Annotated in this window: 115 protein-coding genes, 1 other RNA gene and 1 pseudogene (1 of these 117 cut by a window edge); 54 read left to right on the top strand and 63 right to left on the bottom strand. The window is 68.0% G+C overall.

What is annotated here, in order from left to right; translation table 11 throughout:
• Both ILP92_RS07960 and ILP92_RS18705 read left to right on the top strand, forming a co-directional pair.
• Positions 1–296, top strand: partial view of a response regulator transcription factor gene (locus ILP92_RS07960; protein WP_198915851.1) — the final stretch only. The gene continues 418 nt to the left of window position 1, outside the view; 296 of the gene's 714 nt are visible here — the last part of the coding sequence; its start codon lies beyond the left edge, outside the window; it ends in the stop codon at positions 294–296.
• 140 nt (positions 297–436) lie between these two features.
• On the top strand, positions 437–568 hold the full coding sequence (locus ILP92_RS18705) for a hypothetical protein (RefSeq protein ID WP_268968506.1): 132 nt from the start codon (positions 437–439) through the stop codon (positions 566–568).
• A 70-nt stretch (positions 569–638) separates the two neighbouring features.
• Here ILP92_RS18705 and ILP92_RS07955 read toward each other — a convergent pair whose 3' ends face one another.
• The 3 genes from ILP92_RS07955 to aspS form a co-directional block, all read right to left on the bottom strand.
• On the bottom strand, positions 639–1838 hold the full coding sequence (locus tag ILP92_RS07955) for a DUF1501 domain-containing protein (protein WP_198915850.1): 1200 nt from the start codon (positions 1836–1838) through the stop codon (positions 639–641).
• Positions 1839–1847: 9 nt separating this feature from the next.
• Positions 1848–3212 carry a DUF1800 domain-containing protein gene (locus ILP92_RS07950; protein WP_198915849.1) on the bottom strand — a complete coding sequence of 455 codons (1365 nt, stop codon included), beginning with the start codon at positions 3210–3212 and terminating at the stop codon, positions 1848–1850.
• A gap of 96 nt (positions 3213–3308) precedes the next feature.
• Entirely contained in the window at positions 3309–5246 is a 1938-nt protein-coding gene (gene aspS / locus ILP92_RS07945) for an aspartate--tRNA ligase (RefSeq protein ID WP_198915848.1), read from the bottom strand.
• Positions 5247–5447: 201 nt separating this feature from the next.
• Here aspS and ILP92_RS07940 point away from each other — a divergent pair, with 201 nt between their 5' ends.
• The 5 genes from ILP92_RS07940 (at position 5448) to ILP92_RS07920 (ending at position 12625) form a co-directional block, all read left to right on the top strand.
• Positions 5448–6644 carry an SAM-dependent methyltransferase gene (locus ILP92_RS07940; protein WP_198915847.1) on the top strand — a complete coding sequence of 399 codons (1197 nt, stop codon included), beginning with the start codon at positions 5448–5450 and terminating at the stop codon, positions 6642–6644.
• Positions 6645–6727: 83 nt separating this feature from the next.
• Positions 6728–8008 carry a glycosyltransferase family 87 protein gene (locus ILP92_RS07935; protein ID WP_198915846.1) on the top strand — a complete coding sequence of 427 codons (1281 nt, stop codon included), beginning with the start codon at positions 6728–6730 and terminating at the stop codon, positions 8006–8008.
• 60 nt (positions 8009–8068) lie between these two features.
• A complete protein-coding gene (gene carB, locus ILP92_RS07930; protein WP_198915845.1) occupies positions 8069–11359 on the top strand; it encodes a carbamoyl-phosphate synthase large subunit in 3291 nt (1096 codons plus the stop codon).
• A gap of 137 nt (positions 11360–11496) precedes the next feature.
• On the top strand, positions 11497–11991 hold the full coding sequence (locus ILP92_RS07925) for a fasciclin domain-containing protein (RefSeq protein ID WP_198915844.1): 495 nt from the start codon (positions 11497–11499) through the stop codon (positions 11989–11991).
• A 43-nt stretch (positions 11992–12034) separates the two neighbouring features.
• Positions 12035–12625, top strand: a complete 591-nt coding sequence (locus ILP92_RS07920; RefSeq protein WP_198915843.1) for a thymidine kinase — start codon at positions 12035–12037, stop codon at positions 12623–12625.
• On the opposite strand, the gene ILP92_RS07915 is transcribed toward ILP92_RS07920, so the two are convergent.
• From ILP92_RS07915 to ILP92_RS07900, 4 genes are read right to left on the bottom strand one after another with little or no spacing between them, the layout of a single operon-like run.
• A complete protein-coding gene (locus tag ILP92_RS07915; RefSeq protein WP_198915842.1) occupies positions 12622–13566 on the bottom strand; it encodes a 2-hydroxyacid dehydrogenase in 945 nt (314 codons plus the stop codon). The two genes, ILP92_RS07920 and ILP92_RS07915, sit on opposite strands and share 4 nt — an antisense overlap.
• Positions 13563–13898: a tRNA-binding protein gene (locus ILP92_RS07910; RefSeq protein WP_198915841.1), complete on the bottom strand. Its 336-nt coding sequence runs from the start codon at positions 13896–13898 to the stop codon at positions 13563–13565. The genes ILP92_RS07915 and ILP92_RS07910 overlap by 4 nt, the downstream gene beginning before the upstream one ends.
• Positions 13895–14698 carry a pyrroline-5-carboxylate reductase gene (gene proC, locus ILP92_RS07905; RefSeq protein ID WP_198915840.1) on the bottom strand — a complete coding sequence of 268 codons (804 nt, stop codon included), beginning with the start codon at positions 14696–14698 and terminating at the stop codon, positions 13895–13897. Before proC ends, ILP92_RS07910 begins: the two co-directional genes overlap by 4 nt.
• A gap of 50 nt (positions 14699–14748) precedes the next feature.
• Positions 14749–15141 carry a hypothetical protein gene (locus tag ILP92_RS07900; protein ID WP_198915839.1) on the bottom strand — a complete coding sequence of 131 codons (393 nt, stop codon included), beginning with the start codon at positions 15139–15141 and terminating at the stop codon, positions 14749–14751.
• 133 nt (positions 15142–15274) lie between these two features.
• Here ILP92_RS07900 and ILP92_RS07895 point away from each other — a divergent pair, with 133 nt between their 5' ends.
• Positions 15275–16513 (top strand): MFS transporter, encoded by a 1239-nt coding sequence (locus ILP92_RS07895; RefSeq protein ID WP_368667857.1) that lies wholly within the window; start codon positions 15275–15277, stop codon positions 16511–16513.
• Here the strand turns inward: ILP92_RS07895 and ILP92_RS07890 are convergent.
• From ILP92_RS07890 to ILP92_RS18830, 7 genes and pseudogenes are all read right to left on the bottom strand, one after another.
• The gene (locus tag ILP92_RS07890; RefSeq protein ID WP_198915837.1) at positions 16510–17013 is read right to left on the bottom strand and encodes a type III secretion system chaperone family protein; all 504 of its coding nucleotides are present in this window, start codon (positions 17011–17013) and stop codon (positions 16510–16512) included. The genes ILP92_RS07895 and ILP92_RS07890 overlap by 4 nt on opposite strands.
• A gap of 218 nt (positions 17014–17231) precedes the next feature.
• Complete coding sequence (recR, locus tag ILP92_RS07885) at positions 17232–17831, bottom strand: recombination mediator RecR (RefSeq protein WP_198915836.1); 600 nt, start codon at positions 17829–17831, stop codon at positions 17232–17234.
• A 4-nt stretch (positions 17832–17835) separates the two neighbouring features.
• On the bottom strand, positions 17836–18180 hold the full coding sequence (locus tag ILP92_RS07880) for a YbaB/EbfC family nucleoid-associated protein (RefSeq protein ID WP_198915835.1): 345 nt from the start codon (positions 18178–18180) through the stop codon (positions 17836–17838).
• A 125-nt stretch (positions 18181–18305) separates the two neighbouring features.
• A complete protein-coding gene (locus tag ILP92_RS07875) occupies positions 18306–20039 on the bottom strand; it encodes a DNA polymerase III subunit gamma/tau (RefSeq protein ID WP_198915834.1) in 1734 nt (577 codons plus the stop codon).
• Between the two features lie 45 nt (positions 20040–20084).
• Entirely contained in the window at positions 20085–20468 is a 384-nt protein-coding gene (locus ILP92_RS07870) for a YidH family protein (RefSeq protein WP_198915833.1), read from the bottom strand.
• A gap of 172 nt (positions 20469–20640) precedes the next feature.
• Positions 20641–20737: signal recognition particle sRNA small type (gene ffs, locus ILP92_RS07865), an RNA gene on the bottom strand.
• 358 nt (positions 20738–21095) lie between these two features.
• A pseudogene (locus ILP92_RS18830) lies at positions 21096–22730 on the bottom strand (5'-nucleotidase C-terminal domain-containing protein); the annotation flags it as partial.
• Positions 22731–22853: 123 nt separating this feature from the next.
• Here ILP92_RS18830 and nudC point away from each other — a divergent pair.
• Genes nudC through ILP92_RS07840 form a run of 3 tightly spaced genes read left to right on the top strand, consistent with a single transcriptional unit; the run spans position 22854 to position 25045 of the window.
• Positions 22854–23810 carry an NAD(+) diphosphatase gene (gene nudC, locus ILP92_RS07850; protein WP_198915832.1) on the top strand — a complete coding sequence of 319 codons (957 nt, stop codon included), beginning with the start codon at positions 22854–22856 and terminating at the stop codon, positions 23808–23810.
• Between the two features lie 33 nt (positions 23811–23843).
• Positions 23844–24314 carry an SRPBCC family protein gene (locus tag ILP92_RS07845; protein ID WP_198915831.1) on the top strand — a complete coding sequence of 157 codons (471 nt, stop codon included), beginning with the start codon at positions 23844–23846 and terminating at the stop codon, positions 24312–24314.
• A 35-nt stretch (positions 24315–24349) separates the two neighbouring features.
• Entirely contained in the window at positions 24350–25045 is a 696-nt protein-coding gene (locus tag ILP92_RS07840) for a CDP-alcohol phosphatidyltransferase family protein (protein WP_198915830.1), read from the top strand.
• Positions 25046–25121: 76 nt separating this feature from the next.
• Here the strand turns inward: ILP92_RS07840 and ILP92_RS07835 are convergent, their stop codons facing one another.
• The 9 genes from ILP92_RS07835 to ILP92_RS07795 all read right to left on the bottom strand — a co-directional run bounded on the left by ILP92_RS07835 (position 25122) and on the right by ILP92_RS07795 (position 36989).
• Positions 25122–25958 (bottom strand): EamA family transporter, encoded by an 837-nt coding sequence (locus ILP92_RS07835; protein ID WP_198915829.1) that lies wholly within the window; start codon positions 25956–25958, stop codon positions 25122–25124.
• On the bottom strand, positions 25955–26188 hold the full coding sequence (locus tag ILP92_RS07830) for a DUF3253 domain-containing protein (RefSeq protein WP_214649984.1): 234 nt from the start codon (positions 26186–26188) through the stop codon (positions 25955–25957). Before ILP92_RS07830 ends, ILP92_RS07835 begins: the two co-directional genes overlap by 4 nt.
• The gene (locus tag ILP92_RS07825) at positions 26181–27731 is read right to left on the bottom strand and encodes an AMP-binding protein (RefSeq protein ID WP_198915828.1); all 1551 of its coding nucleotides are present in this window, start codon (positions 27729–27731) and stop codon (positions 26181–26183) included. The genes ILP92_RS07830 and ILP92_RS07825 overlap by 8 nt, the downstream gene beginning before the upstream one ends.
• Before the next feature lie 95 nt (positions 27732–27826).
• Positions 27827–28279, bottom strand: a complete 453-nt coding sequence (locus tag ILP92_RS07820; protein WP_198915827.1) for a hypothetical protein — start codon at positions 28277–28279, stop codon at positions 27827–27829.
• A 91-nt stretch (positions 28280–28370) separates the two neighbouring features.
• Positions 28371–31370: an isoleucine--tRNA ligase gene (gene ileS / locus ILP92_RS07815; protein WP_198915826.1), complete on the bottom strand. Its 3000-nt coding sequence runs from the start codon at positions 31368–31370 to the stop codon at positions 28371–28373.
• A gap of 185 nt (positions 31371–31555) precedes the next feature.
• A complete protein-coding gene (locus ILP92_RS07810) occupies positions 31556–32728 on the bottom strand; it encodes an AI-2E family transporter (RefSeq protein ID WP_198915825.1) in 1173 nt (390 codons plus the stop codon).
• 59 nt (positions 32729–32787) lie between these two features.
• Entirely contained in the window at positions 32788–34413 is a 1626-nt protein-coding gene (locus ILP92_RS07805; protein WP_198915824.1) for an FAD-dependent oxidoreductase, read from the bottom strand.
• Positions 34413–35423 carry a YcjF family protein gene (locus ILP92_RS07800; RefSeq protein ID WP_198915823.1) on the bottom strand — a complete coding sequence of 337 codons (1011 nt, stop codon included), beginning with the start codon at positions 35421–35423 and terminating at the stop codon, positions 34413–34415. The genes ILP92_RS07805 and ILP92_RS07800 overlap by 1 nt, the downstream gene beginning before the upstream one ends.
• Before the next feature lie 156 nt (positions 35424–35579).
• Complete coding sequence (locus tag ILP92_RS07795; protein WP_198915822.1) at positions 35580–36989, bottom strand: YcjX family GTP-binding protein; 1410 nt, start codon at positions 36987–36989, stop codon at positions 35580–35582.
• Positions 36990–37143: 154 nt separating this feature from the next.
• On the opposite strand from ILP92_RS07795, the gene truA reads away from it, so the two are divergent.
• Positions 37144–37920 carry a tRNA pseudouridine(38-40) synthase TruA gene (gene truA, locus ILP92_RS07790; protein WP_198915821.1) on the top strand — a complete coding sequence of 259 codons (777 nt, stop codon included), beginning with the start codon at positions 37144–37146 and terminating at the stop codon, positions 37918–37920.
• Here truA and ILP92_RS07785 read toward each other — a convergent pair.
• The 3 genes from ILP92_RS07785 to ILP92_RS07775 form a co-directional block, all read right to left on the bottom strand.
• Positions 37869–39209 (bottom strand): MATE family efflux transporter, encoded by a 1341-nt coding sequence (locus ILP92_RS07785; protein WP_368667856.1) that lies wholly within the window; start codon positions 39207–39209, stop codon positions 37869–37871. The genes truA and ILP92_RS07785 overlap by 52 nt on opposite strands.
• A gap of 77 nt (positions 39210–39286) precedes the next feature.
• Complete coding sequence (locus ILP92_RS07780; protein ID WP_198915819.1) at positions 39287–40174, bottom strand: NAD-dependent epimerase/dehydratase family protein; 888 nt, start codon at positions 40172–40174, stop codon at positions 39287–39289.
• A gap of 317 nt (positions 40175–40491) precedes the next feature.
• Positions 40492–40656: a hypothetical protein gene (locus ILP92_RS07775; RefSeq protein WP_198915818.1), complete on the bottom strand. Its 165-nt coding sequence runs from the start codon at positions 40654–40656 to the stop codon at positions 40492–40494.
• A 129-nt stretch (positions 40657–40785) separates the two neighbouring features.
• Here ILP92_RS07775 and parE point away from each other — a divergent pair, with 129 nt between their 5' ends.
• Both parE and ILP92_RS07765 read left to right on the top strand, forming a co-directional pair.
• Positions 40786–42735: a DNA topoisomerase IV subunit B gene (parE, locus tag ILP92_RS07770; RefSeq protein ID WP_198915817.1), complete on the top strand. Its 1950-nt coding sequence runs from the start codon at positions 40786–40788 to the stop codon at positions 42733–42735.
• A gap of 154 nt (positions 42736–42889) precedes the next feature.
• Positions 42890–43846: a hypothetical protein gene (locus ILP92_RS07765; RefSeq protein WP_198915816.1), complete on the top strand. Its 957-nt coding sequence runs from the start codon at positions 42890–42892 to the stop codon at positions 43844–43846.
• Between the two features lie 147 nt (positions 43847–43993).
• Here ILP92_RS07765 and ILP92_RS07760 read toward each other — a convergent pair whose 3' ends face one another.
• Entirely contained in the window at positions 43994–44551 is a 558-nt protein-coding gene (locus ILP92_RS07760; protein WP_198915815.1) for a fasciclin domain-containing protein, read from the bottom strand.
• A gap of 202 nt (positions 44552–44753) precedes the next feature.
• Between ILP92_RS07760 and ILP92_RS07755 the strand changes: the two genes are divergently transcribed.
• The gene (locus ILP92_RS07755) at positions 44754–44999 is read left to right on the top strand and encodes a hypothetical protein (RefSeq protein WP_198915814.1); all 246 of its coding nucleotides are present in this window, start codon (positions 44754–44756) and stop codon (positions 44997–44999) included.
• 153 nt (positions 45000–45152) lie between these two features.
• Positions 45153–45830, top strand: coding sequence for a hypothetical protein (locus tag ILP92_RS07750; protein WP_198915813.1), 678 nt, complete (start codon positions 45153–45155; stop codon positions 45828–45830).
• Between the two features lie 113 nt (positions 45831–45943).
• Here the strand turns inward: ILP92_RS07750 and ILP92_RS07745 are convergent, their stop codons facing one another.
• Positions 45944–46609, bottom strand: a complete 666-nt coding sequence (locus ILP92_RS07745) for an SOS response-associated peptidase (RefSeq protein ID WP_198915812.1) — start codon at positions 46607–46609, stop codon at positions 45944–45946.
• A gap of 152 nt (positions 46610–46761) precedes the next feature.
• Between ILP92_RS07745 and ILP92_RS07740 the strand changes: the two genes are divergently transcribed.
• Complete coding sequence (locus ILP92_RS07740) at positions 46762–46998, top strand: hypothetical protein (RefSeq protein WP_198915811.1); 237 nt, start codon at positions 46762–46764, stop codon at positions 46996–46998.
• A gap of 3 nt (positions 46999–47001) precedes the next feature.
• A complete protein-coding gene (locus ILP92_RS07735) occupies positions 47002–47262 on the top strand; it encodes a PqqD family protein (protein WP_198915810.1) in 261 nt (86 codons plus the stop codon).
• Between the two features lie 128 nt (positions 47263–47390).
• Here the strand turns inward: ILP92_RS07735 and ILP92_RS07730 are convergent, their stop codons facing one another.
• Positions 47391–48944, bottom strand: coding sequence for a bifunctional metallophosphatase/5'-nucleotidase (locus ILP92_RS07730; RefSeq protein ID WP_198915809.1), 1554 nt, complete (start codon positions 48942–48944; stop codon positions 47391–47393).
• A gap of 194 nt (positions 48945–49138) precedes the next feature.
• On the opposite strand from ILP92_RS07730, the gene ILP92_RS07725 reads away from it, so the two are divergent.
• Positions 49139–49477, top strand: a complete 339-nt coding sequence (locus tag ILP92_RS07725) for a DUF952 domain-containing protein (RefSeq protein ID WP_198915808.1) — start codon at positions 49139–49141, stop codon at positions 49475–49477.
• Positions 49474–50526 (top strand): quinone-dependent dihydroorotate dehydrogenase, encoded by a 1053-nt coding sequence (locus ILP92_RS07720; protein ID WP_198915807.1) that lies wholly within the window; start codon positions 49474–49476, stop codon positions 50524–50526. Before ILP92_RS07725 ends, ILP92_RS07720 begins: the two co-directional genes overlap by 4 nt.
• A 57-nt stretch (positions 50527–50583) precedes the next feature.
• Here the strand turns inward: ILP92_RS07720 and ILP92_RS07715 are convergent, their stop codons facing one another.
• Genes ILP92_RS07715 through ILP92_RS07705 form a run of 3 tightly spaced genes read right to left on the bottom strand, consistent with a single transcriptional unit; the run spans position 50584 to position 52854 of the window.
• Positions 50584–51915, bottom strand: coding sequence for an MATE family efflux transporter (locus tag ILP92_RS07715; RefSeq protein ID WP_198915806.1), 1332 nt, complete (start codon positions 51913–51915; stop codon positions 50584–50586).
• A complete protein-coding gene (locus ILP92_RS07710; RefSeq protein ID WP_198915805.1) occupies positions 51908–52423 on the bottom strand; it encodes a PaaI family thioesterase in 516 nt (171 codons plus the stop codon). Before ILP92_RS07710 ends, ILP92_RS07715 begins: the two co-directional genes overlap by 8 nt.
• Positions 52420–52854, bottom strand: a complete 435-nt coding sequence (locus ILP92_RS07705) for a PaaI family thioesterase (protein WP_198915804.1) — start codon at positions 52852–52854, stop codon at positions 52420–52422. Before ILP92_RS07705 ends, ILP92_RS07710 begins: the two co-directional genes overlap by 4 nt.
• Positions 52855–52980: 126 nt before the next feature.
• On the opposite strand from ILP92_RS07705, the gene ILP92_RS07700 reads away from it, so the two are divergent.
• From ILP92_RS07700 to ILP92_RS07665, 8 genes are all read left to right on the top strand, one after another.
• The gene (locus ILP92_RS07700; RefSeq protein WP_198915803.1) at positions 52981–53697 is read left to right on the top strand and encodes an NAD(P)-dependent oxidoreductase; all 717 of its coding nucleotides are present in this window, start codon (positions 52981–52983) and stop codon (positions 53695–53697) included.
• Positions 53698–53743: 46 nt separating this feature from the next.
• Positions 53744–54112, top strand: a complete 369-nt coding sequence (locus ILP92_RS07695; protein WP_198915802.1) for a MerR family transcriptional regulator — start codon at positions 53744–53746, stop codon at positions 54110–54112.
• Positions 54113–54228: 116 nt separating this feature from the next.
• On the top strand, positions 54229–54624 hold the full coding sequence (locus ILP92_RS07690) for a MerR family transcriptional regulator (RefSeq protein WP_198915801.1): 396 nt from the start codon (positions 54229–54231) through the stop codon (positions 54622–54624).
• Between the two features lie 53 nt (positions 54625–54677).
• Positions 54678–56456, top strand: coding sequence for an acyl-CoA dehydrogenase C-terminal domain-containing protein (locus ILP92_RS07685; RefSeq protein ID WP_198915800.1), 1779 nt, complete (start codon positions 54678–54680; stop codon positions 56454–56456).
• Positions 56457–56465: 9 nt separating this feature from the next.
• On the top strand, positions 56466–56678 hold the full coding sequence (locus tag ILP92_RS07680; RefSeq protein ID WP_198915799.1) for a hypothetical protein: 213 nt from the start codon (positions 56466–56468) through the stop codon (positions 56676–56678).
• Positions 56679–56959: 281 nt separating this feature from the next.
• Positions 56960–57580 (top strand): glutathione S-transferase family protein, encoded by a 621-nt coding sequence (locus ILP92_RS07675; RefSeq protein ID WP_198915798.1) that lies wholly within the window; start codon positions 56960–56962, stop codon positions 57578–57580.
• Between the two features lie 11 nt (positions 57581–57591).
• Positions 57592–58815 (top strand): acetyl-CoA C-acetyltransferase, encoded by a 1224-nt coding sequence (locus tag ILP92_RS07670; RefSeq protein ID WP_198915797.1) that lies wholly within the window; start codon positions 57592–57594, stop codon positions 58813–58815.
• Between the two features lie 12 nt (positions 58816–58827).
• On the top strand, positions 58828–61029 hold the full coding sequence (locus ILP92_RS07665) for a 3-hydroxyacyl-CoA dehydrogenase NAD-binding domain-containing protein (protein WP_198915796.1): 2202 nt from the start codon (positions 58828–58830) through the stop codon (positions 61027–61029).
• 80 nt (positions 61030–61109) lie between these two features.
• On the opposite strand, the gene ILP92_RS07660 is transcribed toward ILP92_RS07665, so the two are convergent.
• Positions 61110–61742: a Hint domain-containing protein gene (locus ILP92_RS07660; RefSeq protein ID WP_198915795.1), complete on the bottom strand. Its 633-nt coding sequence runs from the start codon at positions 61740–61742 to the stop codon at positions 61110–61112.
• Between the two features lie 165 nt (positions 61743–61907).
• On the bottom strand, positions 61908–62555 hold the full coding sequence (locus tag ILP92_RS07655) for a sulfotransferase family 2 domain-containing protein (RefSeq protein ID WP_198915794.1): 648 nt from the start codon (positions 62553–62555) through the stop codon (positions 61908–61910).
• 78 nt (positions 62556–62633) lie between these two features.
• On the opposite strand from ILP92_RS07655, the gene ILP92_RS07650 reads away from it, so the two are divergent.
• From ILP92_RS07650 to ILP92_RS07640, 3 genes are all read left to right on the top strand, one after another.
• The gene (locus ILP92_RS07650) at positions 62634–64259 is read left to right on the top strand and encodes an AMP-binding protein (RefSeq protein WP_198915793.1); all 1626 of its coding nucleotides are present in this window, start codon (positions 62634–62636) and stop codon (positions 64257–64259) included.
• Between the two features lie 10 nt (positions 64260–64269).
• Positions 64270–65286 carry a hypothetical protein gene (locus ILP92_RS07645; protein WP_198915792.1) on the top strand — a complete coding sequence of 339 codons (1017 nt, stop codon included), beginning with the start codon at positions 64270–64272 and terminating at the stop codon, positions 65284–65286.
• 131 nt (positions 65287–65417) lie between these two features.
• Positions 65418–65750, top strand: a complete 333-nt coding sequence (locus ILP92_RS07640; protein WP_198915791.1) for a GYD domain-containing protein — start codon at positions 65418–65420, stop codon at positions 65748–65750.
• 56 nt (positions 65751–65806) lie between these two features.
• Here ILP92_RS07640 and ILP92_RS07635 read toward each other — a convergent pair whose 3' ends face one another.
• The 6 genes from ILP92_RS07635 to cdd all read right to left on the bottom strand — a co-directional run bounded on the left by ILP92_RS07635 (position 65807) and on the right by cdd (position 71618).
• Positions 65807–66928 (bottom strand): SPOR domain-containing protein, encoded by a 1122-nt coding sequence (locus ILP92_RS07635; RefSeq protein WP_198915790.1) that lies wholly within the window; start codon positions 66926–66928, stop codon positions 65807–65809.
• Between the two features lie 69 nt (positions 66929–66997).
• Positions 66998–67630, bottom strand: coding sequence for a uracil phosphoribosyltransferase (gene upp / locus ILP92_RS07630; protein WP_198915789.1), 633 nt, complete (start codon positions 67628–67630; stop codon positions 66998–67000).
• Positions 67631–67692: 62 nt separating this feature from the next.
• Entirely contained in the window at positions 67693–68658 is a 966-nt protein-coding gene (locus ILP92_RS07625) for an adenosine deaminase (RefSeq protein WP_368667855.1), read from the bottom strand.
• The gene (locus tag ILP92_RS18470; RefSeq protein ID WP_235971223.1) at positions 68655–69836 is read right to left on the bottom strand and encodes a phosphopentomutase; all 1182 of its coding nucleotides are present in this window, start codon (positions 69834–69836) and stop codon (positions 68655–68657) included. Before ILP92_RS18470 ends, ILP92_RS07625 begins: the two co-directional genes overlap by 4 nt.
• A gap of 76 nt (positions 69837–69912) precedes the next feature.
• On the bottom strand, positions 69913–71223 hold the full coding sequence (locus ILP92_RS07620; protein WP_198915787.1) for a thymidine phosphorylase: 1311 nt from the start codon (positions 71221–71223) through the stop codon (positions 69913–69915).
• A complete protein-coding gene (gene cdd, locus ILP92_RS07615) occupies positions 71220–71618 on the bottom strand; it encodes a cytidine deaminase (protein ID WP_198915786.1) in 399 nt (132 codons plus the stop codon). The genes ILP92_RS07620 and cdd overlap by 4 nt, the downstream gene beginning before the upstream one ends.
• Before the next feature lie 86 nt (positions 71619–71704).
• On the opposite strand from cdd, the gene ILP92_RS07610 reads away from it, so the two are divergent.
• From ILP92_RS07610 to ILP92_RS18700, 5 genes are all read left to right on the top strand, one after another.
• On the top strand, positions 71705–71929 hold the full coding sequence (locus tag ILP92_RS07610; RefSeq protein ID WP_198915785.1) for a DUF3072 domain-containing protein: 225 nt from the start codon (positions 71705–71707) through the stop codon (positions 71927–71929).
• Between the two features lie 70 nt (positions 71930–71999).
• Positions 72000–72221 (top strand): DUF3072 domain-containing protein, encoded by a 222-nt coding sequence (locus tag ILP92_RS07605; RefSeq protein WP_198915784.1) that lies wholly within the window; start codon positions 72000–72002, stop codon positions 72219–72221.
• A 73-nt stretch (positions 72222–72294) separates the two neighbouring features.
• Entirely contained in the window at positions 72295–74577 is a 2283-nt protein-coding gene (locus ILP92_RS07600) for an NADP-dependent malic enzyme (RefSeq protein ID WP_198915783.1), read from the top strand.
• Positions 74578–75028: 451 nt separating this feature from the next.
• A complete protein-coding gene (locus ILP92_RS07595) occupies positions 75029–76924 on the top strand; it encodes a propionyl-CoA synthetase (RefSeq protein ID WP_198915782.1) in 1896 nt (631 codons plus the stop codon).
• Positions 76925–77077: 153 nt separating this feature from the next.
• Positions 77078–77929, top strand: coding sequence for a Hint domain-containing protein (locus tag ILP92_RS18700; protein ID WP_198915781.1), 852 nt, complete (start codon positions 77078–77080; stop codon positions 77927–77929).
• A 9-nt stretch (positions 77930–77938) separates the two neighbouring features.
• Here the strand turns inward: ILP92_RS18700 and ILP92_RS07585 are convergent, their stop codons facing one another.
• The 5 genes from ILP92_RS07585 to ILP92_RS07565 all read right to left on the bottom strand — a co-directional run bounded on the left by ILP92_RS07585 (position 77939) and on the right by ILP92_RS07565 (position 82499).
• Positions 77939–78559, bottom strand: a complete 621-nt coding sequence (locus ILP92_RS07585; RefSeq protein WP_198915780.1) for an extensin-like domain-containing protein — start codon at positions 78557–78559, stop codon at positions 77939–77941.
• Complete coding sequence (locus tag ILP92_RS07580; RefSeq protein WP_198915779.1) at positions 78556–79470, bottom strand: prephenate/arogenate dehydrogenase family protein; 915 nt, start codon at positions 79468–79470, stop codon at positions 78556–78558. The genes ILP92_RS07585 and ILP92_RS07580 overlap by 4 nt, the downstream gene beginning before the upstream one ends.
• On the bottom strand, positions 79467–80555 hold the full coding sequence (hisC, locus tag ILP92_RS07575) for a histidinol-phosphate transaminase (protein ID WP_198915778.1): 1089 nt from the start codon (positions 80553–80555) through the stop codon (positions 79467–79469). Before hisC ends, ILP92_RS07580 begins: the two co-directional genes overlap by 4 nt.
• Before the next feature lie 179 nt (positions 80556–80734).
• Positions 80735–81355 carry a 30S ribosomal protein S4 gene (rpsD, locus tag ILP92_RS07570; RefSeq protein WP_198915777.1) on the bottom strand — a complete coding sequence of 207 codons (621 nt, stop codon included), beginning with the start codon at positions 81353–81355 and terminating at the stop codon, positions 80735–80737.
• Between the two features lie 136 nt (positions 81356–81491).
• On the bottom strand, positions 81492–82499 hold the full coding sequence (locus ILP92_RS07565; protein ID WP_368667854.1) for a Hint domain-containing protein: 1008 nt from the start codon (positions 82497–82499) through the stop codon (positions 81492–81494).
• A 256-nt stretch (positions 82500–82755) separates the two neighbouring features.
• On the opposite strand from ILP92_RS07565, the gene panC reads away from it, so the two are divergent.
• Positions 82756–83586, top strand: coding sequence for a pantoate--beta-alanine ligase (panC, locus tag ILP92_RS07560; RefSeq protein WP_198915776.1), 831 nt, complete (start codon positions 82756–82758; stop codon positions 83584–83586).
• 9 nt (positions 83587–83595) lie between these two features.
• Positions 83596–84429 (top strand): 3-methyl-2-oxobutanoate hydroxymethyltransferase, encoded by an 834-nt coding sequence (panB, locus tag ILP92_RS07555; protein ID WP_198915775.1) that lies wholly within the window; start codon positions 83596–83598, stop codon positions 84427–84429.
• Positions 84430–84531: 102 nt separating this feature from the next.
• On the opposite strand, the gene ILP92_RS07550 is transcribed toward panB, so the two are convergent.
• A complete protein-coding gene (locus ILP92_RS07550; RefSeq protein WP_198915774.1) occupies positions 84532–86178 on the bottom strand; it encodes an alpha-glucosidase in 1647 nt (548 codons plus the stop codon).
• Between the two features lie 108 nt (positions 86179–86286).
• A complete protein-coding gene (locus tag ILP92_RS07545; protein WP_198915773.1) occupies positions 86287–86484 on the bottom strand; it encodes a CsbD family protein in 198 nt (65 codons plus the stop codon).
• 178 nt (positions 86485–86662) lie between these two features.
• Here ILP92_RS07545 and ILP92_RS07540 point away from each other — a divergent pair, with 178 nt between their 5' ends.
• Entirely contained in the window at positions 86663–87379 is a 717-nt protein-coding gene (locus tag ILP92_RS07540) for a hypothetical protein (protein WP_198915772.1), read from the top strand.
• On the opposite strand, the gene ILP92_RS07535 is transcribed toward ILP92_RS07540, so the two are convergent.
• Positions 87355–88341 (bottom strand): 2-hydroxyacid dehydrogenase, encoded by a 987-nt coding sequence (locus tag ILP92_RS07535; protein WP_198915771.1) that lies wholly within the window; start codon positions 88339–88341, stop codon positions 87355–87357. The two genes, ILP92_RS07540 and ILP92_RS07535, sit on opposite strands and share 25 nt — an antisense overlap.
• 150 nt (positions 88342–88491) lie before the next feature.
• Here ILP92_RS07535 and ILP92_RS07530 point away from each other — a divergent pair, with 150 nt between their 5' ends.
• Positions 88492–89004, top strand: coding sequence for an SH3 domain-containing protein (locus tag ILP92_RS07530; protein WP_198915770.1), 513 nt, complete (start codon positions 88492–88494; stop codon positions 89002–89004).
• Between the two features lie 82 nt (positions 89005–89086).
• On the opposite strand, the gene ILP92_RS07525 is transcribed toward ILP92_RS07530, so the two are convergent.
• Both ILP92_RS07525 and ILP92_RS07520 read right to left on the bottom strand, forming a co-directional pair.
• Positions 89087–89323 (bottom strand): DUF1150 family protein, encoded by a 237-nt coding sequence (locus tag ILP92_RS07525; RefSeq protein WP_198915769.1) that lies wholly within the window; start codon positions 89321–89323, stop codon positions 89087–89089.
• Positions 89320–89754, bottom strand: a complete 435-nt coding sequence (locus ILP92_RS07520; RefSeq protein ID WP_198915768.1) for an Hsp20 family protein — start codon at positions 89752–89754, stop codon at positions 89320–89322. Before ILP92_RS07520 ends, ILP92_RS07525 begins: the two co-directional genes overlap by 4 nt.
• Before the next feature lie 143 nt (positions 89755–89897).
• Here ILP92_RS07520 and ILP92_RS07515 point away from each other — a divergent pair, with 143 nt between their 5' ends.
• The 3 genes from ILP92_RS07515 to ILP92_RS07505 all read left to right on the top strand — a co-directional run bounded on the left by ILP92_RS07515 (position 89898) and on the right by ILP92_RS07505 (position 91807).
• Complete coding sequence (locus tag ILP92_RS07515; RefSeq protein WP_235971221.1) at positions 89898–90143, top strand: YdcH family protein; 246 nt, start codon at positions 89898–89900, stop codon at positions 90141–90143.
• Between the two features lie 118 nt (positions 90144–90261).
• Entirely contained in the window at positions 90262–90747 is a 486-nt protein-coding gene (purE, locus tag ILP92_RS07510; RefSeq protein ID WP_198915767.1) for a 5-(carboxyamino)imidazole ribonucleotide mutase, read from the top strand.
• On the top strand, positions 90740–91807 hold the full coding sequence (locus ILP92_RS07505; protein ID WP_198915766.1) for a 5-(carboxyamino)imidazole ribonucleotide synthase: 1068 nt from the start codon (positions 90740–90742) through the stop codon (positions 91805–91807). The genes purE and ILP92_RS07505 overlap by 8 nt, the downstream gene beginning before the upstream one ends.
• Positions 91808–91819: 12 nt before the next feature.
• On the opposite strand, the gene ILP92_RS07500 is transcribed toward ILP92_RS07505, so the two are convergent.
• The 4 genes from ILP92_RS07500 to ILP92_RS07485 all read right to left on the bottom strand — a co-directional run bounded on the left by ILP92_RS07500 (position 91820) and on the right by ILP92_RS07485 (position 95146).
• Complete coding sequence (locus ILP92_RS07500) at positions 91820–92521, bottom strand: esterase/lipase family protein (protein WP_198915765.1); 702 nt, start codon at positions 92519–92521, stop codon at positions 91820–91822.
• A gap of 57 nt (positions 92522–92578) precedes the next feature.
• Positions 92579–93037 carry a GNAT family N-acetyltransferase gene (locus ILP92_RS07495; RefSeq protein ID WP_198915764.1) on the bottom strand — a complete coding sequence of 153 codons (459 nt, stop codon included), beginning with the start codon at positions 93035–93037 and terminating at the stop codon, positions 92579–92581.
• A gap of 128 nt (positions 93038–93165) precedes the next feature.
• The gene (gene groL, locus ILP92_RS07490) at positions 93166–94806 is read right to left on the bottom strand and encodes a chaperonin GroEL (RefSeq protein ID WP_198915763.1); all 1641 of its coding nucleotides are present in this window, start codon (positions 94804–94806) and stop codon (positions 93166–93168) included.
• Positions 94807–94858: 52 nt separating this feature from the next.
• Positions 94859–95146 carry a co-chaperone GroES gene (locus tag ILP92_RS07485; RefSeq protein ID WP_198915762.1) on the bottom strand — a complete coding sequence of 96 codons (288 nt, stop codon included), beginning with the start codon at positions 95144–95146 and terminating at the stop codon, positions 94859–94861.
• 275 nt (positions 95147–95421) lie between these two features.
• On the opposite strand from ILP92_RS07485, the gene merF reads away from it, so the two are divergent.
• Together merF and ILP92_RS18460 are read left to right on the top strand one after the other, a co-directional pair.
• Positions 95422–95637: a mercury resistance system transport protein MerF gene (gene merF, locus ILP92_RS07480; RefSeq protein ID WP_198915761.1), complete on the top strand. Its 216-nt coding sequence runs from the start codon at positions 95422–95424 to the stop codon at positions 95635–95637.
• Positions 95607–95831, top strand: coding sequence for a GDCCVxC domain-containing (seleno)protein (locus ILP92_RS18460; RefSeq protein WP_235971219.1), 225 nt, complete (start codon positions 95607–95609; stop codon positions 95829–95831). Before merF ends, ILP92_RS18460 begins: the two co-directional genes overlap by 31 nt.
• A 13-nt stretch (positions 95832–95844) precedes the next feature.
• Here ILP92_RS18460 and ILP92_RS07475 read toward each other — a convergent pair whose 3' ends face one another.
• From ILP92_RS07475 to ILP92_RS07465, 3 genes are read right to left on the bottom strand one after another with little or no spacing between them, the layout of a single operon-like run.
• A complete protein-coding gene (locus ILP92_RS07475; protein WP_198915760.1) occupies positions 95845–96114 on the bottom strand; it encodes an NfeD family protein in 270 nt (89 codons plus the stop codon).
• Positions 96114–97007, bottom strand: a complete 894-nt coding sequence (locus ILP92_RS07470; protein WP_198915759.1) for an SPFH domain-containing protein — start codon at positions 97005–97007, stop codon at positions 96114–96116. Before ILP92_RS07470 ends, ILP92_RS07475 begins: the two co-directional genes overlap by 1 nt.
• A 40-nt stretch (positions 97008–97047) precedes the next feature.
• The gene (locus ILP92_RS07465; RefSeq protein ID WP_198915758.1) at positions 97048–97692 is read right to left on the bottom strand and encodes a DUF2161 domain-containing phosphodiesterase; all 645 of its coding nucleotides are present in this window, start codon (positions 97690–97692) and stop codon (positions 97048–97050) included.
• Between the two features lie 123 nt (positions 97693–97815).
• Between ILP92_RS07465 and ILP92_RS07460 the strand changes: the two genes are divergently transcribed.
• The 6 genes from ILP92_RS07460 to ILP92_RS07435 all read left to right on the top strand — a co-directional run bounded on the left by ILP92_RS07460 (position 97816) and on the right by ILP92_RS07435 (position 102829).
• Entirely contained in the window at positions 97816–98739 is a 924-nt protein-coding gene (locus ILP92_RS07460) for a manganese-dependent inorganic pyrophosphatase (protein ID WP_198915757.1), read from the top strand.
• Between the two features lie 150 nt (positions 98740–98889).
• Entirely contained in the window at positions 98890–99762 is an 873-nt protein-coding gene (locus ILP92_RS07455) for a TIGR01459 family HAD-type hydrolase (protein ID WP_198915756.1), read from the top strand.
• A gap of 153 nt (positions 99763–99915) precedes the next feature.
• Positions 99916–100356 carry a MaoC family dehydratase gene (locus ILP92_RS07450; RefSeq protein WP_198915755.1) on the top strand — a complete coding sequence of 147 codons (441 nt, stop codon included), beginning with the start codon at positions 99916–99918 and terminating at the stop codon, positions 100354–100356.
• Positions 100357–100398: 42 nt separating this feature from the next.
• Positions 100399–101319, top strand: coding sequence for a bifunctional riboflavin kinase/FAD synthetase (locus tag ILP92_RS07445; protein ID WP_198915754.1), 921 nt, complete (start codon positions 100399–100401; stop codon positions 101317–101319).
• Entirely contained in the window at positions 101316–101786 is a 471-nt protein-coding gene (locus tag ILP92_RS07440) for a YcgN family cysteine cluster protein (protein WP_198915753.1), read from the top strand. The genes ILP92_RS07445 and ILP92_RS07440 overlap by 4 nt, the downstream gene beginning before the upstream one ends.
• Positions 101786–102829 (top strand): threonine aldolase family protein, encoded by a 1044-nt coding sequence (locus ILP92_RS07435; protein ID WP_198915752.1) that lies wholly within the window; start codon positions 101786–101788, stop codon positions 102827–102829. Before ILP92_RS07440 ends, ILP92_RS07435 begins: the two co-directional genes overlap by 1 nt.
• 69 nt (positions 102830–102898) lie before the next feature.
• On the opposite strand, the gene ILP92_RS07430 is transcribed toward ILP92_RS07435, so the two are convergent.
• A complete protein-coding gene (locus ILP92_RS07430; protein ID WP_198915751.1) occupies positions 102899–103699 on the bottom strand; it encodes an alpha/beta fold hydrolase in 801 nt (266 codons plus the stop codon).
• A complete protein-coding gene (locus tag ILP92_RS07425) occupies positions 103696–104292 on the bottom strand; it encodes a 2-hydroxychromene-2-carboxylate isomerase (RefSeq protein WP_198915750.1) in 597 nt (198 codons plus the stop codon). The genes ILP92_RS07430 and ILP92_RS07425 overlap by 4 nt, the downstream gene beginning before the upstream one ends.
• 96 nt (positions 104293–104388) lie before the next feature.
• Here ILP92_RS07425 and ILP92_RS07420 point away from each other — a divergent pair, with 96 nt between their 5' ends.
• Complete coding sequence (locus ILP92_RS07420; protein WP_198915749.1) at positions 104389–105408, top strand: ribose-phosphate pyrophosphokinase; 1020 nt, start codon at positions 104389–104391, stop codon at positions 105406–105408.
• Between the two features lie 100 nt (positions 105409–105508).
• On the opposite strand, the gene ILP92_RS07415 is transcribed toward ILP92_RS07420, so the two are convergent.
• The 3 genes from ILP92_RS07415 to iolB form a co-directional block, all read right to left on the bottom strand.
• Complete coding sequence (locus ILP92_RS07415; RefSeq protein WP_198915748.1) at positions 105509–105997, bottom strand: GFA family protein; 489 nt, start codon at positions 105995–105997, stop codon at positions 105509–105511.
• 139 nt (positions 105998–106136) lie between these two features.
• A complete protein-coding gene (locus ILP92_RS07410) occupies positions 106137–107315 on the bottom strand; it encodes a CaiB/BaiF CoA transferase family protein (protein WP_198915747.1) in 1179 nt (392 codons plus the stop codon).
• Positions 107316–107388: 73 nt separating this feature from the next.
• Positions 107389–108198, bottom strand: a complete 810-nt coding sequence (gene iolB, locus ILP92_RS07405; protein ID WP_198915746.1) for a 5-deoxy-glucuronate isomerase — start codon at positions 108196–108198, stop codon at positions 107389–107391.
• A gap of 301 nt (positions 108199–108499) precedes the next feature.
• On the opposite strand from iolB, the gene ILP92_RS07400 reads away from it, so the two are divergent.
• Entirely contained in the window at positions 108500–110065 is a 1566-nt protein-coding gene (locus ILP92_RS07400) for an HWE histidine kinase domain-containing protein (protein WP_198915745.1), read from the top strand.
• 53 nt (positions 110066–110118) lie between these two features.
• Positions 110119–110538 (top strand): dihydroneopterin aldolase, encoded by a 420-nt coding sequence (locus ILP92_RS07395; protein ID WP_198915744.1) that lies wholly within the window; start codon positions 110119–110121, stop codon positions 110536–110538.
• Positions 110539–110581: 43 nt separating this feature from the next.
• On the opposite strand, the gene ILP92_RS07390 is transcribed toward ILP92_RS07395, so the two are convergent.
• Positions 110582–111223: an NAD(P)-dependent oxidoreductase gene (locus ILP92_RS07390; RefSeq protein WP_198915743.1), complete on the bottom strand. Its 642-nt coding sequence runs from the start codon at positions 111221–111223 to the stop codon at positions 110582–110584.
• Positions 111224–111236 lie beyond the last annotated feature (13 nt).

The raw sequence follows: 111236 nt of genomic DNA, 5'->3' as shown, positions 1-111236 counted from the left end.
CCGACAAGCAACCCAGCGGCCTGCGCAGTGTCAGCGACGAAAGCGTCGAGGCGGGCGATGCCGCGCTGATCGACGACTATTCGCTGATCGGCGACCTCCTGGACAGCCAGGACGACACCCAGTCCCTGCGCTACGCGATCAGCTTCACGTCCAACCTGGCGCGCAGCACCGGCGATGCCGAGCTGCTGTCGGCCGCCGATGCGCTGCGGATCAAGGGGCTGACCGACGCGCGCGGCTGCGCGGCGCTGGCGGGCCTTGTTCAGAAACGCCTGAGCCAAAGCGCCATCGCGATCTGACACCCCCCGGATCGGACCCGATTGCGGGGGAATTGCCGCACCATTTCGCGATTCTCACCCCGACGCCGCCACAATTCGCCGCGATGTTCGATCTTGACCCGGAAGCCCGAGGCCCTCGCGACCACGAAAGGATGACGACGATGATGGACAGATTGGTGGACCAAGTGCTGAAGATGGAACAAAGCGCGCCCTTCCTGGACCGCGCCATGCTGAGCGTCGGTGTCTTTTCGCTGGCCCTGTCGCTTGCCGGAACGGTCCTGATCTACGCCTGATCCGACCGTCGCGCGCCGCAAGGGCGCGCTAAAGGCCTGAGCCGACCGCCGCGCGCCGCGCAAAGGCGTGCTACAGAATCGCCCCCGGATCGGCCCCCATGTCGAGGCCGGGAAACACGGTCCGTTCGAGCGCGCTGCGCTCGATCCCGAAGAGCCCCCGCATCGCCCAGGCCGCATGCGCGCGCACGTCCCGCGTGGGCATCAGGTCGCGCCGGTCGTACAGCGCCGCCTCGTCAAGGCCCGGCCAGTCGCCCAGCACCCTGCCGCCCCGGACCGCGCCCCCCGCCAGCAGCATCGCGCCCCCGGTGCCGTGATCCGTTCCGAAGGATCCGTTCAGCGCCACCGTGCGCCCGAACTCGGTCATGGCCAGCACGCAGGTCTTGTCCCAGACCGGCCCCAATCCGTCCCGCAGCACCAGGATCACGTCCGCAAGACGGCCGAGCGTGCCCACCAGGGCGCGGTCCTGGTTGCGATGGCTGTCCCAGCCGGGCACCGAAAACGACGCGATGCGTGTGTCGCCATAGAGCCGTTCGGCCGCGAAGGCCGCAAGGCCCTGTACCCGGCGCGCGCCCGTCTCGCCCAGCCGCGCCGCCACCGCGCGGCCCCGCGCGCTGTCCATGTCGGTCGCCGCCAGCTCGGCCAGCGCGATGGCCTGATCCGCCGTGTCGCGAAACAGCGGATCGTCGTGATAGACGTGCTCGAGCAGCAGGCGGCTCTGGGCCGAGACATCGAGCGCGGCATCAGGCGACCATTGGGCCACCTCGGCGGATCCGCGCAGGATCCGCAACTGGTCCCGCCCGATGGCATATGCCGTCTCGCCCTCGGTGCCCGCGCTGACCTGCAAGAGCCGGTTCAACCACCCGTCGCGCACCCGGCCGTCGGGCGCGGGCTCCGCGCTGCCCGCTTCCAGCAGGTCCTGCCCGTCGAAATGGCTGCGCTTGTCGCGGTAGGGGGTGCTGACCGCGTGGGCGAAGCCCAGCTGACCCGCGCGCCAGAGCGGCATCAGGTCCGACAGGTAGGGATGCAGCTCGAAATACCCGTCCAGCGGAAGGCCCGGACCGGTCCTGTCGATCAACCCGGCGCGCAAGCCCGCATAGGCCGGATCGCCCACCGGGCGCACGATGTCGAGCCCGTCCATCGCGCCGCGCAGCACGATCACCACCAGCCGCGCGTCCCAGGGTGCCGCGGCCAGCGACACCGATGTCATCCAGGGATGCGCCGCCGCCGAGCAGGCGACGGATTTCAGAAACGCGCGTCGTGTCGAAGCCATGCCAGTCCCCTACCTGCGAATGAAGGCGGGCGAGGCCAGCACCAGGCCGACCCCCTGCGCCCGCGTCTCGGCCGCCGAAACCGCCCAGACCAGGCGGTCATCCGCGATCGGCCCCAGGACCCGACCGACGAAGTCCCGCGGATCGGGCAGCGCGTCCAGCACCTGGCCCGGCTGCGCCATCGCCCAGCGGATACGCGTGGCCAGCCCTTGCGGGGTGATCCACGCGGCGGGATCTTCGGGCAGTCCGGCGGGGCTGACGGCGCGGAACGGCACCTGGCCCATGCCGCTCATGGGGCGTTCGACCACCCGCGACAGGCCGTTCTTGATCGCCAGAAGCCGGTCCGAGCCCACGCCGAGCCCGCGCAGCGCCGAGATGATGTAGTCGAAGGGCGGCTTCACCTTGCCCACCGGCGGCGCGACGGCCGCGGGGTGGTCGAGCAGCCCGGCCGTCACCGCCAGCAGATCGCCGCCGCTGCGCATCCAGATCCCCGCAAGATGCGCCACGAGGTCCGGATCGGCCGGGGCGCCGACGAAATGCACCGCCAGCTTGCGCGCCATGTGGCGCGCAGTGTCGGGGGCGATGGCCAGATCCTCGAGCGCCGCGTCGACCTCGGCCAGCTTCCCCGGACCCGCCGCGCCGTAGCTTCGGCCGAGCACGGTTTCGGGGCCCGGCTCGGACAGTCTTGGATCGTAGAAGAACCCCTTGGCGGGCGAAAAGCGCATCCCCGCCAGCAATTCGGCCATCTGGCGCACGTCGCGCTGGGTGTAGGCCGCGTCGACGCCCAGCGTGTGCAGCTCCAGCAGCTCGCGCGCGTAGTTCTCGTTCAGCCCGACACCGCGTTTCTGCCCCACGGGCGAGTTCGGCCCGACCGAGCTGACCTGATCGAGGTAGCTCAGCATCAGCGGATGGCGCGCGACGACCTTCAGCATGTCCGCGAAGCGCCCACCCACGTTGCGGCCGATCGCGCCATAAACGTAATCGCCCAGCGTCGATGTCAGGTTGCCGTTGCCGATGCGGATGGCGAAATGATCGGCCCAGAAATGGATCATCCGCTCGCGCAGCGGATGCGGCGTGTCCAGCGCGCGCAGGATGATGGCGGTCCGCGCCTGCCTGCCCAGGCGCTTCAGCGCGCGTTCGTGCTCTTTCGCGGACTCCTCAGCCGCGGCATCGCCCTTCTTTGCGCCCTTGCGGGCGCGGATCAGGGCGTTCATCTGGTCCAGCGCCAGGTCCATGCGCGGCACCGGGTGGGCGTCGTCCATGCCGTCGGGTGCGGTCAGCTGGGCCAACGCGATTTCGGGCGCGGACGGCGCGTCGGGGCCAAGCCCGTAGCCGAACCGGATGGCGGCGATGCTGGTCTTCAACTCGGGCGTCACGCGGGCGGGGTCCTTCAGCGGATGGCGCCCAGTCTAGCCGCGCCGAGCGCCGCGGCCCAGAGCTGTCCCGCCCCCGTGGCGGAACGCCGCGCGCCGTCAGCGTTCGGGCGGCAGGACGCGCAGGTGCAGGTCGCGCAGCTGGGCGGGGGTCGCTTCGGACGGCGCGTCCATCATCAGGTCCTGCGCCTGCTGGTTCATCGGGAACATGATGACTTCGCGGATGTTCTGCTCGTCGGCCAGCAGCATCACCATGCGGTCGATGCCCGCCGCGCAGCCCCCGTGGGGCGGCGCGCCGTACTGGAACGCGTTGACCATGCCGCCGAAGCGCTTGCGGACCTCGGACTCGTCGTAGCCCGCGATCTCGAAGGCCTTGAACATGATCTCGGGGCGGTGGTTCCGGATCGCGCCCGACACCAGCTCGTAGCCGTTGCAGGCCAGGTCGTACTGGTAGCCCAGCACGTCGAGCGGATCGCCGTCCAGCGCGTCCATCCCGCCCTGCGGCATGGAAAACGGGTTGTGCGAGAAGTCGATGCGGCCCTCGTCGTCCCGCTCGTACATCGGGAAATCGACGACCCAGCAAAAGGCGAAGCGGTCATTCTGGGTCAGGCCCAGCTCGTTGCCGATCACCACCCGGGCGCGGCCCGCAACACCTTCGAAATCCGCCGGTTTGCCGCCCAGGAAGAAGGCCGCGTCGCCCACGTCGAGGTGCAGCTGCTGACGGATCGCCTCGGTCCGTTCGGGGCCGATATTCTTGGCCAGCGGCCCGGCGGCCTCGTGGTGACCGAAGAAGGCGGACTTTAGGAATTTTGCCGTTTCTATATCACCATTCTCAACCGCAGATAGAATGCGGGTCTTTGCGGCTTCTAGTTTCGCATCTTCTAGTACGAGGTTATCGCTCCCGCCTTCCATCAATGCTTCAATTTTCCGAAGATTTTCAGCGTTTTCAGGCTTTTCCCGCCAGAAGATATAGCCCATGCCGGGCAGCCCCTGTTCCTGCGCGAACTTGTTCATCCGGTCGCAGAACTTGCGCGACCCGCCGCCGGGCGCGGGGATGGCGCGGATCTCGGTGCCCGCGTTGTTCAGCAGGTTGGCGAAGATGGCGAAGCCCGAGTCGCGGAAATGGTCGCTGACCACCTGCATCTTGATCGGGTTGCGCAGGTCGGGCTTGTCGGTGCCGTACCACAAAGCCGCGTCGCGGTAGCTGATCCGCTTCCACACCTGGTCGACCGTGTGGCCGCCGCCGAACCGCTCGAAGCAGCCCTTGATGACCGGCTCGATGGTGGCGAAGACGTCTTCCTGCTCGACGAAGGACATCTCCATGTCGAGCTGGTAGAAATCGGTGGGCGAGCGGTCGGCGCGCGGGTCTTCGTCGCGGAAGCAGGGCGCGATCTGGAAATACTTGTCGAAGCCCGACACCATGATGAGCTGCTTGAACTGCTGGGGCGCCTGGGGCAGCGCGTAGAACCGGCCCGGATGCAGGCGCGACGGCACCAAGAAGTCGCGCGCGCCCTCGGGCGACGACGCGGTGATGATCGGCGTCTGGAACTCGTTGAAGCCCTGCGCCCACATCCGCTCGCGCAGGTCGCGCACCACGTCCGAGCGCAGGATCATGTTGTCGTGCAGGCCCTGCCTGCGCAGGTCCAGGAAGCGGTATTTCAGGCGCGTTTCCTCGGGGTAGTCCTGTTCGCCGAAGACCGGCAGCGGCAACTCGCCGGCCTTGCCCAACACTTCCAGCCCGCGGGCGAAGACCTCGATCTCGCCGGTGGGGATCTTGGGGTTCACCAGCTCGGGGTCGCGCGCCTTCACCGTCCCGTCGATGCGGATGCACCATTCGGCGCGCACCTTTTCCATGTCGGCGAAAGCCGGGCTGTCGGAATCGCAGATCACCTGGGTCATGCCGTAATGGTCGCGCAGGTCGACGAACAGCACGCCGCCATGGTCGCGCACCCGGTGCACCCAGCCCGCCAGGCGCACGTCCTCACCCACATTGGCCTTGCCCAGGTCGGCACAGGTATGGCTGCGATAGGCGTGCATGGCGTCCTCACTCTTGTCGAAACGGTTTGCGGCATTGACCCGCCCGCAAGCGGGAAGTCAACCCGAACCCCGGGGTCCGGCCGCCGATCCGCCGCGGCCCCGCGCGGCACCCCTTGATTTCGCGCAATTTTCCAGCACGTTAACCCTATAGGTAAAGGTAAGGCTGCGCCCGCAGGACGGGCAGACATCGGAGGCAAGCGCATGTGGGATCGGATGTTCGAACAGCTGGTGCGCGACATTTTCCACGACGGAACCCTGCACGTGACGCTGCCCTCGGGGCACCGCTTCACCGCCGGGTCCGGCACGCCCGAGATCGCCGTCACCCTGTCCGATCCCAGCCTGCCCCGCCGGATCGTCGTCAATCCCGACATGGGGCTCGGCGAAGGCTACATGGATGGCGGGCTGACCATCGAGGGCGACGACCTGCGCGGGCTTCTGGACCTGGGGCTGCGCAATGTCTGGAATGGCCACGACGTCTGGACCCACCGGCTGCAGAACAAGGTGCGTCGCGTGCTGCGCCCCATCGGCCAGCTGAACCCGGCCGCCCGCGCCAAGGCCAACGTGGCGCATCATTACGACCTGTCGTCCGAGCTTTACGGCCTGTTCCTGGACGACGACCGGCAATACAGCTGCGCCTATTTCAAGTCCGACGACGACACGCTGGAACAGGCCCAGGCCCAGAAGAAGGCCCATATCGCGCGCAAGCTGCTGCTCGAGCCGGGGATGGAGGTGCTGGATATCGGCTGTGGCTGGGGCGGCATGGCGCTGACGCTGGCGCAGGATTTCGGCGCGCAAGTGACCGGCGTGACCCTGTCCGAAGAGCAGGCGGCCTATGCCCGGGCCCGCATCGGCGACGCGGGCCTCGAGGACCGCGTGACCATCGAGCTGCGCGACTACCGCGCGCTGGACCGCAGCTTCGACCGGATCGTGTCGGTGGGCATGTTCGAACACGTGGGCGTGCCCCATTACGACGAATATTTCGCCCGCGTCCACGACATGCTGCGCCCCGACGGCGTCGCGCTGATCCACACGATCGGTCGGACCGAGCCGCCCGGCGCCACGTCGCCCTGGATCGCGAAGTACATCTTCCCGGGCGGCTACGTGCCCGCCCTGTCGGAAATGGCAGCCGCGTTCGAGCGGCAGGGCCTGGGGCTGACCGACCTGGAAGTGTGGCGGCTGCACTACGCCAAGACCCTGCGCCACTGGGAAGAGCGGTTCAACGCGGGCATCGACCGCGCCCGCGCGCTTTACGACGACCGGTTCTGCCGGATGTGGCGCTACTACCTGATCGCGTCCGAACTGACGTTCCTGCACGGCCAGCAATCCGTCTTCCAGGCGCAGCTGAGCCACCGCAAGGACGCGGTGCCGATCACCCGCGACTATCTCTGCCCGGCCTGAGCGCCCGTTCCGGCAACTCTGCCCCCGAACCGCACCGCTTTGGCCACGAAGTGGACACGGTGATGGGCGAAAGGGGCGAGAACATGATACGCCCGACCGCGCCCCCCGGCGACCGCCGCCTTGTCCATCTCGTCCTGCTCGCCGGGGTGGCGTGGCTTTGCTTGCAGGCGGCCATGATGCAGCCGACCTCTGCCGACCTGCTGGCGCTGTGGCTGGCAGCCTCGGCGCTGGCCGATGGCGCGCCCGAGCTGGTCTATGCCTCTGGCGACCTTTTCACCCTGCGCCCGCCGCCCGACTGGACCGCCATGGCGGTCGCTGCGGGCTATGCCGGACCGGTCTATCCCTATCTCTACCCGCCGCTCTGGGCCGCGCTGCTGGCCCCGTTTACTTCGCTCGTGTCCTTCACGGCCTTCGCGGGCGCGATGCACGCGGTGCATGTGGCGCTGATCGCGGCGATGGTGTGGCTTGCCTGGCGCGCCGCGGGCCGCGTGCTGCCGCTGGCCGGGTTTCTTTTCGCGGGCCTCGCGATCATCCATTTAAGCTATGCGGGCGCCATCGCTCTGTCGGTGGGTCAGCCGCAGATCTGGGTGGCGTTCCTGACGGTGCTGGCCATCGAGCGGCTGGGCGCCGGACGGCAGGCCGCCTCGGGCGCGGCGCTGGCGGTGGCCACGGCGCTGAAGCTCTATCCGCTGGTCTTCACGGTCGCCTATCTGGCGCGGGGCGACTGGCGCGCGCTTGGCAGCTTTGCCGTGACGGGCGGGGCGCTGGGCCTTCTGTCGCTGGCGCTGGGCGGCCCCGCACTGCACGCGGCGTTTCTGGGCCAGATCGCCGCCGTATCGCAAACCGCGATCACGCTGCCGCTGAATTTCGCGCTGGACGGCATCGTCGCCCATGCGCTGGGGGCGGGAAAGATGGTCGAGACCGTGCTTACGCCCGGCCATATCGGCCCCAATGGCGGCATCGGCGTCACCGCGAAACCTCCGCTCTGGGGATTAATTGGCAAGGCGGCGCTGCTAGCGGTGCTGGCCGCCGCCGCGCTGGCGTTCCGCCGAAGGCCCGGCGACGTGATGCTCTGGCCCGCGATGATGGTGGGCGTATCGCTGCTGGCGCCGCTGGCCTGGGGCTATCACTTCCTGGCCGCGCTGGCCTTCGCGCCCGCTCTGATCCCGCGTTGGGGCGTCGCGCCGGTGCTGCTGTTGTTCGCTCCGCTCTCGGTGAGTTTGTTGCAGATCGACGCGCTGGCCGTGCCCCTCCTGCGCCACCTGTCCGTCATCGGCGCGGTGGCCATGACCCTGTTCGCGCTGGCCTGTCTCTGGCGGCCCGTCCCGACCGGCCGCCGTCTTCCCGCGGCCCAGCCCCGATAGCGCTTGCGCCCCTTCGGCCCATGGCTATAACCCCGGACGATTTGCCCGAGGAGCTGCGCCATGCCCAAACGCACCGATATCCAGTCCATCATGATCATCGGCGCGGGGCCCATCGTCATCGGGCAGGCCTGCGAATTCGACTACTCGGGCGCGCAAGCCTGCAAGGCGCTGCGCGAAGAAGGCTACCGGGTGATCCTGGTGAACTCGAACCCGGCGACGATCATGACCGATCCGGGCCTGGCCGACGCCACCTATATCGAGCCGATCACCCCCGAAATCGTCGCCAAGATCATCGCCAAGGAAAAGCCCGACGCGCTGCTGCCCACCATGGGCGGGCAGACCGGGCTGAACACCGCCCTGGCGCTGGAGGAAATGGGCGTGCTGGCCGAGCACGGGGTCGAGATGATCGGCGCGCGCCGCGAGGCGATCCAGATGGCCGAGGACCGCAAGCTCTTCCGCGAGGCGATGGACCGGCTGGGGCTGGAAAACCCGAAAGCCACCATCGCCAACACCATGGACGAATGCATGGCCGCGCTGGAACACGTGGGCCTGCCCGCGATCATCCGCCCCGCCTTCACGCTGGGCGGCACCGGCGGCGGCGTGGCCTATAACCGCGACGACTACGCGCGGATCTGCAAGGGCGGTCTGGACGCGTCGCCGGTCAGCCAGATCCTGATCGACGAGTCGCTGCTGGGCTGGAAGGAATTCGAGATGGAAGTCGTGCGCGACCGCGCCGACAACGCCATCATCGTCTGCGCCATCGAAAACATCGACCCCATGGGCGTGCATACCGGCGACAGCATCACCGTGGCCCCGGCGCTGACGCTGACGGACAAGGAATACCAGATGATGCGCTCGGCCAGCATCGCCGTGCTGCGCGAAATCGGGGTCGAGACGGGCGGATCCAACGTGCAATGGGCCGTGAACCCCGCCGACGGCCGCATGGTGGTGATCGAGATGAACCCGCGGGTGTCGCGCTCGTCGGCGCTGGCGTCCAAGGCCACCGGGTTTCCCATCGCCAAGATCGCCGCCAAGCTGGCCGTGGGCTACCTGCTGGACGAGCTCGACAACGACATCACCGGCGTGACGCCCGCGTCCTTCGAGCCGAGCATCGACTACGTGGTCACCAAGATCCCGAAATTCGCGTTCGAGAAATTCCCCGGCGCGACCCCCGACCTGACCACCGCCATGAAATCCGTGGGCGAGGCCATGGCCATCGGCCGCAGCTTCCACGAATCGCTGCAAAAGGCGCTGGCGTCCATGGAATCGGGGCTGACCGGCCTCGATGACATCCATATCGACGGCGCGCCCGACCGCGCGTCGATCATGGCGGCGCTCAGCCAGCAGACCCCCGACCGCATCCGCGTCATCGCCCAGGCCATGCGCCACGGCCTGCCCGACGACGACATCAATGCCGTGACCCATTTCGATCCGTGGTTCCTGGCCCGCATCCGCGAGATCGTCGACACCGAGGCGCGGGTGAAGGCCGGTGGGCTGCCCACGGACGAGGACGGTCTGCGCGCGCTGAAGATGATGGGCTTCACCGACGCGCGGCTGGCCACGCTGACGGGCCGCGACGAGGAAAACGTCCGCCGCGCGCGCCGCAACCTGGGCGTCCACGCCGTCTTCAAGCGCATCGACACCTGCGCCGCCGAGTTCGAGGCGCAGACGCCCTACATGTATTCGACCTACGAGCATCCCGTCATGGGCGACGTGGAATGCGAATCGCGCCCCACCGACGCCAAGAAGGTCGTGATCCTGGGCGGTGGCCCCAACCGGATCGGCCAGGGGATTGAGTTCGACTATTGCTGCTGTCACGCCTGTTTCGCGCTGACCGACGCGGGCTACGAGACGATCATGGTCAACTGCAACCCCGAGACGGTCAGCACCGATTACGACACCTCGGACCGGCTTTATTTCGAGCCGCTGACCTTTGAGCACGTCATGGAAATCCTGCGCGTCGAACAGGACAATGGCACGCTGCACGGCGTCATCGTGCAGTTCGGCGGCCAGACCCCGCTGAAGCTGGCCAATGCCTTGCAGGACGCGAATATCCCGATCCTCGGCACGTCGCCCGACGCCATCGACCTGGCCGAGGACCGCGAGCGGTTCCAGGCCATGCTGCACGAGCTCGGGCTGCGCCAGCCGACCAACGGGCTGGCCCGCTCGGACGAGGAAGCGAAGGCCATCGCGGCCCAGGTGGGCTATCCGCTGGTGATCCGCCCGTCCTACGTGCTGGGCGGCCGCGCCATGGAAATCGTGCGCGACGACGACCACCTGGCCCGCTACATCCGCGACGCGGTGAACGTGTCGGGCAAGAACCCGGTGCTGCTGGACAGCTACCTGACCGGCGCGGTCGAGGTGGACGTGGATTGCCTGAGCGACGGCACGGACGTCCACGTGGCAGGCGTCATGCAGCATATCGAAGAGGCGGGCGTGCATTCCGGCGACAGCGCGTGCTCGCTGCCGCCCTACACGCTGGCGGCCGAGACCATCGCCGAGATGGAGCGCCAGACCAAGGCCATGGCCCTGAAACTGGGCGTCGTGGGCCTGATGAACGTGCAATTCGCCATCAAGGACGGCGAGATCTTCGTGCTGGAAGTGAACCCCCGCGCGTCGCGCACCGTGCCCTTCGTCGCCAAGGCCACTGACTCAGCTATCGCGTCCATCGCGGCGCGGCTGATGGCGGGCGAAAAGCTCAGCGATTTCCCGCACCGCGACCCCTACCCCGATGGTACGGGCCCGGGCGAAACCGTGCCCATCGCCGATCCGCTGACCCTGGCCAACCCGGCGATGCCGTGGTTCTCGGTCAAGGAATCGGTGCTGCCCTTCGCGCGCTTCCCCGGCGTCGACACGCTGCTCGGCCCCGAAATGCGCTCGACCGGCGAGGTGATGGGCTGGGACCGCGACTTCCCCACCGCCTTCCTGAAGGCGCAGATGGGCGCGGGCGTGCACCTGCCCACCGACGGCTGCGCCTTCCTGTCGATCAAGGAGGCCGACAAGACCGACCAGCTTCTGGACACCGCCCGCATCCTGACCGACCTGGGCCTGACGATCACCGCCACGCGCGGCACCGCGGCCTTCCTGAAGGAGGCCGGGATCGCGTCGAACGTGGTCAACAAGGTCTATGAGGGCGGTCGCACCATCGTCGACGTGATGAAGGACGGCGGAATCTCGCTGGTCATGAACACCACCGAAGGTGCGCAGGCCGTGGAAGATAGCCGGTCCATGCGCAACGTCGCGCTGATGGACAGAATCCCTTATTACACGACGCTTGCGGGCTGCCACGCGGCCGCCCAGGCCATGCGCGCGCGGGTCCACGGCGATATCGAGGTGCGATCGCTCCAGTGACCCTGTGATACGGGGTCGCTGTAACATTCATGACAATCCCGTGGGTCCGTTCGACCCTGCCCGTGACCAGTTTACCTAGCGTCACGTTGCGTGCCGGGAGATAGAAGGCGCGCCTTTTCAACTCGAAAGGATGCACCATGAACAGACGTCAGACCCTGAAAACGCTCGCGCTCGGCACCGTCGCCGCCTTCGGCCTGTCCGCCTGCGTGACCACCGCCGGCGGCGATGACATCGTCGATGTCGCGTCGGCGAACCCCGATTTCTCGACCCTCGTGGCCGCCCTGGACGCCGCCGACCTGGTCGGCACGCTGCAGGGCCCCGGCCCCTTCACCGTGTTCGCGCCGACCAACGCCGCCTTCGCGGCCCTGCCCGCGGGCACGGTCGACAATTTGCTTCTGCCCGAGAACAAGGACCAGCTGGTAAAGGTGCTGACCTACCACGTGGTGCCCGGCGCCGTGACCTCGGACCAGCTGGCCGGTCAGCGCGCGGCCGTGGCGACCGTGCAGGGCCAGACCGTGACCATCGACGGCACCAACGGCGTGCTGGTCAACGACGCGGCGGTCACGACCGCCGATATCATGGCCACGAACGGCGTGATCCACGTGATCGACACGGTGCTGCTGCCGAACTGATCCGCGGTTGAAGCGGTCCGGCCATGGCGCTAATTCCGGCGCCATGGCCAAGCTCTATTTCCACTATTCCACCATGAACGCGGGCAAATCGACGCTGCTTTTGCAGGCGTCGCACAACTACCGCGAACGCGGCATGGAAACCCGCCTGCTGACGACCCGCACCGACAACCGCGCGGGCGATGGCCGGATCGGCAGCCGCATCGGCATCTCGGCCGAGGCCGACACCTGCGGGCCCGGGGACGATTTGTTCGACCGCGCGAAGATGTGGCTGCAAGACGCTGACATCGCTTGCATTTTCGTGGACGAGGCGCAGTTCCTGACGCCCGATCAGGTCTGGCAGCTGGCCCGCGTGACCGACGACCTGGGCGTGCCCGTCATGTGCTACGGGCTGCGCGTGGACTTCCAGGGGCGGCTGTTCCCGGCCTCGGCCGCGCTTCTGGCCTGGGCCGACGACCTGCGCGAGGTGCGCACGATCTGCCATTGCGGGCGCAAGGCCACCATGGTGGTGCGGCGCGACGCCGAGGGCCGGGTGCTGACCCAAGGCGCGCAGGTGCAGGTGGGCGGGAACGAGACCTACGTGTCGCTCTGCCGCCGCCACTGGCGCGATGCCATGAACGGGGCCAGCCCGGTCTAAAGCTGGTGCGGCAGCGGCGCGTCCTTCGCGAAGGCGCGCAGGTCTTCCAGGATCACCTCGCCCATCAGCACCCGCACATCCATCACCGACGTGCCCATATGCGGCAGCAGCACCACGTTTTCCATCGCCTTCAGCGCGTCGGGCACGTGCGGCTCGTGCTCGTAGACGTCCAGCCCCGCGCCCGCGATGGTGCCATCCTGCAGGGCCGCGATCAGCGCCGTCTCGTCCACCACGTCGCCGCGCGCGATGTTGACCAGATGCGCGTCGGGCCGCATGGCCGCCAGCACCTGCGCGTCGATCATGTGATGCGTCTCGGGCGAGGCCGGGACGGCCAGGACAAGAATGTCGACCGCCGCGGCCAGTTTTCGCAGGTCGTCAACCTGCCGCGCCGGGAAATCCAGGTCATCGACCCGCGAGCGGTTGAAGAACGACACCTCCATGCCGAAGCCGTGGTGGCACCGCGCGGCGATGGCGCGGCCAATGCGGCCCATGCCGACTACGCCCAGATGCGCGCCCGTGACGTGCCCGCCCAGCAGGTCGCCCGGATGCCAGCCGTCCCAGTCGCCCGCGCGCAGGCGGCGCTCGCCCTCGCCCGCGCGGCGGCGGGCCGCCAGGATCAGCGTCAGGGCGATGTCGGCCGTCCCGTCGGTCACGGCGCCCGGCGTGTTGGTCACGGCGACGCCCTTGGCGCGCGCGGCCTCGACGGCGATGTGGTTGTAGCCGACGCCGTAATTGGCGATCAGCCCGCAGCGCGGATCGCCCTCGAACGCGTCTTCGGACAGGTCGTCGCCGATGCAGCAGAGCATCGCGTCGTAGTCGGCCATCCGGTGGCGCGCCTCGGCGGCGCTCAGCGGCTTGTCCTCGTGCGTGACGTCGTAGATCTCGCGCAACGCGGCGAAGGTCTGGTCGGGCACCCAGCGGCTGACGAAAAGCGTCTTCAATGCATCCGCCCCCCGTCCGGCACGCGCTGGTCTGGCGCGATCAGCACGACCTCGCCATCCGGGTCGGGCAGGCCCAGCACCAGCACCTCGGATTTCACCGGGCCGATCTGTCGCGGCGGGAAGTTCACCACCGCCAGCACCTGTCGGCCCACCAGCGCGTCGGGCGTGTAATGCGCGGTGACCTGGGCCGAGCTGCGCCGCTCGCCCAGATCGCCGCCGAAATCGACCCAGAGCTTGATGGCGGGCTTGCGCGCCTCGGGGAACGGCTCGGCGCGGGTGACGGTGCCGACCCTGATGTCCAGCTTTAAGAAGTCGTCGTAAGTAACTGTCATCCCTTGAGTTCCCGCGACCGATCAGCCGCCGCGGCCACGGTCCGCTTCACCAGGTCCGGCAGGTCCGCCATCAGCACCTTCAGCCCCGCCTCGGTGGTGCCGTTGGGCGATGTAACGTCGACCCGCAACTGCCCGGGATCCTTGGGGGAATTCTCGGCCAGGTGACCCGCGCCGCCGACCGTGGCCTTGGCCAGCGCAAGCGCCAGCTCGGCGTCGAGGCCCTGCGCCTCGCCCGCCTGCGCCAGGCATTCGATCATGTGAAACACGTAGGCAGGCCCCGAGCCCGACACCGCCGTCACCGCGTCCATTTGGTCTTCGCTGTCCAGCCGCACGGTCTGGCCCACCGCCTGTAGCAGCTTTTCGGCCAGCGGCAGCGACGGTGCGCCCTTGGCATTGGCGACCAGCGCGGTGATGCCCCGGCCCACCGCGGCGGGCGTGTTGGGCATGGCGCGGATCACCGGCGTCGCGTCGCCCAGGAGCGCTTCGTATTTCGCGATGGCCGTGCCCGCGGCCACCGACAGGAACACGGTCTTGCCGTTGCCGAGCGCCCGCAATTCGGGCAGCGCGTCGTCCATCATCTGCGGCTTCACGGCAACCAGCACCATGGCGGGGGCGTCGGGCAGGCTTTGGTTCAGGTGCAGCCCGTCGAGGCCCTGCAGCCAGTCGGACGGTTTCGGATCGCGCACCCAGACATGGTGCGGCTCGAGCGCTCCCGCCAGCCAGCCTTCCAGCATGGCCGAGCCCATCTTGCCGCAGCCCAGAAGCACCAGCCCCCGGTCTTTCAGATCGTCCATATCCATGCGCGTCCCCCTGTCTGCCTAAGGCAAACATGCAGCCACGCGCCCGGCAATCAAGAGTTGGGTTTGACCGGGCGTGCCATCTCGCGCAGCCACGAGGTCATCTTCCAGCGGATCAGGTAGTCCTGCGTATATGTCCGGTAGGGCACCCCGAGCGATTGCGCGACCGTGCGCACCCGCAGCTCGAAGGGCCCTTCGCGCCCGTCGGTGTCGATCATCACGACCATGGGCGTCTTGCCCGTCAGCTCGGACGCGAACAGGGCCTGCTGGACCGAATCGAGCGACGAGCGCTTGTCCTTGCCGACCTCGACCACTTGGGTGTCGGTTTCGCAATCGACCCTTATGCGGTGCAGGTCGTAGCCCACGGAATAGGGGTGCGAGACTTCGGCCTCACCCCCCAGGATGAGCGAACACAGGATCGCCGCCAGTTCCGTTTCGTATGCCATGCACACCCGCTACATCGGACGCGGGCCGCGCGTCTTGGTGAAACCGGTGTAAACCTTAACAAAAGGTTAACGAAAAGTTAACGGGCGATTTGCGCGGACCGAGGGGGCGCGCTGCGGGCCTGCGACAAATGGTGTGGGACATGGATCCGGTCCGGCGCGCCCTGAGTTTCGGGCGAAACGGAGACGCGCCATCACCTATTTCAAAAGCCTTTCCGCCGCCGGTTTCGCCGCGACCGCCATCGCGTTCGGCCCCGCCCGCATGGGGTTCGGTCTGTTCGTGCCCGAGTTCCGAGACGACTTCGCCCTGTCCACGACGCTGGTCGGCATCGTGTCCAGCGTCGGCTTCTTCGGGTTCCTTCTGGGCCTGGTCTTCGCCCAGCTCCTGTTGCTGCGCCGAGGTCCGGAAGCGCCCGTGCTGACGGGATTGACCTGCGCGACGCTGGGCATCGCGCTGGTGGCCCTGGCTCCGAACGTATGGGTCCTTGCGCTCGGCGTTTGTCTCGCGGCATCCAGCGCGGGCTTCGACTGGACCCCGTTCAACGACGCGGTCAGCCGCAAGGTGCAGGCGGGATGGCAGCCGGTGGCGCTGTCGGGCATCAGCAGCGGCACCGCCATCGGCATCGCGCTGGCTGGCACCTGCGCATTGGGCATGGTGCTGTTTGGCCTGTCGTGGCGCATCGTCTGGGCTGGCTTCGCCGTGGCCGCGGCGCTGGTCCTGATCGGCAACTGGGCGGCCCTGCGCCAAGTCGAACGCGCGGCCGACACCGCCATCGACTGGCGGACGGTCCTGCGCCGCGACGCGATCCCCCTTTACGTGGTCGGCTTTGTCTTCGGCATCGTGTCGGCCAATTACCTGTCCTTCGCCGCGGACCACATGCGCAGCCGGGGCGGCCCGCCCGGCCTGCCGGTCAAGGCCATCCCCGCCGCCATCTTCGTGACCTACGGGCTGTTCGGCTTGTCGGGCCTTCTGACCGAATCCGTGACGCGCCGCGTCGGCCAGACCTGGCTGCTGCGCGCCCTGATGGTGTCGGGGGCGGTATCGCTGGCGCTGGTGGTCCTGGCGCCGGGGACCTGGTGGGGCTTCGTCGCCTCCGCGGGCCTGCAGGGAATCCACGTGATGATGGTCAGTGCCGTGCTGTCCTTCTGGTGCGCGCGGATCTTTCCGGCCCTGCCCTCGCTGGGCTTCACCGCCGCCCTTGTCGTCACGGCGATCGGCAGCGTTCTGGGCCCGGCCCTTGGCGGGATCGTTTCAGACAGCTTCGGTCCCGCCGCGCTGTTCCTGGGCAGCGCGGCGTTCCCGGCCTTGGCTGCCCTGTGGCTAAGGGCCGAACATGCGCGCCCGGCCAAGGCCCAGGGGACGGCGCACGCCTAGGCGCGTCCGTAAGCCTCGGCGATGGCGACCTGAAGCGCCTCGTCGGGGGTGCGTCCGCCCCAGCCCACCAGTTGGAAGGCCGGGTAGAACCGCTCGGCCGCGCCCACGGCCGCCGCGATCATCCGGTCGATCTGCTCGGGGCTCGCGATCTGGCCACCCGCCAGCACCAGCCCGTAGCGATAGACCATCAGCCGCGGCTCGGCCCAGTAGGTGAAAGCACCCGCCCAGACATTGTCGTTGGCGCCGTTCAGCACCTCGTAGATCGACTGCAGCCGATCCTGGGGCGGCTCCATCTCGAAGGTGCAGATCAGCCGGAGCGTTTCGTCCTGCGGCGCCCAGGCCAGCGTCAGCGAGTAGTTGCGCCATTGGCCCTGCACCATCATGGCGATCTGGTCCTCGGCGACCCGGTCGAATTCCCAGTCGTGGTACTCGGCAAGATGTTCGACGATGTCGATCGGATCCAAATCGTCGGTTTGGAAATACTGCTCGGTCAGCGACATGCGCGGCCTCGTTTTTTGCGCCCCGGCCTTGATGGCGCTAGGGCTTGGTGGCTGCTCAAGGACAAGCGGCGTTCTGCGTTCGTCCTTACAAGATATGGTGTGGGAAGGGGCTGGACCTGTCCAGTCCTTATTTTGCCCGGGGTTGCAGGTTCTTGTGGACAGACAAGCGTCAGCCACAAGATCTAGGTGGATAAACCGGGGACGCCGGTCTTTCGGGCCTAAACCGACTTTCGCGCCTTCAGCGCCGCGCCGATGGTGCCATCGTCCAGGTAGTCGAGCTCGCCGCCAATGGGCACCCCCTGGGCCAGCGACGTGACGGCCACGCCGCGCCCTTCCAGCTGGTCGGCGATGTAATGGGCCGTCGTCTGGCCGTCCACTGTGGTGTTCAGCGCCAGGATGACCTCGGCGATCTCTTCGCGACCGATCCGCTCGAGCAGGTGCGGGATCCGAAGATCGTCGGGTCCGACCGCATCCAGCGCCGACAGCGTGCCGCCCAGCACATGGTAGCGGCCCCGGAAGACCTGCGCGCGCTCCATGGCCCACAGGTCGGCCACGTCTTCGACCACGCAGATCTCGCCGGTGGCGCGCTTTTCGGACTGGCAGATGTCGCAGACTTCACCGGTGCCGATATTGCCGCAATTGACGCAAGGCTTCACCCGGTCGGCCACGTCCGCCAGCGCCTGCGCCAGCGGGCGCATCAGCTGGCCGCGCTTCTTGATCAGGTGCAGCACCGCGCGCCGGGCCGAGCGTGGACCCAAACCCGGCAGCCGCGCCATCAGGTCGATGAGCGCCTGAACATCGTCCTGGCCCTGAGCCACGAATTCAGAACGGCAGCTTCATGCCGGGCGGCAGGCCCAGGCCCTCGGTCAGCTTCTGGATTTCCTGCTGCGACCGCTCGGATGCCTTGATCTGGGCATCCTTGATGGCGGCCAGGATCAGGTCCTCGACGACTTCCTTCTCGTCGGCGTTGAAGATCGACGGGTCGATATCCAGCGCGGTCAGCTCGCCCTTGGCGGTGGCGGTGGCCTTGACCAGCCCCGCGCCGGACTCGCCGGTGACGGTGATGGAGCGCAGCTCGTCCTGAAGCCCTTCCATCTTGCCCTGCATGTCCTTGGCGGCGGCCATCATCTTGGCCATGTCGCCCATTCCGCCCAATCCCTTGAACATCTCGTTCTCTCCTGCCTCGACGCATTGTTCGTCATCAGATACGAAGCGTCGCGCCCCTTCGCAAGCGCGGGGCGGAATTCTCACGAATTCCGTACCGTTTTCCGCGCGGAAAACGTGGCCCGGCGTCAGTCGTCGGCGAAGGGATCCCATTCATCCTCGACTTCCGGCAACGCCTCGGCCGCCGCCGCGGCCGCGATCTGGGCCAGCGACCGGATTTCCAGGATCTTGGCATCCGGGAAGGTGGCGCGCACCGCCTGCATCAGCGGATGGCCTTCGGCCTGGGCTTCGAGCGCGCGCCGCTCGGCGTCGCGCTCGTCGGCGATGGTCGCGGCCCCGCCCTCCGAGACGACCGAGACCGCCCAGCGCACGCCGGTCCAGGTCTGCAACCGGGCCGAGAGCCGGGCCGCCAGGTCGCGCGGCGCCTCGTGCGACGGCTCGAACTCGATCCGGCCCGGGCGGTAGCTGACCAGCTTCACGCCCGTTTCCACGTCGATCAGCAGCTTGGCGTCGCGGTTGAAGCGGATCAGCGCCACCACCTGCTCGAAGGTCGCGAATCGCGCCAGCGCGTCGGGCGCCTCGGCCAGCGCCGTCACCGCCCCGCCGCTCGCGCCGCCGCTGCCGCCCCCCTGCGCGACCGGAGCGTTGCCCGAGGACGCGGGCGACGGCGCGCGCGGGGCGAGCGCGCCGCCCGCGGGCGGGCCGTCGGCCAGCTTGCGCAACAGGTCCTCGGGCGGTGGCAAGTCCGCCACGTGGGTCAGCCGGATCACCGCCATCTCGGCCGCCATCATGGCGTTCGGCGCCGCGGCCACTTCCTCCAGCGCCTTCAGCAGCATCTGCCAGGTCCGCGTCAGCACCCGCATCGACAGCGCCTCGGCCATCCGCCGCCCGCGGTCCCGCTCGTCCGGGCCGATGGTGGGATCGTCGGCGGCATCGGGCGTGATCTTGATGACCGACAGCCAATGCGTGATCTCGGCCAGGTCGCGCAGCACCGCCAGCGGGTCGGCCCCGTCGGCGTATTGCCCCGACAGCTCGGCCAGCGCGCCGCCCGCGTCGCCCTTCATCACCATGTCGAACAGGTCCAGCACCCGGCCCCGGTCCGCCAGCCCCAGCATGGCGCGCACCTGGTCTGCCGTCGTCTCGCCCGCGCCGTGGGAAATCGCCTGGTCCATCAGCGACAGCGCGTCGCGCACCGATCCTTCGGCGGCCCGCACGATCAGCGCCAGCGCGTCTTCGGCGATCTCGGCCCGCTCCTGCCCTGCGATGCCGCGCAGATGCTCCAGCATCACCTCGGGCTCGATCCGGCGCAGGTCGAACCGCTGGCAGCGCGACAGAACCGTGACCGGCACCTTGCGGATCTCGGTGGTGGCGAAGATGAACTTCACGTGGGCAGGCGGCTCTTCCAGAGTCTTCAGTAGCGCGTTGAACGCCGCCGTGGACAGCATGTGCACCTCGTCGATGATGTAGATCTTGTAGCGCGCCGAGGCGGGCGCGTACTGCACCGAGTTCAGGACGTTGTCGCGGATGTCGTTGATGCCGGTCTGCGACGCGCCGTCCATCTCCATCACGTCCACGTGCTGCCCCTTGGCGATGGCGATGCAGGGCGCGCACTGCCCGCAGGGGGTCGTGGTCGGCCCGCCCTGCCCGTCGGGGCCTTCGCAATTCATGCCCTTGGCGATGATCCGCGCGGTGGTCGTCTTGCCGGTGCCGCGGATGCCCGTCATCATGAAGGCCTGCGCGATGCGGTCGGCCTTGAACGCGTTTTCCAGCGTGCGCACCATGGCGTCCTGGCCGATCAGGTCGGCGAAGGTCTGGGGGCGATACTTGCGGGCAAGCACCTGGTAGGCGGGCTGGTCGGACATGGCACCTCGGACGATTCGGACAGCCGTCAGCCTAGCGCCCTTCGATCACAGCAGCCAGAGCACCACGCCGGTGAACACCGTGCCGCAGCACAGGACGACCGTCAGCAGGTGCAGCCGCCACAGCGGCTGGCAGCGGGCGTCCCAGGTGGAAAAATTGCGCCGGTTGATGATGGCCTCGGCCCAACCGGCGACGAAGATGCAGAGTGCCGCGAAGATGAAGATCGTGGCCACCGCCTTGGGCAGCCAGTCGGGCTCGGCGGGGCCGAACACGCCCTGCAAGGCGATGGCCACGACCATGGTGGTCAACCCGGTGCGCACCCAGCCCGCATAGGTCCGCTCGGCCGCCAGGATCGTGCGATCCTCGGCCCAGTCGGTGCGGTCCTCGGCCCATTGGGTGCGGTCCTGCGCCAGCTTGTTCTTGTCGCTCATGGAAACAGATTTAACGCCCCGCGCCGCCAGCGCCAAGCCGCCGTGGCGCGCCACCCCCTGCTTCATCTTTCCATAAATACCTGGAATCCGTCGACCGCCAGCCGGACCGCCGCCCGCAGCGGGGCCCAAACGTGAAACGCCGCCCCCAGGGTCGGGGGCGGCGCTTTCGGAAGGTGAGAGGCTGGACAACGACCCAAGCGAGGCTCGTTACGGCTGCTTCCTTCCGGATCTGACCGGGTTGGCGAGGTGCCTGCCCGCGCCAACCTCTCGAGGGCTCAAATATGCCCCCGCGCTTCCGAATTCAAGGGGCGGCGCATCCCCGGTCAGGCGGCATTCCAGCCAGTCGCTTCCCGCGGGCCAGACCGCTTCGAGCCGCGCGGCGCGCAGGGCCGCGGCATCGCCGATGGCGCCCGGACCGGTGGTGAAAAGCGGCACCGCGCCTTCGGGGACGTGCAGTTTCACGCCCGGCTCGTAAAGCGCGCCGGACATGCAGGCGCCCGCGCTGCGTTCCAGCGCCGCACGCACCGAGATCTCGCTGGTCCACCGCAACCGGTCGGGCGCGCAGCCCGGAAAGGCGCCGCCCCCGCCCGCGCGGTATTCGGTCAGCGCCAGCACGAATCGCCCGTCGAGCGCCACGCGCCGCCCGCGCAGCACCAGGTCGATCACCCGCCCCGGCTGCCCGGGCACCGCCGCACCCGCGGGCGTGAACCGCGCGGGCCGGGACAGGTCCAGCGTGATCGACAGATCCGGGCTCAGGTGAAAATCCGACCCCGGCATCGCGGGCTCGACCAGGGGTTGCGGGCCGCCATGGGCCTCGATCCGGCGGAAGCCCGCGGCCGTGCGCTCGACCCAGTCCCACAGCTCGGCGCCGGTGACCTCGACCGCGCAGATACGGTCGGGGAAGGGGAAGATGTCGTTCAGGTGGCCCAAGCTCAGCGGTCCTTCGGGGATCGCCACGAAATTCTCGGGCCCGCCCAGCCCGCCGCTGCGGAACGGCGCGGCCAGGCCGATGACCGGCGCCGAGGCGTGGCCGGGCATCCGCTCGGCCACGGTCCGGGCCATGACCCGCGCCACCAGCATGGTCAGCGGGCAGCGCCCCAGCCGCGCCAGATAGGTGGACGCGCATTGCGGCAGGTTGGCGATGGGGCGGGCGGCGATGGCGCAGGCGCGCGCATGGGCGGTGGCCGTCAGGTCCTGCAGGACCCTGCCGCGGGCCGGGGGATGGGGTCGGCCGCCCAGGCCCGCGGTGCTCAGCGTGGCCACGTGGCGGGACACGACCCGCCAGCTTCCGGCGGCATCGCGCGCGATCTCCAGGTCGATCCGGCCCACGTGCTGGCCCTGGCTGCCCGGCATGACCGCGGGCACGCCCGCCAGAAGGCCCGCATCGGCATCCACGCCCGCCACCGGGCTTTCGCACGGCCTGCGCGCCTGGGGGCGCGGGAAGACGCCATGCTCGTGGCCCATCACGATGGCATCGACCCCGCCGTGCCGGGCCAGCCAAAGCGGCCCGCCCGCCTCCGACGCGGTCCTGTCGCGCAGACCGTCGTGGCACAGCGCCACCACCAGGTCGGCGCCCCGCGCCCGCAACCGCGCCACCCGCAGGGCCGCCACCTGCGCCACCTCGCACAGGGCCAGGTCGGCCACGTCGGGGTATCGCTGCGCGGTCTGGGACAGCAGCGCGCGGGGCAGGAAGGCCAGTACGCCGATCCGCACCACGTGGCTGGCGCCGGCCCGGTCCGTCAGCTTGCGGGTCAGCAGCGCCGCCTGCTGCGACAGCGTGGCGCCCGATGCCGGATCGCGCATGGTATAGAGGTTCGAGGCCAGCACCGGGAACCGCGCCGCGCGCAGCGCCGCCCTCAGCGGGGCCGTGCCGAAATCGAAATCGTGATTGCCCAGCGCGACCGCGTCGAAATCGAGCGCGTTCATCGCGGCGACCATCGGATGCGGCTGGACCTGCGCCGCGGGCGCGTCCGCATCGGGCCCACCCACCGGATCCGTCAACTCCGAGCCGAACAGGAAATCGCCCGCATCGAAGAGCAGGCTGTTGGCGGCCTCGCGCCTGAGTTGTGCGACAAGCTCGGCGGCGGCCTCCAGCCCCCGGCCCGGCTTCGGGCGGCCCGCGGCGTAGTCGAAGGCGCGCACGTGGCCATGCAGATCGCTGGTGGCCAGCAACCGCAAAGACACAATGCTCCCGTCTTTTTCGGACGACGCGGACGCACCATCAGGTGCGACCACGGCCGCCCCCGCGTCCCGCGTATCCATTCCCGTCAATCCCTATGGCGGATGTTTCAGCACTCCACCTTGGGTTGAGCGTAGTCAGAAAACGTCTCGCGTTGCAAATCTTATCGTCATGCCGCAAGGATCCGGCCAAAAGCCGGGGACGACATGAGACACGCGGAAGAGGTGACATTCGGCGGATCGGGACTGGATCGCGCCGCCCACGAGCGTGCGGGGGCCGATCGGCTCTGGTCCGCGCCCGGGGCCCGCGTGCTGCCGCTCTGGCGGGGCAAGCCGCTGGTCCGCCAGCAGGGCGATGGCTGCGCGCTCTGCCTTTTGCCGAGCGACGAGGCGGTGCTGGCGGCGCGCGGGCTGGTGGTGTTTTTGGGCCGCGACGCCCACGGTCCCGTCTTTGCCGCCGATCTGAGCGGGTGGCAGCCCGACACCCTGCCCGACACGCTGGATGCGTTTCGCGACCCGTCCGTCCAGCACCACCCCGCCCTGCCCGACACCGATGGCTTTCACGAACTGCGCGCGGTGATGACCCGGCTCGACGCGCGCGCCTGCGAGCTGGCGGCGACGGCGCGCGCGCTTCTGGAATGGCACCGGATCCACCGCTTCTGCGCCCGCTGCGGCGTCGCGTCCGAACCCGCCCAGGCCGGCTGGCAACGCAGCTGTCCGGAGTGCGGCGCGCATCACTTCCCCCGCACCGACCCGGTGGCGATCATGCTGATCACCCATGGCAACGACCTGCTGCTGGGCCGCTCGCCCGGCTGGCCCGAGCGGATGTATTCGCTGCTGGCGGGCTTCGTCGAGCCGGGCGAGACGCTGGAAGCCGCCGTGCGCCGCGAAACCTTCGAAGAGGCGGGCGTGCGGGTCGGCCGGGTCCGCTATCTCGCCAGCCAGCCCTGGCCCTTCCCCGCGTCGCTGATGCTGGGCTGCCACGGCGACGCGACCAGCCGCGACATCACCATCGACCCCGCCGAAATCGAACACGCGATCTGGGTCTCGCGCGAGGAGATGGTGCGCGCTTTCGCGGGCGACCATCCCGACATCTCGCCCGCACGGGAAGGGGCGATCGCGCATTTCCTGATTCGTAACTGGTTGGCCGATACGCTGGATTGACGAATTCGACGGCGGTGAATACGAGCATATCCCATGAAGATTTCCACCCGCCGCGATGTCGATCTGCCCGCCGACCAGGTGTTTGACGCGATCAGCGATTTCGACACGTTCGAAGAGCGGGCGCGGGACAAGGGCGCATCGGTCGCGCGGCTGGACGATGGCCGCGAGGGCAAGGCGCAGGCCCGCTGGCGGATCGGCTTCGAGTTCCGCGGCCGCCGCCGCCTGGCCGAGGCGCGCGTGGTGACCTACGACACCGACAAGCAGCTGGCCATGAAGGGGGAAACCGACGGCGTCGACATGATGTTCAATGTCGAGCTGCTCGAGGTCGCGCCGAACCTGACGCGGCTGTTCGTGTCGATCGACCTGCGGCCCCGCTCGATCACCGGGCGGCTGCTGGTGCAATCGCTGAAACTGGCGAAATCGGCCCTGACCCGGCGGCTGGACAAGCGGCTTGGCAAATTTGCCAAGACGCTCGAGCAAAAACACGGACCCGCGCGTGCCTGATTGCGCCGCTGCGCCGCCTCGGCCATGACCGGGGGATGAACACCTATCTCAAAGCCCTGTCCGTCCACCTGCTGACCGCCACCGGTGCCGTGTTCGCCATGCTGGCCATGCTGGCCGCGGTGGACGAAAAGTGGGACCTGATGTGGCTGTGGCTGGTGGTGGCGTTCTTCGTGGACGGCATCGACGGGCCGCTGGCGCGCAAATACGATGTGCAGAAGAACGCGCCGGAATACGACGGCGTGTTGATGGACCTGATCATCGACTACCTGACATACGTGTTCATCCCGGCCTACGCGCTGTTCCGCTCGGACCTGCTGCCGGGCTGGACCGGCTGGATCGCGATCATCGTGATCACCTATACCTCGGTCGTGTATTTCGCGGACACCCGGATGAAGACGACCGATTACAGCTTCGCGGGATTCCCGGGGTGCTGGAACATGGCGGTGCTGGTGTTCTTCGCGGTCGAGCCCGAGTGGTGGACGATCCTGGTCATCACCGTGCTGCTGGCCGCGGCCATGTTCGTGCCGCTGAAATTCGTCCACCCCATCCGCACCATGCGCTGGCGGGCGGTGACGCTTCCGGCGGCGATGGCGTGGACGGCGCTGGCGGCGCTCGCGGCGTGGCAGAACTTCGCGACGCCCGACCTGCTGGAGGGTGCGCTGATCGTGCTGTCGCTCTACCTGGGCTTCGCGGGCATCGCGCAGCAATTGATCTACGGCGACCCGCTCTGACCGGCGCGCAAATTTTCGACGAAAATTTGCCCACCGCCCGCGGCAACGCCGAATTTTCCTGCGAAAATTCGCGCCCTTAGAGCCGCGTCAGCGCGACGCCGCTGACGATCAGCAGCGCGGCCACCGCCTTGCCGGTGTCCATCCGTTCGCCCATGGCCAGCCAGCCGATCAGCACCGCGAACAGGATCGACGTCTCGCGCAGCGCCGCGACCAGCGCGATGGGGGCGACGGTCATCGCCCAGACCGCGATCGCGTAGGCGGCGTAGGATGCGGTGGCGGCCAGCGCGCCCACGCGCCAGGCCCGGGCGTCGGCGCGCAGGACGTCGCGTCCCCGCAGCGCCAGGCAGACCGGCGTGAAGAGCGCCATGTCGAGGAAGAACAGCCACCCCACATAGGCCACCGCGTCGCCCGACACCCGCGCGCCCAGACCGTCGACGATGGAATAGCCCGCCGTCATCGCCGCCGAGCCCAGCGCCAGCGGCACCAGCGCCACCGCCTCGCCCGCGCCGAAGACGCCCCGTGCCATCCCCAGGATCCCCGCGCCCAGCACGAGAATTCCCACGATGTCCCGGCCGTCCAGCGGATCGGACAGGAAAATCCCGCTGGATCCCAGCACGATCAGCGGCGCGGCGCCCCGCGCGATGGGATAGACCCGGCTCAGATCGCCGTTCTCGTAGGCCAGCGCCAGGAACAGCTTGTAGCCCGCGTGGAACGCCCCGCTCATGGCCAGCCACGGCACCCAGTCGACGGTGGGAAAGGGCCGCGTCAGCAGGATGGCCAGCCCCGCGCAGCCCTGCACGATGGTCAGGATCAGCATGGCCGTCAGCTTGTTCGCGCCCAGCTTGACCAGGCTGTTCCACGCGGCGTGCAGGAACGCCGCGGCCAGCACCGCGAGGAAAACGCCCGTGCTCACGGGGCCAGCGACAGCCGGATCGGGCCCTTGGCGGTTTCGGGATCGACCGGCTCCCCGCCCTGGGTGGCGCTGAGCGGCAGTGTCGCCGCCACGCGCCGCACGTCGTCCATCAGCGGGCGCCAGTCCTGAGCCACCGCGCGCGCCGCCTCGGACGGGCAGAAGGACTTGTCCGGCCCGCGCTCCCGCGCCAGCGTCATCAGCGCGTGGGCGATGGCGGCGTCGTCAGGCAATCTGGTCGCGCAGCACGCGGCGCAGGATCTTGCCCGACGCCGATTTCGGCACCTCGTCCACGAAGCGTACGTCCCGGGGCACCTTGTAGGACGACAGCCGCGCGGCGATGAAGGCCGAGACCGCGTCGGCGTCCAGCGTGCTGCCCGCGGCGCGCACGACGAAGGCCATCGGCACCTCGCCCGCCTCGTCGTCGGGCTTGCCAACCACGGCCACGTCGGTGATCTCGGGATGGGCCAGCAGCTCGGCCTCCAGCTCGGCGGGCGCGACCTGGAAGCCCTTCACCTTGATCAGCTCTTTCACCCGCTCGCGGATGAAGAAGAAGCCGTCCTTGTCGGCGACGGTCAGATCGCCCGTCCTGAGCCAGCCGTCATCCGTGATTGTCGCCCGCGTCGCGGCGTCGTTGTCCAGGTAGCCCAGCATGACCTGCGGGCCCTTCACCCACAGCTCGCCCTCGTCGCCGGGCGCGCAATCGGCCCCGGTTTCGAAATTCACGATCCGGCAGGCGGTGTTGGGCAGCGGGACCCCCGACGCGCCCGAGCGGGGCGTCTCGATCGGCGTCGCGTGGCTGACGGGCGACAGCTCGGTCATGCCGTAGGCCTGCGTGGTGACCGCACCCAGCCGGGCCGCCGCCGCATCGGCCACATCGCCGCCCAAGGGCGCCGCGCCGCAGATCAGCTGGGCCACCGCCGACATGTCATGGGCGTCCACCATCGGGTGCTTGGCCAGCGCCAGCACCACGGGCGGCACGGTGTAAAGCTTGGGCGTCGCGTGCCGGGCGACCAGCGTCAGGAACATCTCCAGGTCGAAGCGCGGCATGGTGACCAGCGCGCCGCCCCCGGCGAGGAACGCGTTCATCAGCACGTTCATGCCGTAGATGTGAAAGAACGGCAGGAAGGCCACCGTCGCCTCGCCCCGCGCGATGGGCAGCACGGCCAGCGTCTGGTCCACGTTGGCCACCATGTTGCGGTGGCTGAGCATCACGCCCTTGGGCAGGCCCGTCGTGCCCGACGAATAGGGCAGCACCACCACGTCGCGCTCCAGATCGACCGGCACCTGGGCGTCCAGCGGATCGCCCATCAGCGCGTCCAGCCCCATGTCGCCCGCGCCGCCGATCACGGCGATGCGGCCGACCTTTGTGCCCGACGCCGCTTCCTCGGCGGTGTCGACGAAGGCCGGCACCGTGATCAGCATCTTGGCGCCCGACGCCTTCAGCTGCTTTTCGACCTCGTAGGCCGTGTAGGTCGGGTTGATGGTCGTCACGATCCCGCCCGCGAAGGCGACGGCGTGGAACACCACGGCATATTCGGGAATGTTGGGCGCCATCAGCGCGACCACGTCGCCCTTCTGCAGGCCGTGCGCCTTCAGCCCGCCCGCAAGCCTGCGGATCGCCTGTTCCAGCCCGGCCGCGGTCAGGGTCCGTCCCGTCGGCCCGTCGGTCAGAACGACCGCATCGCCCTGCCCGTCCAGCCCCCGGAACAGGCGTTCGGTGATCGAGATCTCGGCGATGTCGATCTCCGGGTACGGGCTTTGGATGATGGTCATGGCGTCCTCCCAAACGTGTCGGGACTCAGCCTAGCGGGCGCCGCGGAAAACACCAGCCGCGGCCCGCGTGACGCGCGCAAAGACGAAGGCGCGGCCTAGCGGATCGGCTGCATCCAGCCGGTGTGACGGTCCACGGCCAGCCGTTCGACCAGCGATCCGTCCTGGGTCACGATCTCGGCGATGATCGTGTCGGCGTCCCGTTCGTCGATCTGTCCGGGCTTGAGGTTGGGATTGTTCATCCAGGCCAGCCGTTGCTCGATCATCCGCAGCACGTCGTCGGTGCCCAGGTCCTGTTGCAGCGGCTGGCCGTATCCGTATCCGGGACCCGCCCCGCCGCGCCAGTCGGGTTGCGGGCCGGAGCCATAGCCCGGACCCATCATCGGACCGGGCCCATGGCCCCGCCCCATCATCTGGCCCATGCCCCAGCCGGGCCCCATCATGTGGTTGCCGCCCCAGCCCTGCTGCCATCCGCCCGCGTCATGCGCCGAGGCCGACGTTGCCAGAAGGCACGCGGCCGCGATCGTCGGAAATGTCCATGTCTGTGCCATCGCTTCGGTCCGCCCTTGTGATCCGCATGGGCGGAACGCTAGCGCGGTGGGGCCGCGGGCACTTGACGCAGATCAAGCCCGCGGTCGGCCCCTAGCCCAGCGCGCTGTCGCAGCGCCCGCAGACGCCGTCGTGGCGATGGGTGCCCACGTCCGGCAGCACCTTCCAGCACCGCGCGCACTTGCCGCCCTGCGCCCGCGCGAACACCACCGCCACGCCCGGCACGTCGTCCAGCGTGAACGCATCGCCCGGCGCGGGATCGGTCGTCAGGGTCACGTGCGACGTGATGCACAGATCCGCGAACAGGTCCGGATCCCGGATCGTATCGGCGAACTTGCCGGAAAGATGCACCACCGGCGCGGCTTCCAGGCTGGATCCGATGGTCTTGTCGCGGCGCGCTTCCTCCAGCGCGCCCAGCACCACGCGGCGGGCCGCGCGCATGGTGTGCGTCCGCTCGGCCAGCGCGGTGTCGGCCCAGTCGGCCGGCGCGTCGGGCAGGTCCTGCAGGTGGACCGAGCTGCCGTCCTCGGGGAACCGCTCCAGCCAGACCTCTTCCATGGTGAAGACCAGGATCGGCGCCAGCCACGTGACCAGCCGCTGGTAGATCTCGCCCAGCACGGCCTCGCAGGCCACGCGGCGCGGGCTGTCCGCGGCGTCGCAGTAGAGCGCGTCCTTGCGCACGTCGAAATAGAAGGCCGACAGGTCCAGCGTGGCGAAGTCGAAGACCGTGCGCCAGACCCGCTGGAAATCGTAGGCCGTGTAGGCCGCGCGCACCTGTCCGTCGATCTCGTGCAGGCGGTGCAAGATCAAGCGTTCCAGCTCGGGCAGCTCGTCCGGCAGCGCGGGCACGTCGTCGGGCAGAGATCCCAGCAGGAAGCGCATGGTGTTGCGGAGCCGCCGGTAGCTGTCGGCCACGCCCTTCAGGATCTCGGGGCCGATCCGCTGGTCGGCGGTATAGTCGGTCTGCGCCACCCATAGCCGCAGGATGTCGGCGCCGTATTGCTTCACGACCTCGTCGGGCACGATGGTGTTGCCCAGCGACTTGGACATCTTGATGCCCTTCTCGTCCAGCGTGAAGCCATGGGTCACGACCGCGCGATAGGGCGCGCGCCCGATGGTCCCGCAGGCCTGCAACAGCGACGAATGGAACCAGCCGCGGTGCTGGTCGGTGCCTTCCATGTAGACGTCGGCGATGCCGTCCTCGGTCCCGTCGGGCCGGTCGCGCAGCACGAAGGCATGGGTCGAGCCTGAATCGAACCACACGTCCAGGATGTCGAACACCTGCTCGTAGTCGTCGGGGTTGGCGGCGTCGCCGATGAAGCGCGCCTTGGCGCCGTCGGCATACCAGGCATCCGCGCCCTCTTGTTCGAAAGCGTCAATGATCCGGGCATTGACGGCCGGATCGCGCAGCAGAAAGTCGGAATCGTCCAGTTTCGCGCCCGCCTTCACGAAGCAGGTCATGGGCACTCCCCAGGCGCGCTGGCGGCTCAGCACCCAGTCGGGGCGCTGTTCGATCATGGCGTGCAGGCGGTTGCGGCCGCGCTTGGGCGTCCATTCCACCAGCTCGTCGATCGAGGTCAGCGCGCGCTGCCGGATCGTCTTGCCGTAGGTGTCCTGCCCGTCGCCCACGGGTTTGTCGATGGCGGCGAACCATTGCGGGCGGTTCAGCCGGATCACCGGCGCCTTCGAGCGCCACGAATGCGCGTCGGAGATGGTGATGCGCGACCGGGCCAGCAGCGCGCCGGTGTCGACCAGCTTGGCGATCACCGCCTTGTTGGCGCCGCCGGGCTTGCCGTTGGGCCTGATGATCTGCTCGCCCGCGAAGAACGGCAGGTCGGCGCGGTAGCTGGAATCGTCCAGCACATTGTAGGTCATCGGCAGGCCATGCGCGCGCCCGATGGCGAAGTCGTCGTCGCCGTGGCTGGGGGCCGTGTGCACGAAGCCGGTGCCCGCGTCGTCGGTGACGTGATCGCCCGGCAGCAGCGGCACGTCGAAATCCCATTCGCCCGCCGCACCCTCGGCCCCGCGCAGCGGATGCGCGCAGGTCACTTCGCGCAGTTCCTCGGGCTGGACGCCGCGCAGGCGGGTGAACATCCCGTCCTCGAGCCGCGCCGCTTCCATCACCTGCCCGGCCAGCGCATCGGCCAGCAGGTAGGTGTCGCCCTTCGCCGCCCAGCACTCGTCGGGCGTGTCCGTGACCTCATAAAGCCCGTATGAAATCTCGGGGCCGAAGCAGATCGCCCGGTTCTGCGGGATCGTCCAGGGGGTCGTGGTCCAGATCACCACCGTGGCCGCGCGCAACTGCGCCTCGCGCCGGGCGTTGGCCGCGTTCGCCGCCTCGCGCTCTTCGACGGTGCCTTCCTCGTGCGCGATGTCGAGCTCGGCGTCATAGGCCGCCGACGTGGCGTTGACGACCGGGAACTTCACCCAGATCGCGTCCACCTGGCGGTCGTGGTATTCCACCTCGGCCTCGGCCAAAGCGGTCTTTTCCACCGGCGACCACATGACCGGCTTCGAGCCTTGATACAGCGTCCCGTTCATCAGGAATTTCTGGAACTCGGCCGCGATCACCGCTTCCGCGTGGTAGTCCATGGTCAGATAGGGATCGGCCCAGTTGCCAGTGATACCCAGCCGCTTGAACTCGTCGCGCTGGATATCCACCCAACCGGCGGCGAACTCGCGACATTCGCGGCGGAATTCAACGACATCCACGGCGTCCTTGTCGCGGCCCTTGGCGCGGTATTTCTCTTCGATCTTCCACTCGATGGGCAGGCCGTGACAGTCCCAGCCGGGGATATAGCGCGCGTCGAACCCCATCATCTGGCGCGAGCGCACGATCATGTCCTTGATCGTCTTGTTGAGGCCATGCCCGATATGCAGGTGCCCGTTGGCGTAGGGCGGTCCATCATGCAGCGTGAAGGGGGTGCGGCCCTCTTTCTCGCGCAGCCGGTCGTAGATGCCGATGGCGTCCCAGCGGGCCAGCCAGTCGGGCTCGCGCTTGGGCAGGCCCGCGCGCATGGGGAAATCGGTCTTGGGCAGGTTCAGCGTGGCTTTGTAGTCGGGCGAAGTGTCGGCGGGCGTATCGGCGCACATGGGGCAAGATCCCTTGCAAATCGGAGGTCTTCGGGGGTGAAGGGGGCGCGAGCGTGGCTCGAAGCGCCGAAATCCCGGCCGTCCGACACGATGTCAGACAACCGGGCGGATAATTCGTCTGGTCAGCGAAAGATGGGCCATGTTGCGCGCCTTATAGGCAGGCGAAGGGCGGGCGGCAAGCGCGCTCAGGCGGGCCTGACCCCCGGCTCGACCGGCTCGTCCACCCGCACCCGCATGTCGGACGCGCCCAGGAAATGGCCCAGCGTGGACAGGCTGTCCAGGTTGTCGCAGATCACCTTGACGATCACCAGGAACGGCACCGCCATCAGCGCGCCCGGAATGCCCCAGAGCCAGCCCCAGAACACCACCGTGACGAAGACCGACACCGTGTTCAGCTCCAGCCTGCGGCCCAGGATGGCGGGGGTCACGAACTGCCCTTCCACGCTGGTCGCCGCCAGGAACAGCAGCGGCGGGATCGTGGCCTGGCCCAGCGTGTCGAAGCTGAGGATCGAGAACATCGCCACCAGGATCACGCCCGCGATGGCGCCCAGGAACGGCAGGAAGTTGAACACGAAGGCCACAAGCCCCCAGACATAGGGTTTGGGCAGCCCCGCCGCCGCCATCAGCGCGAAGACCGCCAGGCCCAGCCCCGCATTGATCAGCGTGATGGTCAGCAGGTAGCGCGAAATCGCGCGCTCGACCCCCGACATGATCTTCAGGGCGCGTTTCTTGTCCGACAGTTTCGGCATCACCTCGACCAGCTTGGCGCGGAACATGTCGCCCGACGCCAGCAGGAACAGCGCGAAGACCAGTGCGACGGCCAGGGTGGTGACCGCGCTGGCCGCGTTGCTGACGGCCGAGTTCAGGATGCCGGGCTGCTGGATGGCCACCTTCTGCACCCGCAGATCGCCCGTCTGGTCGGCGATCTCTTCCACCTCGGCGCTGGCTTCCTTCACCTTTTCGACGGATTCGCTGACGCCGCGCAGCTTGTCGCGCAGCCGGTCGCCCATTTCCGGGGCCTGCTCCATCCAGCCCGCCACCGGGCCGCTGGCCGCGTAGCCCGCCATGACGATGCCGACCCCGAGCCCCAGGACCAGCACCGCCGCGCTCAGAGCCGCCGGGATGCCGACCCGCCCGGCGCTGCGCACGATCGGGCTGAGCGTCAGCGCCAGCATCACCCCCAGGATCAACGGCAGCAGCACGTCCTTGGCGAAAAAGCACGCCAGAGTGGCGGCCAGCAGCGACAGGAACGCCAGCAGGTGACGGATCTTGGTCAACTGTCGCACGGATTCGGCGCGGTAGCTTTCCACGCTCAGCTTGTCTGGGTCGATCTCGTCGATCGGAGGCAAGGGCGACATTTTGGCGCATCCCTAAGTCTAACGCCGCCCAACCCGGATCGGCCGCGATGGTTCCGCCGTCAGCCGTGTTTTATCCCGTCCACATGGGCCCAGACGTCGCTGATCACGACCGAGCCTTCGCCGACGCCCGACGCCACGCGCTTGACCGATCCCGCGCGCACGTCGCCCACCGCGAAGATGCCCGGCGTCGAAGTCTCGAAGGTCGAGCGCCCGCCGGTGGCCTGCCCGGTCACGACGAAGCCCTTGGCGTCCAGCTCGGCCAGCCCGCAGAGCCAGCCCGTATTGGGCGCGGCCCCGACCATGATGAAGACGCCGCCCACGTCCAGCCGCGTGACGGTGCCGTCGGTCCTGTTCCGCACGTCGATGGCCTGCAAGCTGTCGTCGCCGTGCAGGCCCGTCATCTCGCAGCCGAAATGCAGGGTGATGGCGGGATCGGCCTCTAGCCGCGACGACAGGTAATCGGACATGCTGGCGGCCAGGCTGTCGCCCCGGATCAGCACGTGCACGTGGCTGGCCGAGCGCGACAGGAACATCGCCGCCTGCCCCGCCGAATTGCCGCCGCCGATCACCACCGCCGGTTTGTCGCGGCACCAGCGCGCCTCGCTGTCGGTGGCGGCGTAGTAGATGCCCGCGCCCTCGAACGCGTCCAGCCGGTCGATGGGCAGGCGGCGATACTGCACCCCGGTGGCCACCACGACGGCGCGCGCGCAGAGCTCGGTGCCGTCGTCGAGCGTCGCGCAGAACTCGTCCCCGCGCCGCTCGATCCGCTCGACCCGGGCGGGCATGGCGAAGCGGGTGCCGAACTTCATCGCCTGCACCTCGCCCCGCCAGACCAGGTCGCCGCCCGAGATGCCGGTGGGAAAGCCCATGTAATTCTCGATCCGGCTGGACGTGCCCGCCTGCCCGCCGATGGCGGTATCCTCGACCACCACGGCGCTCAGCCCTTCCGCGCCCGCATAGACCGCCGCCGCCACCCCGGCCGGGCCGCCGCCGACGATCAGCACGTCCAGCACCTCGCACTCGGCGATCTGCAACGCCAGCCCCAGCACCTGCGCCAGCTTGCGCGGCGTCGGATCCTCGATCACCCGGTCGCGCCCGAAGATCACGGCGGGCTGGTCGTGGCCCAGCGCGCAGGCCGCGGCCTCGGCAGTGGCCGCGGCGCTGCCCAGCGGCAGTTCGTCATAGGGGATGCGGTTGCGCGCCGCGAAACTGGCGATCTCGCGCACGCGCTTGTCCACGTCGGCGCCGATCAGCTTCAGCGAGCTGTCGCCCTGCTCGATCTGGCGCCGCCGCCGCGCGGCGAAGACGGTGATGACGATGTCGCTCATCTCGGGGATCTTCGACATCAGCTCCATCATCCGGACGCGGGGCACCGCGATGGCACGGCAGGGCGCACAGGCGCGCAAAGACATGGACGCAGCCGCCCCGGTCAGGAACCCGATCTCGCCCACGAACTGCGTGGGGCCCAGCGTGTGCGGCAGATGCCGCGCGCCGGTCCAGGCGTTCACCACCTCGATCTCGCCCTCTTCCAGGTAGACGAAATCGCCCTGAGGCGCGCCCGCCGTGACGACCAGGTCGCCCGGCGCGAACCGCACCACGCGCCCCGCGCGGCGCAGGGCCTCCACGTGGCTGTCGTGCAGGGGAATGCGCTGCATTTCCGCCAGATCGCGCGCCAGGCTTTCCATCACTCGCCCCCCTTGCCGCCCGAAAACAGACCCGACAACGCGCGCCCGATGACCCGGTGCACCTGTGGCTTGGGCTGGGCCGAGAACGGCAGCGGTCGGCACACTTCCATGGCCGCGATGCCCACCCGCGCGGTCAGCGCGCCGTTCACCACGCCTTCGCCGAAGCGCCGGGACACCCGGCTCAGCACCGATCCGCCCGCGACGGACCCGATCATGTCGTCGCCCACCGCCACGGCGCCCGTGGCCACCAGGTGCGTCAGCACCGCGCGCGTCAGCCGCCACGAGCCCAGCGTGCCCGCGCGCCCGCCATAGATCTCGGCGATGCGGCGGATCATCCGCAGGTTGCTGGTCAGCGCGGCCGCCACGTCGGCGAAGGCCAGCGGCACCACGGCCGTGACGGTGGCCACCTGCCGCGCCGCCGCCTCGATCTCGATCCGGGCGGCGGCGTCCAGCGGCGCCAGCAACTCGTCCTCGGCCAGCGCGAACAGGGCGTCGCCGTCGAACACGTCGCCGCGCCGCTCGTCGAAGCGCGCCAGGCCCCACCTGAGTGCCTCGCGCCCCGCGTAAAGCCCCGCGATCCGGTCGGCGACCTTGCGCGCGCGGCTGAGCTCGCCGCTGGCGATCGCCGCCTCGGCCTCGGCATGAAGCCGCCCCATCCGCGCCAGCCGCGCCAATGCCGCCAATTCGCGCAGGCAGATCAGCAGCAAGAGCACGGTGAAGGTGCCCACCAGCACGACCGCGACCCATCCCAGCAGCGGATAGGTCGCCAACAGCGCGTCCAGCGCCTGCCACGCGCTGACCGACAGCACGAAGACGAAGAGCGCCCCGGCGCTGCGCCAGAACCACCGCCCCAGCGCCGAGCCGCGCCGCGCCGCCAGCGCCGCCATGGTGCGCATCGCCTGGCCGTCGGGCCGATCATCCATCGTGTCGGGCACCTGCGGCGCGTCGCCGGGCGACACGCGCGGCCCATCCACGTCCTCGATCAGGACCGGTCCGCGCCGCTCAGCCATGCCGTCCGCTCCCCGACCCCGGGGCCGCGACCCGCGCCGCACTCAGCCACGCGCGGCCTGGACGCCGCCGGCGCGCCACGCCCCTACCTTCACCTTTTTCCAAATATCCCGGCCGACCGCCCGCCACACGCGCCGAGCCCGCGTGATGCCCCCCGCTCACAACCGGTCCCCGATCAGGAACTCGGCGGCGCGGTCCAGCCGGATATGGGGCGGTCCCTCGCCGGGCTTCAGGCTCAGGGGCTGCGGCGCGAAGCGCATGATCTCGTAATCGGCATCCAGCCAGCCCTCGGCCCCGCTGCGCGCGGGAACCAGCAGATGCGATGGATCCTCGGGCAGCGCGCCGGGATAGAACGCCGCCCGCTTGCCGCCCTCCAGCAACACGCCGCGCACCACGTCCAGCGTCTCGCCCGCGTGCTCGACGCGGTCCTCGGTGGTGGCGCGCAGCGCGGCGATGGACATGGCGGCGGTCCGGGCACCCGCGTAATCGGCGCGGGACTTGGCGTCGCCGACCAGCGCCTCCATGATCGCGGTCAGCTTGGCGTGCTGCGCGTGGTGCAGGTGGTCGGCCTTGGTGGCGGCGAACAGGATCCGCTCGACCCGTCGTCCGCGAAAGATCTGGCTCAGGAAGCTGTTCCGGCCGGGCTGGAAGGCGGACAGGATGTCGCCCATGGCGCGGCGCATGTCCTCGACCGCGCGGGGCCCCGCGTGGATGGCGCCCAGCGCGTCCACCAGCACCACCTGCCGGTCGATGCGCGCGAAGTGATCGCGGAAGAACGGCTTCACCACCTCGCGCTTGTAGGCATCGTAGCGCCGCGCGAATTCGCGGCCGAGCGACCCGCGACCGCCCCCCGGCGGCAGCGGCGCGAAGGTCAGCACCGGGCTGCCCGCCAGGTCGCCCGGCAACAAAAAGCGGCCCGGTGTGCAATCGCTGAACCCGTCCTCGCGGGCCTGGCGCAGGTAGCCGGTGAAGGCGGCGGCCAGCGCCTGGGCCTGCGGCTCGTCGAGCCTGGCGTCGGGGTCGGTGCCGTCCAGCAGCGCCAGGAAGTCGCGCGCCTGGTCGCGGCCGCGGATCCGCTGCAGCGTCTCGGCGGACCAGTCGGGGAAGGACTTTTCCAGCAGCGACAGATCCAGCAGCCATTCGCCGGGATAGTCCACGATATCCAGGTGCACGTTGCGCGGCCCGCGCATCCCCGCGATCAGGCCGGTGGGCTGGACGCGCAGCGACAGGCGCAGCTCGGAGATCGCACGGGTGCTGTCGGGCCAGTGCGGCGCGGGACCGATCAGCGCGGCCAGGTGCGTCTCGTAGTCGAAGCGCGGCAGCGTGTCGTCGGGCTGGGGCTGCAGATAGGCCGTCCGGATCGTGCCGTCGGCGGCGGCGCGCAGCTGGCCCATGCGGGCGCGGTTCATCAGGTTGGCCAACAGCGACGTGATGAAGACGGTCTTGCCCGCGCGGCTCAGGCCCGTCACGCCCAGCCGGATCACCGGCTCGAAGAACGCGCCCGACACGACCGAGCCCGCGCGCTCGACCTGGCGGCTGACGCCGTCTGCTATATCGCCGATGATCACGTCCCGCGCTCCCTTGCCAGCCCTGAACATAGGCGCACCCCCCGCCCCCTTCCAGAGCGTCCGCCCGCCCCGGGGCCCGGATTTGTCGACAAATCCGTTCCGTTTTCCTGCAGGAAAACGTTCCCCGTCCGACCGCTGCGTGCTACCGGGCGGCATGCCCCGCTTCGCGCTGAAAATCGAATACCACGGCGCGCCCTTCGCGGGGTGGCAGCGGCAGTCCAGCCAGCCGTCGGTCCAAGGCGCGATCGAGGACGCGCTCGCCAAGCTCGAGCCCGGCCCGCACACCATCGCCGCCGCGGGTCGCACCGATGCGGGGGTACACGCGCGCGGCCAGGTCGCCCACTGCGACCTGGGCCGGGACTGGGACCCGTTCCGCCTGTCCGAGGCGCTGAACTACCACCTGAAACCCGCCCCGGTGGCGATCACCGCCTGCGCGCGCGTGTCGGGCGACTGGCACGCGCGCTTCACCGCCACGTCCCGGCGCTATCTTTTCCGCATCATCGCGCGCCGGGCGCCGCTGGTGCTGGATGCGGGGCTGGCGTGGCACGTGAAGCAGCCGCTGGACGCGGCCGCCATGGGCGCCGCCGCGCGGCACCTGCTGGGGCGGCACGATTTCACGACCTTCCGCGCCGCCCTCTGCCAGGCTGCGTCGCCCGTCAAGACGCTGGACCGGCTGGAGGTCGAATCCGTCGACACCGACCACGGCCGCGAGATCCACCTGCACGTCCAGGCGCGCAGCTTCCTGCACCACCAGGTGCGCAGCTTCGCGGGCACGCTCGAACGCGTGGGCAGCGGCGCGTGGGACCCGGACGACGTGAAGGCGGCGCTCGAGGCGCGCGACCGCACCCGCTGCGGGCCGGTGGCGCCGCCCCAGGGGCTTTATCTGATGGCCGTGGAATATCCCGACAATCCGTTCGCGCCCACCGACTGAACCCCGCGCAGCACGAAGCGCGTGCTCATGGTGACGGCGGCCAGCGCCAGCCCGCTGGCCAGCCCCAGCCAGACCCCCAGCCCGCCCCAGTCCAGCCCGAAGCCCAGCCAATAGGCCACCGGCAGGCCGACGATCCAGTAGCTGACCACCGCGTAGATCATCGGCACCCGCGTGTCGTGCAACCCGCGCAGCAGCCCGATCGCCATGACCTGCGCGGCATCGACCAGCTGGAACAGCGCCGCCGCCAGAAGCAGGGTGGACCCCAGGGCCACAACGGCGGCGAAATCCGGATCGCCCGTATCCAGAAACAGCCGCACCAGTGCTTCGGGCGCGGCCCACATCACGGCAATGGTCGCCAGCGCCGTGCACAAGGACAGCCCGCACACCACCGCGGCCCCCCGCACCAACGCCGCGCGATCCCCCGCGCCCATGGCGTTTCCGGCCCGGATCGTGGCCACGTTCGACAGGCCCAGATGCACCATGAAGACCACCGACGCGATGTTCAGCACGATCCCGTGCGCGGCCAGCGGCACCGCGCCCAGCCAGCCCATCATCACCGACGACGCCGAGAACATGCCGATCTCGGCCAGCAGCGTGATGCCGATGGGCCAGCCCAGCCGGAACACCTGCGCCAGGGCCTCGGCATCGGGGCTCCAGAGCTTGGCGAAAAGCGCATGTTCGGCCAGCGCCCGCGCGCAATAGGCCCAGAGCACCGCCGCCGACGCCAGGGTCGACACCAGCGACGCGATCGCCGCCCCGCGGATGCCCAGCTCGGGGAAGCCCCAATGCCCGAAGATCAGCGCGTAGTTGCAAAGCACGTTCATCGCCACAGCCACCAGCGTGGCCCAGAGCACGGCCTGCGTCCGCCCGACGCCCGCCAGCGTGGATTTCAGCACCATCACCCCCAGCGCCGGGAAGATCGACCAGCCCTGGATCACCAGGTAGTCGCGCGCCAGCTCGGACAGGGCGGCCTCTTGCCCCAGCGCCAGCATGATCGGGCGGACCAGCAGCAGCGCGGGCAGGCACAGCACCCCGAACCCGGTGGTCAGCCAAATCGCCATGCGCGTGGCGCGGCGCACCGGGGCGCTGTCGCCGCGCGCCTCGGCCTCGGCCACCAGCGGGGTCACGGCAAAGGCGAAGCCCGACCCGAACAGCAGCAGGATGAAGAACAGCGTGCCGCCCAGGATCTGTCCCGCCAGCACGGTCACGTCGTAGCGGCCCAGCATCACCGTGTCGGTCAGCTGGATCGCGAATTGCGCCACGTGGCTGCCGATCAGCGGCAGGCCCAAGGACAGAACCCGCTGCAAGTGTTCCCGATACCCCATCCCCCTGCGATATGCTCGCCAGGGTTGCAGGGCAAGCCACGTTATTTGACGTAGTTGCGCCAGTCGTGCTGCGGCGCGAAACCCACCATCCGGCGCGCCTTGTCGATGCTGTAGAACGTCTCGTCGGCGCCCATGTCGCGGCGTTTCTCGACGCCCTGGTAGAAGCGCGCGATCACCTCGTCGGTGGTTATATCCACGGACATATTCGGGTTGGCGACGTTGAACACCTCGTAGCCCAGCCCGTCGGTCTTCAGGCAGCAATCGACCATGTGGCCCAGGTCCCGCGCGTCGATGTAGGCGAAGATGTTGCGCCGCCGTAGCGCCGGATCGGCCACGAAATCGGGAAACATGTCCGCGTATTCATGGGGCTCGATCACGTTGTTGATCCTCAACCCGTAGATGTCGGCGCCCGAGCGGTGCTGGAAGCAGCGCGCGGTATCCTCGTTGCAGACCTTCGACATGGCGTAGCTGTCGCCGGGCAGCGTGGGGTGATCCTCGTCCACGGGGATGTAGTCGGGCTTGCGCTCACCATCGGCGAAACAGATGCCGTAGGTCGTCTCGGATGACGCGAAGATCACCTTGCGGATGCCCAGCCCCAGCGCCGCCTCGATCACGTTGTAGGTCCCCATGGTGTTGGTGCGGAACGTCTCGTTGTCGGTGGTGATCATGATCCGCGGGACGGCCGCGAAATGCACCACGGCGTCGTAGGCGGGAAAGCCGCGCGGGGCTTCCAGGTCGTCCCAGCTGGACGGCTGGGTGAGCGCGCCCCAGACTTGGCCGGGATCGGTCAAGTCGGCCTGCAGGTTGTGCACGCCTTCGGCCTCCAGCGGCTCAAGGTCCAGGTTGGTGACGTAATGGCCCCGTTCGATCAGGTACGGCACCACGTGCCGCCCCGCCTTGCCGCTGCCGCCGGTGAAAAGAATGCGCATGGTCTGCCTTTCGCGTTTGCCCTGCCTCACAAGGCTAGAGCGGCGCGCGGCCGAGGCCAGTCACGCCGCCGCGTCCATCGCGGGGCCGTCCGGCGGCAGCGCATCGGCAAGCCCCCGTGACCCGAGCGATGGCGTGGGACACCCAGGGGTTGCCGCAGCCACGCGAGCAACCGGCCAGTGGCGACGGCGTCCAGCGTGCCGTCCGCATCCACGGGCGGGAGGGGAAGGGCCGACGGGCCCCGGAACGGTGACAGGGGGAAGGCTCCTTCGGGGCGGATTCGCCCGAAGCGATCGGCCGGTCGGGCCTATGGCGCGCCCTAGCCTTCGCGCGGCCCGCGCGCCATCAGGCGCTCCACCACCTCCCGCGTGACGGGCGGAACGGGCCCGGCACCGGGCGGCGGCGCGTAGAAGCCTTCGGGGCAACCGGTGTCGCGCAGCGCGGACACCCGGCCCCGGCGGGCGCGGTCGAGCAGGTGAGTCATGTGATCGTCCTGGTCCATGAGGGCAGTATGACACACAATCACGACAATAGCGTGAACGTCCTGTGGCATTGCCCCGGCCCGCTATTCTTGCGACATTCGCGGCCAACCAATGAAAAAGCGAGCAGCACCATGGCCGACGATCTTCTGAAGGGCAGCGCCGCCCCCGCCTATGACGCGTCCAGCATCGAGGTGCTGGAAGGGTTGGAGCCCGTGCGCAAGCGCCCCGGCATGTATATCGGCGGCACCGACGAGCGCGCGCTGCATCACCTGGTGGCCGAGGTGCTGGACAATTCCATGGACGAGGCCGTGGCGGGCCACGCCACCCGGATCGAGGTCGAGCTGCACGCCGACTACAGCGTCACCGTGCGCGACAACGGCCGCGGCATCCCCACCGATCCGCACCCCAAGTTCCCCGACAAGTCCGCGCTGGAAGTGATCCTGTGTACCCTGCACGCGGGCGGCAAGTTCTCAGGGAAAGCCTACCAGACCTCGGGCGGCCTGCACGGCGTGGGCATCTCGGTGGTCAACGCGCTTTCCGACCACGTCCGGGTCGAGGTCGCCCGCGACCGCAAGCTGGTGGCGCAGGAGTTTTCGCGCGGCATCCCCCAAGGCGGCGTCGTCGATGCGGGCGCGGCCCCCAACCGCAAGGGCACGTCCGTCACGTTCCACCCCGACGCGCAGATCTTCGGGCCACTGAAGTTCAAGCCCGCGCGGCTGATGAAGATGGTCCGTTCCAAGGCGTACCTGTTCTCGGGCGTCGAGATCCGCTGGAAATCCGCGATCGAAGACGGCGACACCCCGACCGAGGCCACGTTCCACTTCCCCGGCGGTCTGGCCGATTACCTGAAGGAATCCCTGGGCGGGGCGGCCACCTATGCCGACAGCCCCTTCGCGGGCACCGTCGATTTCCGCGACGCGCCGGGCAAGGTGGAATGGGCGATCAACTGGACCCCCGCGCGCGACGGCTTCGTGCAATCCTACTGCAACACGGTCCCCACACCTGAGGGCGGCACGCACGAGGCCGGGTTCTGGGCCGCGATCCTGAAGGGCATCAAGGCCCACGGCGAACGCTCGGGGATGAAGAAGGCCAAAGACATCACGCGCGAGGATATGCTGGCGGGCGGCTGCGCGCTGGTGTCGTGCTTCATCGCCGAGCCGGAATTCGTGGGCCAGACCAAGGACCGGCTGGCGACCTCGGCCGCGCAGGGGCTGGTGGAAAAGGCCGTGCGCGACCATTTCGACAACTGGCTTGCGTCTGACACCAAGGCGGCGGGCGCGATCCTGGACTACCTGATCCTGCGGGCCGAGGAACGCCTGCGCCGCCGCCAGGAAAAGGAAACCCAGCGCAAGACCGCCACCAAGAAGCTGCGCCTGCCGGGCAAGCTGGTGGATTGCTCGACCGCCACCCGCGACGGCACCGAGCTGTTCATCGTCGAAGGCGATTCAGCGGGCGGGTCGGCTAAGATGGCGCGCGAGCGCAAGACGCAGGCCCTGCTGCCGCTCCGGGGCAAGATCCTGAACGTGCTGGGTGCGGCGTCGTCGAAACTGACCACCAATGCCGAGATTTCCGATCTGTGCCAGGCGCTTGGCGTCGGCATGGGCACCAAGTTCAACCTGGACGACCTGCGCTATGACAAGGTCATCATCATGACCGACGCCGACGTGGACGGCGCCCATATCGCGTCGCTGCTGATGACGTTCTTCTACACCCAGATGCGGCCCATGATCGACGCGGGCCACCTGTACCTGGCCTGCCCGCCGCTGTTTCGCCTGACGCAAGGGGCCAAGCGGGTCTATTGCCTGGACGAGGCCGAGAAGGACGCCTGGATGGCCAAGGGCATCGGCGGCAAGGGCAAGATCGACGTGAGCCGCTTCAAGGGCCTGGGCGAGATGGACGCGAAGGACCTGAAGGACACGACGATGAACCCCGACTCGCGCAAGCTGATCCGCGTGCGTATCGAGGACGAAATGCCCGGAGAGACCGGCGACTTGGTGGAGCGGCTGATGGGGAAAAAGCCAGAATTAAGGTTCGAATACATCCAACAGAACGCGCAGTTTGTGGAGGAGTTGGATGTTTGAAGGGGAATTCTAAACCTCTAATATTCAACTTATTGATATCCTAAAAACTTCTGGGCCCTCAAGCGCTGAGATTTCCATAGGGTTGACTTGACAAAATCATTTTTACTAAAGACCGTCCTTTCCATCTACCTGTGGCCATTTCGGACAATCATCGATGAATCTTAGCACAATTGCACTCCTGAGGAGCAGTACAGCGATCAATCCTCCCAACGGTCGAGGGAATTACTCAAAATTTCAAAACACCGAGAATCCCAAGCGATCTGAAAGCACACCTAAGAAAAAGACTAGCAGAAAGCCTAAGCCTAAAGGCTGGATAGAATACCCACCAGTATTTGGGATTGAAGCAGAACTGGAATCATTCGATTTTAGCGATCCGATTTTGGAATTCCCTGAAAAGCCGGGAATTGTGACACGGCATTTCTCGAAAAAATACCTCTCATCCTATCTCGATGGCTACTTCCGCTTTGGAACGCTTTATGGATATGCGAATTACGAAGGAACGATCCAACGCCTAAACGACAGAACTGAGGGAACTTCCAAAGAAATATATGAATTTGAAGAAGGAGAAATAAACGATGTCACGGTCGAAGACCGTCTGCGGCTAGGTAATGTGAAAATATTGGGCTCCGATAAACATATCGCCATCTCTACCATCGTCAATGATTATTGCGCCTGCCTTTCGTGCGGCCCTTATTCCGAGGAACGGGCCAAAAAGCTGATCAACGATGGCAACCAAGATATTGAAGCATACGTTTCCTACGATAGGAACGCTCTTCTCCAGGCACTCAAAGGAGAAGAAGAACTTCTTCTGAAACTATTCGGGCGTGAGACTCTTTTTGCGGCTTACCCGGTTCTTTATGGTGATAAGGAGGATTTTTTTGAGATATCCAGTTCGGTCAGAAATTTGAAATCTGAGGAGCCCCAACACAGGTGGGAAGCCTCGGCATTCACAAAACCGTGGCGCTTCGGGAATGAGGAGGAATTCCGGATAATTTCGTTTCGATCTAACGCCGCGGGTCGTTTACCAAAAAGCCAAGACGCGGTGGCAATAGAATTTAGTAGGCTGATAAAGGGATGCATTGTTGCTTCTGGACTTGTCGAGACTTCGTAGCGCGAATTTTCCAATCACCAAGCGTTGGGTGACTTCTCAACACACCCTCCAGCCGCGAACGCATGTAGCGGGGTAAATCCACCCGACACCAAACTAAAAAGGGCCGCCCACCGGGCAGCCCCCCTTCCTATCCCAAAGGCCCAAGCCTCACATCGCGGCCTGCCCCGCGGGCAGCAGCACGCGGTCGATCACGTGGACCACGCCGTTCGACTGGGTGACGTCGGTCTGGATGACCCGCGCCTCGCGGCCGTTCTCATCCGTCAGCACCACCGTGTCGCCGTCCAGCCGCGCGGTCAGCGTGCAGCCGCCCACGGTCTGCACCGGGTGCGCGCCGTCGCTGTCCGCGATCATGCCGACGATGGTGGCTGAATCGGCGTTGGCGGCGACCACGTGGCAGGTCAGCACCTGGCTCAGCTGCGACTGGTTGGCCAGCAGCGCGTTCAGCGATGCGTCCTTGATCATCGCGAAGGCCGCGTTGGTCGGCGCGAAGACGGTGAAGGGGCCGGAGCCGTTCAGCGTGTCGACCAGGCCCGCCTCGGTCACGGCGGCGACCAGCGTGGTCAGGTTCGGCGCGGCCGAGGCATTGGCGGCGATGGTCTTGGTCGGGAACATCTCGGCCCCGCCGACGGTCGGGTTGTCCTGGGCCGAAGCGGTGGCCGCAAAGCCCATCAGGGCGGCGGTGGCGATCAGTGTGGTGCGTAGCATGATGTCATCTCCTTGGTGACAAGGGCGGGTCGTTCTGCCCGCCATCGGACGAAGCCACGCACGGGGCAGCGCAACAGTTTCAGGGCGCGCCGAGATTTGCGATTTTTCGGGCCCGGGCCCGGGTCGCGCGGCACGTTTCCTCTTACCTGCGGGCAGCGGACCCGCTAGGGTCCGAAGCGTTTCCATCGAAGGTCCAACGCCCATGTCCCGCCTGCTTCTGCTTGCCCCGCTTCTTCTTGCCGCCTGCATCGCCGATCCGGCGGAAATCGAATCGCCCGAGGTCGAGGTCGTCACCGACCAGGGCACCGTGACCTGCCAGCTTTATACCCTGCGCGTCACGCTCTACGACCGCGCGGTGCTGCGGCCCCAAAGCATGTCCGACGCCACCGCCAACGACATCTGCCGGGCCGAGGGCAAGCGGCGGCAGGCCGAGGTCCTTAACCGCTGACGGGGCGACGCCGACGACCATGCGACGGGCGCTGTTTCGAACGGACATGGCGGCAGGAGTGCGGTCGCCGGGGGTGCGTCCGAAGGTCCATGCGGATGACAATGACGCGCGCCCCCTTGCGGGCCCGCGCCCGCCTGCCCCATCCTGTCGCCCATGCTGCGCCTTGCCCTTCTGATCCTGCTTCTTTCGGCCTGTGCCCGTCCGCTGACCCCGGGCGAGCGCAATTTCGTGGCCAGCGTGCATGGCCCCGCGCTGGATACGTCCCGCGTGCGGGTGCATCGCGGCGCGCTGATCGGCAACCTGACCCACGAGCGGCCCGCCCGCCCCGCCAAGGCCTGCCGCGAACGGATCCGCCCCGAGGAAACCGGCACAGTCAAGGGCTCGATCGCGGCGCTGGTGGTCTTTAACCGGATCTTTTACGCCAAGCGCTACTTCCTGTCGGATTTCCTGGCCGACTATCCCGAGGCGATGCAGCTCGAGGACGCGATGCTGCTGGCCCACGAGCTGACCCATGTCTGGCAATGGCAACAGCGCGAGACCACGGGATACCACCCGTTCCTGGCCGCGTCCGAGCATCGCCCCGGCGGCGATCCGTACCTGTTCGAGCTGGACGCCGACCTCACCTTCGACGATTTCGGCTACGAGCAACAAGGCTCGCTGGTCGAGGAATTCGTCTGCTGCCGCGCGCTCGATCCCGACGGGGACCGCACCCGGCGGCTTTACGATATCCTGAAGCCGGTTTTCCCCGCGCTGAGCCCCCGATCGCCGGTGCCGCAGGACGGGATCGCGCTTTTCTGGTCACAGGCACCGCGCAAGGGCATCTGCTCGTGACGATCGCGTCGTGATTTCGCCGCGATCTTACGCTAGGGTAAGGTATCTCGGGCGTGGTGGCCCGGGGTATTCTCCCTGATGGACTGGCCGCGCTCGCGTAGCGCGGCCTTTTTTTAAAGCTCCAGCGGCTCGATCAGCTCCGCGCCGCGCGCGCGCGCCGAATTCACCCTAGGATCGACGCGATACATCCGCAAAAGCCCGCCGGGCGCGGGCCGCATCAGGTCGGCCGCCCCCTTGCCCGCCTCGCCCAACCACAGCGGCCAGTCGTCCGGCGCGACGATCACCGGCATCCGGTCGTGGATCGCGGCCATCGGCGTGTTGGCGGCACAGGTCAGGATCGCGCAGGTCGATATCGCCTCGTCGCCCCCGGTCCAGTCCTGCCAGATGCCCGCGAATGCCAGCGGCGCGTCGCCTTCGGGCGCGATATACCACGGCAGGCGGTTGCCCTTGTCGTCCTTCGTCCATTCGTAAAAGCCGGTGGCCGGGACCAGGCAACGGCGCTTGCGGACGGCATCGCGGAAGGCGGGCTTGTCGGCGACGGTTTCGGACCGTGCATTGATCAGCAGCGGCCCGTCGCTTTCCGTCTTCGCCCAACGGGGGATCAGCCCCCAGCGCAGACCCCTGAGCCGTCTTGTCCCATCCTGGAGCGTCACCGCGTGGATCTGGGTGGTGGGACAGGTATTGTAATTGGGTACGTCGGGCAGCGCGTTGTCCGGCACCGCGTCGAAGATCCGCGCCAGCGCGTCGGACGGGTGGGTCAGGACGAATCGACCGCACATCAGTCCCGGCCCAGGCCGGGCGCGCGGCACACCCGCGACAGGTGGGCCGCGCCAGAGCCCGGCAGACAGACACCGCAAGCCGACGGATAAACGCGTGTTCGGAATGGGCGCATACAGAAACCTTGATCGGTGAGCCGAGTCTTGCCACCATTTTGACGCACATCATCCGCTTCCGAAAGACGCGCGGCCGGTTCGACTGGAAATCGGGCCGCCTGCCACCGCCCGCGGAGTGGACCCCGCGCGGTCCCGCCAAGGTCATGGATGCGGTCGCGGATTTTCACTATCGCTTCCTCGATTGGCACACGCTGGAATTCCCCGGCCAATTCTACCTGCATTGCGCCGCCATCCGGGTGGCGGCCGCACTGATCGAGCGCGAATTCGGGGGCTAGCGAATGGCGAAGATCCTGCACCGCAACTCCCGGATAATCCCGCGCGAGGTCGAGACCGACATCTTCCTGATCGACGAGGTCGGCGGTGCGATCCACCATCTCAACAGGACGGCCGCCGCCCTGTGGCGCCTCATTGAAACACCGGCCCCCCGCAAGGACGTGCTGCGGCAGTTCCGCTATCTCTATCCCGACGAGGATGCGGGCCGACTGGACGCGGCGCTGCGCGCGGTCATCCGCGACCTGTCGACCGGGGCATCCTGCTGAAATCACGCTAGGCCTTCGGTGGCACCGACGCCCCGCGCGGGTCGCCAAGCGCCGCGTCCGGTCTTTTGCCGCCACCGACAGGGCCCGATGCCGCGACCGGGCCCTGTCTTCGCTCTGCCGCACAGCTCCTACTTCACCGTGATGCGCCCGTCGGTCATCGGCGTATAGGGCGCGTTGGCGGCCAGGTATTCCGCCGTCACGTCCGCCAGGTCCGGCCCGTAATCATAGGCGTTGTCGGCGTTCACGAACATCTCGTAGCCGTCGCCGCCGTTGCGGACGTAGTTGTTGGACACCACGCCATAGATGGCGCTTTCGTCCAGCGGCGCGCCGCCCACCATCACGTCGCTCACGCGGCTGCCCGGCTCGGCGCTGGTGTCGATGGTATAGCTCATCCCCGCCACCTGGGCGAAGCGGCCGGCACCTTCCTCGATCTGGCTGGCCCCGTTCTCCAGCGCGGCCAGCAGGGTCGCGCCGTCCACCTGGAAGGTCGACAGGGTGTTCTGGAACGGCAGCACCGTCAGCACCTCGCCCATGGTGACCTCGCCCGCGTCGATGGAGGCGCGCAGCCCGCCGCCATTGGCGATGGCCACCTGGATCCCCTGGTCGGCCACCCGGTCCAGCATGGCCTCGGCCACCAGGTTGCCCATCTGGCACTCCATGGCGCGGCAGGCATCCCGCTCGCCATTGATGGCTTCGGTCGTCTCGGCCACGACCTTGTTGCGGATCTCTTCCAGCGGCGCGGCCTTCTGGGCGATCAGCTCGACCGTGGCGCCGTCCTCGGTCACGGCGGCGTCGATCAGCAGCGGCGCGCCCGTGGCCTCGGTTACCACGCCGTCGTCGTCGAAGGTCACGTTCAGCTCGCCCAGGTACTTGCCGTAGGCATAGGCCTGCACGATGGCGGTGTCGCCCACCATGGTCGGATAGGGGCCCGCCGCGCCCTCCATGTCGCCCAGCAGGGTGTTGGAATGGCCGCCCACGATCACGTCGACACCGGTGGTGTTCTCGGCGATCCGCTGGTCGGTGCCGAACCCCGAATGGCTGAGCACGACGATCTTGTTCACGCCCTCTTCGGTCAGCCGGTCGACCTCGCCCTGCACGGCCTCCACGGGGTCGGTGAAGACCACGTTGGGCCCGGGCGATGCCAGCTCGTCGGTGTCCTGCGGCGTCAGACCGATCAGGCCGATCCGCTCGCCGTTCTTCTCGATCACCACGGATTTCTGGATCACGTCCTTCAGCAGCGGCTCGGAAGTCAGGTCCGCATTCGACATCAGGATCGGGAACTCCACCGCCTCGACGAAGCCCGCCAGCACTTCGGGGCCGTCGTCGAATTCGTGGTTGCCCACGGTCATGGCGTCGTAGCCCAGCATGTTCATCATCTCGGCCGCCAGCGCGCCCTTGTAATAGGTGTAGAACAACGTGCCCTGGAACTGGTCGCCGCCATCCACCAGAAGCGGGTTGGACGCGCGCTCCTTCGCGTCGGCGATGGCCGTGACCAGCCGGGCCGAGCCGCCGAAACATTCCCCGGCGGCGTTGTCCTCGGCCGAGCACGGCCCGTCATACTTGCTGATCGGCTCGAACCGGGCGTGGAAGTCATTGGTGTGCAGGATGGTCAGGTCATAGGCACTCGCCGCGCCCGCGCTCAGCGCAAGCGTGGCGGCGGTGGTGGTCAGGTGGCGGATCATGGTTTTCTCCCCAGGGGTGCTTTTTCGCGGGTCAGACTGCGCCCAGCCCGCGCCCTTGTCAAAGCCCCCGCACGGCCCGGCCCCCTGACCCGGCGGCAGCCGCACGGATCTGCCCGTTTCTTCATCTTTCCACAAATACCTCGGGGGGCGCGGGGGGCTGGCCCCCCGTCCCGCAAGATGCCAAAAGCGCCGCCATGGACATCTACAAGATCTTCCGCGCCGACGAATGGGCGCAGCTGCAGGCCGAGGGCCGGACCCTCGGCGCGCCGGTCGACCGGGCGGACGGCTATATCCACTTCTCGACCGCCGCGCAGGTGGCCGAGACGCTGGCCAAGCACTTCGCCGGCGCAAACGGCCTGACGATCTGCGCCTGCAACGCCGACGCCCTGGGCGATGCCCTGAGGTGGGAGCCGTCGCGCGGCGGCGCGCTGTTTCCCCACCTCTACCGCCCGCTCGCGCTCGACGACATCGCCTGGCACGCCCCCCTGCCCCTCGTGGACGGCACGCACCCCCTGCCGGACCGCGTGGCATGAGCACGCTGGAGCGGGTGGGTCTGGCGGCTTTGCGGCGGCTCGACCCCGAGCGCGCGCATCACGCGGCCCTCGCACTTCTGAACACCGGCATGGTGCCTCTGCCCGGCCCAGTCACGTCGCCGCGGCTGAAGACCTCGCTGGCCGGGCTGGACCTGCCCAACCCGGTGGGCCTTGCCGCGGGCTTCGACAAGAACGCCCGGGCGCTCGGCCCGCTCGCGCGCGCGGGCTTCGGGTTCCTGGAAGTTGGCGCCGCCACTCCCCGCGCGCAGGAGGGCAATGCCAGGCCGCGGCTGTTCCGGCTGGCCGCCGACCGCGCCGTCATCAACCGCTTCGGCTTCAACAATGAAGGCATGGACGCCATCATCGCGCGTCTGGCCGCCACGCCGACCGGGATCCCGCGCGGCTTGAACCTGGGCGCCAACAAGGACAGCGCCGACCGAGCGGCGGATTTCGCCACCGTGCTGGCGGCGGCGGGGCCATACCTGGATTTCGCCACCGTCAATGTCTCGTCGCCAAACACCGAACGCCTGCGCGACCTGCAGGGCGCCGACGCCCTCAGCGCGCTCCTTGACGGGGTGATGCGGGCCAATCGCGCGCTGGCCAAGCCGATCCCGGTCTTCCTGAAGATCGCGCCGGACCTGACCGATGCCGAGCTGGCCGACATCGCCCGCGTGGCCGAGCACGCAAAGCTCGCCGGGATCATCGCCACCAATACCACCCTGTCGCGCGACGGTCTGACCGATCCGCAGCGCGGCCAGGCAGGCGGGCTGTCGGGCGCGCCCCTGTTCGAACGCTCGACGCGGCTGCTGGCCAGGCTGTCGACGCTCACGGACCTGCCGCTGGTGGGCGTGGGCGGCGTGGGCTCGGCCGAGGACGCGTACGCCAAGATCCGCGCGGGCGCGACGGCGGTGCAGCTCTATTCGGCCATGGTCTACGAGGGGCTGTCGCTGGTGCCGCGAATCGCGCGCGGACTCGAGGCCCTGCTGGCGCGCGACGGCTACGACAGCGTGGCCGACGCGGTCGCCACCGACCGCGACCGCTGGCTCTGAACGGTCCGAAATCCTCAAGGATTTCGTCACGAAATTCACATGAATTTCGGCCACCGCTCAAGGGGCGACCGAGCGCTCCAATCCGGGGTATTTCCAACCCAACGTCGCGCCGCGGGCCACGAAGCTGACCAGCAGCGCCAGCCACAAACCGTCATTGCCGAAGACCGGCACCAGCGCCAGCAGCGCCGCGACATAGACCAGCGCCGAGATCACCATCATGTTGCGCATGTCGCGGGTCCGCGTGGCGCCGATGAAGATGCCGTCCAGCATCCACGCCGCCACCCCCAGCAGCGGTGCCGCCACCATGAACCACAGCGACGCCTTCGCAGCGGCCCGCACCTCGGGCGCAGTGGTCATCACGTCGATCACCCAGCCGCCCGCCAGCGCGAAGGCCACCGCCAGCGCCACCGCGGCCACGCCGCCCCACAGGCTGGCCAGCGCCGCACCGCGCCGGAAGAGGTCGCGCCGCGACGCGCCCAGCGCGCTGCCGACGATGGCCTCGGCGGCGAAGGCGAAACCGTCCAGCGCGTAGGCCGTGACCTCGAGGAACTGCAGCAGGATCTGGTTGGCCGCCAGCGTCACGTCGCCGAACCGCGCGCCAGTGAACAGGAAGCTCACGAAGATGCCCTGCAACAGCAGCGAGCGCAGCAGGATGTCGCCGTTGACCTGCGCAAAGCGCTTCAGCCGCGCAGGGTCCCCCACCCGGCCCCAGTCGCGCCAGGCGGGCGTGGCGAAGGCGTCGCGGCAGAGCCACAGCCCCAGCGCCAGACCCGACCATTCGGCGATGAAGGTCGCCACCGCCACGCCCTGCACGCCCCAGCCGAGGCCCAGCACGAACCACAGGTCCAGCACGACATTCAGCCCGTTCATCACCACCTGGATCACGAGCACGCCGCGCGTCCGCTCGGCCGCGATCAGCCAGCCGGTGATGGCGTAAAGCGAGATCAGCGCGGGCGCGGACCAGACCCGGATCGCCATGTAGTCGCGCGCCAGCCCCTCGACCTCGGCGCTGGCGGGCGACAGCTGGAACGCGGCCCAGAACAGCGGCAGTTGCAGCAATATCATCGCCAGCCCGCCCAGGCACCCGATGCCCAGCGCGCGGCTCAGGATCGCCGCCGCCTCGTCCCGGTCGTCGCGGCCCAGCGCCTGGCTCGCGAAGCCGGTGGTGCCCATGCGCAGGAAGCCGAAGATCCAGTAGGCCGCCGTCAGGATGACCGACCCGATGCCCACCGCGCCGATGGGCGCGGCCAGCCCCAGCTGGCCCACCACGCCGGTGTCGACCACGCCCAGGATCGGCACCGTGGCGTTCGACAGCACGATGGGCAGCGCCACCGACAGCACGCGCCGATGCGTCACCTGCCTCGGCGCGGCCAGGGTGGTGTCAGCCATCCCCGCGCGCCTGGGGCATCAGGAAATGCACGTTGGCCTGGGCGAACAGGCGGTCGCGATTGTCCTGCCACGCCTCGACCCGCACGCTGGCATAGCGCCGCCCCGCGCGCGCCACGAAGGCCCGCGCGTAGGCATCGCGCGGCAGCCCCGAGCGCAGGTAGTCGATGGTGATGTCGATGGTCTTGGGGATCCGCGGCATGGCCTTGGGGTCCAGGCTGTCGGGATCGACCTCGCCCGATTCGATATCGTCCCAGAGCCGCGTCCAGGCCAGCGCGATGGTCGCCGTGGTCTCGAGAAACGCCGCCGTGGCGCCGCCGTGCAGCGCGGGCAGCATGGGGTTGCCGATCAGCTTGTCGTCATAGGGCAGGATCGCGGTCAGCTCGTCCCCGCGCCGGTCGAACCGGACGCCCAGGTAACGCATGTAGGGGATGCTTCTGACCAGCGCGTCCAGCGCCCCGTCGCGGCGTTGCTTGATGACCTGCACCGGCTCGGGCGTGCGGCGGGTCACGTCGCTTCCCCCCGCAGGATCGTGAAGGCGCCCGACGCGGTGGCGACCGGATCGTCGTCGTCGTCGTCCAGCGCGCGGGCCCGCACGAAGGCGACCGAGCGGGTGACGTGGTAGCATTCGGCGATGGCGCGGATGGTCTGGCCGGGCGTCGCCGGGCGCATGTAGTCGATCCGCAGGTCCAGCGTCGCGGTGCTTTGCGGCTGGGTCTCGTGCAGCATGACCGCCGCCCCGCCGCAGGTATCCATCAGCGCCGAGACCGCGCCGCCATGGATGACGCCGGAGGCCGGGTCGCCGATCAGTTTCTCGTCGTAGGGCATCCGGATCTCGGCGCTGCCCGACCGGGTGTCGGTCAGCTCCATCCCCAGGTCGCGGGCGTGGGGGATCGCTTCGATGAATTGGCGCGCGATCTTCGCGCGGCGATCGTCGGTCATGTGGGCTGTCCCCTTGCCGTCAGCGTTCCCCCCTTATCTGGCGGGCCGCGGGCGGGCGGCAAGCCAAAAGCGGAACGCGACGCCCCTGCCGCCCGTTACGTCAGGGTCCCCAGTAGGAGCGTGACCATGACCGAAGCCCTGACCCTTGCCGTTTTCGGCGCCACCGGCGCCACCGGGGCCGAAGTCGTCCGGCAGGCCGCCGCGCGCGGCCACCGCGTCCGCGCGATCGAGCCCGGCTGGCCGGACGATCCCGGCCTGCCCGAGGGCGTCGAGACGCGCGTCGCAGACGTGCTGACCGACGACCTGTCGGACGTGATCGCGGGCTGCGACGTGGTGATCTCGGCCATCGGGCTGGGCCTGTCGCCCCGCACCGTTCTGTCGCCGCCGCCGCTTTACACCGAAGGTGCGCTCCACATGATCGACGCCATGCGGGCGCAGGGGCTGTCGCGGCTGATCGTGGTGTCGGCCAGCTTCGTCGAAACGCTCGACCGCGGCCCGCACTGGTTCCGCGCGACGACCGGGCTGGCGCTGGAGCGGGTGTTCACCCAGATGGGCGAGATGGAGCGCATCCTGCGCGCCGCGGGCGATATCGACTGGACCGCGGTGCGGCCCGGTTGGCTGATGCAGGGCGACCTGACCGCCGACTACACCGTCACGCCGGACGTGATCCCCCAGGACCTGATCCGCACGCGGCACGCGGATCTCGCGCATTTCATCCTGCACTGCGCCGAGACCGGCGACTGGTCCCGCGCCACCCCTGCCATCGCCCGCGCCGAGCCCGCTTCGGCCACCCGTCCCGATACCGTCCTGAAAGAGCTGCTCCCGGATAAGTTGAGGAATTGATCCCTGCGACCTTTCGCCCTAGCTTACCCCGAAGGGAGGTCCAGCAATGTCCGATACCCGCATTTCCTTCAAGGATATGTGTGCCAGGTTCGATGTGACGCCACGCACGCTGCGCTATTACGAGTACATCGAACTGCTCGAACCCGAACGCGAGGGCCGCGCCCGCTACTACCGCCAGCGCGACGTGGCGCGGATGAAGCTGATCCTGCGCGGCCGCCGCTGGGGCTTTTCGCTGGAAGACATCCGCAAGTGGCTGATGATCTACGACAAGCAGGGCGACGAGGCGCAGATGCGCGAGTGGATCAAGCTGGCCGACACCCAGCTGGACGTGCTGCGCGGCGAGCTTCAGACCATGCAGAAAGCCATCGACGAGCTGCAGGAAAACCGCGACGCGATCGCCAAGTCGCTGACCTGACACCGACCCCGCGCAAATGACGTGACGTTCTGGTTACGTCAACGTCAATTGCGCTTGTCGCAACCGGCGCGAGCCGCCAGATTGCGCCCCAGACGTTCCCAGATACGAGACCCGGCATGACCGATGACACGATGACCATCCGCGAGATGTGCGACGCGTTCGACGTGACGCCCCGCACCTTGCGGTTCTACGAGTCCAAGGAATTGCTGGCGCCGGTCCGCGACGGCCAGAAGCGCCTGTTCACCCGCCGCGACCGCGCCCGCCTGAAGCTGATCCTGCGCGGCAAGCGCTTCGGCTTCTCGCTGGAAGAAATCCGCCAGCTCTTGGACCTCTACGAAGTGGACGACGCCCAGGAAACCCAGCTGACCCGCGCCTACGCCATCGCGCAGGAACGCCTGGCCGACCTGCTGAAGCGCCGCGAAGAGCTGGACGAAGCCATCACCGAGCTGCGCGGCCAGATCCAGTGGGGCGAGGACGCGCTGCAACAGCTGCGCCGCACCTCGGCCGCCTGATCCCGACCCCCTTTCCGTTACCAACCAGATATCCGACCGACAGGACCCGACCCATGCCCCATTACACCGCCCCCGTGAAAGACCTGCAATTCGTGCTGCACGAGGTGCTGAACGTGTCCACCAAGGACACGCCCGGCTACGACGAGCTCGAGCGCGACTTCACCAACGCCGTCCTGGAAGAGGCGGGCAAGCTGGGCGAAAACGTCCTGGCGCCGCTGAACCCCACCGGCGACGAAGAAGGCTGCACGCTGGAAAACGGCGTCGTGCGCACGCCCAAGGGCTTCAAGGACGCCTACGACCAGATGCGCGACGGCGGCTGGATGGGCCTGGACTGCGACCCCGAATACGGCGGCCAGGGCATGCCCCACATCCTGCAATCGGCGGTGGGCGAGATCTTCGTGAGCTCGAACATGGCCTTCAACATGTACCAGGGCCTGAGCCACGGCGCCTACAACGCGATCCACGCCCACGGCACGGACGCGCAGAAGCAGACCTACCTGCCGAAGATGGTCGAAGGATCGTGGTCGGGCACCATGAACCTGACCGAGCCCCATTGCGGCACCGACCTGGGCCTGATCCGCACCAAGGCCGAGCCGCAGGACGACGGCAGCTACAAGATCACCGGCCAGAAGATCTGGATCTCGGCGGGCGAGCATGACCTGACCGACAACATCATCCACCTGGTGCTGGCCAAGATCCCCGGCGGACCCGAGGGCGTGAAGGGCATCAGCCTGTTCATCGTGCCGAAGTTCCTGGTCAAGGAAGACGGCTCGCTGGGCGATCGCAACAGCCTGAGCTGCGGGGGCCTGGAAAAGAAGATGGGCATCCACGGCAACGCCACCTGCGTGATGAACTACGACGGCGCGACCGGATATCTCATCGGCGAGATGCACAAGGGCATGCGCGCCATGTTCACCATGATGAACGAAGCCCGCCTGGGCGTCGGCATCCAGGGCTACGCGCAAGGCTCGGTGGCCTACCAGAACGCGCTGGCCTTCGCCAAGGACCGCCTGCAGGGCCGCGACGTGACCGGCCCCGTCAACCCCAATGGCCCCGCTGACCCGATCATCGTGCATCCCGACGTGCGCCGGAACCTGATGGACCAGAAATCCTTCGTCGAGGGCGCGCGCGCCTTCGCGCTGTGGGGGGCCGAGCTGATCGACCGCTCGCACCGCGGCAAGGATGCCGACGCCGAGGCGATGATTTCGCTTCTCACCCCGGTGATCAAAGGCTTCCTGACCGACAAGGGGTTCGAGACGACGGTGCTGGCGCAGCAGACGCTGGGCGGCTCGGGCTTCACCCGCGAATGGGGGCTCGAGCAGTTCGTCCGCGACGCGCGGATCACCATGATCTACGAAGGCACCAACGGCATCCAGTCGCTGGACCTGGTGGGCCGCAAGCTGGGCCTGAACGGCGGCAAGACGGTCATGGCCTTCTTCGACATGGTCAAGACGTTCCTGAAGGACAACGCCGACAATCCCGCCTTGCAGGACGGATATCTCGAGCCGCTGAAGGCCGCGTCGAAGGATCTTCAGGCGGCGGGGATGTTCTTCATGCAGCAAGGCATGAAGAACCCCAACGACGCGCTGTCGGGCAGCTACGATTTCATGCACATGTTCGGCCATGTCTGCATGGGCCTGATGTGGGCGAAGATGGCGAAGGCGGCGCAGGAAGCGCTTGACGCGGGGGCCACGGACAAGGACTTCTATCAGTCGAAGCTGGCCACGGGGCGCTACTACATGGCGCGCCAGCTGCCCGCGACGGGGATGCACCTGGCCCGGATCCAGTCCGGCGCGGCCCCGGTGATGACGCTCGACGCGGCCAATTTCTAAGGAGCCCCGATGCCCAAACGCTTTCGTCTGACCCGCCGCTTCCCCGTGTCGATGACCGAAGACGGCTACCGCCGCCTGAAACGGTTCGCGGCCGAGGCGGGTCTGGACGAGGGCGAGGCGCTGAGCTTCCTGTTCGAGCATTTCGACAGCGTGACCAATTCCGAGAACCTGACGGCACGGCTGCGGCTGTTCAATTCGGAACTGGATGCGCGGAAACGATGAGCGCGGCGCGGGTCGAGACTTCGGGATTGCCTCCGGCGGAGGTATTTCTGGACAGATGAAGACAGGACGGTCCACCCCGCCGCGGCGGAACGCTTCCACGGACGGTCGCAGCGGGGCTTCACCTGTCGCGGCCATCGGCTCCTCAGCCTGTACCGCGCGCGTAGCCTAGCGCGGTTAACCTTAACAACAGGTGAAGGCTTCTTCATCTGTCCGAAAATACCTTGCGGGGGGTCCGGGGGGCGCAAAGCCCCCCGGTCCTGCCCCAACCACGAGGATAGGCGATGACAATCAAGCTTCACTGCTTCGGCGAATCCGGCAACGCCTACAAGGTGGCGCTGGCGCTGGAACTGGCGGGTCTCGACTGGCAGCCCGTCTTCGTCGACTTCTTCAACGGCGAGACGCGGACGGAAGACTGGCGCGCGCGCGTGAATCCCATGGGCGAGGTGCCGGTGCTGCAGGACGGCGACATGACGCTGACCCAGTCGGGCGCCATGCTGGACCACATCGCGCGGACCACCGGCAAGCTGGACGGCGACCGGTCCGAGATCCTGCGCTGGCTGTTCTGGGACAACCACAAGTTTTCCACCCAGATCGGCATGACCCGCTTCCTGATGAACTTCCTGCCCGAGGCCAAGCGCCCGCAGCCGGTGATCGACTTCCAGCTGGGCCGCCTCAAGGCCGCCTACGGCGTGCTGGACGCCCAGCTGAAGGGCCGCGACTGGCTCGTCGGACGGGACGTCACCATCGCGGATCTGAGTTGCTGCGGCTACCTGTATTACCCGGAACCCTTCGGTTTCGACCGGGCCGACTGGCCCGAGATCGACCGCTGGCTGAACAACATCCAGTCCCTGCCGGGCTGGAAACACCCCTACGACTTGATGCCCCGCGCAGCGGCGGCCTGAGGAGGACGAAGATGACCGAAGCCTATATCTACGACGCCGTGCGCACCCCGCGCGGCAAGGGCCGCAAGGACGGCGCGCTGCACGAAGTGACCAGCGCGCGGCTGTCGGCCGAGGTGCTGAACGCCGTCAAGACCCGCAACGGCCTTGAGGGCCAAGCGGTCGAGGACGTGATCTGGGGCAACGTCACGCAGGTGGGCGAACAGGGCGGCTGCCTGGCGCGGACCGCGGTGCTGGCCTCGGAGCTGGACGAGCGCATCCCCGGCGTCGCCATCAACCGCTTCTGCGCCAGCGGAATGGAGGCCGTGAACATGGCCGCCAACCAGGTGCGCGGTGCGACCGGCCAGCGGGGCGGCGTCGGCTATATCGCGGGCGGCGTCGAGATGATGGGCCGCGTGGCCATGGGCTCGGACGGTGCGGCCATCGCCGTGGACCCGTCCATCGCCATGAAGACCTATTTCGTCCCGCAAGGTATATCCGCGGATATTATCGCCACCGAATACGGCTTCTCCCGCGACGACGCGGACGCTTTGGCGGTGGAATCCCAGAACCGGGCCGAGGCCGCGTGGAAGGACAACCGTTTCGCCAAGTCCATCATCGAGGTGAAGGACCGCAACGGTCTGACCATCCTGGACCACGACGAGTACATGCGCCCCGGCACCGACATGCAGGCGCTGGGCAGCCTGAACCCGTCCTTCAAGGACATGGGCGAGACCATGCCCGGCTTCGACAAGATCGCGCTGATGAAGTACCCGCATCTCGAGCGGATCAACCACATCCACCACGCGGGCAACAGCTCGGGCATCGTGGACGGCGCCGCGGGCGTGCTGATCGGCGACGCGGAATTCGGCAAGGCCCACGGTCTGAAGCCCCGCGCGCGCATCCGCGCCACGGCGAAGATCGGCACCGATCCCACCATCATGCTGACCGGCCCCGTGCCCGTGACCCACAAGATCCTGGCCGATCACGGCATGGATATCGGTGATATTGATCTTTTCGAGGTGAACGAGGCGTTCGCATCCGTGGTGCTGCGCTTCATGCAAGCCTTCGACGTGGACCACGACAAGGTCAACGTGAACGGCGGATCCATCGCCATGGGCCACCCGCTGGGCGCCACGGGGGCGATCATCATCGGCACCCTCTTGGACGAGCTCGAGCGCTCGGACAAGGAAGTGGGTCTTGCCACCCTTTGCATCGCGTCCGGCATGGGCGCGGCCACCATCATCGAGCGCGTGTAAGGAGCCGATCCCATGACCGATTTCACCATGAAGAAGGGCGACGACGGCGTTGCCATCATCACCTGGGACGTGCCCGGAAAATCCATGAACGTGCTCAGCCTGGAAGGCTGGGACGAGCTGGACGCCTGCGTCACCGACGCGCTGGAAGACGGCCACGTGAAGGGCATCGTCATCACGTCCGGCAAGAAGGATTTCGCCGGCGGGATGGACCTGAACATCATCGCCAAGATGAAGAAAAGCGCGGGCGACGATCCGGCCAAGGGCCTGTTCGAAGGGCTCATGCGCTGCCACGGCATCCTGCGCAAGATCGAGCGCGCGGGGATGGACCCGAAGACCAACAAAGGCGGCAAGCCCATCGCCGCCGCCCTGCCCGGCACGGCGCTGGGGATCGGGCTGGAAATCCCGCTGGCCTGCCACCGCATCTTCGCCGCCGACAATCCCAAGGCCAAGATCGGCCTGCCCGAGATCATGGTCGGCATCTTCCCCGGCATGGGCGGCACCACCCGCGTCAGCCGCCTGCTGGGCGCGATGCAGGCCAGCCCGATCCTGCTGGAAGGCAAGCTGAACGACCCCAAGAAGGCCAAGATGGCAGGTCTGGTGCACGAGGTGGTGGACGACCCCGTTTCCGCCGCGAAGGAGTGGGTGCTGAACGCAACCGACGCGGATATCGTCAAGCCGTGGGACCAGAAGGGCTACAAGTTCCCCGGCGGCGCGCCCTATTCGGCGCAGGGATTCATGACCTTCGTGGGCGCGTCGGCCATGGTGCACGGCAAGACCCAAGGGGTCTATCCGGCGGCCAAGGCGCTGCTGTCGGCGGTCTATGAAGGCGCGCTGGTGCCCTTCGACACCGCCATCAAGATCGAGGCGCGCTGGTTTACGAGCGTTTTGATGAACCCCAGCAGCGAGGCGATGATCCGGTCGCTCTTCATCAACAAGGAAGCGCTGGAAAAGGGTGCCAACCGCCCCGAGGCGCCCGACCAGACCGTCAAGAAGGTCGGCATCATGGGCGCCGGCATGATGGGTGCGGGCATTGCCTATGTCAGCGCGCAGGCCGGGATCGAGGTCGTTCTGATCGACCAGGAACAGGCCAATGCCGACAAGGGCAAGGCGTATTCCGAGGGGATCCTGGACAAGGGCATCCAGCGCAAGAAGGTCACGGAAGAGAAGAAGGCCGAGGTGCTGGGCCGCATCACGGCGACCACCGATTACGACGCTCTCAAGGGCTGCGACCTGATCGTGGAGGCGGTGTTCGAGGACCCGAAGATCAAGGCCGAGGTCACGAAAAACGTCGAAGCCGTGGTCGGACCGGACTGCATCTTCGCCACCAACACCTCGACCCTGCCGATTTCGGAGCTGGCGAAAGCGTCCCAGCGCCCCGAGCAATTCATCGGCATCCACTTCTTCAGCCCCGTCGACAAGATGCTGCTGGTCGAGATCATCAAGGGCAAGCAGACCGGCGATATCGCGGTGGCCAAGGCGCTGGACTACGTGCGCCAGATCCGCAAGACGCCCATCGTGGTCAACGACGCGCGGTTCTTCTACGCCAACCGCTGCATCATCCCCTACATCAACGAAGGGGTGCGGATGGTGAAGGAAGGCGTCGAGCCCGCGCTGATCGAGAACGCGGCCAAGATGCTGGGCTTCCCGCTGGGACCGCTGCAGCTGGTGGACGAGACCTCGATTGACCTGGGCGTGAAGATTGCCAAGGCCACGAAGGCCGCCATGGGCGACGCCTACCCGGACGAGGCGGTGGACGAGGTGCTGTTCTGGATGGCCGACAAGGGCCGGTTGGGGCGCAAGTCGAATTCCGGCTTCTACGCCTATTCCGACGACGGCAAGCGGCAGGGCTTGTGGGACGGGTTGTCGAAGAAATACCCGGTCGTGGACGACCAGCCGGACCTGACCCGCGTGCAGCATCGCCTGATGATGGCGGGCGTGCTGGAAGCGGTGCGGGCGTTCCAGGACGGTGTGCTGGAAGACATCCGCGAGGGCGACGTGGGCGCGATCCTGGGCTGGGGCTTCGCGCCGTGGTCGGGCGGCCCGTTCGGCTGGCTGGACATCATCGGCGCGTCGAAGGCCGTCGAGATCTGCGAGACGCTGACCGCCGAGGAAGGCGCGCGCTTCGAGACGCCCGAGCTGCTGCGCGACCTGGCGCGGGACGGCGGCAGCTTCTACGACCGGTTCGGCGATGGGGCGGCGATGAAGGCCGCGTGAGCTGATCGGTCAGAAGAAGGACAAAGGGCGCGGTGAGATCCGCGCCCTTTTTTTAATGTCCGTAGCCGGTCGGGTGTGAATCAGACCTCGGCCGATGCCGCCTGCGCGGCTTGCGATTCCTCGCGGGCGATGATGCGGGTCAGGCTTGCGGCCCGGTCCAGCGGCAGCATCGAATAGACCATGCTTTCGGGATCGGGTGCGTCGTTGCGCGCGGACACGTCCTGCGGGCAGAGAAACAGCGCACCGATATTGGCGAAAACCAGCTGCTCGGTGGCGAAATACAGGGTCACGACGCTGATCTGGGTTTCGGGGATCGCCCGGGCGATGCCGCGCAGGCCTTCCAGGGCCTGGGCGGCCATCAGCGTGAAGGGATCGCCGAAGATATCCTCGGCCGCGTCGGATTCCAGCATGACGGGCTGGTCGGGCAGCAGCTGCATCTCGGAATGGTTGCCGAGCGCGCCGACGGGCACGGTCAGCGGCCACACGTCGCGCGGGCAGCCCTTGGCGCTGGGCCACAGGCGCCGCCGCTCGACGCGGATGACCTCTTGCAGGCCGCCATCGAAGGTCAGCACCTTCTCGCCCGGTTTCACGTCCTCGACCGCGCGCCAGCCGACGGTGGTGGCGACGCGGGTGCCCGACACGATACCGGTCGTCGCAGCGCGTGCGTGCGGAACCTCGGACTGGGGCGAAAAGCTGTTTGCGGACATGTGCATCGTCGGCTCCTGTCTGTCGGACGACCCGGTGCTGGCCGGGCTCGCATCTTGCTTGAGCCTTGATTGCCGCAGCATTTTGCCCCGATTGGGGCAGGAATACGGCGAAAGAGGTTACCGGTTTCTTGACAGCTTCAATTGTCGGTATTGTTCCCGGCCTGCGAACAATCAAAAGGCGTAGCCGAAGCGTTCCACGTCTTCCGCGCAGATTTCGCCCACGATCCGGGCGGTTTCCGCGTCGTAGTAGTCGCGATAGTTGCGCGATCGGAGCGACGCGTTAACCCGCGCGATTCGCCCGAGGCTGAGATCCAGCCGCGTTTCGACCTTTTCGATGTCATGCTCCAACCGCTCGAGCCGCAGGAATAGGGCATCGACCTCGCGCCCGTCGCTCAAGGTGACGTAGTGGCGCGCGGTGTCATTGGCGAAGCTTTGCGCCGTCAGCGGATGGGCGACGAAGCCCGCGAAATCCAGCTCGCGCGACAGGGCGACGGCGGGATGCTCGAAGGATTGCGCCCGCAGCCAGTGGTAATAGCTGACCATGCGGTCCCACGGATTGCGCACGAGGGTGAAGACGAACATTTCGGCGATGCGGTCGGGGGGCAGGACGCCTTCGATGTCCGATAACCGCGAATGCTTCCAAAGACGGCCCCGCGCCTCCAGGCCCTTCAGGCGCCCGCGCCGCTTCACCGCCTTGGGGGTGTCGCCGATCAGGATGTCGTCCTTCATAGCGCGGTCTTCCAGCGCCAGGCTGAGGGCCGTGCCCCCCGTCTTGGGGATATGCACGAAGATATAGCCGCGCTGGGGCGAGATGATCATGGACGCGCGCTTTCCGGGCTTTGCAACGGGCGTGGCTGCCGCAATACTCAGTCTAAGGTAAGGTAAGGGGGGCACGCCATGGGCTGGATGCAGGACGAAACCGGATTGGAGAGCCGCGCGGCCAATCACGTGGCCCTGACACCCCTGTCGCACCTGGCGCGCGCGGCGCAGGTCTTTCCCCGGCGCGAAGCGCTGGTCGATCGCGATATCCGGCTGAGCTATGCCGACTACCACGCCGCCGCGTCGCGGCTGGCGGGCGGGCTGGTGGCCGAAGGCGTCGCGTCGGGCGACGTGGTCGCGACGATCCTGCCCAACGTGGCGGCGCAGGCAATCGCGCATTTCGGCGTGCCCGCCTGCGGCGCGGTGCTGAACACGATCAACACCCGGCTGGATGCCGATACCGTGTCCTATATCCTGTCCCATGGCGGCGCGCGGATCGTGCTTGTGGACAGCCAGTTCCTTCAGATGTGCGAAGACGCGGTGGGCCGCATCGACGACAAGGCCCCCATGATCGTCGAAGTGCCGGACCCCGCCGCGGGCTTTCCGGCCAGCGGGCGCCACCCGACCTGGGACGACCTGCTGGCCAAGGGCAGCCCCGATTTCCAGTGGGTCATGCCCCAGGACGAATGGGAAAGCCTGGCGCTGAACTACACGTCGGGCACCACCGGGCGGCCCAAGGGCGTCGTTTATCACCACCGGGGCGCTTACCTCATGACCATGGGCACGGTGATCTCGTGGCGGATGGTGCTCTATCCGCGCCACCTGACGATCGTGCCGCTGTTCCATTGCAACGGCTGGAACCACACCTGGATGATGCCGGTGCTGGGCGGCTGCACCATATGCTGCCGCGATATCTCGGCCGCCGCGATCTACAACGCCATCGCCGACGAGCGCGTGACCCATTTCGGCGGCGCGCCCATCGTGCTGAACAGCCTGGTCAATGCGCCCGACGAAGAACGGCGCGAGTTCGACCACACGGTCGAGGTCTTCACCGCGGGCGCGCCCCCGGCCCCGGCCACCCTGGCGGGGATGGAGAAGATCGGCTTCAACGTCACCCATGTCTATGGCCTGACCGAAACCTACGGCCACGTAACAGAATGTTTGTGGGACAGCGCCTGGGACGACGCGCCCAGCGACGAGATCGCGGCCCGGAAGGCGCGGCAGGGGGTGGCGATGCCCATGATGGAGCCGATCGCGGTGCTGGACGACCAGGACTCGCAAGTCCCGCTGGACGGCAAGACCCAGGGCGAGATCGCCATTCGCGGCAATTGCGTGATGAAGGGCTATTACCGCGATCCAGACGCCACCGCCGAGGCCTTCGCGGGCGGCTGGTTCCATTCGGGCGACATCGCCGTGCAGCACCCCGACGGCTATATCCAGATCGCCGACCGCGCCAAGGACATCATCATCTCGGGCGGCGAGAACATCAGCTCGGTCGAGGTCGAGGGCTGCCTGATGGGCCACCCCGCCGTGTCGCTCTGCGCCGTGGTGGCCAAGCCCGACGACAAGTGGGGCGAGGTGCCCTGCGCCTTCGTCGAGCTGAAGAAGGGTGCGACGGGGGACGAGGCCGACCTGATCGGCTACGTCCGCGAGCGTCTGGCGGGATTCAAGACGCCGAAGAAGGTGGTGTTCCAGGAGCTGCCCAAGACCTCGACCGGGAAGATCCAGAAATACGAGCTGCGCGACGTGGCCAAGACCCTGTGAAAGGCCACGCATGACCGCCCTGAAGGAATACGAGCGGCTCGAGGCGTCGGGTCTGTGGCGCGCCACGCCCGACGCCCAGCGCCGCGACGTGCTGGTGTCGCTGGGCGACGCGACGCTGGCGATCAGCGATTCCGCCGAGCGGCCGCTGGCCCACTGGTCGCTGCCCGCGATCGAGCGGATGAACCCCGGCCAGATGCCCGCGATCTTCGCGCCCGGTATCGACGCGACCGAGACGCTGGAGCTGGACGACGCGCAGATGATCGACGCCATCGACACCGTGCACCGCGCCATCGAGCGGCGCCGCCCCCGCCGCGGCTGGCTGCGCACGGGCGTGCTTACGGTGGTGCTGGGCGGGCTTGTCGCGGGCTCGGTGCTGTGGCTGCCCGACGCGCTGGTCCGCCACGCCACCGCCGTGGCCCCGCCCGCCGTGCGCGCCGATACCGGGCTGCGCCTGCTGCGCCAGATCATCCGCGTGTCGGGCGAGCGGTGCGACAACCGCTCGGCCCGGGCGGCGCTGTCGGCGCTGTCGCAGCGCGTGCTGGGTCCCGGCGCGGGTCAGATCGTGGTGCTGCCGGGCGGACCCGAAGCGGCCGAGCACCTGCCGGGCAACCTGGTCTTGGTGAACCGCGCGCTGATCGAGGATTACGACGACGCCGCGCCCGTCGCGGGCTTCATCATCGCCGAACTGGCCCGCGCCGAGGCCACCGACCCGATCGCGCGGTTGCTTGCCAAGATGGGCCCGTGGGCGGCGTTCCAGCTGTTGACCCAGGGCGAAATCCCCGACGACACGCTGCGCGCCTATGCCGAGACGCTGCTGAAGGAACCGCAGGATCCCCTGCCCGAGGCGGCGTTCCTGCGCCGCATGGGGGCCGCGCAGATCCCGGTCGCGCCCTACGCCTATGCCGTCGACGTCACCGGCGAGGCCACCGTGTCGTTGATCGAAAGCGATCCGGTGGATCCGAACATGGCGCGGCCGGTGCTGTCGGACGCGCAATGGGTCGCGCTGCAGGAAATCTGCACGCGCTGAGCCGGACGCGGGGGAACGCGCGCGACTTTTCCCCCAGATTATGGTATGTTTCGCGCTGTGGCTCTGCTACGTGTCTCTCCCCACCTGCGGGCCGCTCATTTCAGAACCGGACCCAAGGGGAGATTTTTGTCATGCCTTTCTACATGTTTCAGGGGCGCTATACCGCCCAGGCGCTGAAGGCGCTGGTCGACACGTCGCAGGACCGCGAAAAGGCCGCGCGGCCGCTGATCGAGGCGGTGGGCGGCAAGCTGCACCAATTCTTCTATTGCATGGGCGAAGACGACGTCATGGTGCTGATCGAAGCGCCCGACGACACCGCCATGGCCGCCTGCGCGCTGGCTGTGGGCGCGTCGGGGGCGATGGCGGGCGGCAAGACCACTAAGCTGGTCACGAACGCGGACGCGATGAAGGCCATGGCGATGGCGAAGAAGGCGTCGGCCAGTTACAAAGCTGCCACCGGCTGAGGCGACGCGGGGCCGACCGCGCATCGCGGATCGGCCCGTCCTTTCACCCCTGCCCGTTAGCGCGCGAAAGCGTCGCCGAAGCCCTGCGCGCGGGCGGCCCGCAAGCCGCGCGTGACGCCGCCCGCATCCCGGAACGGACCGGCCAGAACGGTGGTGTAGCGGGTGCCGTTCCTGGTGACGGCGCTCAGGCGCACCGGAAGACCCGCCGCCTGCAGCTGCCGGGCGGTGCGGTTCGCGTTGGCGTCGTTGCCGAAGGTGGCGACCTGGACGTAGCGGGCACCCGTCGCGGCTTGCGCCTGCCGCGGTGCAGCCGCCGTCGGCGCGGGCGCGGATTTCGTGGACAGGACGGTCCTGCCGTCGGCTGTCTGGCGCAGCGCCGCGCGCGACACGATCTGAAGACCCGCCTGGGTCTTCACGGTGATGAACTTGCCGCCGCGCAGGTCGGACAGCTGCTTGTCGTAATCGGTGTAGGGATAGACCAGGTAGTGATATGTATGGGTCACGTCCCGCCCCTCCGCGGTCTTCAGTCGGCGCGGCACGGTCTGGGTCCAGACCAGCGCGGTCTGCAACGCGCCGCGCAGGGTCTGCTTGCCGCGGTTGGGGTTCAGCCGGTCATCGTCCCACGCGCTGCGATAGCCCGGCGGTGTTGTGATGCCGGTCGCGCGGCGGATGGCGATGCGCTCGCCCGGCTCCAGCCTTGCGGCGGTCGTCGGCGGCGACACGGGCACGGGGGCGGCGTTGTAGGGCGCGGGCGTCGGCGCCGCCGGGGCCTTGCGCCGCGGGGTCGGCGTGGCGATGACGCGCGGCGCGGCTTGCGCGGGCGCGGCAGCCGGGGCGTCGGCAATTCTTCGCGGCGGCGGCGCATCGAGGGTGCGCGGCGCGACGGGGACCGGATCGGCGATCACCGGAGGTGCCTCGCGGGCGATCTGGGTGGGACGGAAGCCGCACAGCACCTTGCGGCTGCTGGTGACGCGCGGCACCCAGCTGGGCTCGCCTATGGCGCCCGCGCGCACGTAGACGCAGCCGCGGCTGTCGACATATTGCCGGGCGGTGTAGCTGTCCGGCGGAAACTCGGCCGGCGGTCCGATATCGACCAGGTCGTTGCGCAGGTTCTGCGCGCCCGCGACGGCCCCGATCACACACAGGATCGCGGCGAGACTGGCAGTTCTCGACATCATGTTGTGCCCCCACACAAAGATGGCCCCACCCTGACCGAGGGGGCACCGCGGGTAAAGGCGATTCGGGCGCTACTTGGTGCCGAACATCCGGTCGCCCGCATCGCCCAGGCCCGGCACGATGTAGCCCTTTTCGTTCAGCCGCTCGTCCAAAGCGGCGGTGACGATGGGCACGTCCGGATGCGCGTCCTTCATGCGGGCGACGCCTTCGGGCGCGGCCAGCAGGCACAGGAAGCGGATGTCGGTGGCGCCCGCCTGTTTCAGACGGGTCACCGCCGCCGCCGAGCTGTTGCCGGTGGCCAACATGGGGTCGACCGCGATGACCACGCGCTCGTCCAGCAGGTCGGGGACCTTGAAGTAGTATTCCACGGGCTCGAGGGTCTTTTCGTCCCGGTAAAGGCCGACGAAGCCGACCCGGGCCGAGGGGATGAGTTCCAGCATCCCGTCCAGAAGGCCGTTGCCCGCGCGCAGGATCGAGATCAGCGCCAGCTTGCGGCCCGCCAGCGTCGGCGCGTCCATGGGTTGCAAGGGCGTTTCGATCCGCACGGTGGTCATGGGCAGGTCGCGCGTGATCTCGTAGGCCAGAAGCTGGCTGATCTCGCGCAGAAGCTGGCGGAACACGGCGGTCGACGTGTCCTTGTCGCGCATCAGGGTCAGCTTGTGCTGGATCAGCGGGTGGGTGACGACCGTCAGGTGCTGGGGCATGGTCTGGTCCTTGGGGCGGGCGTGGTGTTCAGGTATTTGTGGAAAGATGAAGCAGGGGGCGTCTAGCCCGCCCCGATCCGCTTGAGAAGGGCCGCGCGCGTGGCATCGTCGCAAAAGGCGGCGTTGGCGGCGGTGCGGGCGATGTCGGTGAAGATCTCGTCGTCCCAGCCGAACGTGTCGGACAGGCGCTGGTATTCGTGGGTCATGGTCGTGTGGAAGAAGGGCGGATCGTCGGTCGAGACCGTGACCGGCACCCCCGCCGCGCGCAGTTTGTCGATGGGATGGGACCGCCAGTCGGGATAGACGCCGAGCGTGACGTTCGAGCCGGGACAGACTTCCAGCGTGATGCCGTCCTCGGCCAGCCGGTCCACCAGCGCGGGGTCGTTGATGGCGTGGACGCCGTGGCCGATCCGGGCGACGCGCAGATGGTCCAGCGCATCGCGCACCGATTGCGCGCCGCCCCATTCGCCCGCATGGGCGGTCAGCGACAGCCCCGCTTCGCGCGCCATGTCGAAGCCGTAGGCAAAGTCGCGCGGGTGGCCCGCGCTTTCGTCGCCCGCGATGCCGAAGCCGGTCAGGAAGTCGCCCGCCGTCTCGGCCGCGCAGAGCGCGGTTTCGCGCGCCGCGTCGGGGCCGAAATGACGGATGCAGGTGACGATGCCGCGCATCTGGATGTCCGGCGCGGATTGGGCGGCTTCGCGGATCGCGTGCAGGTATTCGCGCCATGCCGAGACGTCGCGCTGGCCGCAGAAATCGGGGGAGAGGAACGCTTCGGTGTAAATGACGCCCTGGGCCGCGGATCGCTCGAGCACGGTGCGGGTCAGGCGCGCGAAGTCGTCGGGGGTCTGCAGGACGGTGCACGCGGCCTCGTAGACGCGCAGGAAGGCGGCGAAGCTGTCATAGGCGTAGTGGCCGCGATCGTCGAAGATGCCCGACAGGTCCACGTGCTTTTCGCGGGCGAGCGCGCGGATCAGGTCGGGCGGGGCCGCGCCTTCGAGATGCAGGTGAAGCTCGAGTTTCGGGATCACAGGAAGCTCCTTCCCTGTCCGGCCTCGGGCAGGCCCAGATGGGTCGCGATGCTGGTGGCCACGTCGACGAAGGCGCAGTGGCCGATCCGGCCCGTGCCCGCGCCCGCCACAAGCACCGGCACCCGTTCGCGGGTGTGGTCGGTGCCGCGCCAGGTGGGGTCGTTGCCGTGGTCGGCGGTGACGACCAGGATGTCGCCATCCTTCAGCCGCGCGACCAGGTCGGGCAGCGCGGCGTCGAACCATTCCAGGTGGCGCGCGTAGCCCGGCGCGTCGCGGCGGTGGCCGTAGAGGCTGTCGAACTCGACGAAATTGGCGAAGGTGAAGCTGCCGGGCGCGGCTTCGTCCAGGTGGGCGCGCAGATGGTCCAGCAGCTCGGCATCGGTGCCCTTGCAGGCCGTGTCGATCCCCTGCATCGAGAAGATGTCGCCGATCTTGCCCACCCCATGCACCTGGCGCCCGTCCGCCTGGGCCCAGTCGCACAGGGTCGGCGCGGGCGGCGCGATGGCGAAATCCTTGCGGTTCGAGGTGCGGGTGAAGCCGGTTTCGGCATCGCCCCGGAAGGGCCGCGCGATGACGCGGCCGACCCGCTGGGCGTGCAGGTCGGGCGCCAGGTCGGCGCAGAGCTTCAGCAGGCGGTCGAGGCCGAAGACGTCTTCGTGGGCGGCGATCTGGAACACGCTGTCGGTGGAGGTGTAGCAGATCGGCCAGCCGGTCCGCATGTGCTCGGGGCCGTCTTCTTCGATGATGTTGGTGCCCGAGGCGTGGCGGTTGCCGAGGATGCCGTCGGTGCCTGCCAGCTCGCAGACCCGGGTCACCAGGTCGGGCGGGAAGGCCGGGTCGGTGTCGGGGAAATACGTCCAGTCCCAGGGCACCGGCAGGCCCGCCAGTTCCCAGTGCCCCGACGGCGTATCCTTGCCGCGCGACACTTCGGTGGCCGCACCCCAGAGGCCGGTGGGCGTGGCGTCGAGGCCGGGCGGCTTCAGGCCCGAGGCCAGCGTGACCGCCGCCCCCAGCCCCAGCGCGTCGAGATTTGGCAGGCGCAGGGGGGCATCGGTGTCTGCGAGGGCTTCCGCGATGTGGCCCACGGTGTTGGCGCCGTCGTCGCCGAAGGCGGCGGCATCGGGGGCGCCGCCGATGCCGACGGAATCCAGCACGATCAGGAAGGCCCGGGCGCTCATCCCCGGCGGTTCCGTGTGGGGCCGGCCGCGGGTTCAGGTATTTCTGGAAAGATGAAGCAGGGGGTCGGGCGGGGTGTCATGCGATGCGCTCCGCGATCAGGGGGGCGGGGTCCGGCGGTGCGTCCGAGAGGGTGATGGCCGCGCGCAGGGCGTCGGCGGCGCGGGCGGCGTCGGGTTCGGTGCGGGCGTGGATCCGGCAGATCGGGTCGCCCGGCGCGAGCCGCGTGCCCAGCGGCGCGATCCGGTCGAGGCCCACCGCGGGGTCGATGGTGTCGCCGTCGCGCGCGCGGCCACCGCCGAGCGCGACCACCGCGTTGCCCATGGCGGTGCCGTCCATGGTGGCGAGATAGCCGTGGCGCGGCGCGGGCAGGTCCAATGTCACCGGCGCGCGCGGCAGCAGGTCGGCCCAGGCATCGGTGAATTCGGTCGGGCCACCCTGCCCCGCGATCATGGCGCCGAACCGTGCCAGCGCGCGGCCGTCGGCGATGGCGTCCGACACCAGCGCCGCGCCGTCCCCGGGGCTGTCGGCCCGCCCGGCCATGTGCAGCACCGCGCCGCCCAGCGCGCAGCTGAGCCGCACCAGCGGCGTGTCGCGCGCGGCGCCTGTCAGCACCGCCATCACCGCCGCGACTTCCAGCGCGTTGCCCATGGCGGAGGCGAGCGGCTGGTCCATGGCGGTGATGAGCGCACGGCAGGGCAGGCTCGCGCCCGTCGCCGTGTCGACCAGGGTGCGCGCCAGGTCGCGCGCGTGGGCGGGGTCGTGCATGAACGCGCCCGAGCCGCATTTCACGTCCAGCACCAGCGCGTCGAGCCCGGCGGCCAGCTTCTTCGACAGGATCGACGCGGTGATCAGGTCCACCTGGTCCACCGTCGCCGTCACGTCGCGCACCGCGTAAAGCCGCTTGTCGGCGGGCGCGATGTCGGCGCTGGCCGCGACGATGGCGCAGCCGGTGTCGGCCACAAGCGCGCGGAAGGCGTCTTCGGACAGGTCCACCCGCAGGCCCGGGATCGCTTCGAGCTTGTCGAGCGTGCCGCCGGTATGGCCGAGCCCCCTTCCCGAGATCATCGGCACGTGGCAGCCCAGCGCCGCCAGCGCGGGGGCTAGGATCAGCGACACCGCGTCGCCCACCCCGCCGGTGGAATGCTTGTCGATGACCGGTCCGGGCAGATCCCAGTCCAGCCGGTGCCCGCTATCGGCCATGGCGGCGGTCAGCGCGACCCGCCCCGCGTCACCCAGGCCAGGCCCCATGCAGACGGCCATGGCGAAGGCGCCCGCCTGGGCGTCCGAGACGGTGCCGTCCGACAGGCCTGCCGCGAAGGCCGCCAGCGCGTCTGGTGTGGGGACATCCCCGCGGCGCAGGGTGCTCAGGCAGTCGCGGACGCTCACGCGCGGTCCATGTGCCCGGTATCGAAGGCGCCCGGCAGAAGCTCGGACACCGTGGCGCGCAGGATCTTGCCCGACGTGGTGGCCATGGTGACCGGCACGTCGCCATCGGCGAATTCGGCGATCTTCTGGCGGCAGCCGCCGCAGGGCGTCACCGGCTCGGGGCTGTCGGCGATCACCGCGATTTCGGCGATGCGGGTGTCGCCCGCCGCGATCATGGCGGCGATGGCGCCGGCCTCGGCGCAGGTGCCTTCGGGATAGGCCACGTTTTCCACGTTGCAGCCCACGTGCCGGTTGCCCGTGACCGAGCGCAGGGCCGCGCCGACCTTGAAGCCGGAATAGGGGGCGTGGGCGTTCTCGCGCACGGCGCGCGCGGCCATCAGAAGCGGGTCATCCATGCGCCCACCCTGCGGGGCGGATCGGGACTTGGCAAGCGGAACCGCGCGGCGGAGACGGGCATTGATCCCTGACAGGAGGATCCGAAATGGCACAGAAAGACGACGGCAAGAAGCACGATCCCATGGACGTCGCGTCCTTCCCGATCGCGGGCGCGGTCGCCTCGGGCGAGAACCCCGACGGCAACGCGCCGATGACCGACAAGCAGGCCGCCGAGCTGCGGCAGCTCTGCGAAAAGCACGACGAAGCCTTCGACGGCACGCTGACCCAGGACCAGGCGGCGGCCCGCATCGAGATGCTGAAAAAGGCCTGAGGGGGCCGGGAACCCGATGCGCCCGGACACGTTTGTGAACATAGAGTGAACAAAATGAACGGGTGAGACCATGGCCGAGATGACAGACACGCCGAAGACCGACGCGCCGGGCAATGCCGACAAGCCGGTGGACGACTGGGTGACCGGCGACGAGGCGATGACCGGTGCGCAGGCGTCGTACCTGAAGACGCTCTGCGAAGAGGCGGGCGAGGAGTTCGACACCGGCCTGACCAAGGCGCAGGCGTCGAAACGGATCGACGAACTGCAATCGCAGACCGGCCGCGGCGGCTGACCGCGACCGCTCTTCCCAACATCTGGCGAAGGCTCTATCCCTGAAGGTCCGGAACACCAGGGGGGAGCGGAAGATGAGCGACGACGACAAGAAGGCGGCGTTGCGCGTCGCCGCTCTGGACTATCACCGCAATCCCCGACCCGGCAAACTGGAGATCCGCGCCACCAAGCCGCTGGCCAATGGCCGCGACCTGTCGCGCGCCTATTCGCCCGGCGTGGCCGAGGCCTGTCTCGAGATCAAGGCGGATCCCGACACCGCCCGCGACTACACCACGCGGGGCAACCTGGTGGGCGTGGTCACCAACGGATCGGCGGTGCTGGGCCTTGGCAATATCGGCGGTCTGGCGTCCAAGCCGGTGATGGAGGGCAAGGCCGTCCTGTTCAAGAAATTCGCCAATATCGACTGTTTCGATATCGAGCTGAACGAGCCTGACCCCGAGAAACTGGCCGATATCGTCTGCGCGTTGGAGCCGACCTTCGGCGCGATCAACCTGGAAGACATCAAGGCGCCCGACTGCTTTATCGTCGAAAAGCTCTGCCGCGAGCGGATGAACATCCCCGTCTTCCACGACGACCAACACGGCACGGCCATCGTCGTGGGGGCCGCGGCCACCAACGCGCTGCGGGTGGCGGGCAAGCGTTTCGAGGACATCAAGATCGTGTCCACCGGCGGCGGGGCCGCGGGCATCGCCTGCCTGAACATGCTGCTGAAGCTGGGGGTCCGGCGCGAGAACGTCTGGCTCTGCGACATCGAAGGACTGGTCCACGAGGGCCGCGAGGCGGACATGACCCCGCAAAAGGCCGAGTACGCCCAGCCGGGCGGGCCGCGGTCGTTGGGTGACGTGATCGACGGGGCGGACCTGTTTCTGGGGCTGTCGGGGCCCGGCGTGCTGAAGCCCGAGATGGTCCAGCGCATGGCCGACGCGCCGATCATCTTCGCCCTGGCCAATCCCACGCCCGAGATCGACCCCGAGGAGGCCCGCGCCGTGGCGCCGCGCGCGCTGATCGCCACCGGGCGGTCGGATTTTCCCAACCAGGTCAACAACGTATTGTGCTTTCCCTTCATCTTCCGCGGCGCGCTGGATGCGGGCGCCACGGTCATCAACGACGAGATGAAGATCGCCTGCGTCGAGGGCATCGCCGAGCTTGCCCGCAAGACCACCAGCGCCGAAGCCGCCGCCGCCTACCAGGGCGAGCAGCTGACCTTCGGACCCGACTACCTGATCCCCAAGCCCTTCGATCCGCGCCTGATGGGCGTGGTGGCCACCGCCGTGGCCAAGGCGGCCATGGAAAGCGGCGTGGCCGAGCGCCCGATCGAGGATCTGACGGCCTACAAGCGCAAGCTCGACGGGTCGGTGTTCCGCTCGGCCATGATCATGCGGCCGGTGTTCGAGGCCGCGGCCACCCAGCCCCGCCGCATCGTCTTCACCGAAGGCGAGGACGAGCGCGTGCTGCGCGCCGCCCACGCCATGCTGGAAGAAACCACCGACCGGCCGATCCTGATCGGCCGCCCCGAGGTGATCGAGCTGCGCGCCGAGCGCGCGGGGCTGCAACTGCGCGCGGGCACGGATTTCGAGACGGTGAACCCGGAAAACGACGCCCGCTACCGCGATTACTGGCAGACCTATCACGCCATCATGGAACGGCGCGGGGTCACGCCGGACCTGGCCAAGGCGATCATGCGGACCAACACGACCGCCATCGGCGCCATCATGGTGCAGCGCGACGAGGCCGATTCGATGATCTGCGGCACGTTCGGGCAGTACCTGTGGCACCTGAACTACATCAGCCAGGTGCTGGGCTCGAAGGAGCTGCATCCCGTGGGCGCGCTGTCGCTGATGATCCTGGAGGACGGGCCGCTTTTCGTGGGTGACACCCATGTGAACCCGCAGCCCACGCCCCAGCAGATCGCCGATTCGGTCGTGGCCAGCGCGCGCCACGTGCGCCGCTTCGGGGTGGAGCCCAAGATCGCGCTGTGCAGCCATTCGCAATTCGGCAATTTCGACTGCGACACCGGCATCCGGATGCGCGCCGCGCTGGAGATCCTGGACAGCCGCCCCCGCGACTTCTGCTACGAGGGCGAGATGCATGCCGATGCCGCGCTCGACGGCGAGCTGCGCGCGCGGATCTTTCCCAATTCACGGATGGAGGGCGCGGCCAACACGCTGATCTTCGCCAATACCGATGCCGCGTCGGGCGTGCGCAACATCCTGAAGATGAAAGCGTCGGGGCTGGAGGTCGGCCCGATCCTGATGGGCATGGGCAACAAGGCCCATATCGTCACCAGCTCGATCACCGCGCGCGGATTGCTGAACGTGTCGGCCATCGCGGGCACGCCGGTGGCGCATTACGGCTGAGCGTCGGAGGGGGTTTTGCACCCCCGCCGCTGCGCGGCCCCCCGCAAGGTATTTGGGGAAAGATGAAGAAGGGGGCCGGGGCTGGCCGCGCGCGGGGAGCCGTTCCGGCCGCGCTTGTCCGCGGGCGCGGGTCTACTTGCCTTTCTTCGGCTGTTTCGCCGCGACCGGTGCGACAGGTTCGGGCTTGGGCGCCGGGCGCGCCGGTTTCATCTTCTTCTTGGGGTTCTTGTCGCTCATGGCTGGCATCCTTGGACGCGGGCGGCCGCGACCGCCGCGCGCCACCCCGTGCAGCCGAGTATCGTGCAAGAGCGCCGTCCCGGCTGGTCCGTTTTCGCCATGAATGTCGGATTTCGACGATCCGGGCAGTGGTCCTTTCGGGGCGGGACCAAGGAGCCACTTGTTCCGGCGCGGCGCGTCGGCTTTATTTGCCGCAAACGAGGGAGGGATCGCCATGACCAGCTACGCAGACACCTATGCCGCCTGGAAGGCCGACCCCGACGGCTGGTGGATGGAGCAGGCGCAGGCGATCCACTGGGATCGGGCGCCGAGCCGCGCGCTCGATGACAGCAAGGCGCCGATCTATGCGTGGTTCGCCGACGGGCTGACCAATACCTGCTACAACGCCGTGGACCGCCACGTGGAGGACGGCCGCGCCGATCAGGTGGCGATCATCTGGGACAGCCCGGTGACGGGCGCGCAGCAGAAGATCACCTTCGCCGAGCTGCGCGATCGCTGCGCGTCGGTCGCGGGGGCGCTGGAAGCCCGCGGCGTGGAAAAGGGCGACCGGGTCATCATCTACATGCCCATGGTGCCCGAGGCCGTGATCGCCATGCTGGCCTGCACCCGGATCGGCGCGATCCATTCGGTGGTGTTCGGCGGTTTCGCCGCATCCGAGCTGGCCACGCGGATCGACGACGCCAAGCCCAAGGCGATCATCGCGGGCTCGTGCGGGATCGAGCCGAACCGCACGGTCGCCTACAAGCCGCTGCTGGACGCGGCCATCGACCAGGCCGCCCACACGCCCGAGTTCTGCATCATCTTCCAGCGCGACCAGCAGCGCGCCGAGCTGATTGAGGGGCGTGACGTGGATTGGGTCGCGGCGCAGGAGGGCGTGTCCCCCGCCGATTGCGTCCCGGTCGAGGGCAGCCATCCGTGCTATATCCTGTATACCAGCGGCACGACCGGCCAGCCCAAGGGCGTCGTTCGCGACACCGGCGGGCACCTGGTGGCGCTGAACTGGTCGATGAAGAACATCTACGGCGTCGATCCGGGCGAGGTCTTCTGGGCCGCGTCGGACGTGGGTTGGGTGGTGGGCCACAGCTACATCACCTACGCGCCGCTGATCCATGGCAACACCACCGTGGTGTTCGAGGGCAAGCCCGTGGGCACGCCCGACGCCAGCACCTTCTGGCGCGTCATGGCCGAGCACAAGGTCGCAAGCTTCTTCACCGCGCCCACCGCGTTCCGCGCGATCCGGCGCGAGGACCCCGAGGCCCGGCACATGCAGGGCCACGACCTGGGCCACCTGCGCCAGATCTACCTGGCGGGCGAGCGGGCGGATCCGGACACCATCGAATGGCTGCAGGACGTGTCGGGCAAGCCGGTCTACGACCATTGGTGGCAGACCGAAACCGGCTGGACCATCGTCGGCAACCCCGTGGGGATCGAGCCGCTGCCGGTGAAGCTGGGCTCGCCCACCGTGCCCATGCCGGGCTACGAGGTGCATATCCTGGGCGAGGACGGCGCCGAGCTGCCCGACGGCGAGCTGGGCGCCATCGCGGTGAAACTGCCGCTGCCGCCGGGCACGCTGCCGACGCTTTGGCACGCCGAGGACCGGTTCCGGAAGGCGTATCTGAACAGCTTTCCGGGCTATTACGAGACCGGCGATGCGGGCCGCAAGGACGCGGACGGCTACCTGTGGATCATGGCGCGCACCGACGACGTCATCAACGTGGCGGGCCACCGGCTGTCCACCGGGCTGATGGAAGAGGTGCTGGCCACCCACCCGGCGGTGGCGGAATGCGCGGTCGTGGGCGTGGCGGACGATCTGAAGGGCCAGTTGCCCATGGGCTTCCTGACGCTCGGCCGCGATTGCGACACGCCGCACGAGCAGGTCGTCAAAGAGGTCGTGCAGCTGGTGCGCGACAAGATCGGGCCGGTGGCGGCCTTCAAGCTGGCGGTGGTGGTGGACCGGTTGCCGAAGACGCGCTCGGGCAAGACGCTGCGCGCCACCATGGCCAAGATCGCCGACGGCGAGAATTTCAAGACGCCCGCGACCATCGACGACCCGGCGATCTTGGACGAGCTGCGCGAGCGAATTGCCGCCATCGGCTATCCCAAGGCCTAGCCACGCTTGACGAGCGACAACTTTGGGTGAAGCGTTCTTGGTCATGGTAACTTCCATGGCCGAGGGCGCTTCATGGCGACATTCAACAGTGTAACGGGGACAGTACGGACAAATGGCCCCTTTCGTTTCCAGACCACGGACAGTCTGGGCGACGTGCGGATCACCATCGACGGCGACATCCTGAGCGGCAACACGCTGAGCCTGGATGGCGGCGCGACCACGCAGCCCTACAGCATCGTGTCGCGCGGCAGCGTGTCGGACACGCGCAACAACAACTTCTTCCGCAACTTCGACGAATTCTCGGCCGACGACCCGCCCGATTACCTGCTGCTGTCGTCGGGGGGGCAGATCTATTTCGTGCTGCCCGACTTCCCGAACGCGTCGGGACGGCTGACCGGCAGCGTCCAGCTGGACGAGGCCACCCTGCCCTGCTTCACCCGCGGCACGCCGATCCTGACGCGGCAGGGCGAGCGGATGATCGAGGATCTCGACGTGGGCGACGAGGTGCTGACCCGCCACGGCGGCTACCAGGAAATCCGCTGGATCGGCCATTCGATCATGCCCGCCACGCCGCGCAACCGGCCGGTGCGGCTGCAGGCGGGCGCGTTGCGCGCGGGCGTGCCGTCGCGCGACATCGCCGTGTCGCCCCAGCACCGGATCCTGGTCGACGGGCACCGGGCCGAGCTTTACTGCGGCATGATGGAGGTGCTGGTGCCCGCGATCCACCTGGTCGACGGGGACGCGATCACGCGGGAGACGGAGGGCGACACGGTCGAGTATTTCCACATCATGCTGGACGCGCACGACGTGGTCTTCACCGCCGATCTGCAGAGCGAAAGCCTGTATCTGGGCGAGATGGGGCTGAAGGCGCTGACCCGCGACCAGCGTGCCGAGATCCTGTCGATCTTTCCCGAACTGGCGCGCGCGGTGGAAGGCCGCGCCACCCGGTCCACCGTGGCGTCGCGGCCCGAGGCGCTGCTTCTGGCGCGCTTCACCGAGGCCTGAGTAGCAGTTTCAGCGGCAATAGGGCCCCGAGCGGTAGCTGGCCGTGTCGAAATGGAAGTGATCGCGGTGGAAGCGGTCGGATTTCGGGCCCAGCACGGTGCCGAACGGGCCGCAGGCCCCGCCGTGCAGCTTGCGCAGAAGCCGCCCGCGCCGGAGCGTCGACCAATGGTCGAGCACGGTGATCGTCTCGCCGTCCTTCAGCGAGATGGCCGAGATGTCGATGGCGCGGCCCTTGCCATGCTCGGACACTTTCGCGCCGCTCTGGTTGTTGCGGGTGCGGCAGGCGTAATGCGCGGCCACGCGCAGTCCCGACAGGCCGCCGCCGCGCCTGCCCACGGCGGGTTTCGCCACGCCGTCGACCCATTGGCGCAGGCTGCGGGCCGCCGAGCAATCCAGCATCGCCGATTGCGACAGCACCACGCCCGACACGCTGCTGACCCGCACCGGGTCGTCGATGCCGCAGACCCCCGCATCGTCGATCGGCGGCAGCACTTCGCCGCGGATCGCCGGGTCGCCGCAAAGCGCCATGCCGGGCAGATCGGCCACGTTCTTGCGGCTGACCATGTCGGTGACGCGGCCGCACGAGGTCAGCGCCAGCGCCACGGCCAACAGCAAGGCCACCGCCCTCATGGCTTCGGCCCCCGCCCGAAATCGGGCGCGCCGGTGTCCTGTCCGGCCTCGACGATGCCGCGGCGGATGGCGCGGGTGCGGGTGAAGTAGTCGTGCAGCATGTCCCCGTCTCCGGTTCGGATGGCGCGTTGAAGGGCAAAGAGTTCTTCGGTGAACCGGCCCAGGATTTCCAGCGTCGCATCCTTGTTGTTCAGGAACACGTCACGCCACATCACCGGGTCGCTGGCCGCGATGCGGGTGAAGTCGCGGAAACCGGCGGCGGAATACTTGATGACCTCGCTGTCGGTGACGCGGCTCAGGTCGTCGGCCACGCCCACCATGGTATAGGCGATCAGGTGCGGCGAATGGCTGGTCACGGCGAGCACCAGGTCGTGGTGGTCGGCATCCATCACGTCCACATGGGCGCCCATGCCGCGCCAGAGCGTCGCCAGCCGCTCCAGCGGCTCGGCCTCGACGCCCTCGTCGATGAGCAGCGTGTAGCGGCCGTCGAAGAGCTCGGCGAAGCCCGCGTCCGGGCCGGATTGCTCGGTGCCCGCCAGCGGGTGGCCCGGAATGAAGATCACGCCGTCGGGGATATGCGGCGCCACCGCGTCGATCACCGCGCGCTTGACCGAGCCCACGTCGGTGACCGTGGCGCCCGCCTGCAGGTGCGGCCCGATCTCGGCCGCGACGCTGGCCATGGCGCCCACCGGCACGGCCAGCACCACCAGGTCGGCGCCCGCCACGGCGTCGGCCGCGGTGTCGAAGACCTGGTCGCAGAGGCCCCGCGCCAGAGCGATGTCGCGGGTTTCTCCCGACCGCGCGGTGCCGACGATTTCTCCCGCGAGACCCGCGCGCTTCATCGCCAGCGCCATCGAGCCCGCGATCAGGCCCAGCCCGATCAGCGCCACCCGGTCGTAGAGTTGGCTCACCCGTCCTGGCCCTTGAACTGGGCGATGGAATGGACGACCCGGCGGCACGACGCCTCGTCGCCGACGGTGATGCGCAGGCAATTGGGCAGCTTGTAGCCCGCCACCCGGCGCACCAGCAGGCCTTCGGCGCGCAGGTGGTCTTCGCAGGCGTTGGCCTCGGCCTCGTTGTCGAAACGCGCCAGCACGAAATTCGCCGTGGACGTGTCGGACATGACGCCCAGCTCGGCCAGCGCCTTGGCCAGCCACGTCCGCATCCGCGAGTTCTCGGCGCGGCTGCGCTCGACGAATTCGCGGTCGCGCACGGCGGCTTCGGCGGCGGCAAGCTGCGGCTCGCCCACGTTAAAGGGGCCGCGCACCCGGTTGAGCACGTCGATCACGTGGGCGGGGGCGTAGGCCCAGCCGACGCGCAACCCGCCCAGCCCGTAGATCTTGGAAAAGGTGCGCGTCATCACGACGTTCTCGCGCTTGTCCACCAGCTTGGCGCCGCCATCGTAGCCTTCGACATATTCGGCATAGGCGCCGTCGAGCACCAGCAGCACGTGGTCGGGCAGCTCGGCGGCCAGACGGCCCAGCTCGTTGTTGCCCAGCATCGTGCCGGTGGGATTGGCGGGGTTGGCCACGAAGACCAGCCGCGTGCGGAAGCTGACGGCGTCGAGGATCGCGTCCACGTCGACCTTGCGCTCGTGCTCGCGCACCTCGACGGGCGTCGCGCCCGAGGCCAGCGCGCTGATGCGGTACATGGCGAAGCCGTGCTCGGTGTGGATCACCTCGGTGCCCGGACCGGTATAGGCCTGGCAGATCATCGAGATGATCTCGTCGCTGCCCGCGCCGCAGATCAGCCGCTCGGGGTCGAGCTTGTGGACCTCGCCGATGGCCTGGCGCAGGCTGGCGTGGTCGCTGGACGGGTAGCGGTGCAGCAGGTGGGCGGTGCGGCGCAGGGCCTCGCGCGCGGATTCGGGCGGGCCCAGGGGGTTTTCGTTGGACGACAGCTTCACCACGTCGGACACGCCTTCGACGTGGCTTGCGCCGCCCTGGTAAGGGCTGATTTCAAGGATGCCCGCCTTGGGCTCTATCGCGTGTGACATGGGCTGCTTTCCTCTTTCCTGCGCCTTCTAACGTCCCACCTCGCACCTGACCAGCCGCATGTGGCCGCGACCGCGTTTTTGACGCGGTCGGGCACGGGGTATAGAGGGCGCGGAATCGCCCACGAAAAAGGCCGCCCGAAGCGGGGCGGCCTGATCCGAAACTGCACTGGCGCTGCGCCCTAGTTCTGGGCGTAGTATTCGATGACCAGGTTCGGCTCCATCTGCACCGGGTAGGGCACGTCGCCCAGGCCCGGCACGCGGGTGAAGGTGGCGGTCATCTTCGAGTGATCGACATCCAGGTAGTCGGGCACGTCCCGCTCGGGCAGGCCCGCGGCTTCCAGCACGATGGCCAGTTGCTTGGACTTCTGGCGCACCTCGATCACGTCGCCTTCCTTCACGCGGTAGGACGGGATGTTGACGCGCTGGCCGTTCACCGTGACGTGTCCGTGGTTCACGAACTGGCGGGCGGCGAAGATGGTGGGCACGAACTTGGCGCGATAGACCACGGCATCCAGGCGCTTTTCCAGCAGGCCGATCAGGTTCTCGCCGGTATCGCCGCGCACCCGCTCGGCTTCGGCGAAGATGCGGCGGAACTGCTTTTCGGTCAGGTCGCCGTAATAGCCCTTAAGCTTTTGCTTGGCGCGCAGCTGGATGCCGAAATCCGACATCTTGCCCTTGCGGCGCTGGCCGTGCTGGCCGGGACCGTATTCGCGGCGGTTGACGGGCGACTTGGGGCGACCCCAGATGTTTTCGCCCATGCGGCGGTCGAGCTTGTACTTGGCAGACGTGCGTTTGGTCACGGCTGATCTCCTTTTGGTCGTGTCAAAAGGGCGTTGTCCTTTGCCGCGGGCCTTGCGATCCCCGGCCGACAGGCTGTCCCTTGCGGGGGCCGCCAACACCAATGAAGCGCGCCTTATACGGGGGTGCCGCGCGGTGTCAACCGGCCAGGCGCTGCTCGCTCAGAAGGATCGCCGCCTCGGCGCCGCTAAGCCTGCGCCGCGCGCTGTCGCCGTAAAGGCCGGGCCGCTGGGTCAGGCCGGGCACGACACGCTCCAGCGCCTCCGCCTGCTGCGCGTCCAGCTCGTCCAGGCCGGCATGGGCGGGGTGGAAGCTTTCGCTGGCCACGCCGTTGGCCCAGACGACCTGGTGGCGGGGCAGCAGGACGTGGAAATAGTCGACCGACCGCGCCCCATGGTCGACCGTGATCGAGCGGTCGTTTAGCAGGTCCTTGGCCTCGACCAGCACTTCGGGGGTGCGAAACAGGGCGTCCGCCAGTTTGCCCCGCAGCAGCAGCCGGTGGCGGGGCGACACCAGAAGATCGCCGCGCGGATCGCGGCCGCCCAAGCCACCGCTGCGGATGCGGACCGGGCGCAATTGCGGATCGGCGGCCAGGCGCGCGCCCGACAGGTGGCGTCGGCCGATCCACTGGACCTGTTGCGGGCCGTCGTCGCGGGTAGAAAGCCGGTCGCCCGGCATCAGGTCCTCGACCGCGACATAGCCACCGGGGGTCCGCAGCCGGGTGCCGCGCACGAAGCAGATGACGCTGTCGCTGCGCGCCACCAGCCGGGCGCGCCGGTTGCGCGGCGGTGTGACGACCCAGAGCTCGCGGTCGCGGGGCGGGACCGCATCGGTGAACATCAGCAGCGGGCGGGCGGCGCGGGCCGTGTCGATCAGCGCGACGCGGAACCGTCGCGTGCCATCGGTAACCGTGAAGTCGCGCTCGATGCGGGCATCGCCGTCGTCGCAGGGCGACTGCCGAGCGAGATCGACACTTGCGCGCCGCAGCACGCGATGCGCAGCGCGCGATGCCCTTTGCCGCAGATCGTCGCTTCCTTCGGCCCCGGTGAGGACCAGAATATCGTTCGAACCGTCAATACACACCGCCTCGCCGGTCCAGGACCAGCCGATTCCGGCCGAGAGCGCTTCCACCGGAAGCCCCGCCACGCCGTCAATTTCCGTCTGAGACCATGCGATGACGAACGTCTTCGACGCTTTCACCACTATGAAGCCTGCCCAAATCTTGTTTTTATTGAGTGTTTTCTAGCATATTCGTGGCGCAACTTCATCCTGCCCGGATAACGTGGCGGCAGGGCTGTGGCGCCCCCGTCACAATCGCCGTCAGGTTGCAACGCCGTTTCGCGTTGGAAGCCATTGGAAAATCATCTAAATCGCCGAGGACAGGCCAAGCCGGAGCGCGCCCATGAAGATCTGTCGCACCAAGCAGGAGTTGCGCACGGCCCGTGCGGCGCTGGACGGCACGGTGGGATTGGTGCCGACCATGGGGGCCCTGCATGACGGGCATCTGAGCCTCGTGCGCCGGTCGCTGTCCGAGACGGATCACACCGTGGCCACCATCTTCGTGAACCCGTCGCAGTTCGGGCCCAACGAAGACCTCGCCACCTATCCCCGCACCGCCGAGCGGGACCTTGGCCTGCTCGAAGCCGAAGGTATCGCCGCGGTCTTCATGCCCAGCGCCGACGAGATGTACGACGAGACTGCCCAGACCATCGTCGAGACGACGCACCTGGCGCGCATCCTGATCGGCCGCATCCGGCCGGGCCATTTCCGCGGCGTGGCGACGGTGGTGACGAAGCTGCTGAACCTGGCCCAGCCCGACGCCGCGTTCTTCGGGCAGAAGGACTACCAGCAACTGTGCGTCATCCGCACCATGGTGCGCGACCTGGACGTGCCGGTGCGCATCGTCGGCGTGCCCACCATGCGCGAGGCGGATGGCTTGGCCATGTCGTCGCGCAACGTGCGCCTGACGCCCGAACACCGCGCCGCCGCCCCTGCCCTGAACGACGCGCTGAACGCGGCGCAGGGCCATGTGGGCGTGTCGGTGGGCAAGATGCGCAAGCTGGTGCGCGACCGGCTGCAGCGCGCCGAGGGCGCCGATATCGCGTCCATCGACATCCGCGACGCCGAAACGCTCGCCCCCGTCACGGGCACGCCGGACCAGCCCGTGGTCATCCTGCTGGCCGTGCGTTTCGGCGATGTGCTACTGATCGACAACCGCGTGATACAGCCCTGAGGACCGTCCATGAGCACCGAAGCCCCGAAGCCCGTCCGCCGCATGACGGCGCCCCAGATCGCCGCGCGCAAGGGGGGCGATCCCATCGTGTCGCTGACCTCGTACCACGCGCACACGGCGGCGATCGTGGACAAGTACGCCGATTTCATCCTGGTGGGCGACAGCTTGGGCATGGTGATGCACGGGATGGAGACGACCGTGGGCGTGCCCATGGAACTGATGATCATGCATGGCCGCGCGGTGGTGCGGGGCACGCAACGCGCGCTGATCGTGGTGGACATGCCCTTCGGCAGCTACGAGGAAAGCCCGAACATGGCCTTCCGCAACGCGGCCACCATCATGAAGGAAACCCAGTGCGGCGCGGTGAAGCTCGAAGGCGGCACGCGCATGGCCGAGACGATCCATTTCCTGACCCAGCGCGGCATCCCGGTGATGGCCCATATCGGCCTCACCCCGCAAAGCAGCCACACGCTGGGCGGCTTCAAGACCCAAGGCCGCGACGAGGACAGCTGGCCGCTGCACATCGAGGACGCGCAGGCGGTGGCCGAGGCGGGCGCCTTCGCGGTGGTCGTGGAAGGCGTGGTCGAGCCGCTGGCCGACAAGATCACCGCGGCCGTGGATATCCCCACCATCGGCATCGGCGCATCGGCGAACTGCGACGGGCAGATCCTGGTGCTCGAAGACATGCTGGGCCTGAACGCGCGTCCACCGAAATTCGTGAAGGTTTACGGCAACCTGGCCGCCGAGATCGAGAATTCGGTCAAGGCCTATGCCGCCGAGGTGCGCGACCGCAGCTTCCCCACGGACGACCAGGTTTACAAGACGAAGGCACCGTCGGCCTGACACCGACCGGCCGCTGAATACCCCCGACACGCAGCGCGACCCTTGGGCCGGGCGCCGGATTTTTTGAAAAATCCGGAAACGGACTCTTCTAAGAGTCCGGTCCTAGCCCCGAAGCAGCGCCACGGCCTCCCACGGGGCGAGCCGCACGTCGCCCTGAAGGCCGTGCCGCGTGTCGTGGGTGCAGACCAGCGGCTTTCCGGCGCCGCACATGGCATCGGGCACCGTCAGGCTTTGCGGTTGGCCGGTCAGGTTGACCAGCACCGACAGCCGCTTTTCGCGGTGCCCGCGGGTGAAGGCGAAGACCGCCGGGTGATCTTCCAGATGGGCCTGGAAGCCGCCTTCGACGATCAGCGGATGCGCGCGCCGCAATTGGGTCAGCGCGCGGTAATGCGCGAAAAGCCCGTCCGGATCGGCCCGGTCGCGGGCCACGTTCAGACCCGGGTAATTCGGGTTCGGCGTCATCCACGGCACCCCGTCGGTGAACCCTGCCGATGCACTCGCGTCCCACTGCATGGGCGTCCGGGCATGGTCGCGCCCGTTCAGGTTCACCCCGTCCATGAAGGTCGCGTGATCGAGCCCGGCTGCCATCATGCCGTCGTACTGGCCGTGGACCTCCAGGTCGGCCACGTCCGACAGGCTGGCCGCGTGAAAGTTCGTCATGCCGATCTCTTCGCCCTGGTAGATGAACGGCGTGCCGCGCAGCAGATGCAGCATCGTCGCCAGCGCTTTGGCCGAGGCCACCCGATCCGCGCCGTCGTCGCCGTAGCGCGATACCTGCCGCGGCAGATCGTGGTTCGACAGGAACAGCGCGTCCCAGCCGTCGTCCCGCAGATGCGTCTGCCAGGCGATGATCTCGCGCTTCAGCATGAGCGGCGTGACCTCGCGCGGGCGGAATTTGTGAAACGTGTCGTCCCAGCCCAGCTTCACGTGGTCGAAATGGAACATCATCGCCAGCGGACCGGGCTTGCCGATGTAGTTCCCGACGGTCTCGCGGCTGACCGCCCAGCTTTCGCCAACGGTCAGCAGGTCCCGCCCGGCCAGAACCTGGGCGTGCATCTCGTCCAGCCGGTCCCAGACATGCGGGCCTTCGTCGAAATGCCCGGCATCCACGTCCTTGCCGATCAGGTCGATCACGTCCATCCGGAAGCCCGCGATGCCGCGGTCGATCCACCAGCGCATCATGTCCCAGATCTCGGCGCGCAACGCGGGATTGTCCCAGTTCAGATCGGGCTGGCCGGGGCTGAAAAGGTGCAGGTACCACGCATCCACCGCGCCGACATAAGTCCAGGCGGGCCCGCCGAAGATGGCCTGCCGGTCGGTGGGCGGCAGTCCGCCGGGGCGCCCCTGGCGCCAGACGTAGTAATCATGCTCGGGCGCGTCGCGCGATGCTGCGGCGGCTTGGAACCACGCGTGGTCGCTGGACGAATGGTTGACCACCAGGTCCATGACGATGCCGATCCCGCGGTCCCGCGCTTCGGCCACCAGCCGGTCGAATTCGTCCAGCGTGCCGTATTCGGAATGGATCGCGCGGTAGTCGCTGATGTCGTAGCCGTTGTCGCGCTGGGGCGAGGCATAGACCGGGCTGAGCCAGATGAAGCCCACGCCCAGATCCGCCAGGTGATCCAGCCGCGACACGATGCCGGGGATGTCGCCCACCCCGTCGCCGTCGCTGTCCATGAAACTGCGCGGATAGATCTGGTAGCCGGTCGCGCGCTTCCACCAGGGCAGGTCCGACAAGGTTGCAGTCATCGTCCATCCCTTTGCGACAGGCGTCCCTCGCCTGACCTTGCGACCGGACGGGGCGACGCGCCGCGTGGACCCGTCCCGCCCCGCCCGGTGCGTTTCACCCGGCCGCGATTATTGCTTGGCCATCCACTCGTCGATCTGGCGACGCGCGTCTTCCTTGGTGACCCCGTATTTCTTCTGGATCAGCCCTTCAAGCCGCTCGCGGTCCCCCTTGGCCTCGTCCAGCTCGTCGTGGGTCAACTCTCCCCATTTCTGCTGAACCCGTCCTTTGAATTCCTTCCAGCTTCCTTCGATCTGGTCCCAGTTCATCGATCTTTCCTCCTTTTGCTAAGGGGCCAAAGCATGGCGGCCCCCGAATGTTCCACTGCGCATAATCGGCGACATTTCGCCTAAAAGCATGCTAGGTTTCGGTGGGGACCGGTTTTTGGGGCCGGAATTGAGTGAATGCGAGGGAACGGGTTTGCAATTCAGACATATGGCGAGCGCCTTGAAATTGGTCGAGGCTCAGCTGGTCGCATCCTTGCGAGAACAGGCATCGACGCGCGTTCACGTCAGCCTGGTGCGCGAGGCGTCGAAGCTGAACGACCAGTTGGAGAATTACGTCGCGCAATCCAAAGACGAGTTGTGCGAGATGGTGGCCTTCTTCGTCAATCGCTCGGCCCGCGCACCGAATTCCGAGACCGGACGCCGCGACCTGGAGCGCGCGCTGGACCTGTCGAACGGGATCGCCCGCGACGCGAACCTGCAGCCGAGCGTGCCGCGGCTGGGGCGCGGCGCCTCGTTCGCGGACGTGGCGCGCGGGATCGCCGATCCCCTGGAGCTGTCGCAGCATATCGCCGCCTCGACCGAGCGGTTGGTCGCTGTCAGCGTGACCGACCGGTATCTGGGTGTGAGCGATGCGAATGCGGTCTTCAACCACACGACGCCCGCCCGGATGATTGACCTGCATATCGAACAGGTGATCGGAAAGCGCCGCTATATAGACCGGGCGGGGCCCGCGCTTGAGGCTTGCCTAAGGCATGGCAGCACGGCCTATGTCTATCCCTTCACAGTCGAGACCCAGGGCCAGCGTTTCATCCGCTGCGAAATGCACCCGATCCGCGACCGGACCGACCGCCCCTATTGCACGCTGATGCGGCTGACCGACGTCACGTCGGGGATGCAGCGCGGCGATCCGCTTCAGGAATTGCCGGGAACCACCTGATCGGGCGGGCGGTGGCCGTCGGCGAAGGTCTTGATGTTGATGATGACCTTCTCGCCCATCTCCAGCCGTCCTTCGTGGGTGGCCGAGCCCATATGCGGCAGCAGCACCACATTGGGCTGGGCGCGCAGCTTGGGATTGACCTCGACCCCGTGCTCGAACACGTCGAGCCCCGCGCCCGCGATCGCGCCCGCTTCCACCGCGCGGGCCAGCGCGTTCTCGTCGATGACTTCGCCGCGCGACGTGTTGACGACCACGGCCGACGGTTTCATCAGCGCGATCCGCCGCGCGTTCAGCAGGTGGAAGGTGGCGGGCGTGTGCGGGCAGTTCACCGACAGCACGTCGATCCGGCTGAGCATGTGGTCCAGGCTGTCGTGGTAGGTCGCGCCCAGCGCCTGTTCGATCTGCGGGCGCACCGGGGTGCGGTTGTGGTAGTGGACCTGCATCCCGAAGGCCTGCGCGCGCCGCGCCACGGCCTGGCCGATCCGCCCCATGCCCAGGATCCCCAGCCGCTTGCCGGAAATGCGCCCGCCCAGATGCGCGTTGGGCGCCCATCCCTGCCAGGTGCCGCTTTGCATGACGGCCAGTCCTTCGGGGATGCGGCGCTTGACCGCCAGGATCAGGGCGACGGTCATGTCGGCGGTGTCCTCGGTGGTCGAGCCGGGGGTGTTCGACACCAGGATGCCGCGCTGCCGGGCCGTGGCCACGTCGATATTGTCCACGCCCGCGCCGTATTGCGCGATCAGCTTCAACCGGGTGCCCGCCCGCGCCAGCAAGGCCGCGTCGATGTCGTCGGTGATCGTGGGAACCAGCACGTCGGCACGCCCGACCGCGGCGATCAGCTCGTCGCGCGACATTGGCCGATCCTCGGTCGGAAGCTCGACATCGAAGAGCTCGGCCAGCCGCGTCTCGACCGCCTCGGGCAACCGTCGCGTAACGACAACACTCAACCGCTCAGATCCCATCGATTCCGCCCCTCGCCTTTCTATCTTCCGTCGTTTCGCGCAAACTGACGACTAACGGGACAAGGCACAAGTCGGAAGACGGGGCCGCGACAGATCCCGGCGCCGCAACGACGGCAAGACGGGTAACGGGCAGTTCAGGCGGACAGGCAGATGGCAGCGACATGGGTACGGGCGGCGTGGGTGATCGCCGTGGTTCTGCTGGCGGCGCCGACAGGCCCCGTCCTGGCCGACGGCGCGCGCGGATCCGAGACGAACCTGCCCCTGCCGCGCTTCGTGTCCATGAAGGCGACCGAGGGCAACGTGCGGCGCGGCCCGTCGCTGAGCCACCGGGTCGACTGGATCTACCGCCGCAAGGACCTGCCGCTGAAGATCACGGCCGAGCATGGCCACTGGCGGCGGGTGCAGGACCCCGACGGAATGGGCGGATGGGTGCATTACTCGCTGCTGTCGGGGGTGCGCACCGCGATCGTCCATGCCGACGAGGTCGCCCTGCTGATGAAACCGGTGGAGGGCGCGCCCGAGAACGCCCGCGCCCGGCGGGGCGTGGTGGCGCGCGTCGACCGCTGCCTGCCCGATTGGTGTCGGCTGCGCACGGGCGGGCACAAGGGCTGGGTCCGCAAGGCCGCGCTCTGGGGCATCGGGGCGTCCGAGACCTTCGACTGAGTCGCCGCCCTGCCCGGCCCCGCCGCACGAAAAAGCCCCGGACGCGATGCCGGGGCTTCATTCGGTCTGCCGTGGGCGCGGCTCAGTGGACGCTGACGGGTGCCATGTCGTTCTGCCGCGCCACCACGAAGGCCAGCTTGCGATCGGTGACAAGCGCCAGGCGATCGCCGTCCGAATTGTGCACGGCGTAAAGCTGCTTCACCTCGCCCGCCTGCTGGCGCACTTCATCCGGCAGTTCGGCCAGGTCGACCGAGCGGACATAGACGATCCGCGCATCGATCAGCGCGTCGTGCAGTTCGATTTTCGGGGTCTCACTCATTTCTTACCCTCCTCTTTCTGTCCGCCGGTGATCCGGATCGTGCGCACCACGCTGTCGGGCGGCGCGCTTTCCAGGTCCAGGTGGAGCAGGCCGTTTTCAAGGCTCGCCCCTGTCACCTCAACTCCGTCAGCCATGACGAAGGTCCTTTGGAACTGGCGTGACGCGATGCCGCGGTGCAGGAACACGCGCGTGTCGCTGTCGTCGGACTGGCGTCCGCGCACCACCAGCTGGCGATTTTCCTCGGTGATCGACAGGTCGTCTTCGGCAAATCCCGCGACCGCCAGCGTGATGCGGTAGGCGCGGTCGCTGACCTGTTCGATGTTGTAGGGGGGATAGCCGCCCGCGTCGGATTTCGCGGTCCGCTCCACCAGCCGTTCGAGCTCGTCGAAGCCCAGCAGGAAAGGGTGGGCACCCAAAGCCATTTTCGTCATGACACGTCCTTCATCTCAAGCGATCGTGCGGATCGGACAGTCCCTGATGCGGCAACTGTCCTTTGAGCAGATATATGGGAACAGGCCCACCTCTCCACAAGGGGTGCTTGCCAGCGCTGCCCAAAATCGCGCAAGCTTCGCCCATGGACGGCACACCCCCGACGAAGGCCCGCGGCATGGACCGCAAGATGGACAGCGACGAGGTCCTGCGCGTCGAGCTGGCGGTTCTGCGCGCCGAGCATCGCGACCTCGACGATGCCGTGCGCGCGCTGCAGGATCGCGGCACCGCGGACATGCTGACGCTGCAACGGCTGAAGCGCCGCAAGCTGGCGCTGAAGGACCGGATCGCCGCGCTCGAGGATCGCCTGACCCCCGACATCATCGCCTGAGCGGGCGCCCGCGCCCCCTTGCCCCTTCATCTTTCCTGAAATACCTCGGGGGTGCGGGGGCTGGCCCCCGCTCCGACCGCACCCATCCGCGAAATCCAAGGCCACCGGAGCGCGCGCCATGACGACAGATATCGGCATCATCATGGGCAGCCAGTCCGACTGGCCGACCCTGCGCGAGGCCGCGCACCTTCTGGACGAGCTCGGCATCGCCTACGAATCGCGGATCGTGTCGGCCCACCGCACCCCGGACCGGCTCTGGGACTACGGCAGGACCGCCGTCGCGCGCGGGCTGAAGGTCATCATCGCGGGCGCGGGCGGCGCGGCACACCTGCCCGGCATGATGGCGTCGAAGACCCGCCTGCCGGTGATCGGCGTCCCGGTCCAGACCAAGGCGCTGTCGGGCGTGGACAGCCTATACTCCATCGTCCAGATGCCCAGGGGTTACCCGGTCGCCACCATGGCCATCGGCGCCGCGGGCGCGGCCAATGCGGGCCTGATGGCCGCGGCGATCCTGGCCATCCACGACGACGCGCTGGCCGCCCGGCTCGATGCCTGGCGCGCGGCGCTGTCGGCGTCGATCCCCGAAGGGCCCCGCGATGACTGAGCCGCTGGCCCCGGGCGCCACGATCGGCATATTGGGCGGCGGGCAGCTTGGCCGGATGCTGTCCATGGCCGCCGCACGCCTGGGCTACAAGACCTGCATCTTCGATCCCGCGGGCGACTGCCCCGCCTCGCATGTCGCCAATTACCACCTGAAGGCCGCGTATGACGACGCGGGCGCGCTCGAGCAGTTCGCGCAATCCTGCGACGTCATCACGTTCGAATTCGAAAACATCCCCACCGCCGCGCTGGACATCCTGGAACGCCACCGCCCGATCCGGCCGGGCCGCGACGCGCTGCGCATCTCGCAGGACCGGCTGACCGAAAAGCGGTGGCTGGCAGACCTGGGCCTGACCCCCGCCCCCTTCGCCGATATCCCCGACCGCGCCGCGCTGGACGCGGCGCTGGCCGACCTGGGCACCCCCGCCATCCTGAAGACCCGCCGTTTCGGCTATGACGGCAAGGGCCAGGTACGGATCGACGACGCATCGCAATCCGGCGCCGCCTTCGACGCGATGCAGGGCGCGCCCGCCATCCTGGAAGGCTTCGTCGCCTTCGAGCGCGAGATCTCGGTCATCGCCGCGCGCGGGCTCGACGGTGCGGTGGCCTGCTACGACCCGGGCGAGAACGTGCACCGGGACGGCATCCTGCACACCACCACCCTGCCCGCGCAGATCCCGCACGGACTGGCCACCGACGCGGTGCTGCTGGCCAGCCGCATCCTGACCGCACTGGACTACGTGGGCGTCATGGGGATCGAGCTTTTCGTCACGCCCCGTGGATTGCTGGTCAACGAAATCGCCCCGCGGGTCCATAATTCGGGCCACTGGACCCAGAACGGCGCCACAATCGACCAGTTCGAACAGCACATCCGCGCGGTCGCCGGGCTGCCCCTGGGCGATGGCGCGCGCTTCGGCGACATCGTGATGGAGAACCTGGTGGGCGACTATGCCGACCGGCTGGACGCGATCCTGCGCGACCCGACCGCCGCCTTGCATCTTTACGGAAAGTCCGAACCGCGCCCGGGCCGCAAGATGGGCCACGTCAACCGCCGCGTGGGCTGACGCGACGGGATCCTACCCGGCGGTGTGGTCGAACGAGCCGGTGCGCAGGAACCGCACGACCTGGACGATCACCATCGGGCTCAGCATCATGAAGGTATGCGTGACCGGAAGGACGATGTGGTCGTCCATGCCCGCGATCTTGGTGGAATCGACGGACACCTTGCCGTCATCCGGCCCGTCGATCAGCGACGAATAGACCGGGTTCAGCGACCGGTCGCCGGCGATGACGCCCAGCTCGAAGCGCGGCAGGCCAAGGCGATTGGGCACGCTGTCGGGCCCGGTGCCCAGCTGCAGCCCGGCGGGGCCGTTCAGCCACTCGAAGGGCCCGAGATCGCCGAACGCGTCCACCAGTTCAGACCCCTTGTTGGGCGGTCCCAGCATCACGACGCGGCCCATGTGCTCGGGGCGGTTTTCCTCGAGCCAGGCTCGCACCAGGATGCCGCCCATGGAATGCGTGACGAAATGCACGCGCCGGTCGCCGCAGGCCGCCACGGCCTTTGGCACGATGGCCTCGACCAGCTCTTCGATGGTGCCCTCGGTGGACGGGTAGTCGGCATTGACGGTCCCGAAGCCGTTGAGCTGCAGGGCCTCGGCCATGATCTCCATCGACACCGAACTGCGGGCAAGGCCGTGCAGCAGGACCACGCAATCGCCCTCTTGCGCGGGGGCCGCGGCAGGAAACAGGATCGACAGGATCAGGACGAGGATCTTCATGTCGGGCAGATATGACGTCCCGGCCGGTTTGGACAGGCCCGCGCCGAAAATATCGCCCTAGCCGAAGGCCGCGGGATAGATCAGCCGGTCCGCGGGGGCCCCGTCGAGACCGGCCAGAAGGGTGTGCGACAGCGGGTAGGGCGAGACGAGATTGCGCGCGGCACCCGCCGAGAAGCCCAGCCGCCCGTAGAATTCGGGATCGCCCAGCACCACCACCGGCCCCTCGGCCCCGGCCAGGAGCGTACGCACCAGCGCCGAGCCGATGCCGCCCCCCTGCCGCTCGGGCTGGACGGCCACGGGGGCCAGGCACAGCCAGCCCGCGGGCGCGCGCATGGCCGACAGGGCCGCGTATCCCACGATCCGGGCGTCCATGACGGCAATCCGCTCGCGGGCGATGGCGCGGTCCCGCCGCAGCGCCGCGACCAGGTCCGACTCGTCCTGCTGACCGAAGGCCACGCAGAGCAGCCCCTCGATGGCCGCCCAATCGTGATCCGTTGGCGCCTCGATCGCGACCATGGCGTGTCCCCTATTTCACCTGTCCGGAAATACCTACAAAGCGACGCCCGCAAGAAAAAGGGGGCCCCGAACCTCAGAGCCCCCCGATCTGCACCTGCAGACCCGATTTTTCGTCGAAAAATCGCGACTTACATCATGCCGCCCATGCCGCCCATGTCGGGCATGCCGCCACCGGAGCCGCCGTCCTTGGACGGCTTGTCGGCGATCATGGCTTCGGTCGTGATCAGCAGACCGGCGATCGAGGCCGCGTCCTGCAGAGCCGTCCGCACCACCTTGGCCGGGTCGATGACGCCGAAGGCGAACATGTCACCGTACTCTTCGGTCTGGGCGTTGAAGCCGAACTTCAGGTCGTTCGATTCGCGGATCTTGCCCGCGACGACCGATCCGTCCATGCCCGAGTTCTCGGCGATCTGGCGCAGCGGCGCCTCGAGCGCCTTGCGCACGATGCTGATGCCGACGTTCTGGTCGCTGTTCTCGCCCGTCAGGCCGTCCAGCGCCTTGGCACCCTGGATCAGGGCGACACCGCCACCGACGACCACACCTTCCTGCACGGCCGCGCGGGTCGCGTTCAGGGCGTCGTCCACGCGATCCTTGCGCTCTTTCACTTCCACTTCGGTCATGCCGCCGACGCGGATCACGGCAACACCGCCGGCCAGCTTGGCCACGCGTTCTTGCAGCTTCTCGCGGTCGTAGTCGCTGGTGGTCTCTTCGATCTGGGTGCGGATCTGGCTGACGCGCGCTTCGATCTCGGACTTCTCACCGGCACCGTCGACGATGGTCGTCTCGTCCTTGGTGATCGACACCTTCTTGGCGTTGCCAAGCATGTCCATGGTGACGTTTTCCAGCTTCATGCCCAGGTCTTCGCTGATGACCTGGCCACCGGTCAGGATCGCGATGTCCTGCAGCATCGCCTTGCGGCGATCGCCGAAGCCCGGCGCCTTGACGGCCGCGATCTTCAGACCGCCGCGCAGCTTGTTGACGACCAGGGTCGCCAGCGCTTCGCCTTCCACGTCCTCGGCGATGATCAGCAGCGGCTTTTGCGACTGGATCACCGACTCGAGCAGCGGAACCATCGACTGCAGCGACGACAGCTTCTTCTCGTGCAACAGGATCATGCAGTCTTCGAGGTCTGCGATCATCTTGTCGGGGTTGGTCACGAAGTAGGGCGACAGGTAACCGCGGTCGAACTGCATGCCCTCGACCACGTCGGTCTCGGTCTCGAGGCCCTTGTTCTCTTCGACGGTGATGACACCCTCGTTGCCGACCTTCTGCATCGCGTCGGCGATCTGGCGGCCGATTTCGGCTTCGCCGTTGGCCGAGATGGTGCCGACCTGTGCGACTTCGTCCGAGTTCTCGACGGTGCGGGCGGCCGACTTGATGTGCTCGACGACCTTCGTGGTGGCGAGATCGATGCCGCGCTTCAGGTCCATCGGGTTCATGCCCGCGGCGACCGATTTCAGGCCTTCCTTGATGATGGCCTGGGCCAGCACGGTGGCGGTGGTGGTGCCGTCGCCGGCTTCGTCGTTGGTGCGGGAAGCGACTTCCTTCACCATCTGCGCGCCCATGTTTTCGAACTTGTCCTCAAGCTCGATCTCTTTGGCGACCGAAACACCGTCCTTGGTGATGCGGGGCGAGCCGAACGATTTCTCGATGACGACGTTGCGGCCCTTGGGGCCCAGGGTGACTTTGACCGCATTGGCCAACGTGTTCACGCCCTTGAGCATCTTGTCGCGGGCGGCTGTGTCGAATTTGACGTCCTTGGCAGCCATGGTGGCTCCTCCTTGGAATTGTCTGAATTGTGGAAGTGGAAGGGTCGAAACCTCAGGCGATGATGCCCAGGATGTCGGATTCCTTCATGATCAGCAGTTCTTCACCGTCGATCGTGACCTCGGTGCCCGACCATTTGCCGAACAGAACCTTGTCGCCGGCCTTCACGGCCATGTCGATCAGCTCGCCCGAATCCTTGCGGGCGCCTTCGCCGCAGGAAACGACTTCGCCTTCGGCGGGCTTTTCCTTGGCGCTGTCGGGGATGATCAGGCCACCCTTGGTCTTTTCGTCGGATTCGACACGGCGGACCAGCACGCGGTCATGCAGGGGGGTAAATGCCATCTCTGAACGCTCCTTTGGGTTCATTGCAATCAGGTGTTAGCACTCAATCGTGCGAGTGCTAACAGGGGTGCAGATAGGCGAGCGCCGCAGGGCTGTCAACCGGATCCGATGCCGTCTCGGCGAATGCCCGCGAGGCCGCCGACACGGGCGCGCAGACCCGGCCATCCCGCGTTCGTGTCTGGACATCCGGACGGGCTGCATTGTCCAATGATGTGTCGAACGGGCGCCGTAGCTTGGCATTCGAACGGCGGACCGGGACGGAGAGGTAAGACGCGATGACCAACAGGCTTCGGGCGATCGGGATCGGCGGCACGCTGATCGCGGCGCTGTGCTGTTTCACGCCGATCCTGCCCATCGTCCTGTCGGCCATCGGCCTGTCGGGCGTGATCGGGGTGGTCTATACCGACGCGGTCCTGCTGCCGGTCCTTTTCATCTTCATCGCACTCACGGGGTATGCCCATTGGCGCAGCAAGACCCGGACATCGTCCTGACATCGACCCTGACCTGCCCCCACTGCGGGCACGCCGAAGCCGCAACCATGCCCACGGATGCGTGCCAGTGGTTCTTTGAATGCCCAGGATGCGGGGTGGTTCTGCGACCGCTCGAAGGGGATTGCTGCGTCTTCTGCTCCTACGGCACGTTTCCCTGCCCGCCGATCCAGGCGGGTGACGCGTGTTGCGGCTAAGCGCGCCGCGGCGCTAGTCGTTGATATCGGTATCCCAGCGTTTCACCTGACCCTTGCGGACGCCCAGCGCCGTGCGCAGCACGATCCATGCGGCCAGCGACGCGATGGCGAAGACCACCAGCAAAAGCGGCAGCGATCCGCCGAGCCAGCCCAGCCACAGCCCCGCCGCGACGGCCAGCGCGCCGATGGAAAAGCCCAGCAGGATATAGGTGGGCACGATCAGCTCCAGCAGGCCGAAGACACCCGCGCCGACGACCCAGGCCCACCAAGTGCCCCAGCCCATCAGCCGCGGCCCTTGAGCAGCTTGAACGCGTCGCCGAAGGCTTCCAGCGCCTGGGCGGGCACCACGATGGTCTGCTTGCCGGTCCCCTGGCCCAGCGCGGTCAGCGCTTCGACCTGTTTCAGCGCGACCTGGTATTGCGCGGCTTCCAGCCCGTTTTCGGCGATGGCCGCGGCGACGACCTGGGTGGCGTAGGCCTCGGCATCGGCGGACACGCGGCGGGCCTTGGCTTCCTGTTCGGCGGCGTAGAGATCGGCATCGGCGCTCAGTTCCACGGCGCGCTTGCGCCCCTCGGCCTCGGTCACGGCGGCGCGGCGGGCGCGCTCGGCGTTGAGCTGTTGCAGCATGGCGGCGCGGGTGGCTTCGTCCAGGTTGACGTCCAGCACCTCGGCGCGCGTCACCTCGATGCCCCAGTCGTCGACCATCATTTCCACCTGTTCGCGCACCTTGCCGATCAGCTCGGACCGGTTGGACTGCACCTGGTCCAGCTCGATCTTGCCGATCTCGGAGCGCACGATGCCCGCCACGGTCGTCGCGATGGCCCCGTCCACGTCGCGGATGCGATAGACGGTCTTTTCCGGCTCGGTGATGCGGTAGAAGACGCTGGTCTCGACCTTGACCAACACGTTGTCGGCGGTGATGGCGTCCTGCTCGGCGTTGGGCAGCTGGCGTTCGAGAATGCTGATCTTGTGCGCCACGCGGTCCAGGAAGGGAACGATCAGGTTGATGCCGGGGCCCAGAACGCTGCGCAGGCGGCCGAAGCGTTCGATGACGAATTTCTGGCTTTGCGGGACGATCTTCACGCCCTTGAGGATGGCGGCGACGATCAGCGCGGCGATGACCAGCAGGACCAGGTTTTCGCCGATCAGGCTGTAGATGATATCTTCGAGACTCACGCGCTTTACCCGGTTTGTGCAATTTACCGGGGGTTTTAGACTAGGTTTCGGTCAACAATACGGCATTTCTGCCATTCGGGGACAGATCGTACAGACCTGTGCCAATCCGGTCGAACCAGCCGTAGTGATTGTCGCGCATCAGCCGCGTCGCCGTCTCGACGCCGGTGGCCTTGGCGACCGCGGCGCCGCGGCACTGGCCGTGCCGGGCCAGGTGCTGGGCACAGCGCAGCGCGTCCTGGCGATAGGCGGTCATCAAGCCCTGCCGCGTGCCGCCGCCCACGTTCGGATCGCCCTCGAGCCGCGCGAATTCCCGCAAGAGCCGTCCCGCGCGCTTCGGAAACGCTTTCGGCGCGTAGGGCGCGGGATCGCAATGCACCGTCACCAGGTCGCCGCGCACCGTGATCAGCCCCAGACCCAGCCTGCGGCAGAGCCGCTTCTGCGGCTTGGTGACGCCGCCCTTCTTCCACGGCACCGCCAGGTAGACCCAGTCGCTGACCCCCTGCCGGTCGATCCCCTGGTGGACCAGCGACAGCGAGAATGTCAGCTTCATCTCGACCAGCAGCGGCGGCTCGTCGCCGCGCACGGCCATCAGGTCGACCGCGCCCACTTCCCCTTTGACGACATAGCCCTGGTCCTGCAGGAACGCCTTGAGCGGCGGGTAGAGATCGGTCTCGCGCGCGGTCATGGATCCGTCTTAGCGCGCCCGGTGCCGCCTGTGAATCGTCCATCGCCGCGCGGGGCGGTGACAATGCCCGTGGCTGGGCCTATACACGCGCCGATTCTGAAGATTTTTGCGAGGGACATGGACATGAGCACGCTGGTTTTCGGCCACAAGGCGCCCGACACCGACACCACCGGATCGGCGATCCTGTGGGCGTGGTACCTGAACGAAGTGCTTGGCCAGACCGCCGAGGCGGTTCTGCTCGGCGAGCCCAACACCGAAGCCGCCTGGCTCTTGAAGAAATACGACCTGCCGAAGCCCCGCATCATCGACGACGTGGAGGACGGCCAGCGCGTCATCATCGTGGACACGAACAATCCCGCCGAGTTGCCCAAGAACATCCTGAACGCCGATATCCGCCGCATCATCGACCACCACCGGCTGGTGGCGGGACTGGCCACTAAGGGGCCGATCAACATCACGATCAAGCCGCTGGCCTGCACCGCGACGATCATCCACCAGCTGATGGGCGACGACGTGGAAACGATGCCCGACTGGGCGAAGGGCGTGATGCTGGCCTGCATCCTGTCGGACACGCTGGCCTTCCGGTCACCCACCACGACGGATGTGGACCAGAAGCTCGGCGAAAGCCTGGCGGCCGACCTGGGCGTGCAGGTGGACGGCTTCGCGTCCGAGATGTTCGCGGCCAAGTCCGACGTGTCGGCGTTCTCGGACGAGGAACTGCTGCGCATGGACAGCAAGGAATACGAGACGGGCGGCAAGACGTTCCGCGTCAGCGTGCTCGAGACGACCACGCCCGAGCAGGTTCTGGCGCGCAAGGACAGCCTGATCGCGGCCATGGACAAGGTGGCGAAAGAGGACGGCGTCGACCAGGTGCTGCTCTTCATCGTCGACATCCTGAACGAGGAATCGACGCTGATCCTGCCCAACGACCTGGTGCGCAAGATGGCCAACAAGAGCTTCGCCACCGTCTGCGGCGATGCGGACCACGTGGTGCTTCCGGGCATCGTGTCGCGCAAGAAGCAGATCCTGCCGAACCTGACGCTCTAAGGCAGCCGGCGCGCGGGCTTCAGGCGCTGCGCCGGGATATTTGAGAGAACAAAGATGGGCAAAGGCGCGCGCCGGGGGCACGGTGGCGCGCCTTTTCTTATGGCGCGGGGCGTGTCACAGGGGGACGGAACCTCTGCGGGAGCCCCTGGAATGACGCAAATCATCGACTCGCTGGCCGAGATCTCGGAAAGCTACGACGCGCTGCTGTGCGATCTGTGGGGCTGCGTGCATGACGGCGTGCGCGCCCTGCCCGAGGCCGTGGCGGCGTTGCAGGCGTTCCGCGCCAAGGGCGGCACGGTCGTGCTGCTGACCAACGCGCCGCGCCCGCGCGCGGCGGTGGCCGCGCAGATCGACCGGCTGGGCGTGCCCGACGACGCCTGGGACACCATCGCCACCTCGGGCGACGCCGCGCGCGAGGCGATGTTCCGCGGGGCCGTGGGCTCGAAGGTGTATTTCATCGGCGAGGATCGCGATGACGTGTTCTTCGAGCCGCTGCACCTGGTCGAGGATCCCGTGAAGATCGAGCGCGTCGCGCTGGACCGGGCCGAGGGCGTCGTCATCACCGGCCCGTTCGATTCCCACCAGCCGCCCGAGGTGCTGCGCCCGCAATTGCTGGACGCCAAGACGCGCGGCCTGACCATGCTGAACGCCAATCCCGATATCGTGGTCGACCGGGGCGACACCCGCGAATATTGCGCGGGCGCGGTGGCGCAGCTTTACGAACAGATGGGCGGCAGCGTCCTGTCCTTCGGCAAGCCGCACCCGCCGGTCTATGACCTGGCGCGCCGTCGCATGGCCGAGTTCGGCGACCCGGTGCCCGACGACCGCATCCTGGCGATCGGTGACGGCATCCTGACGGATGTGAAGGGCGGGATGCTGGAAGGCTTCGACGTGCTGTTCGTTACCGGCGGTCTGGCCGCGGAAGAGACGCGGACCGACCGGCAGCCCGAGCCGGACGCGCTGACGGCTTACCTGGCCGATCAGCAGATGGATCCGCCTTTCTCCGTTGGCAAATTGCGCTGATTCAGCATCGGTTCACCCTTTTCAGCCAGGATCGCTACGTCATTTGGCGGCAATGCCCTTGCCTTTCTGCAACGCCAGGGTAATTATATTGCACGGGGAAGCCGCAAAACGAACTTTGATTGCGCGGCGAGATTTCAGGGGATGGAGAGTGACATGCTGGACCACACGACCATAAGCACGATTTTCATCGAGGACATGTCGGTGGGCCAGATGCGCGCGCTGGAAAAGAAGATCACCGATCGCGACATCGCGCTGTTCGCCGAAGTCTCGACCGACCGCAACCCGGTGCACCTGGACGACGACTACGCAGGCGGCACGATCTTCAAAGGCCGCATCGCCCACGGGATGCTGACGGCCGCGCTGATCTCGGCCGTGGTGGGCGAGCAGTTGCCGGGCCACGGCACGGTCTATCTGCGCCAGAACATGGCCTTCCTGGCCCCGGTGCGCCCCGGCGATACCGTCCGGGCCGAGGTCGAGGTGCTCGAGATCGACCCTAAGCGCAACCGCGTCCGGCTGGCCACCCGCTGCCTGGTGGACGACACGCTGGTGCTGCGCGGCGATGCGCTTGTGCTGGCCCCGTCCCGCGCGGCCTGAGGGCACTTGCACGGCCCCCGCGGCCCCGGTATCGCGGAGGCCATGCGCCGCTTCACCGACATTTCCAAGCTGCCCGATAACGCCCGTGGCGCCAGTGCCGCCTTGGGCAATTTCGACGGCGTGCATCTGGGCCACCAGCATGTCCTGGACATCGCCCGTCGGCCCGACGCCCCCCTTGGCGTCGTGACGTTCGAGCCGCATCCGCGCCAGGTCTTCGCCCCGGACGCCCCGCCCTTCCGCCTGATGAACGCCGAGGCGCGGGCCCATCGGCTGGAAAAGCTGGGCGTCGATCTGCTGTTCGAGGTGCCCTTCAACACCGCCCTGACGCAGCTTTCGCCCCGCGAATTCGCGCAACAGATCCTGTCGGACAAGCTGGGCCTGGCGCATGTGGTCACCGGATCGGATTTCCGCTTCGGCCACGATCGCGCGGGCGATGCCGCGATGCTGAGCGAACTGGGCGACGCGCTGGGGTTCGAAGTGACGATCGCCAACCTGATGGAAACGGACGGCACGCAGGTCTCGTCGACCCGCATCCGCCAGGCCCTGAGCGATGGCGACCCGGCGCTGGCGGCCCAGCTTCTGGGACACCTGCACCGGATCGAAGGGCCGGTCCTGCACGGCGAGAAACGCGGCCGCACGCTGGGCTATCCCACCGCCAACATGGCCATCGACGGGCTGCATCCGCCGCGCTTCGGCGTCTACGCGGTGACGGTCGAGGTTCAGGACGGACCGCACAAGGGCAGCTATGGCGGGGTCGCGTCGCTGGGCGTGCGGCCCATGTTCGGCGAGAACGTCCCCAACCTGGAAACCTTCCTGTTCGACTTCGACGGCGATCTTTACGGCCGCCACCTGTCCGTGGGCCTTGTGGCCTATCTGCGGGGCGAAGAGACGTTCGACGGGCTCGAGGCGCTGATCGCGCAGATGGATCGCGACAGCGCGCGGGCGCGGGCGGCGCTGGCATGAGCGATCCGATCCAGCGCGATGTGGGCCGCCCCCGCTTCTGGGAGCGTTACCCGCTGGACGAGCTGTCCAACGCCGAGTGGGAAGCGCTCTGCGACGGCTGCGGCAAGTGCTGCCTGAACAAGCTGGAAGACGAAGAGACCGGCCAGGTGGAGTTGACGCGCGTCGCCTGTCGGCTGTTCGACGACGCCACCTGCCGCTGCGCGAATTACGAGATCCGCAAGCAATTCGTGCCCGAATGCGTGGTGCTGACGCCGAAATCGCTGCCCGACTCGGCCTACTGGATGCCGCGCACCTGCGCCTATCGCCTGCTGCACGAGGGCAAGCCGCTCTATCCGTGGCACCCGCTGCTGTCGGGCGATCCGCAATCCGTCCACGACGCGGGCGTGTCGGCGCAGGGCCTGACCGTGCCAGAATTCGACGTGCCCGAAGAGGACTGGGAAGACCACATCATCGAGGAGCCCGTCTGATGCATTTCGCCAGCGACAACACCGGCCCCGCGCATCCACAGGTGATGCAGGCGCTGATGGACGCCAATGACGGCTACGCCATGCCCTACGGTGTCGAAGAGCAGATGGACCGGGTGCGCGACCGGCTGCGCGCGCTGTTCGAGGCCCCCGACGCGGCGGTGTACCTGGTCGCGACCGGGTCGGCCTGCAACGCGCTGATCCTGGCGACGCTGGGCCAGCCATGGCAGGCGATCTACTGCTCCGAGGTCGCGCATATCGAGGAAGACGAATGCGGCGCGCCCGAGTTCTTCACCGGCGGCGCGAAACTGGCGCTGGTGGACGCGCCCGACGCGATGATGGTGCCCGGGGCGCTGCGCGACCGGATCGCGCGCACGGATCAGGGCGTGGTGCACGGCGTGCAGCGCGGGCCGGTGTCGCTGACCACGGTGACCGAGCGGGGCACGGTCTATGGCCTGGACCAGATCCAGGCGCTCTGCGGGGTCGCCAAGGATTACGGGCTGCCGGTGCATCTGGACGGCGCGCGCTTCGCCAATGCGCTGGTCGTGGGCAATCACAGCCCCGCCGACATGACCTGGCGCGCGGGCGTGGACGCGGTCAGCTTCGGGGGCACCAAGAACGGGCTGCTGGGGGTCGAGGCGGCGATCTTCTTCAACCCCGCCCATGCGTGGGAGTTCGAGCTGCGGCGCAAGCGCTCGGGGCACCTGTTTTCCAAGCACCGCTACCTGAGCGCGCAGATGCTGGCCTATCTGCAGGACGATCTGTGGCTGGACATGGCGCGGGCGGCCAACGCGGCCTGCGCGCGGCTGCGCGACGGGCTGGCGAAGATCGATCACGTGCGGCTCGATCACCCCAGCCACGCGAATATCGTCTATTGCAGCTTTCCGCGCGCCGCCCACGTGGCGCTGAAGGATGCGGGCGCGCAGTTCTATTCCATGGACACGCTCGACGGCGACGGCGCCCAGATGGTGCGCGCGCGCCTGGTCTGCGACTGGTCGGCCAGCGACACGGATACCGACCGCTTCCTGGACATCCTGGCGGGCTAGGGCTTTCCTTCTTCGAACCTTTGCGCCGGTGAGGGGCGGGTGAACGGCCCCCGACCTATCCCTTTTCGATCAATCCAGCAGGTGGGCGCGGATCAGGTCGGCCACGGTTTCCGGGTGGGTCAGCGGCGCCATGTGCCCGGCCCCGTCGATCCGCTGCGTGGCGGCTTGCGGCATCCGCGTCCGCAGGCTGTCATGGATCGCGTGGATGATCGGCGCCGATCCGGTGCCCGACACCAGCAAGGTCGGCACATGGGTCGCCGCCAGCCGTCCGTCGGCCATGAGATCACCGCTGTCGCCCTCGATCCCGGGCGAACTTGCGGCGATCAGGTGGATCCGGTCGATCATCGCCCTTCGCTGGGCGGTCGGCAGATCGTCGAAATCCCGCGCGCCGCCCCACATGTTGGAAAACACGCGCGTCGCCTGCTCGCGGTCGCCGCGCGCCAGCGCGTCGGTGACGGGTTCGAACTGCTCGCGATGCCGCGCGTGGGCCCCGGTGCCGCGCGCGGCGGCGAAGAACACCGGCTCGACCAGGACCATGCGGCGCACCAGGTCCGGGCGCTCGACGGCCAGGCGCAACCCCACCGCGGCCCCGAAGGAATGGCCGACGATATCGGTCGGTCCGTCGCAGAAGCTGGCCGCGATCCGCGCCGACAGCCCGTGGATATCGCCGTCGTCCTCGGTCCAGTCGCCGCTGCGTCCGTGTCCGGGCAGATCGAAGGCGGTCATGTCCAGGTCGTCGTGCAGAAGCTTGATGACCGGCATCCAGGCGCGGTGCGAGGCCAGCGAGCAGTGCAGGAACAAGGCCTTGCGCGCGCCGGATCCGTACCGGGCGTGCGCCGTCGGAAAGCCTGCCCGGAGCTCGCGCGTCACGCGCGGCCCAGGTGCCAGTCCAGCTGGTCCAGCCGATCCTGCCCCCAGAACCGCTGGTCGTCGTCGGTGATGTAGAAGGGCGCACCGAAGGCCCCGGCCATCACCGCGTCTTCCAGGTTGCGCGCGTAGGTGTCCGCGCCGCTGAGCAGGCCGCTATCGGCCAGGGCCGGGTCGAACCCCGCAGCCTCCAGACCCGCGCGGATCACGTCGTCCTCGGCGACGTTCTTGTCCTCGGCCCAGCAGGCGCGCGCGAAGCCGTGCACCAGCGCGGCCAGGTCGCCGCCGCCCGCGTTCTGCGCCGCGATGATCGCGTAGGACGATGGCGCGGGGTTGGTGGGCCAGAACATCGGCTTGATGTTCAGCGGCATACCGGACATATCGGCCGTCCGCCGCAGATCCTGCAGTCGATATGCCTGCCGATTGGGGTGACGGTCCTTCGGCGGCACGCCCCCGGTGCGGGCGAAAAGCCCCATGATGTCGAGCGGCTTGTAGGTGATCGTCGCCCCGTGGGCGTCGGCGATCTGCTCGAGCCGCGTGCCCGCCAGGTAGGTGAAGGGCGAGATGGTCGCGAAATAGTAATCGATATGCGCCACTGCGGCACCTCTCTGTCCGGTCAGGTTTGCGAGAGCCTAGGCCCGTGATAGGCGGTGTCAATTCCGCGAATCGCGCCGCCCAAGGAACCGCTGCCCATGCCGACGACCACCGAGCCGAAACTGATTTCCGGCAATGCGAACCGAACCCTGGCGAAGGCGATTTCCCGGCGGATGTCCATGCACCGGGGCCTGAATATCGGGCTGGTGGATACGCGGGTCGAGCGGTTCAACGACGCCGAGATCTTCGTCGAGGTCTACGAGAACGTGCGCGGCGAGGACATGTTCATCATCCAGCCCACGTCCAACCCCGCGAACGACAACCTGATGGAATTGCTCATCATGTCGGACGCGCTGCGCCGGTCGTCGGCGGCGCGGATCACCGCCGTGATCCCCTATTTCGGCTACGCGCGCCAGGACCGGCGCACCAAGGCCCGCACGCCCATCACCGCCAAGCTGGTGGCCAACATGATCGTCGAGGCGGGCATCGAGCGGGTGCTGACCATGGACCTGCACGCGGCCCAGATCCAGGGCTTCTTCGACATCCCGGTGGACAACCTTTACGCCAGCCCGGTCTTCGCGCTGGATATCGCCCACGCGTTCAAGGACCAGATGGACGACGTGATGGTCATCTCGCCCGACGTGGGCGGCGTGGCGCGCGCGCGCGAACTGGCCAAGCGGATCGGCGCCCCGCTGGCCATCGTCGACAAGCGGCGCGAACGGCACGGCGAAGTGGCCGAGATGACGGTGATCGGTGACGTGACCGGCAAGACCTGCATCGTGGTCGACGATATCGTGGACACCGCGGGCACCCTGTGCAAGGCGGCCGAGACGCTGATCGCGGCGGGCGCGAAGGAAGCGCATGCCTATATCACCCACGGCGTGCTGTCCGGCCCGGCGGTCGAGCGGGTGACCAATTCGGTCATGAAATCGCTGGTGATTTCCGATAGCATCGAGCCGACCGAGGCCGTCAAAGCCTGCCCAAACATCCGCATCGTGCCCACCGCGCCCATGTTCGCGCAGGCGATCCTGAACATCTGGCACGGCACGTCGGTCAGCTCGCTGTTCGACCCCGAAACGCTGGGCCCGATCTACGAGGGGCTCTACACCGCCGAGTAAGACGGCGCGCGGTGGAAGGTTGGCGGACAGCCGGGACAGGTGCGCCGCATGCCGTTTTTTGCGGGGTGAAGCGGGCAGTTGGGTTTAGCCCCAAGTCAAACTATCGCTCGACCAGATATGGTGCTGCATGAACGCTTGGTTCGATTGGAGTACCGTCGATCTGGGCGGCATGGCGGGCAAACGTCTTGGCGTCGGCCGGAAGGATCGTTCCTGGGCGCGCTTCTGAAACAAAGATGTGTTTGCTGTTCTCAGGCGTGATCTCGATAGCCGCCGGATCATCGAGTGTGCCGATATAGAGGCCCAGTCTGTCGGGCCAGCGCTCGAACGTCAGGGCGAGTTTGGTCCCGCATGCCGGACAGAAGTGAACTTGAACTTCCTTCCCACTGCCTTTGGACGTGAGTTTGAACACAGACGGACTGCCTTGGGTAAACGCAAAGTCCGCGCGTTCGAATATGGGTTCAATCATTCGGTCCGAACCAGTTGCACGTTGACAGAACGCGCAATAGCAGACCGTTACCCAAAGCGGTTGGCTGCCGGTATCGTAGCTGATCGTGCCGCAAAGGCAGCGGCCACTCAGTCCAAGCGCCATGTCCATCCCCTGCTGATTTGGACCATCGCTATTCTACCTACATATCCGATACGGCCAGCGATGACACCCGGCGCAATCTCCACCATGGGCATTGCGCAGAGCTTCGGGGAAAGTTCCGCAATCGCCCGGATCACGGTCTTCAGGTGTCGCGGAAGCGCGACAGGATTTCTTCGGTGTCCTCGCCCAGATGCGGCGGGGCGCGGTCGTAGCGGACGGGTGTGGCGCTGAATTTCAGGGGGTTGCCCAGCAGGCGCACGGCGCCTTTCGCCGTGCCGGGTTTGGCCATCTCGATCACCATGTCGCGGGCCTTCGCCTGCTCGCTGTTCAGCGCCTGGCCCACCGTCTGCACCGCCGACGCGGTGACCGAGCGCGCTTCGAGACCGGCGACGATCTCGGCCACCGGGCGTTTCGCGAGGGCGGGGATCAGCACGTCCATCAGCGCGTCGCGGTTGCGGGTGCGGGCGCGGTTGGTGGCGAAGCGGTCGTCTTGTGCCAGGTCGGCCAGGCCCAGGAAGTCGCAGAACCGCACGAATTGCGCGTCGTTGCCCACCGCGACCACCACGTGCCCGTCGGCGGCGTCGAACAGCTGGTAGGGCACGATGGCGGGATGGGCGTTGCCGTGGCGCTCGGGCTCGGTTTCGGTTTCCAGGTAGGTGGTGCCCACGTTGATGAGCCAGGCGAGCTGCGAGTCCACAAGCCCGATGTCGATATGCTGCCCCTGCCCCGTGCGGTCGCGGTGGCGCAGCGCGGCGAGGATGCCGTTCGACGCGTAGAGCCCGCAGATCACGTCGGCCACGGCCACGCCCACCTTCACGGGCTGGCGGTCGGGCTCGCCGGTCAGCGACATGATCCCGCCATAGGCCTGCGCCATCAGGTCGTAGCCGGGCCGGTCCGCGTTGGGCCCGGTCTGCCCGTAGCCCGAGATAGAGCAATAGATCAGCCCCGGGTTGAGCTTCAGCAAGGCGGGCGCGTCCAGACCGAATTTCGCCATGCCGCCGGGTTTGAAATTTTCCACCAGGACGTCCGCCTCGGCCGCCATGGCGCGGATCGCGGCCTGGCCGTCACCGGTCGAAAGATCGACGAGGACCGAGTACTTGTTGCGGTTGGCGGACAGGAAATAGCCCGACAGGTCCGTCTCGGCGCCGTGTTCGTCCTTGACGCTGACCGGCCCCCAATGGCGGGTGTCGTCGCCGCCGGTCTTGGGGTTCTCGATCTTCCAGACCTCGGCGCCCATGTCGCCCAGAAGCTGCGTGCAGGTCGGACCCGCCAGCACCCGGGTGAGATCCAGAACCTTTATCCCGTCAAGCGCGCCTGCCATGTCCGTCTCCTGTCACCCTGAAGCCTGCATCTAGGGCGGATCGCGGATGGTCCCAGCCCGCCGGTCCGCTGGATCAGCCGTCGCGTTCCATGATCCAGGCGTGGTCGGGATCGGGTTGGAACCGCCATTTGCGCAGCGGGCCCGCCATGACGTTCAGGTAATACATCTCGTAGCCATAGGGCGCGGCGCAGGGATGGTGGCCGCGCGGCACGAGCACCACGTCGCCGTCCTTGACGGCCATCATCTCGTCCAGCGCGCCGTCCTCGGTATAGACGCGCTGCATCCCGAAGCCCTGGGCGGGGTCGAGACGGTGGTAATAGGTTTCTTCCAGGTAGGTCATGCGGGGAAAATCGTTCTCGTCGTGACGGTGGCTGGGATAGGACGACCAGTTGCCCGGCGGCGTGAATGCTTCGCAGACCAGCAGCGACGACGCCACGTCGCGGTCTTCCATGGCGATGCTGTGGATGAAGCGCTGGTTCTGCCCCTTGCCGCGCGGCGTCAGCTCGATCCCCTCGGGCCCGAGGCGGCGCATGGCGTGGCCACTGTCGGCGTCCCACGGCGCGGTGCAGACGGCCAGCGTGCAATCTGTGGTCGCGGTGGCGCTCCAATCGCTGTCGCCGGGCACGTAGAGGCAGTGGGGTGGCGTGCGCTCGAACGGGGTCATGCGCTGGCCCATCTCGCCCAGCGCGGTGCCGCCCGCGACGATTTCGGCGCGGCCCTCGACCAGAACCAGGATCGCCTCGCGGTTGCCGGTGGCTTCGGCCGCGGTGTCGCCGGGCGCCAGGCTGTAAAGGGTGAAGCCCACATAGCCCCATTCGGCGCTTTCGGGCGTGATCCGGTGGACCTTTCCGCGGGTTCCGGACGGCTTGACCAGCAATTTCATTCGATCGCTCCCCTTGGTGCGCCACCGATCGGTTCCGGCCCCGTGCCCCCTGCGGCCATGTGCAAAGGCGCACGGACGCGGGCGCGCGGGGCTGATCCCGTCTTGCGTCCGGTTGAATTGTGTCCGACGGTCATGCGCTGACGTTCCATCCGATTAAGGCTATCCGAGCCCGTGTCCAGATCCCACCCCGGTCGGACGTTTCTACGACTGAAGCGGCCCCGGGGAAAGCCGGGCATTTCCGAAAAAGACCTAATCGTATTCGTAATTTGCACGCCCTGTCCGATTGACGCAGTATCCCCCCATGAGCAGCCGCACCGACCTTTCGCACCTGTCCGACCTGGACGCGCAAGCCGTCACCTCGGAGGATCGGCTGCGGGCGCTTGCCGCCAGCCAATTGCTGGATTCCCCGCCCGAAGCCGTCTTCGATCGGGCTGTCGAGCTGGCCACCCACGTGCTCGGAACGCCGGTGGGCCTGCTGTCGCTGGTGGACGGGCATCGCCAGTTCTTCAAGGCGCAGACCGGCCTGCCAGAGCCCTATGCCGCCGCGCGGGAAACGCCGCTCAGCCATTCGTTCTGCAAGTTCGTGGTGGGCCTGGATGCCCCGCTCGTGGTGCGCGATGCCCGCCTGGATCCGCTGCTGAAGACCAGCGGCGCGATCCCGGACCTGAACGTGATCGCCTATCTCGGGGTGCCGGTCCACGGCGACAGGGGCCATGTCCTTGGATCGTTCTGCGCGATCGACACCAAGCCGCGCGACTGGACCGATCACGAAAGGCAGGTGCTGGAAACGATCGCCGTCGGCGTCGAAAGCGAGATCGCCTTGCGGGCCGAGCTGAAACGGCGGAAGGAAGCGGAACGGGCGATCCAGCAGGCCGAGGAGCGGCTGAGGCTTGCCCTGCGCGCGGGGCGTCTTGGCACGTTCGACTTCGATCCGCGCACCGGCACGGCCAATTGGGATGCGGCGATGTACGATCTGTGGTGGATCGAGCGCGATGAAGACCACCCGTTTTCCGTCGCGGGGACACGGGTTCACCCCGACGACCGCGCCGCCGACGAGGCCGCGCGCAAGGCCGCGCTCGACCCTGCCGGTGACGGACAGCAGCAGATCGAGCTCAGGATCGTGCACCCGGACAGCGGCGACATCCGCTGGCTGCATATCGACGGGGCCGTGTCGTTCGAGGCGGACCAGCCCGTGCGGGTGGTCGGCATGGCGCGGGACGTGACCGCCCGCCGCAAGGTCGAGCTTCAGAACGCCCTGCTGGCGCAGGAGTTGAACCACCGGGTCAAGAACCTGTTCGCCATCACGGCCGGCATGATCGCGCTCACGGCCAAAAGCAGCGAGACGCCCCAGGCGATGGCGGCCGTGCTTCGGGGACGGGTCCACGCGCTGGCGACCGCCCACGAACTGATCCGGCCCGCGATCGTCGGCACGCCGGATGCGGCGGAAGCGACGACGCTGGACGCGCTGGTCGGCGCGATCCTGTCGCCCCACCAGGGACACGACGCGACGCTGAAGATCACCGGGCCGCTGACCGATCTGAGCCCCAGGGCCGCGTCGAGCCTGGCGCTGGTTCTGCACGAGCTGGCGACGAACGCGGTCAAGTACGGCGCCCTTGCGACCGAGTGCGGATTGCTCTCGGTCAGCTGGGACATCGACGCGCCCGCGGCGCCGTCCGAAACGCTGGTGCTGAAATGGATCGAGACTTGCCCGGACGAACGCGACACCACGCCCCCGATCGAAGGCTTCGGCTCGACCCTGATCGACGTGACGGTCACGTCCCAGATGGATGGGGCGTGGCACCGGGATTGGACCCCCGCGGGGCTTTCCGCGACGCTCAGGATCCCGATGCAGAACCTGCGGAACTGAAGGCGCGCCCCGTCGCTTGGTCCGGGCGGACCGTGAAAGGACAATCCAAGGACATGCCCCTGCGCAGCGCGATCGAACTGAAGGATCTGCAGATCACGACCCGGATCGGGACCTACGGCGTGCACGACGTGGTCCCGACGGCGCATATCCTGGACCTGGTCCTGACCATCGATCCGGCGCTGGTGCTGATCGGCACCGACGGGATGGACCGTGTCTTCGACTATGACCCGTTGATCAAGGACATCGACGGCCTGGCACGCGACGGCCATTACGAGACCCAGGAACGGCTGATCACCCGCATCGTCGAGGCTTGTGCCAGCTACGCGCAAATCGAAGCCGTGGAACTCATGCTCTGCAAGACGCCGGTGCTTGGCAAGACCGGCAGGCTGGGCGTGCGGATCGCGGTCGACGCGGACGCGCTGGACAAGATGCGCCCGCGCCCGGCATCGGCCCTGGACGGCACCGGATGGTGAGCCCGGCGGCCGGTCTTGGCGGACACGCGACGCCGAAGGATCGCTAGCGGGACAGGACCACGTCCGCGCGAATGTCGAGATCATCCTCGACCGCGTCGATCAGGTAGGACGCCACGTCGGCGCGCGACACCAGCCCGTTGCGCCAGTCCGACGGGTCGCGCAGTACCTTCATCCGCCCCGATTTCGCTCCGTTGGTCAGGATGACCGGGCGCACGATGGTCCAGTCCAGATCGCTTTGCACGATCAGCTCTTCCTGCCGGTCCTTGTCGGCATAGGGCCTGCCCAGGATGGCCTTGTGGCCCAGGCTTTCCAGCTTGCTCATGGCGCTGCGCGACCGGCCTGCGCCGAACCCGGTGACGGCGACAAGGCGGCGTGTGCCGCTGGTCTTCATCGCCTCCAGCAGCACCCGCGTGCTGTCCGAGAACAGCGTTTCCTTTTCCCACAGCATGGCCAGGCGTTCGTTGATCCCGAGCGCGTAGATCACGGCCCTGGCGCCCGACAGGACCGCCGCCACGTCATCGGGATCGCGCGCATCCCCGGCGAAGGGCTCGACAAGATCCGTCGCGTCCAGCTTGTCGGCACTGCGGGCGAAGGCGCGCACGGACAGGCCCCGCGTCACGGCTTCCTTCATGGCAGCCGCACCGATGCCAGAGGTGGCGCCCATGATGACGATGGGACCCGCCATCAGGACGTGCTCC

The organism is Palleronia pontilimi, assembly GCF_016412875.1.
In the GTDB taxonomy this organism is placed as follows: Bacteria; Pseudomonadota; Alphaproteobacteria; order Rhodobacterales; family Rhodobacteraceae; genus Palleronia; species Palleronia pontilimi.
Note: the sequence above shows the minus strand (reverse complement) of the source record. Positions and strands in the feature narration are given on the sequence as shown.

Excerpts from the sequence above, each read along its gene's own strand:
- iolB (WP_198915746.1), bottom strand. The coding sequence starts at position 108,198 with ATGAAATTGCTGGTCAAGCCGTCCGGAACCCGCGGAAAGGTCCACCGG.
- ILP92_RS07810 (WP_198915825.1), bottom strand. The coding sequence starts at position 32,728 with ATGTCGCCCTTGCCTCCGATCGACGAGATCGACCCAGACAAGCTGAGC.
- groL (WP_198915763.1), bottom strand. The coding sequence starts at position 94,806 with ATGGCTGCCAAGGACGTCAAATTCGACACAGCCGCCCGCGACAAGATG.
- ILP92_RS07695 (WP_198915802.1), top strand. The coding sequence starts at position 53,744 with ATGTCCGATACCCGCATTTCCTTCAAGGATATGTGTGCCAGGTTCGAT.
- carB (WP_198915845.1), top strand. The coding sequence starts at position 8,069 with ATGCCCAAACGCACCGATATCCAGTCCATCATGATCATCGGCGCGGGG.
- ILP92_RS07955 (WP_198915850.1), bottom strand. The coding sequence starts at position 1,838 with ATGGCTTCGACACGACGCGCGTTTCTGAAATCCGTCGCCTGCTCGGCG.
- ILP92_RS07870 (WP_198915833.1), bottom strand. The coding sequence starts at position 20,468 with ATGAGCGACAAGAACAAGCTGGCGCAGGACCGCACCCAATGGGCCGAG.
- ILP92_RS07705 (WP_198915804.1), bottom strand. The coding sequence starts at position 52,854 with ATGACCGACGATCGCCGCGCGAAGATCGCGCGCCAATTCATCGAAGCG.
- ILP92_RS07900 (WP_198915839.1), bottom strand. The coding sequence starts at position 15,141 with ATGGCATACGAAACGGAACTGGCGGCGATCCTGTGTTCGCTCATCCTG.
- ILP92_RS07840 (WP_198915830.1), top strand. The coding sequence starts at position 24,350 with ATGAACACCTATCTCAAAGCCCTGTCCGTCCACCTGCTGACCGCCACC.
- ILP92_RS07680 (WP_198915799.1), top strand. The coding sequence starts at position 56,466 with ATGCCCAAACGCTTTCGTCTGACCCGCCGCTTCCCCGTGTCGATGACC.
- ILP92_RS07495 (WP_198915764.1), bottom strand. The coding sequence starts at position 93,037 with ATGGTCGCGATCGAGGCGCCAACGGATCACGATTGGGCGGCCATCGAG.
- ILP92_RS07820 (WP_198915827.1), bottom strand. The coding sequence starts at position 28,279 with ATGGCACAGACATGGACATTTCCGACGATCGCGGCCGCGTGCCTTCTG.
- ILP92_RS07500 (WP_198915765.1), bottom strand. The coding sequence starts at position 92,521 with ATGAAGATCCTCGTCCTGATCCTGTCGATCCTGTTTCCTGCCGCGGCC.
- ILP92_RS07395 (WP_198915744.1), top strand. The coding sequence starts at position 110,119 with ATGCCCCTGCGCAGCGCGATCGAACTGAAGGATCTGCAGATCACGACC.
- ILP92_RS07890 (WP_198915837.1), bottom strand. The coding sequence starts at position 17,013 with ATGTCGCTGACCGAGCAGTATTTCCAAACCGACGATTTGGATCCGATC.
- ILP92_RS07450 (WP_198915755.1), top strand. The coding sequence starts at position 99,916 with ATGCTGGACCACACGACCATAAGCACGATTTTCATCGAGGACATGTCG.
- ILP92_RS07610 (WP_198915785.1), top strand. The coding sequence starts at position 71,705 with ATGGCACAGAAAGACGACGGCAAGAAGCACGATCCCATGGACGTCGCG.
- ileS (WP_198915826.1), bottom strand. The coding sequence starts at position 31,370 with ATGTGCGCCGATACGCCCGCCGACACTTCGCCCGACTACAAAGCCACG.
- ILP92_RS07635 (WP_198915790.1), bottom strand. The coding sequence starts at position 66,928 with ATGATGTCGAGAACTGCCAGTCTCGCCGCGATCCTGTGTGTGATCGGG.
- ILP92_RS07595 (WP_198915782.1), top strand. The coding sequence starts at position 75,029 with ATGACCAGCTACGCAGACACCTATGCCGCCTGGAAGGCCGACCCCGAC.
- ILP92_RS07410 (WP_198915747.1), bottom strand. The coding sequence starts at position 107,315 with ATGGCAGGCGCGCTTGACGGGATAAAGGTTCTGGATCTCACCCGGGTG.
- ILP92_RS18705 (WP_268968506.1), top strand. The coding sequence starts at position 437 with ATGATGGACAGATTGGTGGACCAAGTGCTGAAGATGGAACAAAGCGCG.
- proC (WP_198915840.1), bottom strand. The coding sequence starts at position 14,698 with ATGGATATGGACGATCTGAAAGACCGGGGGCTGGTGCTTCTGGGCTGC.
- parE (WP_198915817.1), top strand. The coding sequence starts at position 40,786 with ATGGCCGACGATCTTCTGAAGGGCAGCGCCGCCCCCGCCTATGACGCG.
- aspS (WP_198915848.1), bottom strand. The coding sequence starts at position 5,246 with ATGCACGCCTATCGCAGCCATACCTGTGCCGACCTGGGCAAGGCCAAT.
- ILP92_RS07780 (WP_198915819.1), bottom strand. The coding sequence starts at position 40,174 with ATGCGCATTCTTTTCACCGGCGGCAGCGGCAAGGCGGGGCGGCACGTG.
- ILP92_RS18470 (WP_235971223.1), bottom strand. The coding sequence starts at position 69,836 with ATGAGCGCCCGGGCCTTCCTGATCGTGCTGGATTCCGTCGGCATCGGC.
- ILP92_RS07675 (WP_198915798.1), top strand. The coding sequence starts at position 56,960 with ATGACAATCAAGCTTCACTGCTTCGGCGAATCCGGCAACGCCTACAAG.
- ILP92_RS07775 (WP_198915818.1), bottom strand. The coding sequence starts at position 40,656 with ATGACTCACCTGCTCGACCGCGCCCGCCGGGGCCGGGTGTCCGCGCTG.
- ILP92_RS07715 (WP_198915806.1), bottom strand. The coding sequence starts at position 51,915 with ATGGCTGACACCACCCTGGCCGCGCCGAGGCAGGTGACGCATCGGCGC.
- ILP92_RS07685 (WP_198915800.1), top strand. The coding sequence starts at position 54,678 with ATGCCCCATTACACCGCCCCCGTGAAAGACCTGCAATTCGTGCTGCAC.
- ILP92_RS07755 (WP_198915814.1), top strand. The coding sequence starts at position 44,754 with ATGTCCCGCCTGCTTCTGCTTGCCCCGCTTCTTCTTGCCGCCTGCATC.
- ILP92_RS07520 (WP_198915768.1), bottom strand. The coding sequence starts at position 89,754 with ATGACGAAAATGGCTTTGGGTGCCCACCCTTTCCTGCTGGGCTTCGAC.
- ILP92_RS07765 (WP_198915816.1), top strand. The coding sequence starts at position 42,890 with ATGAATCTTAGCACAATTGCACTCCTGAGGAGCAGTACAGCGATCAAT.
- ILP92_RS07725 (WP_198915808.1), top strand. The coding sequence starts at position 49,139 with ATGGACATCTACAAGATCTTCCGCGCCGACGAATGGGCGCAGCTGCAG.
- ILP92_RS07460 (WP_198915757.1), top strand. The coding sequence starts at position 97,816 with ATGAGCACGCTGGTTTTCGGCCACAAGGCGCCCGACACCGACACCACC.
- ILP92_RS07445 (WP_198915754.1), top strand. The coding sequence starts at position 100,399 with ATGCGCCGCTTCACCGACATTTCCAAGCTGCCCGATAACGCCCGTGGC.
- ILP92_RS07415 (WP_198915748.1), bottom strand. The coding sequence starts at position 105,997 with ATGGCGCTTGGACTGAGTGGCCGCTGCCTTTGCGGCACGATCAGCTAC.
- ILP92_RS07465 (WP_198915758.1), bottom strand. The coding sequence starts at position 97,692 with ATGACCGCGCGCGAGACCGATCTCTACCCGCCGCTCAAGGCGTTCCTG.
- ILP92_RS07750 (WP_198915813.1), top strand. The coding sequence starts at position 45,153 with ATGCTGCGCCTTGCCCTTCTGATCCTGCTTCTTTCGGCCTGTGCCCGT.
- ILP92_RS07505 (WP_198915766.1), top strand. The coding sequence starts at position 90,740 with ATGACTGAGCCGCTGGCCCCGGGCGCCACGATCGGCATATTGGGCGGC.
- ILP92_RS07800 (WP_198915823.1), bottom strand. The coding sequence starts at position 35,423 with ATGGCTGAGCGGCGCGGACCGGTCCTGATCGAGGACGTGGATGGGCCG.
- ILP92_RS07940 (WP_198915847.1), top strand. The coding sequence starts at position 5,448 with ATGTGGGATCGGATGTTCGAACAGCTGGTGCGCGACATTTTCCACGAC.
- cdd (WP_198915786.1), bottom strand. The coding sequence starts at position 71,618 with ATGGATGACCCGCTTCTGATGGCCGCGCGCGCCGTGCGCGAGAACGCC.
- ILP92_RS07730 (WP_198915809.1), bottom strand. The coding sequence starts at position 48,944 with ATGATCCGCCACCTGACCACCACCGCCGCCACGCTTGCGCTGAGCGCG.
- hisC (WP_198915778.1), bottom strand. The coding sequence starts at position 80,555 with ATGTCACACGCGATAGAGCCCAAGGCGGGCATCCTTGAAATCAGCCCT.
- ILP92_RS07745 (WP_198915812.1), bottom strand. The coding sequence starts at position 46,609 with ATGTGCGGTCGATTCGTCCTGACCCACCCGTCCGACGCGCTGGCGCGG.
- ILP92_RS07880 (WP_198915835.1), bottom strand. The coding sequence starts at position 18,180 with ATGTTCAAGGGATTGGGCGGAATGGGCGACATGGCCAAGATGATGGCC.
- ILP92_RS07440 (WP_198915753.1), top strand. The coding sequence starts at position 101,316 with ATGAGCGATCCGATCCAGCGCGATGTGGGCCGCCCCCGCTTCTGGGAG.
- truA (WP_198915821.1), top strand. The coding sequence starts at position 37,144 with ATGCCCCGCTTCGCGCTGAAAATCGAATACCACGGCGCGCCCTTCGCG.
- ILP92_RS07700 (WP_198915803.1), top strand. The coding sequence starts at position 52,981 with ATGACCGAAGCCCTGACCCTTGCCGTTTTCGGCGCCACCGGCGCCACC.
- ILP92_RS07530 (WP_198915770.1), top strand. The coding sequence starts at position 88,492 with ATGGCAGCGACATGGGTACGGGCGGCGTGGGTGATCGCCGTGGTTCTG.
- ILP92_RS07935 (WP_198915846.1), top strand. The coding sequence starts at position 6,728 with ATGATACGCCCGACCGCGCCCCCCGGCGACCGCCGCCTTGTCCATCTC.
- ILP92_RS07585 (WP_198915780.1), bottom strand. The coding sequence starts at position 78,559 with ATGAGGGCGGTGGCCTTGCTGTTGGCCGTGGCGCTGGCGCTGACCTCG.
- ILP92_RS07825 (WP_198915828.1), bottom strand. The coding sequence starts at position 27,731 with ATGACCATCATCCAAAGCCCGTACCCGGAGATCGACATCGCCGAGATC.
- ILP92_RS07735 (WP_198915810.1), top strand. The coding sequence starts at position 47,002 with ATGGCGAAGATCCTGCACCGCAACTCCCGGATAATCCCGCGCGAGGTC.
- ILP92_RS07475 (WP_198915760.1), bottom strand. The coding sequence starts at position 96,114 with ATGGGCTGGGGCACTTGGTGGGCCTGGGTCGTCGGCGCGGGTGTCTTC.
- ILP92_RS07485 (WP_198915762.1), bottom strand. The coding sequence starts at position 95,146 with ATGGCATTTACCCCCCTGCATGACCGCGTGCTGGTCCGCCGTGTCGAA.
- ILP92_RS07720 (WP_198915807.1), top strand. The coding sequence starts at position 49,474 with ATGAGCACGCTGGAGCGGGTGGGTCTGGCGGCTTTGCGGCGGCTCGAC.
- ILP92_RS07805 (WP_198915824.1), bottom strand. The coding sequence starts at position 34,413 with ATGGAAAGCCTGGCGCGCGATCTGGCGGAAATGCAGCGCATTCCCCTG.
- merF (WP_198915761.1), top strand. The coding sequence starts at position 95,422 with ATGACCAACAGGCTTCGGGCGATCGGGATCGGCGGCACGCTGATCGCG.
- purE (WP_198915767.1), top strand. The coding sequence starts at position 90,262 with ATGACGACAGATATCGGCATCATCATGGGCAGCCAGTCCGACTGGCCG.
- ILP92_RS07660 (WP_198915795.1), bottom strand. The coding sequence starts at position 61,742 with ATGCACATGTCCGCAAACAGCTTTTCGCCCCAGTCCGAGGTTCCGCAC.
- ILP92_RS07605 (WP_198915784.1), top strand. The coding sequence starts at position 72,000 with ATGGCCGAGATGACAGACACGCCGAAGACCGACGCGCCGGGCAATGCC.
- ILP92_RS07645 (WP_198915792.1), top strand. The coding sequence starts at position 64,270 with ATGACCGCCCTGAAGGAATACGAGCGGCTCGAGGCGTCGGGTCTGTGG.
- ILP92_RS07845 (WP_198915831.1), top strand. The coding sequence starts at position 23,844 with ATGAAGATTTCCACCCGCCGCGATGTCGATCTGCCCGCCGACCAGGTG.
- ILP92_RS07420 (WP_198915749.1), top strand. The coding sequence starts at position 104,389 with ATGCCGACGACCACCGAGCCGAAACTGATTTCCGGCAATGCGAACCGA.
- ILP92_RS07435 (WP_198915752.1), top strand. The coding sequence starts at position 101,786 with ATGCATTTCGCCAGCGACAACACCGGCCCCGCGCATCCACAGGTGATG.
- ILP92_RS07665 (WP_198915796.1), top strand. The coding sequence starts at position 58,828 with ATGACCGATTTCACCATGAAGAAGGGCGACGACGGCGTTGCCATCATC.
- ILP92_RS07640 (WP_198915791.1), top strand. The coding sequence starts at position 65,418 with ATGCCTTTCTACATGTTTCAGGGGCGCTATACCGCCCAGGCGCTGAAG.
- ILP92_RS07670 (WP_198915797.1), top strand. The coding sequence starts at position 57,592 with ATGACCGAAGCCTATATCTACGACGCCGTGCGCACCCCGCGCGGCAAG.
- ILP92_RS07910 (WP_198915841.1), bottom strand. The coding sequence starts at position 13,898 with ATGACAGTTACTTACGACGACTTCTTAAAGCTGGACATCAGGGTCGGC.
- ILP92_RS07390 (WP_198915743.1), bottom strand. The coding sequence starts at position 111,223 with ATGGCGGGTCCCATCGTCATCATGGGCGCCACCTCTGGCATCGGTGCG.
- ILP92_RS07690 (WP_198915801.1), top strand. The coding sequence starts at position 54,229 with ATGACCGATGACACGATGACCATCCGCGAGATGTGCGACGCGTTCGAC.
- panB (WP_198915775.1), top strand. The coding sequence starts at position 83,596 with ATGAGCACCGAAGCCCCGAAGCCCGTCCGCCGCATGACGGCGCCCCAG.
- ILP92_RS07535 (WP_198915771.1), bottom strand. The coding sequence starts at position 88,341 with ATGGGATCTGAGCGGTTGAGTGTTGTCGTTACGCGACGGTTGCCCGAG.
- ILP92_RS07525 (WP_198915769.1), bottom strand. The coding sequence starts at position 89,323 with ATGAGTGAGACCCCGAAAATCGAACTGCACGACGCGCTGATCGATGCG.
- ILP92_RS07650 (WP_198915793.1), top strand. The coding sequence starts at position 62,634 with ATGGGCTGGATGCAGGACGAAACCGGATTGGAGAGCCGCGCGGCCAAT.
- ILP92_RS07655 (WP_198915794.1), bottom strand. The coding sequence starts at position 62,555 with ATGATCATCTCGCCCCAGCGCGGCTATATCTTCGTGCATATCCCCAAG.
- ILP92_RS07920 (WP_198915843.1), top strand. The coding sequence starts at position 12,035 with ATGGCCAAGCTCTATTTCCACTATTCCACCATGAACGCGGGCAAATCG.
- ILP92_RS07545 (WP_198915773.1), bottom strand. The coding sequence starts at position 86,484 with ATGAACTGGGACCAGATCGAAGGAAGCTGGAAGGAATTCAAAGGACGG.
- ILP92_RS07455 (WP_198915756.1), top strand. The coding sequence starts at position 98,890 with ATGACGCAAATCATCGACTCGCTGGCCGAGATCTCGGAAAGCTACGAC.
- ILP92_RS07875 (WP_198915834.1), bottom strand. The coding sequence starts at position 20,039 with ATGTCCGACCAGCCCGCCTACCAGGTGCTTGCCCGCAAGTATCGCCCC.
- ILP92_RS07550 (WP_198915774.1), bottom strand. The coding sequence starts at position 86,178 with ATGACTGCAACCTTGTCGGACCTGCCCTGGTGGAAGCGCGCGACCGGC.
- ILP92_RS07600 (WP_198915783.1), top strand. The coding sequence starts at position 72,295 with ATGAGCGACGACGACAAGAAGGCGGCGTTGCGCGTCGCCGCTCTGGAC.
- nudC (WP_198915832.1), top strand. The coding sequence starts at position 22,854 with ATGAGACACGCGGAAGAGGTGACATTCGGCGGATCGGGACTGGATCGC.
- ILP92_RS07515 (WP_235971221.1), top strand. The coding sequence starts at position 89,898 with ATGGACGGCACACCCCCGACGAAGGCCCGCGGCATGGACCGCAAGATG.
- upp (WP_198915789.1), bottom strand. The coding sequence starts at position 67,630 with ATGCCCCAGCACCTGACGGTCGTCACCCACCCGCTGATCCAGCACAAG.
- panC (WP_198915776.1), top strand. The coding sequence starts at position 82,756 with ATGAAGATCTGTCGCACCAAGCAGGAGTTGCGCACGGCCCGTGCGGCG.
- ILP92_RS07925 (WP_198915844.1), top strand. The coding sequence starts at position 11,497 with ATGAACAGACGTCAGACCCTGAAAACGCTCGCGCTCGGCACCGTCGCC.
- ILP92_RS07400 (WP_198915745.1), top strand. The coding sequence starts at position 108,500 with ATGAGCAGCCGCACCGACCTTTCGCACCTGTCCGACCTGGACGCGCAA.
- ILP92_RS07760 (WP_198915815.1), bottom strand. The coding sequence starts at position 44,551 with ATGCTACGCACCACACTGATCGCCACCGCCGCCCTGATGGGCTTTGCG.